This window comes from Heyndrickxia sporothermodurans (assembly GCF_003055045.1).
Classification (GTDB): domain Bacteria; phylum Bacillota; class Bacilli; order Bacillales; family Bacillaceae_C; genus Heyndrickxia; species Heyndrickxia sporothermodurans.
The window spans coordinates 1-115,343 of sequence record NZ_NAZB01000008.1; the positions used below are offsets into that span (position 1 = coordinate 1).

At 35.5% G+C, this 115,343-nt stretch carries 108 protein-coding genes, 17 tRNA genes, 1 riboswitch and 2 other annotated features (1 of these 128 running past the window's edge); of the genes, 96 read left to right on the forward strand and 29 right to left on the reverse strand.

What is annotated here, in order from left to right:
- Window positions 1-22: 22 nt before the first annotated feature.
- The 23 genes from B5V89_RS01705 to menC all read left to right on the forward strand — a co-directional run bounded on the left by B5V89_RS01705 (window position 23) and on the right by menC (window position 9,613).
- Window positions 23-97 (forward strand) — tRNA-Gly (locus B5V89_RS01705).
- Between the two features lie 10 nt (window positions 98-107).
- Window positions 108-196 (forward strand) — tRNA-Leu (locus B5V89_RS01710).
- Window positions 197-232: 36 nt separating this feature from the next.
- Window positions 233-309: transfer RNA gene (locus B5V89_RS01715), tRNA-Arg, on the forward strand.
- Between the two features lie 107 nt (window positions 310-416).
- Window positions 417-493 (forward strand) — tRNA-Pro (locus tag B5V89_RS01720).
- Window positions 494-517: 24 nt separating this feature from the next.
- Window positions 518-593: transfer RNA gene (locus B5V89_RS01725), tRNA-Ala, on the forward strand.
- Between the two features lie 23 nt (window positions 594-616).
- Window positions 617-693: transfer RNA gene (locus B5V89_RS01730), tRNA-Met, on the forward strand.
- 4 nt (window positions 694-697) lie between these two features.
- Window positions 698-774, forward strand: a tRNA-Ile gene (locus tag B5V89_RS01735).
- 9 nt (window positions 775-783) lie between these two features.
- Window positions 784-876 (forward strand) — tRNA-Ser (locus B5V89_RS01740).
- A gap of 19 nt (window positions 877-895) precedes the next feature.
- Window positions 896-969, forward strand: a tRNA-Met gene (locus B5V89_RS01745).
- Window positions 970-1,004: 35 nt separating this feature from the next.
- A tRNA-Asp gene (locus B5V89_RS01750) sits at window positions 1,005-1,081 on the forward strand.
- Window positions 1,082-1,249: 168 nt separating this feature from the next.
- Window positions 1,250-1,325 (forward strand) — tRNA-Phe (locus B5V89_RS01755).
- Window positions 1,326-1,360: 35 nt separating this feature from the next.
- Window positions 1,361-1,436: transfer RNA gene (locus B5V89_RS01760), tRNA-His, on the forward strand.
- 6 nt (window positions 1,437-1,442) lie between these two features.
- Window positions 1,443-1,516: transfer RNA gene (locus tag B5V89_RS01765), tRNA-Gly, on the forward strand.
- Window positions 1,517-1,528: 12 nt separating this feature from the next.
- A tRNA-Ile gene (locus tag B5V89_RS01770) sits at window positions 1,529-1,602 on the forward strand.
- Window positions 1,603-1,608: 6 nt separating this feature from the next.
- Window positions 1,609-1,683, forward strand: a tRNA-Asn gene (locus B5V89_RS01775).
- Window positions 1,684-1,705: 22 nt separating this feature from the next.
- Window positions 1,706-1,796: transfer RNA gene (locus tag B5V89_RS01780), tRNA-Ser, on the forward strand.
- A 3-nt stretch (window positions 1,797-1,799) separates the two neighbouring features.
- Window positions 1,800-1,871 (forward strand) — tRNA-Glu (locus B5V89_RS01785).
- Between the two features lie 247 nt (window positions 1,872-2,118).
- Window positions 2,119-3,525 carry an isochorismate synthase gene (locus tag B5V89_RS01790; RefSeq protein WP_244913432.1) on the forward strand — a complete coding sequence of 469 codons (1,407 nt, stop codon included), beginning with the start codon at window positions 2,119-2,121 and terminating at the stop codon, window positions 3,523-3,525.
- Window positions 3,522-5,273, forward strand: coding sequence for a 2-succinyl-5-enolpyruvyl-6-hydroxy-3-cyclohexene-1-carboxylic-acid synthase (menD, locus tag B5V89_RS01795; protein WP_108070245.1), 1,752 nt, complete (start codon window positions 3,522-3,524; stop codon window positions 5,271-5,273). The genes B5V89_RS01790 and menD overlap by 4 nt, the downstream gene beginning before the upstream one ends.
- Complete coding sequence (menH, locus tag B5V89_RS01800) at window positions 5,273-6,079, forward strand: 2-succinyl-6-hydroxy-2,4-cyclohexadiene-1-carboxylate synthase (protein WP_342352529.1); 807 nt, start codon at window positions 5,273-5,275, stop codon at window positions 6,077-6,079. The genes menD and menH overlap by 1 nt, the downstream gene beginning before the upstream one ends.
- A 41-nt stretch (window positions 6,080-6,120) precedes the next feature.
- On the forward strand, window positions 6,121-6,939 hold the full coding sequence (menB, locus tag B5V89_RS01805; RefSeq protein ID WP_066235855.1) for a 1,4-dihydroxy-2-naphthoyl-CoA synthase: 819 nt from the start codon (window positions 6,121-6,123) through the stop codon (window positions 6,937-6,939).
- 81 nt (window positions 6,940-7,020) lie between these two features.
- A complete protein-coding gene (locus tag B5V89_RS01810) occupies window positions 7,021-8,496 on the forward strand; it encodes an o-succinylbenzoate--CoA ligase (RefSeq protein WP_108070247.1) in 1,476 nt (491 codons plus the stop codon).
- 4 nt (window positions 8,497-8,500) lie between these two features.
- Window positions 8,501-9,613 carry an o-succinylbenzoate synthase gene (gene menC, locus B5V89_RS01815; protein ID WP_108070249.1) on the forward strand — a complete coding sequence of 371 codons (1,113 nt, stop codon included), beginning with the start codon at window positions 8,501-8,503 and terminating at the stop codon, window positions 9,611-9,613.
- Between the two features lie 21 nt (window positions 9,614-9,634).
- Here menC and B5V89_RS01820 read toward each other — a convergent pair whose 3' ends face one another.
- The 3 genes from B5V89_RS01820 to ytzI all read right to left on the reverse strand — a co-directional run bounded on the left by B5V89_RS01820 (window position 9,635) and on the right by ytzI (window position 10,349).
- Window positions 9,635-9,796 (reverse strand): DUF1540 domain-containing protein, encoded by a 162-nt coding sequence (locus B5V89_RS01820; protein ID WP_066235858.1) that lies wholly within the window; start codon window positions 9,794-9,796, stop codon window positions 9,635-9,637.
- A gap of 91 nt (window positions 9,797-9,887) precedes the next feature.
- Window positions 9,888-10,127, reverse strand: coding sequence for a membrane protein insertion efficiency factor YidD (yidD, locus tag B5V89_RS01825; protein WP_066235859.1), 240 nt, complete (start codon window positions 10,125-10,127; stop codon window positions 9,888-9,890).
- Window positions 10,128-10,178: 51 nt separating this feature from the next.
- The gene (gene ytzI / locus B5V89_RS01830; protein ID WP_084347963.1) at window positions 10,179-10,349 is read right to left on the reverse strand and encodes a YtzI protein; all 171 of its coding nucleotides are present in this window, start codon (window positions 10,347-10,349) and stop codon (window positions 10,179-10,181) included.
- A 127-nt stretch (window positions 10,350-10,476) separates the two neighbouring features.
- On the opposite strand from ytzI, the gene B5V89_RS01835 reads away from it, so the two are divergent.
- Window positions 10,477-10,923 carry a Dps family protein gene (locus B5V89_RS01835; protein WP_066235860.1) on the forward strand — a complete coding sequence of 149 codons (447 nt, stop codon included), beginning with the start codon at window positions 10,477-10,479 and terminating at the stop codon, window positions 10,921-10,923.
- A 38-nt stretch (window positions 10,924-10,961) separates the two neighbouring features.
- Here the strand turns inward: B5V89_RS01835 and B5V89_RS01840 are convergent, their stop codons facing one another.
- Window positions 10,962-11,222: a DUF6154 family protein gene (locus B5V89_RS01840; protein ID WP_213087565.1), complete on the reverse strand. Its 261-nt coding sequence runs from the start codon at window positions 11,220-11,222 to the stop codon at window positions 10,962-10,964.
- Window positions 11,223-11,311: 89 nt separating this feature from the next.
- On the opposite strand from B5V89_RS01840, the gene B5V89_RS01845 reads away from it, so the two are divergent.
- On the forward strand, window positions 11,312-11,641 hold the full coding sequence (locus B5V89_RS01845) for a hydrolase (RefSeq protein WP_107920720.1): 330 nt from the start codon (window positions 11,312-11,314) through the stop codon (window positions 11,639-11,641).
- 39 nt (window positions 11,642-11,680) lie between these two features.
- Here B5V89_RS01845 and B5V89_RS01850 read toward each other — a convergent pair whose 3' ends face one another.
- From B5V89_RS01850 to B5V89_RS01865, 4 genes are all read right to left on the reverse strand, one after another.
- On the reverse strand, window positions 11,681-12,538 hold the full coding sequence (locus B5V89_RS01850) for a DUF6612 family protein (protein WP_066235863.1): 858 nt from the start codon (window positions 12,536-12,538) through the stop codon (window positions 11,681-11,683).
- 99 nt (window positions 12,539-12,637) lie between these two features.
- Window positions 12,638-13,447 carry an ABC transporter permease gene (locus tag B5V89_RS01855; RefSeq protein ID WP_107920718.1) on the reverse strand — a complete coding sequence of 270 codons (810 nt, stop codon included), beginning with the start codon at window positions 13,445-13,447 and terminating at the stop codon, window positions 12,638-12,640.
- Window positions 13,431-14,204: an ABC transporter ATP-binding protein gene (locus tag B5V89_RS01860; RefSeq protein WP_108070251.1), complete on the reverse strand. Its 774-nt coding sequence runs from the start codon at window positions 14,202-14,204 to the stop codon at window positions 13,431-13,433. The genes B5V89_RS01855 and B5V89_RS01860 overlap by 17 nt, the downstream gene beginning before the upstream one ends.
- Before the next feature lie 17 nt (window positions 14,205-14,221).
- Entirely contained in the window at window positions 14,222-15,226 is a 1,005-nt protein-coding gene (locus B5V89_RS01865; protein WP_066235865.1) for an ABC transporter substrate-binding protein, read from the reverse strand.
- 117 nt (window positions 15,227-15,343) lie between these two features.
- On the opposite strand from B5V89_RS01865, the gene B5V89_RS01870 reads away from it, so the two are divergent.
- On the forward strand, window positions 15,344-16,138 hold the full coding sequence (locus B5V89_RS01870) for an alpha/beta hydrolase family protein (protein WP_066235866.1): 795 nt from the start codon (window positions 15,344-15,346) through the stop codon (window positions 16,136-16,138).
- Window positions 16,139-16,187: 49 nt separating this feature from the next.
- Entirely contained in the window at window positions 16,188-16,430 is a 243-nt protein-coding gene (locus tag B5V89_RS01875) for a DUF2584 domain-containing protein (RefSeq protein ID WP_066235867.1), read from the forward strand.
- A 52-nt stretch (window positions 16,431-16,482) separates the two neighbouring features.
- Here the strand turns inward: B5V89_RS01875 and pckA are convergent, their stop codons facing one another.
- Window positions 16,483-18,072, reverse strand: coding sequence for a phosphoenolpyruvate carboxykinase (ATP) (pckA, locus tag B5V89_RS01880; RefSeq protein WP_108070253.1), 1,590 nt, complete (start codon window positions 18,070-18,072; stop codon window positions 16,483-16,485).
- 241 nt (window positions 18,073-18,313) lie between these two features.
- A riboswitch (SAM riboswitch) is annotated at window positions 18,314-18,497 on the forward strand.
- 204 nt (window positions 18,498-18,701) lie between these two features.
- Here pckA and metK point away from each other — a divergent pair.
- Window positions 18,702-19,904 carry a methionine adenosyltransferase gene (metK, locus tag B5V89_RS01885; RefSeq protein WP_107920714.1) on the forward strand — a complete coding sequence of 401 codons (1,203 nt, stop codon included), beginning with the start codon at window positions 18,702-18,704 and terminating at the stop codon, window positions 19,902-19,904.
- 248 nt (window positions 19,905-20,152) lie between these two features.
- Entirely contained in the window at window positions 20,153-22,051 is a 1,899-nt protein-coding gene (gene asnB, locus B5V89_RS01890; protein WP_108070255.1) for an asparagine synthase (glutamine-hydrolyzing), read from the forward strand.
- A 23-nt stretch (window positions 22,052-22,074) separates the two neighbouring features.
- Here the strand turns inward: asnB and B5V89_RS01895 are convergent, their stop codons facing one another.
- The gene (locus tag B5V89_RS01895) at window positions 22,075-22,833 is read right to left on the reverse strand and encodes a C39 family peptidase (protein WP_066235871.1); all 759 of its coding nucleotides are present in this window, start codon (window positions 22,831-22,833) and stop codon (window positions 22,075-22,077) included.
- A 208-nt stretch (window positions 22,834-23,041) separates the two neighbouring features.
- On the opposite strand from B5V89_RS01895, the gene B5V89_RS01900 reads away from it, so the two are divergent.
- Window positions 23,042-23,848 (forward strand): alpha/beta hydrolase, encoded by an 807-nt coding sequence (locus B5V89_RS01900; RefSeq protein ID WP_066235872.1) that lies wholly within the window; start codon window positions 23,042-23,044, stop codon window positions 23,846-23,848.
- A gap of 14 nt (window positions 23,849-23,862) precedes the next feature.
- Window positions 23,863-24,984 (forward strand): tetraprenyl-beta-curcumene synthase family protein, encoded by a 1,122-nt coding sequence (locus B5V89_RS01905; RefSeq protein WP_108070258.1) that lies wholly within the window; start codon window positions 23,863-23,865, stop codon window positions 24,982-24,984.
- Window positions 24,985-25,044: 60 nt separating this feature from the next.
- Here the strand turns inward: B5V89_RS01905 and mnmM are convergent, their stop codons facing one another.
- A complete protein-coding gene (mnmM, locus tag B5V89_RS01910) occupies window positions 25,045-25,617 on the reverse strand; it encodes a tRNA 5-(aminomethyl)-2-thiouridylate-methyltransferase MnmM (protein ID WP_066235874.1) in 573 nt (190 codons plus the stop codon).
- 151 nt (window positions 25,618-25,768) lie between these two features.
- On the opposite strand from mnmM, the gene B5V89_RS01915 reads away from it, so the two are divergent.
- The 8 genes from B5V89_RS01915 (at window position 25,769) to B5V89_RS01950 (ending at window position 33,385) form a co-directional block, all read left to right on the forward strand.
- Window positions 25,769-26,044 (forward strand): YtzC family protein, encoded by a 276-nt coding sequence (locus B5V89_RS01915; RefSeq protein WP_066235875.1) that lies wholly within the window; start codon window positions 25,769-25,771, stop codon window positions 26,042-26,044.
- Window positions 26,045-26,066: 22 nt separating this feature from the next.
- On the forward strand, window positions 26,067-26,237 hold the full coding sequence (locus B5V89_RS01920; RefSeq protein WP_066235876.1) for a glycogen biosynthesis protein GlgD: 171 nt from the start codon (window positions 26,067-26,069) through the stop codon (window positions 26,235-26,237).
- 211 nt (window positions 26,238-26,448) lie between these two features.
- Entirely contained in the window at window positions 26,449-27,636 is a 1,188-nt protein-coding gene (locus B5V89_RS01925) for an MDR family MFS transporter (RefSeq protein WP_108070260.1), read from the forward strand.
- A gap of 63 nt (window positions 27,637-27,699) precedes the next feature.
- Window positions 27,700-27,930 (forward strand) — a binding site (T-box leader).
- 47 nt (window positions 27,931-27,977) lie between these two features.
- Entirely contained in the window at window positions 27,978-30,392 is a 2,415-nt protein-coding gene (gene leuS, locus B5V89_RS01930) for a leucine--tRNA ligase (RefSeq protein WP_066235881.1), read from the forward strand.
- Between the two features lie 222 nt (window positions 30,393-30,614).
- A complete protein-coding gene (locus B5V89_RS01935; RefSeq protein ID WP_181294591.1) occupies window positions 30,615-31,754 on the forward strand; it encodes a processed acidic surface protein in 1,140 nt (379 codons plus the stop codon).
- A gap of 62 nt (window positions 31,755-31,816) precedes the next feature.
- Entirely contained in the window at window positions 31,817-32,329 is a 513-nt protein-coding gene (locus B5V89_RS01940; protein WP_235598414.1) for a class D sortase, read from the forward strand.
- Window positions 32,330-32,412: 83 nt separating this feature from the next.
- A complete protein-coding gene (locus tag B5V89_RS01945; RefSeq protein WP_066235886.1) occupies window positions 32,413-32,727 on the forward strand; it encodes a rhodanese-like domain-containing protein in 315 nt (104 codons plus the stop codon).
- Window positions 32,728-33,202: 475 nt separating this feature from the next.
- Window positions 33,203-33,385, forward strand: a complete 183-nt coding sequence (locus B5V89_RS01950; RefSeq protein WP_066235888.1) for a sporulation protein Cse60 — start codon at window positions 33,203-33,205, stop codon at window positions 33,383-33,385.
- 8 nt (window positions 33,386-33,393) lie between these two features.
- Here the strand turns inward: B5V89_RS01950 and B5V89_RS01955 are convergent, their stop codons facing one another.
- The gene (locus B5V89_RS01955; protein ID WP_108070264.1) at window positions 33,394-34,665 is read right to left on the reverse strand and encodes a BaiN/RdsA family NAD(P)/FAD-dependent oxidoreductase; all 1,272 of its coding nucleotides are present in this window, start codon (window positions 34,663-34,665) and stop codon (window positions 33,394-33,396) included.
- Window positions 34,666-34,793: 128 nt separating this feature from the next.
- On the opposite strand from B5V89_RS01955, the gene B5V89_RS01960 reads away from it, so the two are divergent.
- Together B5V89_RS01960 and B5V89_RS01965 are read left to right on the forward strand one after the other, a co-directional pair.
- Window positions 34,794-36,413 carry a putative polysaccharide biosynthesis protein gene (locus B5V89_RS01960; RefSeq protein WP_066235893.1) on the forward strand — a complete coding sequence of 540 codons (1,620 nt, stop codon included), beginning with the start codon at window positions 34,794-34,796 and terminating at the stop codon, window positions 36,411-36,413.
- 54 nt (window positions 36,414-36,467) lie between these two features.
- On the forward strand, window positions 36,468-37,190 hold the full coding sequence (locus B5V89_RS01965) for a pseudouridine synthase (RefSeq protein WP_108070266.1): 723 nt from the start codon (window positions 36,468-36,470) through the stop codon (window positions 37,188-37,190).
- A gap of 57 nt (window positions 37,191-37,247) precedes the next feature.
- On the opposite strand, the gene B5V89_RS01970 is transcribed toward B5V89_RS01965, so the two are convergent.
- A complete protein-coding gene (locus B5V89_RS01970) occupies window positions 37,248-37,469 on the reverse strand; it encodes a DeoR family transcriptional regulator (RefSeq protein ID WP_108070268.1) in 222 nt (73 codons plus the stop codon).
- A gap of 531 nt (window positions 37,470-38,000) precedes the next feature.
- Between B5V89_RS01970 and pepV the strand changes: the two genes are divergently transcribed.
- From pepV to B5V89_RS01995, 5 genes are all read left to right on the forward strand, one after another.
- Window positions 38,001-39,413, forward strand: a complete 1,413-nt coding sequence (pepV, locus tag B5V89_RS01975; RefSeq protein WP_108070270.1) for a dipeptidase PepV — start codon at window positions 38,001-38,003, stop codon at window positions 39,411-39,413.
- A 27-nt stretch (window positions 39,414-39,440) separates the two neighbouring features.
- Window positions 39,441-40,280, forward strand: a complete 840-nt coding sequence (gene dat, locus B5V89_RS01980) for a D-amino-acid transaminase (protein WP_108070272.1) — start codon at window positions 39,441-39,443, stop codon at window positions 40,278-40,280.
- A gap of 132 nt (window positions 40,281-40,412) precedes the next feature.
- Complete coding sequence (thpR, locus tag B5V89_RS01985) at window positions 40,413-40,976, forward strand: RNA 2',3'-cyclic phosphodiesterase (RefSeq protein ID WP_244913433.1); 564 nt, start codon at window positions 40,413-40,415, stop codon at window positions 40,974-40,976.
- Window positions 40,977-40,994: 18 nt separating this feature from the next.
- Window positions 40,995-41,969, forward strand: coding sequence for an NERD domain-containing protein (locus B5V89_RS01990; protein WP_108070276.1), 975 nt, complete (start codon window positions 40,995-40,997; stop codon window positions 41,967-41,969).
- A gap of 295 nt (window positions 41,970-42,264) precedes the next feature.
- Window positions 42,265-43,038: a phosphotransferase family protein gene (locus B5V89_RS01995; protein ID WP_066227456.1), complete on the forward strand. Its 774-nt coding sequence runs from the start codon at window positions 42,265-42,267 to the stop codon at window positions 43,036-43,038.
- On the opposite strand, the gene B5V89_RS02000 is transcribed toward B5V89_RS01995, so the two are convergent.
- Entirely contained in the window at window positions 43,035-43,313 is a 279-nt protein-coding gene (locus B5V89_RS02000) for a YtzH-like family protein (protein WP_066226801.1), read from the reverse strand. The genes B5V89_RS01995 and B5V89_RS02000 overlap by 4 nt on opposite strands.
- 103 nt (window positions 43,314-43,416) lie before the next feature.
- Here B5V89_RS02000 and trmB point away from each other — a divergent pair, with 103 nt between their 5' ends.
- Together trmB and B5V89_RS02010 are read left to right on the forward strand one after the other, a co-directional pair.
- Complete coding sequence (trmB, locus tag B5V89_RS02005; protein WP_066226803.1) at window positions 43,417-44,076, forward strand: tRNA (guanosine(46)-N7)-methyltransferase TrmB; 660 nt, start codon at window positions 43,417-43,419, stop codon at window positions 44,074-44,076.
- A 258-nt stretch (window positions 44,077-44,334) separates the two neighbouring features.
- Window positions 44,335-45,174: a YtnP family quorum-quenching lactonase gene (locus tag B5V89_RS02010; RefSeq protein WP_107920611.1), complete on the forward strand. Its 840-nt coding sequence runs from the start codon at window positions 44,335-44,337 to the stop codon at window positions 45,172-45,174.
- Window positions 45,175-45,219: 45 nt separating this feature from the next.
- Here B5V89_RS02010 and B5V89_RS02015 read toward each other — a convergent pair whose 3' ends face one another.
- Complete coding sequence (locus B5V89_RS02015) at window positions 45,220-45,534, reverse strand: PepSY domain-containing protein (RefSeq protein ID WP_066226809.1); 315 nt, start codon at window positions 45,532-45,534, stop codon at window positions 45,220-45,222.
- A gap of 116 nt (window positions 45,535-45,650) precedes the next feature.
- On the opposite strand from B5V89_RS02015, the gene B5V89_RS02020 reads away from it, so the two are divergent.
- The 5 genes from B5V89_RS02020 to B5V89_RS02040 all read left to right on the forward strand — a co-directional run bounded on the left by B5V89_RS02020 (window position 45,651) and on the right by B5V89_RS02040 (window position 50,445).
- Window positions 45,651-47,534 (forward strand): LTA synthase family protein, encoded by a 1,884-nt coding sequence (locus B5V89_RS02020; protein ID WP_108070278.1) that lies wholly within the window; start codon window positions 45,651-45,653, stop codon window positions 47,532-47,534.
- Window positions 47,535-47,597: 63 nt separating this feature from the next.
- Window positions 47,598-48,668, forward strand: a complete 1,071-nt coding sequence (locus tag B5V89_RS02025) for a M42 family metallopeptidase (protein ID WP_066226818.1) — start codon at window positions 47,598-47,600, stop codon at window positions 48,666-48,668.
- 41 nt (window positions 48,669-48,709) lie between these two features.
- On the forward strand, window positions 48,710-49,225 hold the full coding sequence (locus tag B5V89_RS02030; protein ID WP_066226821.1) for a DUF84 family protein: 516 nt from the start codon (window positions 48,710-48,712) through the stop codon (window positions 49,223-49,225).
- A gap of 33 nt (window positions 49,226-49,258) precedes the next feature.
- Window positions 49,259-49,570, forward strand: coding sequence for a thioredoxin family protein (locus B5V89_RS02035; protein ID WP_066226824.1), 312 nt, complete (start codon window positions 49,259-49,261; stop codon window positions 49,568-49,570).
- An 80-nt stretch (window positions 49,571-49,650) separates the two neighbouring features.
- A complete protein-coding gene (locus tag B5V89_RS02040; RefSeq protein WP_066227459.1) occupies window positions 49,651-50,445 on the forward strand; it encodes a DUF1444 domain-containing protein in 795 nt (264 codons plus the stop codon).
- Window positions 50,446-50,484: 39 nt separating this feature from the next.
- Here the strand turns inward: B5V89_RS02040 and B5V89_RS02045 are convergent, their stop codons facing one another.
- The gene (locus tag B5V89_RS02045; RefSeq protein ID WP_108070280.1) at window positions 50,485-51,042 is read right to left on the reverse strand and encodes a YhcN/YlaJ family sporulation lipoprotein; all 558 of its coding nucleotides are present in this window, start codon (window positions 51,040-51,042) and stop codon (window positions 50,485-50,487) included.
- A 229-nt stretch (window positions 51,043-51,271) separates the two neighbouring features.
- Between B5V89_RS02045 and B5V89_RS02050 the strand changes: the two genes are divergently transcribed.
- The 4 genes from B5V89_RS02050 (at window position 51,272) to B5V89_RS02065 (ending at window position 56,308) form a co-directional block, all read left to right on the forward strand.
- Window positions 51,272-53,611 (forward strand): DNA translocase FtsK, encoded by a 2,340-nt coding sequence (locus B5V89_RS02050; RefSeq protein ID WP_181294592.1) that lies wholly within the window; start codon window positions 51,272-51,274, stop codon window positions 53,609-53,611.
- Between the two features lie 264 nt (window positions 53,612-53,875).
- On the forward strand, window positions 53,876-55,180 hold the full coding sequence (gene murC / locus B5V89_RS02055) for a UDP-N-acetylmuramate--L-alanine ligase (protein WP_066226828.1): 1,305 nt from the start codon (window positions 53,876-53,878) through the stop codon (window positions 55,178-55,180).
- Between the two features lie 224 nt (window positions 55,181-55,404).
- A complete protein-coding gene (locus B5V89_RS02060) occupies window positions 55,405-55,896 on the forward strand; it encodes a DUF948 domain-containing protein (RefSeq protein ID WP_066226831.1) in 492 nt (163 codons plus the stop codon).
- Between the two features lie 22 nt (window positions 55,897-55,918).
- On the forward strand, window positions 55,919-56,308 hold the full coding sequence (locus B5V89_RS02065) for a YtxH domain-containing protein (protein ID WP_108070282.1): 390 nt from the start codon (window positions 55,919-55,921) through the stop codon (window positions 56,306-56,308).
- 33 nt (window positions 56,309-56,341) lie between these two features.
- Here B5V89_RS02065 and B5V89_RS02070 read toward each other — a convergent pair whose 3' ends face one another.
- A complete protein-coding gene (locus B5V89_RS02070; protein ID WP_108070284.1) occupies window positions 56,342-58,498 on the reverse strand; it encodes a cell division protein FtsA in 2,157 nt (718 codons plus the stop codon).
- Between the two features lie 274 nt (window positions 58,499-58,772).
- On the opposite strand from B5V89_RS02070, the gene B5V89_RS02075 reads away from it, so the two are divergent.
- The 3 genes from B5V89_RS02075 to lepB all read left to right on the forward strand — a co-directional run bounded on the left by B5V89_RS02075 (window position 58,773) and on the right by lepB (window position 61,817).
- Entirely contained in the window at window positions 58,773-59,855 is a 1,083-nt protein-coding gene (locus B5V89_RS02075) for a bifunctional 3-deoxy-7-phosphoheptulonate synthase/chorismate mutase (RefSeq protein WP_108070286.1), read from the forward strand.
- 235 nt (window positions 59,856-60,090) lie between these two features.
- Entirely contained in the window at window positions 60,091-61,089 is a 999-nt protein-coding gene (ccpA, locus tag B5V89_RS02080; protein WP_066226841.1) for a catabolite control protein A, read from the forward strand.
- A gap of 179 nt (window positions 61,090-61,268) precedes the next feature.
- Complete coding sequence (gene lepB, locus B5V89_RS02085) at window positions 61,269-61,817, forward strand: signal peptidase I (protein ID WP_066226843.1); 549 nt, start codon at window positions 61,269-61,271, stop codon at window positions 61,815-61,817.
- Between the two features lie 24 nt (window positions 61,818-61,841).
- On the opposite strand, the gene B5V89_RS02090 is transcribed toward lepB, so the two are convergent.
- The 3 genes from B5V89_RS02090 to B5V89_RS02100 are packed head-to-tail and all read right to left on the reverse strand — an operon-like array spanning window position 61,842 to window position 64,349.
- Window positions 61,842-63,020, reverse strand: a complete 1,179-nt coding sequence (locus B5V89_RS02090) for an acetoin utilization protein AcuC (protein ID WP_108070288.1) — start codon at window positions 63,018-63,020, stop codon at window positions 61,842-61,844.
- The gene (locus B5V89_RS02095; protein WP_066226847.1) at window positions 63,017-63,667 is read right to left on the reverse strand and encodes an acetoin utilization AcuB family protein; all 651 of its coding nucleotides are present in this window, start codon (window positions 63,665-63,667) and stop codon (window positions 63,017-63,019) included. The genes B5V89_RS02090 and B5V89_RS02095 overlap by 4 nt, the downstream gene beginning before the upstream one ends.
- A gap of 49 nt (window positions 63,668-63,716) precedes the next feature.
- Window positions 63,717-64,349, reverse strand: coding sequence for a GNAT family N-acetyltransferase (locus B5V89_RS02100; RefSeq protein WP_108070290.1), 633 nt, complete (start codon window positions 64,347-64,349; stop codon window positions 63,717-63,719).
- 239 nt (window positions 64,350-64,588) lie between these two features.
- Between B5V89_RS02100 and acsA the strand changes: the two genes are divergently transcribed.
- Window positions 64,589-66,307 (forward strand): acetate--CoA ligase, encoded by a 1,719-nt coding sequence (gene acsA / locus B5V89_RS02105; protein ID WP_108070292.1) that lies wholly within the window; start codon window positions 64,589-64,591, stop codon window positions 66,305-66,307.
- A 100-nt stretch (window positions 66,308-66,407) separates the two neighbouring features.
- Here the strand turns inward: acsA and B5V89_RS02110 are convergent, their stop codons facing one another.
- Window positions 66,408-69,248 carry a transglycosylase domain-containing protein gene (locus tag B5V89_RS02110; protein WP_213083795.1) on the reverse strand — a complete coding sequence of 947 codons (2,841 nt, stop codon included), beginning with the start codon at window positions 69,246-69,248 and terminating at the stop codon, window positions 66,408-66,410.
- A 140-nt stretch (window positions 69,249-69,388) separates the two neighbouring features.
- Window positions 69,389-69,605, forward strand: a binding site (T-box leader).
- A 51-nt stretch (window positions 69,606-69,656) separates the two neighbouring features.
- Here B5V89_RS02110 and tyrS point away from each other — a divergent pair.
- Entirely contained in the window at window positions 69,657-70,916 is a 1,260-nt protein-coding gene (gene tyrS, locus B5V89_RS02115) for a tyrosine--tRNA ligase (RefSeq protein ID WP_107920606.1), read from the forward strand.
- Window positions 70,917-71,003: 87 nt separating this feature from the next.
- On the opposite strand, the gene rpsD is transcribed toward tyrS, so the two are convergent.
- Entirely contained in the window at window positions 71,004-71,606 is a 603-nt protein-coding gene (gene rpsD / locus B5V89_RS02120) for a 30S ribosomal protein S4 (RefSeq protein WP_066226862.1), read from the reverse strand.
- A gap of 413 nt (window positions 71,607-72,019) precedes the next feature.
- Here rpsD and B5V89_RS02125 point away from each other — a divergent pair, with 413 nt between their 5' ends.
- Window positions 72,020-73,885, forward strand: coding sequence for a sensor domain-containing diguanylate cyclase (locus B5V89_RS02125; protein WP_107958379.1), 1,866 nt, complete (start codon window positions 72,020-72,022; stop codon window positions 73,883-73,885).
- Window positions 73,886-73,902: 17 nt separating this feature from the next.
- Here B5V89_RS02125 and B5V89_RS02130 read toward each other — a convergent pair whose 3' ends face one another.
- Window positions 73,903-74,382, reverse strand: coding sequence for a GAF domain-containing protein (locus tag B5V89_RS02130; protein WP_066226864.1), 480 nt, complete (start codon window positions 74,380-74,382; stop codon window positions 73,903-73,905).
- Window positions 74,383-74,569: 187 nt separating this feature from the next.
- Here B5V89_RS02130 and refZ point away from each other — a divergent pair, with 187 nt between their 5' ends.
- The 6 genes from refZ (at window position 74,570) to mbcS (ending at window position 81,586) form a co-directional block, all read left to right on the forward strand.
- Window positions 74,570-75,205 carry a forespore capture DNA-binding protein RefZ gene (gene refZ, locus B5V89_RS02135; protein ID WP_108070296.1) on the forward strand — a complete coding sequence of 212 codons (636 nt, stop codon included), beginning with the start codon at window positions 74,570-74,572 and terminating at the stop codon, window positions 75,203-75,205.
- A 179-nt stretch (window positions 75,206-75,384) separates the two neighbouring features.
- The gene (gene ezrA, locus B5V89_RS02140) at window positions 75,385-77,079 is read left to right on the forward strand and encodes a septation ring formation regulator EzrA (RefSeq protein ID WP_066226869.1); all 1,695 of its coding nucleotides are present in this window, start codon (window positions 75,385-75,387) and stop codon (window positions 77,077-77,079) included.
- A 141-nt stretch (window positions 77,080-77,220) separates the two neighbouring features.
- Window positions 77,221-78,372, forward strand: coding sequence for a cysteine desulfurase family protein (locus B5V89_RS02145; protein WP_066226872.1), 1,152 nt, complete (start codon window positions 77,221-77,223; stop codon window positions 78,370-78,372).
- On the forward strand, window positions 78,369-79,577 hold the full coding sequence (thiI, locus tag B5V89_RS02150) for a tRNA uracil 4-sulfurtransferase ThiI (protein ID WP_066226873.1): 1,209 nt from the start codon (window positions 78,369-78,371) through the stop codon (window positions 79,575-79,577). The genes B5V89_RS02145 and thiI overlap by 4 nt, the downstream gene beginning before the upstream one ends.
- 103 nt (window positions 79,578-79,680) lie before the next feature.
- On the forward strand, window positions 79,681-79,878 hold the full coding sequence (locus B5V89_RS02155; RefSeq protein WP_107920225.1) for an alpha/beta-type small acid-soluble spore protein: 198 nt from the start codon (window positions 79,681-79,683) through the stop codon (window positions 79,876-79,878).
- Between the two features lie 127 nt (window positions 79,879-80,005).
- A complete protein-coding gene (gene mbcS, locus B5V89_RS02160) occupies window positions 80,006-81,586 on the forward strand; it encodes an acyl-CoA synthetase MbcS (protein ID WP_107919895.1) in 1,581 nt (526 codons plus the stop codon).
- A 50-nt stretch (window positions 81,587-81,636) separates the two neighbouring features.
- Here mbcS and B5V89_RS02165 read toward each other — a convergent pair whose 3' ends face one another.
- Entirely contained in the window at window positions 81,637-82,437 is an 801-nt protein-coding gene (locus B5V89_RS02165) for an NAD kinase (protein ID WP_066226884.1), read from the reverse strand.
- 205 nt (window positions 82,438-82,642) lie between these two features.
- Here B5V89_RS02165 and sppA point away from each other — a divergent pair, with 205 nt between their 5' ends.
- The 10 genes from sppA (at window position 82,643) to B5V89_RS20000 (ending at window position 90,248) form a co-directional block, all read left to right on the forward strand.
- Complete coding sequence (gene sppA / locus B5V89_RS02170; RefSeq protein ID WP_066226888.1) at window positions 82,643-83,653, forward strand: signal peptide peptidase SppA; 1,011 nt, start codon at window positions 82,643-82,645, stop codon at window positions 83,651-83,653.
- 14 nt (window positions 83,654-83,667) lie between these two features.
- Window positions 83,668-84,186: an RDD family protein gene (locus B5V89_RS02175; protein ID WP_108070298.1), complete on the forward strand. Its 519-nt coding sequence runs from the start codon at window positions 83,668-83,670 to the stop codon at window positions 84,184-84,186.
- 115 nt (window positions 84,187-84,301) lie between these two features.
- Window positions 84,302-84,979 (forward strand): DUF2953 domain-containing protein, encoded by a 678-nt coding sequence (locus B5V89_RS02180; protein ID WP_066226896.1) that lies wholly within the window; start codon window positions 84,302-84,304, stop codon window positions 84,977-84,979.
- 17 nt (window positions 84,980-84,996) lie between these two features.
- Window positions 84,997-85,476, forward strand: a complete 480-nt coding sequence (gene ytfJ, locus B5V89_RS02185) for a GerW family sporulation protein (RefSeq protein WP_066226900.1) — start codon at window positions 84,997-84,999, stop codon at window positions 85,474-85,476.
- A gap of 87 nt (window positions 85,477-85,563) precedes the next feature.
- A complete protein-coding gene (gene tpx, locus B5V89_RS02190) occupies window positions 85,564-86,064 on the forward strand; it encodes a thiol peroxidase (RefSeq protein WP_066226902.1) in 501 nt (166 codons plus the stop codon).
- 68 nt (window positions 86,065-86,132) lie between these two features.
- A complete protein-coding gene (locus B5V89_RS02195; RefSeq protein ID WP_066226906.1) occupies window positions 86,133-87,122 on the forward strand; it encodes a class I SAM-dependent methyltransferase in 990 nt (329 codons plus the stop codon).
- 244 nt (window positions 87,123-87,366) lie between these two features.
- A complete protein-coding gene (locus tag B5V89_RS02200; protein ID WP_066226909.1) occupies window positions 87,367-88,557 on the forward strand; it encodes an acetate kinase in 1,191 nt (396 codons plus the stop codon).
- Window positions 88,558-88,666: 109 nt separating this feature from the next.
- Window positions 88,667-89,500, forward strand: a complete 834-nt coding sequence (locus B5V89_RS02205; RefSeq protein WP_108070300.1) for an EcsC family protein — start codon at window positions 88,667-88,669, stop codon at window positions 89,498-89,500.
- A complete protein-coding gene (locus tag B5V89_RS02210; RefSeq protein ID WP_108070302.1) occupies window positions 89,497-90,012 on the forward strand; it encodes a MogA/MoaB family molybdenum cofactor biosynthesis protein in 516 nt (171 codons plus the stop codon). The genes B5V89_RS02205 and B5V89_RS02210 overlap by 4 nt, the downstream gene beginning before the upstream one ends.
- Before the next feature lie 86 nt (window positions 90,013-90,098).
- A complete protein-coding gene (locus tag B5V89_RS20000; RefSeq protein ID WP_160331406.1) occupies window positions 90,099-90,248 on the forward strand; it encodes a hypothetical protein in 150 nt (49 codons plus the stop codon).
- A gap of 40 nt (window positions 90,249-90,288) precedes the next feature.
- On the opposite strand, the gene B5V89_RS02215 is transcribed toward B5V89_RS20000, so the two are convergent.
- Window positions 90,289-91,386: a M24 family metallopeptidase gene (locus B5V89_RS02215; RefSeq protein WP_108070304.1), complete on the reverse strand. Its 1,098-nt coding sequence runs from the start codon at window positions 91,384-91,386 to the stop codon at window positions 90,289-90,291.
- Between the two features lie 196 nt (window positions 91,387-91,582).
- Here B5V89_RS02215 and B5V89_RS02220 point away from each other — a divergent pair, with 196 nt between their 5' ends.
- From B5V89_RS02220 to B5V89_RS02230, 3 genes are all read left to right on the forward strand, one after another.
- Window positions 91,583-92,263 carry a metal-dependent hydrolase gene (locus B5V89_RS02220; protein ID WP_066226922.1) on the forward strand — a complete coding sequence of 227 codons (681 nt, stop codon included), beginning with the start codon at window positions 91,583-91,585 and terminating at the stop codon, window positions 92,261-92,263.
- 98 nt (window positions 92,264-92,361) lie between these two features.
- Window positions 92,362-92,598, forward strand: a complete 237-nt coding sequence (locus B5V89_RS02225) for a hypothetical protein (RefSeq protein ID WP_066226925.1) — start codon at window positions 92,362-92,364, stop codon at window positions 92,596-92,598.
- Between the two features lie 82 nt (window positions 92,599-92,680).
- Window positions 92,681-93,994 (forward strand): CBS domain-containing protein, encoded by a 1,314-nt coding sequence (locus B5V89_RS02230; RefSeq protein ID WP_108070306.1) that lies wholly within the window; start codon window positions 92,681-92,683, stop codon window positions 93,992-93,994.
- Window positions 93,995-94,023: 29 nt separating this feature from the next.
- Here B5V89_RS02230 and B5V89_RS02235 read toward each other — a convergent pair whose 3' ends face one another.
- Window positions 94,024-94,329, reverse strand: a complete 306-nt coding sequence (locus tag B5V89_RS02235; protein ID WP_066226931.1) for a YtpI family protein — start codon at window positions 94,327-94,329, stop codon at window positions 94,024-94,026.
- A 103-nt stretch (window positions 94,330-94,432) separates the two neighbouring features.
- Between B5V89_RS02235 and B5V89_RS02240 the strand changes: the two genes are divergently transcribed.
- Window positions 94,433-95,368, forward strand: coding sequence for a DHH family phosphoesterase (locus B5V89_RS02240; protein ID WP_107919902.1), 936 nt, complete (start codon window positions 94,433-94,435; stop codon window positions 95,366-95,368).
- Window positions 95,369-95,385: 17 nt separating this feature from the next.
- Here B5V89_RS02240 and ytrI read toward each other — a convergent pair whose 3' ends face one another.
- Both ytrI and ytrH read right to left on the reverse strand, forming a co-directional pair.
- Complete coding sequence (ytrI, locus tag B5V89_RS02245) at window positions 95,386-95,886, reverse strand: sporulation membrane protein YtrI (protein WP_066226936.1); 501 nt, start codon at window positions 95,884-95,886, stop codon at window positions 95,386-95,388.
- A complete protein-coding gene (gene ytrH, locus B5V89_RS02250; protein ID WP_066226942.1) occupies window positions 95,883-96,218 on the reverse strand; it encodes a sporulation membrane protein YtrH in 336 nt (111 codons plus the stop codon). Before ytrH ends, ytrI begins: the two co-directional genes overlap by 4 nt.
- 170 nt (window positions 96,219-96,388) lie before the next feature.
- Here ytrH and dnaE point away from each other — a divergent pair, with 170 nt between their 5' ends.
- The 7 genes from dnaE to pyk all read left to right on the forward strand — a co-directional run bounded on the left by dnaE (window position 96,389) and on the right by pyk (window position 106,732).
- Window positions 96,389-99,739 carry a DNA polymerase III subunit alpha gene (gene dnaE / locus B5V89_RS02255; protein ID WP_108070308.1) on the forward strand — a complete coding sequence of 1,117 codons (3,351 nt, stop codon included), beginning with the start codon at window positions 96,389-96,391 and terminating at the stop codon, window positions 99,737-99,739.
- A 152-nt stretch (window positions 99,740-99,891) separates the two neighbouring features.
- Window positions 99,892-101,130 (forward strand): NADP-dependent malic enzyme, encoded by a 1,239-nt coding sequence (gene ystJ / locus B5V89_RS02260; protein ID WP_108070310.1) that lies wholly within the window; start codon window positions 99,892-99,894, stop codon window positions 101,128-101,130.
- Between the two features lie 8 nt (window positions 101,131-101,138).
- Complete coding sequence (locus B5V89_RS02265; protein WP_066226950.1) at window positions 101,139-101,762, forward strand: FadR/GntR family transcriptional regulator; 624 nt, start codon at window positions 101,139-101,141, stop codon at window positions 101,760-101,762.
- Window positions 101,763-101,882: 120 nt separating this feature from the next.
- Window positions 101,883-102,752, forward strand: a complete 870-nt coding sequence (gene accD, locus B5V89_RS02270) for an acetyl-CoA carboxylase, carboxyltransferase subunit beta (protein WP_066226952.1) — start codon at window positions 101,883-101,885, stop codon at window positions 102,750-102,752.
- Window positions 102,746-103,729 carry an acetyl-CoA carboxylase carboxyl transferase subunit alpha gene (gene accA / locus B5V89_RS02275; protein WP_108070311.1) on the forward strand — a complete coding sequence of 328 codons (984 nt, stop codon included), beginning with the start codon at window positions 102,746-102,748 and terminating at the stop codon, window positions 103,727-103,729. The genes accD and accA overlap by 7 nt, the downstream gene beginning before the upstream one ends.
- Before the next feature lie 213 nt (window positions 103,730-103,942).
- Entirely contained in the window at window positions 103,943-104,902 is a 960-nt protein-coding gene (pfkA, locus tag B5V89_RS02280; RefSeq protein WP_066226957.1) for a 6-phosphofructokinase, read from the forward strand.
- A gap of 69 nt (window positions 104,903-104,971) precedes the next feature.
- A complete protein-coding gene (gene pyk / locus B5V89_RS02285) occupies window positions 104,972-106,732 on the forward strand; it encodes a pyruvate kinase (protein WP_108070313.1) in 1,761 nt (586 codons plus the stop codon).
- A gap of 49 nt (window positions 106,733-106,781) precedes the next feature.
- Here the strand turns inward: pyk and ytvI are convergent, their stop codons facing one another.
- Complete coding sequence (ytvI, locus tag B5V89_RS02290) at window positions 106,782-107,909, reverse strand: sporulation integral membrane protein YtvI (protein WP_108070315.1); 1,128 nt, start codon at window positions 107,907-107,909, stop codon at window positions 106,782-106,784.
- Window positions 107,910-108,019: 110 nt separating this feature from the next.
- On the opposite strand from ytvI, the gene B5V89_RS02295 reads away from it, so the two are divergent.
- The 6 genes from B5V89_RS02295 to polA all read left to right on the forward strand — a co-directional run.
- Entirely contained in the window at window positions 108,020-108,481 is a 462-nt protein-coding gene (locus tag B5V89_RS02295; protein ID WP_066226967.1) for a DUF441 domain-containing protein, read from the forward strand.
- A 309-nt stretch (window positions 108,482-108,790) separates the two neighbouring features.
- Window positions 108,791-109,906, forward strand: a complete 1,116-nt coding sequence (citZ, locus tag B5V89_RS02300; protein WP_108070317.1) for a citrate synthase — start codon at window positions 108,791-108,793, stop codon at window positions 109,904-109,906.
- A gap of 84 nt (window positions 109,907-109,990) precedes the next feature.
- Window positions 109,991-111,259, forward strand: a complete 1,269-nt coding sequence (gene icd, locus B5V89_RS02305) for an NADP-dependent isocitrate dehydrogenase (protein WP_066226973.1) — start codon at window positions 109,991-109,993, stop codon at window positions 111,257-111,259.
- Between the two features lie 124 nt (window positions 111,260-111,383).
- Complete coding sequence (gene mdh / locus B5V89_RS02310; RefSeq protein ID WP_108070319.1) at window positions 111,384-112,322, forward strand: malate dehydrogenase; 939 nt, start codon at window positions 111,384-111,386, stop codon at window positions 112,320-112,322.
- A 122-nt stretch (window positions 112,323-112,444) separates the two neighbouring features.
- Window positions 112,445-112,918, forward strand: a complete 474-nt coding sequence (locus B5V89_RS02315) for a MaoC/PaaZ C-terminal domain-containing protein (RefSeq protein ID WP_115943915.1) — start codon at window positions 112,445-112,447, stop codon at window positions 112,916-112,918.
- Window positions 112,919-113,020: 102 nt separating this feature from the next.
- Window positions 113,021-115,343, forward strand: the 5' portion of a protein-coding gene (polA, locus tag B5V89_RS02320; protein WP_108070321.1) for a DNA polymerase I. 311 nt of this gene lie beyond the right edge of the window; only the first 2,323 of its 2,634 coding nucleotides appear in the window; the start codon lies at window positions 113,021-113,023; its stop codon lies beyond the right edge, outside the window.

Here is a 115,343-nt window from a genome sequence, read left to right on the forward strand (position 1 = left end):
CCGCATTATAAGTAATTAAGTCGCGGAAGTAGTTCAGTGGTAGAACACCACCTTGCCAAGGTGGGGGTCGCGGGTTCGAATCCCGTCTTCCGCTCCAGACAACCCTTGCCGGGGTGGCGGAACTGGCAGACGCACAGGACTTAAAATCCTGCGGTAGGTGACTACCGTACCGGTTCGATTCCGGTCCTCGGCACCATAATTTTTTTGCAAAGCAAAATAATTTTCTTAATATGCGCCCGTAGCTCAATTGGATAGAGCGTTTGACTACGGATCAAAAGGTTAGGGGTTCGACTCCTCTCGGGCGCGCCATTACTAGAAGTGAAAAGTTGGAAATTAGAAGTTAGAATGTAAGTTTTATCTTCGAAGCAACACTAGAGATACTCTAACCTCGATCATCCAATCTCTAACATCTAAATCGGGAAGTAGCTCAGCTTGGTAGAGCACATGGTTTGGGACCATGGGGTCGCAGGTTCGAATCCTGTCTTCCCGACCATTCAAAATATACAAATAGTATTATGGGGCCTTAGCTCAGCTGGGAGAGCGCCTGCTTTGCACGCAGGAGGTCAGCGGTTCGATCCCGCTAGGCTCCACCAAAAAATATTAAATATAACTATATGGCGGCGTAGCTCAGCTGGCTAGAGCGTACGGTTCATACCCGTGAGGTCGTGGGTTCGATCCCCTCCGCCGCTACCATATAGGACCTTTAGCTCAGCTGGTTAGAGCAGACGGCTCATAACCGTCCGGTCGTAGGTTCGAGTCCTACAAGGTCCACCATAGAATTTCGGAGGAATACCCAAGTCTGGCTGAAGGGATCGGTCTTGAAAACCGACAGGCGGGTTACACCGCGCGGGGGTTCGAATCCCTCTTCCTCCGCCATATAAACGTATAATATTGCCGCGGGGTGGAGCAGTCTGGTAGCTCGTCGGGCTCATAACCCGAAGGTCGCAGGTTCAAATCCTGCCTCCGCAATCATTTAAGTAAAATTTATACTTGATTAAAAAAATGGTCCGGTAGTTCAGCTGGTTAGAATGCCTGCCTGTCACGCAGGAGGTCGCGGGTTCGAGTCCCGTCCGGACCGCCATTTTACAACATACATTACATAATTGGCTCGGTAGCTCAGTCGGTAGAGCACGATCGAATAAGCTACAAAGCGACGCTTCAGCGTACCAATCGAGCTGCATCTTGTATAACTTCCCGAGATTGGGACGATGGCGAACTTCATGCTAGATAAGGAAAATAAATTAAAAATGGCTCGGTAGCTCAGTCGGTAGAGCAATGGACTGAAAATCCATGTGTCGGCGGTTCGATTCCGTCCCGAGCCACCATTTAAAGTAACTAAGAAACGTATTTAACAAATATGGCGGCTATGGCGAAGTGGTTAACGCATCGGATTGTGGTTCCGACATGCGTGGGTTCGATTCCCACTAGCCGCCCCATATATTGCGGGTGTAGTTTAGTGGTAAAACTACAGCCTTCCAAGCTGTTGTCGTGGGTTCGATTCCCATCACCCGCTCCATATTTTTTTTATGGGCCTATAGCTCAGCTGGTTAGAGCGCACGCCTGATAAGCGTGAGGTCGATGGTTCGAGTCCATTTAGGCCCATTTTATTCCGCAGTAGCTCAGTGGTAGAGCTATCGGCTGTTAACCGATCGGTCGTAGGTTCGAATCCTACCTGCGGAGCCATTTTATTTTTAAAAGAAATATTGGAGAAGTACTCAAGTGGCTGAAGAGGCGCCCCTGCTAAGGGTGTAGGTCGGGTAACCGGCGCGAGGGTTCAAATCCCTCCTTCTCCGCCAGTAGGCCCGTTGGTCAAGCGGTTAAGACACCGCCCTTTCACGGCGGTAACACGGGTTCGAATCCCGTACGGGTCATAATATATTCGATTTTATAAGTTAGGAGTTTAAAAGATATTTCTTTTAAACTCCTTTTTCTTTTTAAAAAATTTCCTAATCAAAAGATATAGGTCACCAATTCTATATTTAATATTTAACGTATAAAATGGGGAAGATAAGATGTGTTCATTGACTCTATTCTATTAGAGGTGTATCTTAAAGATTGGACATAAAAATTAAAAAAGATTCGTCATTTGCACGGTTGTTTTTAGGGGAGATAATTTTGATGAAAATGGAACAGATGGACATAGTAGATGAATACAAGATTGCTTTAACAAAAGCTAAAAACAAGAACAAAACACTATTATTTAGTTATACTGAACAATTAAATAATATTGACCCCCTATCATTTTATTCATCTGCAAAAGCGATATTTCAAGTAGAACGATTTTTCTGGAAGGTTCCAAATGATGAGATGATTATAGTCGGTTTAGGCAGTGCACATACCTTTCAAACGGAAGTGGGAGAAGGTCGATTTGAGTATATTGAACGAGAATGGAATCAATTCATACATGATGCTCATGTATATAATCCTTTTGATGTTCAAGGAACCGGTCCAGTTATATTTGGCGGTTTCTCATTCGATCCATTAAGTATGAAAGAGTCGGAGTGGACTCCGTTTTACAATGCATTATTTCATTTGCCAAAACTAATGCTTATTATAAATAAACAAGAGGTTTTTCTTACGACTAATATATTATGCCATTCAAATGATAATTTAGATAAACTAAATCATCATCTAAAACTAAAAAGGGAAATTTTTGAAGGCAAAGTTTCTAAGAGTATAGAAAATATCAATATAAAACAAGAACATGAATTGAATCAACAAGCTTGGATAGACTCGGTCGCAGAAGTGGTTGATCTTCTTAAAAAAGAAAAAAAATTAAATAAAGTCGTTATGGCGAGAAAAATGAATATTGAATTTAATGATAAAGTAGCCGCTGAAAAGGTACTAGAGAATTTATGGGAAGAGCAACATGAAAGCTATATTTTTGCGTTAGAGACCGAGAATAGCTGTTTTACAGGTGCATCGCCTGAAAGATTGGTTAAGAAGAATGGGAACACTATTGTATCCGCATGCCTTGCCGGATCAATAAAGCGAGGGAACTCGATAAGTGAGGATGAGGCGTTAGCTGAGGCACTATTTAATGATGAAAAAAATCGCCATGAACATCAGCTCGTCGTGTCAATGATCGCAGAGGTCATTCGTAAATATTGCTTAAATGTTGACATTCCAGAACTACCTTCAGTCATGAAAATGAGAGATATCCAGCATTTGTTTACACCAGTTAACGGAATAATTAAGGATGATCACATTTCTATTTTCCCATTAGTAAAAGATCTTCATCCAACACCTGCTATGGGGGGAGTTCCAACTATTGAAGCTTTACAAATCATTCGCGAAAAGGAAAAAATGGATCGTGGATTCTATGCATCTCCGATTGGTTGGGTCGATTACCGGGGAAATGGAGAGTTCGCTGTAGCTATTCGATCCGGATTAATTAAAGAGAATGAAGCATTTTTGTATGCTGGGTGTGGTGTAGTATCAGACTCAAACCCAGAGGATGAATATTTTGAAACAAAAATTAAATTTCGTCCGATGCTTCGTGCATTAGGAGGAAAAAAATTATGAATCATCAAGAAACACTAACAACATATTTAGCTAGTTTTATTCAGGAATTATCAAATTCAGGTGTTCGGGATGTTGTCATAAGTCCCGGCTCACGCTCAACACCTTTAGCTTTGTTAATTGCTGAGCATCCTACACTAAAATATCATATAAATATTGATGAGCGTTCAGCTGCTTTTTTTGCATTGGGGATTGCCAAACAAACGAGGAAGCCAGTTGCACTGTTATGTACTTCCGGAACTGCAGCTGCTAACTATTATCCTGCAATCGTAGAGGCAAAGCTTTCAAGAATTCCATTAATCGTATTAACAGCTGATCGCCCACATGAATTACGAGATATTGGGGCACCACAAGCAATCGATCAAATTCATTTATATGGAAAGCATGTAAAATGGTTTGTTGAAATGGCACTTCCTGAAATAGGAGAAGAGATGACATATTATGCGAGAACAACAGCTACAAGAGCAATTAGTACGTCTTTACAACAACCGGCAGGACCGGTACATTTAAATTTCCCCATTCGAGAGCCATTACTACCAAGATTGGACCCTTCTCCCTTTGAAGAATTGGAGAATCGACCGGCAATTACAGTAAAGCAAGGTGATACTCTTCTTGAATCGGGGGAAATGAAAAAGATTTCCGAACGACTGCAAAGGATCGAAAAGGGCGTTATTGTATGTGGGGTCATTGATTACCCACAATTTTCAACAGCGGTTTTAGCATTAGCTGATGCATTAGGCTATCCAATTATTGCAGATCCACTTTCACAGCTTCGAAGTGGGTCATTCTCAGAGGAATATATCATTGATAGTTATGATGCAATATTAAAAGAAATTGTTTCGGATGAAATGTTATATCCCGATGTTATTATACGATTTGGCGGCATGCCAGTATCCAAGCCTTTAACGAAATTTATGAAACGTCTAGCTGGAACGGAACAATATATAATTGAAGCAGGAAATAGCTGGCGTGATCCGATCAATGCTGCTACTCAAATGATCTATTGCGATGAAACATTATTTTGTGAGGGATTATTAAAACAATTAGATGAAAAAAGGCATTCAAATTGGTTGGAAATGTGGCAAAATTTGAATCGGATTGCTCGAAATACAATTATTAACGAAATAAGTGATATTACTGAATTAGATGAAGGAAAGCTTGTCTTAGAACTAGTAAAACGATTGCCGCAAAACAGCCATTTATTTGTAGGTAATAGTATGCCAATTCGTGATGTGGATACATTTTTCCATTTTAACCAACAAAATATACGGGTATTAGCGAATCGCGGTGCGAATGGTATTGACGGTGTCGTTTCAAGTGCATTAGGAGCAAGTTTATATGGAGAACCGTTATTTTTATTAATCGGCGATTTATCTTTTTTCCATGATTTAAATGGGTTATTAGCGGCAAAAATGCATCAATTAAATATCACGATTATCGTCATTAATAATAATGGGGGAGGAATTTTTTCTTTCTTGCCACAATCGAATGAACCAAAGCATTTCGAAGCACTTTTTGGTACGCCTACAGATATTGATTTTGAATATGCTGTAAAAATGTATAATGGCAGATACAGCAAAGTGCGTAATTGGGATGAATTTCATCATTCAATGAATGAAGCGATTACATTGAAAGGTTTAAATGTGATAGAAGTTCCTACTAATCGTAATGCGAATGTAGACATTCATCGTAAAATGTGGAAACGAGTTTCTGCGGAAATTGACCAATATGTTCATGGTGAAATGGAATGATGATTGAAGTAAATGATGTAAATTATCATGTGAATATTGTTGGAAAAGGTGAACCAATCGTCATGTTCCATGGTTTTACCGGTGATATGTCTAGTTGGGATGCGATTAATCCATATTTAGAGGAAGAATATCAATTAATACTGATTGATATTCTTGGGCATGGTAAGACAGAGATTCCACTAAATTATGAGCGATATCATATTGAAAAAGTTGCTAAAGATATTAGGGAAATACTCATTCATTTAAAAATAAAAAAGACGAATCTTTTAGGTTATTCAATGGGTGGAAGACTCGCTCTAACATTTACTATTTTATATCCTAACATGGTCAATAAGCTTATTTTAGAAAGTGCCTCTCCGGGTATAGAAACTGAAGAGGGAAGAAAATTACGGCGTGAAAATGATGAAAAATTGGCTAATAAAATCGTGAATGAAGGGGTAGAATCATTTGTTCAATATTGGACAAATATTCCCCTGTTTAAATCCCAAAAAAGACTTGATTATTCAATGCAAGAAAAAGTTAGACAGCAAAGATTACGAAATGATCCAATTGGACTTGCTAATAGTTTAAAAGGGATGGGAACAGGGAGCATGCCTTCATTATGGGGTAGGCTTCATGAACTGGAAATACCAGTGCTTATTTTGTCCGGTAGTTTAGATGAAAAGTATTGTGAGATCGGAAAAAAGATGGAAAATAACCTTTCACAGGCAATGCATTATATTATTGAAGACATCGGACATGCAATTCATGTGGAAGATTCTCAAAAGTTTGGTACAATAATAAAGGAGTTTTTGTCGAATAAATGATTGACTCGACATGAATTTAATTTTTAAAGGGAGGATATTACATGGCTGTAGAATGGCAAACAGAAAGAGAATATGATGAAATTCTTTATGAATCTTATAATGGAATTGCCAAAATAACAATTAATCGTCCACATGTACATAATGCATTTACCCCAAAAACAGTTAACGAAATGATTGATGCATTTTCTCGTGCACGTGATGATTCAAAGATAGGTGTTATTATCTTAACTGGTATGGGTGAGAAAGCTTTTTGCTCTGGAGGAGATCAAAAGGTTCGCGGTCACGGTGGATATGTAGGTGAAGACAATATTCCACGACTAAATGTTCTCGATTTACAAAGATTAATTCGTTTTACCCCAAAACCGGTCATTGCTATGGTAGCAGGTTATGCAATTGGTGGTGGTCATGTATTACATATTGTTTGTGATCTTACAATTGCTGCTGACAACGCTATTTTTGGACAAACTGGCCCTAAAGTAGGCAGCTTTGATGCCGGATATGGCGCAGGCTATTTAGCTCGTATCGTTGGACATAAGAAAGCAAGAGAAATTTGGTACCTATGCCGTCAATACAATGCACAGGAAGCATTAGACATGGGGCTTGTTAATACAGTTGTACCTCTTGAAAAACTTGAGGAAGAAACGATTAAATGGTGTGAAGAAATTCTTGAGAAGAGTTCAACTGCGCTTCGTTTCTTAAAAGCTTCGTTTAATGCTGATACAGATGGTTTAGCTGGCCTTCAGCAATTTGGTGGGGATGCTACATTATTGTATTATACAACCGACGAAGCAAAAGAAGGACGCGATGCATTTAAGGAAAAACGTAAGCCTGATTTCGGAAAATTTCCTCGTTTCCCTTGATTTAAATTGTAAAGTTTAAAAAAGCTTGATGGTATACTCCATCAAGCTTTTTTATAGAAATTCTACAAAAAGGTGATATGTATGAACAATATAATACCAAACTTTTTAAAGCAAAGAGCGTTTTTAACACCGAAACGAAAGGCCCTTCTATTTGACAATAAAGAGTGGAGCTTTTCAGAACTGTATAAAGAAGTTGAAGTATATGCAAAGAAAATTGCATCACTAGGTGTGAAAAGAAAAGATTCAGTTGCGCTTCTTTTGGCGAATCGTCCGCATACAGTAATAATTATTCATGCATTACAGCAATTAGGTATTACCACCGTATTCTTGAATCATCGACTAACCGCAAGTGAAATGGTTTTTCAATTAAAAGATAGTCAAACAGCTTTAGTAATTGGTGAAAAAGATTTAGAAAATAAACTAGCAGAAATCCATGACATATATCCAACTCTAGTAATAAAGACAGTTGAAGAAGTTAAAGAACAAAAGGAAGAAAACTATCCAATTGTTAATGAATATTTAATGGATGATGTATGTTCAATCATGTACACCTCAGGAACGACTGGCAACCCTAAAGGAGTACTTCAAACATACGGGAATCATTGGTGGAGTGCGATAGGCTCAGCCTTAAATCTTGGATTAGGGGAAGATGACGGTTGGCTATGTGCGGTCCCTTTGTTTCATATAAGCGGATTATCCATTTTAATGAGAAGTGTTATTTATGGAATGCCGGTTTATTTATATGAACAATTTAATGAGAAAATCATTAATGAGAGGTTGCAATCAGGCAGTGTAACGATTATGTCAGTAGTAAGTACAATGCTTCATCGATTGCTTGAAGATTTGAAAGAAAATCGTTACCATGAACGTTTCCGCTGCATGCTTTTAGGAGGCGGCCCTGCACCTAAATCATTGCTTGAGGCATGTTTAGAGAAAAATATTCCTGTCTTTCAATCGTACGGTATGACTGAAACTTCCTCTCAAATTGTCACTTTATCTCCCGAAGATAGTTTATTAAAGATTGGTTCAGCGGGTAAACCGTTATTCCCTTCACAGCTAAAAATAATGTTAGATGGAAAACAATTAGCTGCTCATCAACCGGGCGAAATCGTTGTGAAAGGCCCCAATATTACGATTGGATATTTAAATCGAATGGAAGCCAATCGTGAACATTTTAAAAACGGCTGGTTTTTCACGGGTGATATAGGTTATGTAGATGAAGAGGGGTATTTATTTGTTCTTGATCGACGTTCAGATTTAATTATTTCTGGTGGGGAGAATATTTATCCTGCTGAAATTGAAGATGTATTGTTATCACATCCAAACGTTGTGGAAGCGGGTATAACAGGTATCGACCATTCACTATGGGGCCAGGTTCCAATTGGGTTTGTTGTTTGTAAACAATTCATTGAGGAAGCTGAATTAATTACGTATTGTCAAAAAAGACTTGCTAAATATAAAATTCCGAGCAAAATTTATTTTGTCAATGAACTGCCTAGAAATGCATCGAATAAACTACTCCGTCGAAAATTAATAGAGTTAATTCCAAAAGGATGATCATATGCGAATTCACGAAGTAAATATTTTCATTATTAAAATGCCTTTAAAACAGCCGTTTACTACAGCATTAGAAACGGTCAACGAACGAGAAGGAATCATTTTGGAAGTAATTGATGAACAAGGGGAAAAAGGCTATGGAGAAGTTGTCGCATTTTCCACGCCATGGTACACAGAAGAAACGGTTAAAACTTGTTATCACATGTTAAAGGATCTTTTAATCCCATTAGTTTTGGATAAACAAATAAATCATCCAAATGATCTCCAAATGATTTTTAACCATATTAGAGGAAACCATATGGCAAAGGCGGGGCTTGAAACAGCTATATGGGACTTATATTCAAAACTTGTATCAAAACCGCTTTGGACAGTGGTTAATGGTGTTCGAGATGAAGTGCTTGCTGGAGTAGTTGTTGGAACAGCTAATATAAATGATGCGATTGAACAAATACACGTTTATTTAGAAGATGGATATGAACGAGTTAAAGTAAAAATTAAACCTGGGAAAGATTATCAGCTTATTAAAGAAATTCGCACATATTTCCCTGATCTCGCTTTAATGGCAGATGCTAATTCTTCTTACACATTAAATGATATAGATGTATTAAAATCGCTTGACGAGTTTAATTTGTTAATGATTGAGCAGCCATTAGCCGTTGATGATATTGTTGAACATTCGATTTTACAAAAAGAATTGAAAACTCCAATTTGCCTTGATGAAAGTATCATTACTTATCATGATGCCGAAAGTGCAATTCGGCTTAATAGTTGCGGTGTCATTAATATTAAAATTGGCCGTGTTGGCGGTTTACACAATGCAATTGCTATACATGATTTATGTCAAAAAAACAATATTCAAGTCTGGTGCGGAGGAATGATTGAGTTTGGAGTGTCCAGAGCACATAATATAGCTCTTTCTACAAAAGAGGGTTTTACCATTCCAGGAGATCTTTCTGCATCCAATCGCTTTTGGGAAGAGGATATCATATATCCTCAAGTAGAAGTAGCTAATGGAAAAGTAAAAGTTCCGAATCAGCCAGGAATTGGTTTTGATATAAATTTTAATCGGCTTCATCAAGTGACTACCTATCACGAAAATATAAACTGCAAGCACTAAAGTAGTACTTGCAGTTTTATATTACCAGTTACCTTCAGGTTTAAATGTTTTGCAATCAGTTTCTTCTGTATTTTTTGCTTGATCCCCTTTATGGCTAACTACGTATATTTCATCTGCAGAACAGCGATTTCCCTTTGCCCAATAATGACAATTATTCACTTCACATAATACATCTTTTGCCATTGTACCTCACCCCTTAAAAGGTTTTTATGATACAAAATTAGTTTCTGTATTAGTGGGAAGATCTATGATTGGAAAGTAACGCCATTGATTACTAATCATTTCGGGGATGTTTCTTTTTTTCAGGAACAGGATCAAAACCGCCCGGATGTAAGGGGTGGCATTTAAGTATTCTTTTAATGGTTAAAAAACCCCCATGAAATGCACCAAATCGTTTTACCGCCTCGAGTCCATATTGAGAACATGTCGGGTAAAAGCGACATGTTGGCGGCTTAAGTGGGGATATAACAATTTGATAAAATCGAATTATTTTAATAAAAATAAATTTTATCATAAGAAGTAGGACATCCTTGTAAAAAAATTATTTGTACAATTGAGGAAATAATTAAGAATCGCTCTTTTTGTTTATTTCATCATTATTTGTTTTGATATTAGGATTATTTTCAATAGGATCTATTGTATGCTTGTACGAATACGCTTTTGAAGTTGTTAGAGCGGATGCGAGAATAATCACGATAATAATTAAAATCGATACAATCATAATGAATGTGTACAATGGATTAAACCTCCTAATTAAATATCTAACCTATATTTTAGCATGTAAATTCATTTTTTGTGAAAGATATAACTATATGTTTAAACAAATTTGTGAAAGGGTATATACATTTTAGGAGGAGATACATATGGAAAAACAATTACAAGAAGTCCAAGAGGTATTAAATAAACAAGTAGCAAACTGGACAGTACTTTATACAAAGCTCCATCATTTTCATTGGTATGTAAAAGGTCATCATTTCTTTTCACTTCATGAAAAATTAGAGGAGTTATACAATAAAGCAGACTCCGTTATTGATGAATTCGCTGAAAGGTTACTTGCTATTAATGGCAAACCAGTATCCACGTTGAAAGGTTCATTGGAATTATCGAGTATAAAAGAAGCCGAAACCATTCCGGCAGCTGATGAAATGGTGAAAGAAGTTGTAAATGATTTTACCATCCTTATTGGTGAATTGAAGGAAGGAATTGCTTTAGCTAATGATGCAAAAGATGAAGTGACAGGAGATATGTTTATTTCGCTTCAAGGCGAATTAGAAAAACATGTTTGGATGTTAAAAGCATATTTAGGATAAAAAATAGAGGAAACTGTTATGGTGAACAGTTTCCTTCTTTAATGCAAAAATTTCGATTTCGTATGGTGGGTTACATCGGTAGTATGACCGGCAAATTTGTTTTTAAGGCTTTCAATTAAATAGAGACTAATAAAGTATTGGAATTCCTCGTCATTCATGTCTTCAACTATTTTCATTAAATCATTTCGATCCGATTCTTCAAGTACTGCATATGCAATGATATCAATATCCTCGTCGTCTCCAGTCAAACGATTTTGATAAAATTCAAATAGCTCATCGACAAGTCTCACACTAATCATCCTTTTTTCATGACTTAAGAATATTTTTGCTTAATTTGTGGGAAACGATACATATAGAATAAATTTATCTTTACGTGAGGAGTGCAGGAATGGATCAGCAAAAAAACACCTATTATATTAATGTCGGCAGTGGAGAAATATCGAGGAGCTCAACTGATTCTCCATGGAATTTTAAAATAGAAGCAACTGATGAGGAGATTACTCGTTTAAGGCAAATTTTTGATGCTAATTATGATGAGGAAATAGACGGATTTTGGCGGGCACATATTCCTTTTAGGGAGTATCATCATGATCGCTCGAATGATGAATATGATAAACACATGCTTAAAGTGTATCAAATGATTTATGAATTAGGGGATCAAGAGGCAAAGCAGCATATTGACAATATTGGTATTTTAAAGGATTTTACGTCGGAATAACGAAAATCCAGCAACTTTAGCAAGTTGCTGGATGATAAATTAATTAATTTTTTTGGCAGTATCTTTTACTTCTTTAGGAACTTTAATTTCATTTACTTTATTGTAATTTGAGTACGTTCCTTTCATTTCTTGCTTTAAATTTATTTTTTGGCCTTCCATAGCCATTTCCATTTCTTGCGTCATGTTTAATGAATTAACATTAAATGTCTTTTTATCAATAAATATTTCATAGTTAACATTTTTAAAGGTAATGTTATTAAGTGCATCGGCATTTTCTTTAAGACCATCTGGCATCATTTGTTTGGCATTTTCCTTTAAAAACTGATCAAACTTCTCTCCGGATGCTTTCAAATTCAAAATATATTGGTTATCATCTTGTTTGAATGAGAAATCATCAGTAAATTGTTGTAATTGTTTAAGTTGTTCAGCAGGGTTTGCTTGTTGTTCAGGCATTTGTAATATTTGCTTTGATAGCTCTTCAGGCATTTGCATCCATTGTTTTGATGCTGGATCATATAAAAAGAAACCTTCCTTCGTCAAATATGACTCCATATCCATAGCTTGGTTTTGAGTGGCGTCATCCCCGCCTTCAACATTCATTTTCATTTTTTGGTACATCGCTAACGGATTCAACACCATATCAATAGACATATTTGAATTAATATTCATTGGTGTTGGTTGACTTGGTGCCGTCATTTCTTGCTTAAGATCCATATCCATATGCACACTTTTTAAATTTTTAGATGCGTCTGTCGTTTTTTCAAATACTTCCTTAAGAGTTAGACTATCCTTCTTCTGAGGTTTGACTTTTGAATCGACTGGATCGGCTGTCTCGCTACAAGCAGCTAAGCTGAATATAAACATAACTGAAACGAGACTAATTAATAATTTTTTCATAAAACGAATATCACTCCTTTTTGTTATCACTTATATGTACGATATCATCCGAAAAAGGTTTCATAAAAAATTCGCCGATTATAAAAAATCGACGAATTTTCATGAATCTTTTTTCACTAATTTTTTTTCTAATATAGCAACTAATTGGTACATAATTGTAGCAATGACAGCAACAATCATTAATGAAAGCATAACTAAGGTGAAATTAAATACTTGGAAGCCGTAGATGATTAAATAACCAAGACCTTTTGATGCAACTAAATACTCACCGACAATAACACCAACCCAAGATAATCCAACATTTACTTTTAAGGTTGAGATAATAGTTGGAAAAGTTGCAGGAAGAATGGCCTCTTTAAACTTTTGTCCCCTCGAAGCACCAAATGTTTGTAATACTTTTATATAGTTTGGGTCGACATCACGAAATGCTGTATAGATAACGATGGTTGTTACGATAACTGAAATAATGATGCCCATCGCAATACTGGAATTTAAACCTGTTCCGAAAATAACAATTAACATTGGACCAAATGCAACTTTTGGCATCGCATTAAAAACAACGAGATAAGGGTCGAGAATTTTTGAGAGTTTTGGAGACCACCAAAGAATACCAGCTAATATAGCACCTAAAAGAGTTCCAAGTATGAATCCGAGCATCGTTTCATATACAGTCACCCCGGTATGCAAATACAAACTGCCATCTTGAAGTTTACTAATGAATAATTTCCATATTTTTGACGGTGAACTAAAGATAAGCGGGTTAATCCAATGGTAACGACTGGCTACTTCCCATAAAGCGAAAAATGCAAATAAGATGATAATTTGATATAGACGAACCAATCTTTTTTCTTTTCTCAAGTGATGAAGATATTGTTGATGAAGGAGTTCGGTATTATCCGTCATTTTCAAGTGACTCCAACTCCTTCCAAATTTCTTGAAATAATATTGAATACGCTTCTTTACTTCTTACATCAAATGGACGGAGATTGCGCAATTCCTCTGGAACGGAGAATACTTTGTGTAATCTTCCCGGCTTAGCATTAAATAATAATATTCGGTCACTCATCGAAATGGCTTCTCCAATGTCATGGGTGACAAGGACTGCTGTTTTTCGATAGGCTTTAAGCGTATCAAAGACTAAATCCTCTAATTTTAATTTTGTTTGGTAATCTAATGCAGAGAAAGGCTCATCTAAAAATAATATTTTCGGATTGATCGCAAGTGTTCGCACTAATGCGGCCCTTTGTCTCATTCCACCTGAAAGCTGTTTAGGATATTGCATTTCAATTCCACTTAAACCGATTTCTTTAAGGAGTCCGAGCGTTTTCTCCTTTTTTTCCGCGGTTAGTTGATTTTGAAGTTTTAACCCTAGTAAAATATTTTCTTCGATTGTTTTCCACGGAAATAAATAATCTTGTTGGAGCATATATCCAATTGAAGTCGTTTGCGAATTAGGTAACCTGCCATCAATCAATACTTTTCCTTCCGTTGGTGAAATTAAACCAGACAGTATGGATAGCATTGTTGTTTTTCCGCAGCCACTAGGTCCTACTAAGGAAATAAACTCCCCTTCCTCTATGTCAAAACTTATATTTTGTAAGGCGTTTGTCACTGATTTCGGTGTGAAGTAACTATGGTGGACATTTTGGACGGTTAGGAAGCTCATAGTATAAGAAAACCTCCTTATTTATTTTGTAAAGCTTTTTCAGCGATGGAAGTATTGACTAGTGTTTTATAGTCGACTCTTTTTGGTAATTCACCAGCTTCTTCCATGATATCTTGTAGGTGATTCCAGCCTTCTTCATTTAATATTAAATCTGTTCCAAATGAACCTTGCTTTTGATATCGTTCAATGGAAGAGGCTAAGATTTCAACATCAACATCTTCAAAGAATGGTTGAACGACTTCGGCCACTTCTTTAGGATCATTTTCTTCTACCCATTTAGCTGCCTTATAAATAGCACGAACAAATTTTTCAAGTGTATCTTTATTTTTTTTAAGAAAACTTTCTTTCGCCATGTAATCGGTGTAGGGCACACTACCGGATTCCTTACCGAAAGAGGCAACAATATGACCTTTCCCTTCTTTTTCAAAAACGGATGCCGTCGGCTCGAATAATTGAACATAGTCCCCGGTTCCGGAAGCAAAAGCGTTTGCGACATTAGCAAAATCAATGTTTTGAATTAATTTCAAATCTTTATGAGGTTCGATTCCCTTATCTTTTAGTACAAATTCGCCAACCATTTGCGGCATACCGCCTTTACGCTGACCGAGGAAAGTGGACCCTTTTAACTGATCCCATGAGAAGTCTTCCTTTTTTTCGCGAGAAACTAAGAAGGTTCCATCTGTTCTCGTTAGTTGGGCAAAATTAATGACCGGATCTTCAGCCCCTTGTGCATAAACGTAAATGGACGTTTCAGAACCAACTAATGCTACATCTGCTCCATCAGATAATAATGTAGTCATCGTTTTATCTCCACCAGCGGTTGTTTTTAAATCAATGTCCAGTCCTTCATCTTTAAAAAAACCTTTTTCAATTGCGACATATTGTGGTGTATAGAAAACCGAACGTGTAACTTCTGCCACTCGAACTTTCTTTAAGGATTCTGTTTTGGAACAGGCACCTAGGGAAAAAATAAGAATGGCGGTCATTAATAGTGAGAAGCTAATTTTAAGCCCTTTTTTCATGACCCATTATCCTCCTTTTTGTTACTAATTCTGATAAAGTATCGTATGATAAACATAAAAATGTGTGAATGCCTATTTTTTAGAGGTTAGAAGTAAAAGGTTGGAGGTTAAAATGTAATGCAAATTAGTATCAGTTCATACGTAATTGAGAAGCAGCCTTTTCCTTCTCCGAATCCAAACGTTCGAATGTGTATGATAACCTATATATCAGATGGGTTGAAGGTTAAGGGGTTATTAGCTGAACCACGAGATGATAAAGAATATGATGGTTTTCTCTATTTAAGAGGGGGAATTAAAAACGTCGGTATGGTAAGACCTGCTCGTATTGGGCAATTTGCAGCGGAGGGATTTATTGTATTTGCCCCTTTTTATCGAGGAAATCGCGGTGGGGAAGGGAATGAAGATTTTGGGGGAGAAGATCGAAAAGATGCATATACTGCTTTTGATCTTTTGAAGCAGTACCGAAGAGTAAAAAGTAATCGAATACATATTTTTGGATTTTCAAGAGGAGGGATAATGGCTCTTCATACTGCGATCAATCGAAATGATGCTAAATCGGTAGTGACATGGGGAGGTGTATCCGATATGTTCCTTACTTATTATGAAAGAAAAGATTTACGTAAAATGTTGAAACGAGTAATTGGAGGGACACCAAAAAAATATCCTGAACTTTATCAAGAGCGAACCCCTTTATATTCGATCGACAGACTTAATCAACCAGTATTAATTATTCACGGAGTAAAAGACAGGAATGTTTCAATTGAACATGCAATAAGATTGGAAGAAAGGTTAAAAGTTTATAAAAAAGAAGTTGAGACATGGTATTTTCCAAATTATACTCATTATTTTCCACCTGCAATAAACCGTCAAATTGTTACTGATTTATGCTCCTGGATGAAAAACAGGTCATAAACATGGTAAACTAAAAGGAATATTATGTTCGAAAGGGGAGGCTGTAACGATGGGGATGCCATTAGAATTAAATACAATGATCATAACTAAAGGAAATGAAAAAAGATTAGAAGAAAACTTATTCATATTGGAAAAGGAAGGATACCGTTTGTATCCAATTGATATTCCAATGGATATACGTAAAACGAAAGAAAGTGAAACAAGAGGAACTGCGGTAATTAGAAAGCTTGAGTGGGAAAGTGAAAAAACGAAAATCACATACCAACTAATTTCATTGAATTCAAGTAATTAATGATAATCGATATAAAGGAAAGGGACTGGANNTCCAGTCCCTTTCCTTTATATTATTTTATAATTGGACCGCCATGCATTTCAATTTCTTGTGAAAGATGACCGAATTTCTTAAAGTTTTCTTTGAACTTTGTGGCAAGCTCTTGTGCTTTTTCATCATATGCCTGTTGGTTTTCCCATGTTTTATTAGGAATCAACACTTCATCAGGCACTCCGGGTACATGTAATGGAATGTGCAATCCGAAAATATCATCCTGTTTTGTTTCGACCGATTGAAGTTCTCCTTCTAATGCAGCCTGAACCATTGCTCTTGTATAACTTAATTTCATCCGGCTTCCTACCCCATATTCTCCGCCAGTCCAACCTGTATTGACTAAGAAGACTTGAACCCCATGCTCATCAATCTTTTTCCCTAGCATTTCAGCGTATACTGTAGCTGGCAAAGGTAAAAATGGTGAACCAAAACAAGTTGAGAAAGTGGCTTCTGGAGAAGTAACTCCACGTTCTGTTCCTGCTAGTTTGGAAGTATACCCACTTAGGAAATGATACATTGCTTGCTCTTTTGTTAATTTGCTGATTGGAGGTAATACCCCGAAAGCATCTGCTGTTAAAAAGACAATTGTTTGTGGGTGTCCAGCAATACTTGGTTCAACGATATTGTCAATTGCTTGGATTTGGTATGCAGCACGTGTATTTTCAGTTAATGTCGCATCATCATATAATGGTTCACGAGTCAATTCGTCGACCATTACATTTTCTAAAACTGCACCGAATCGAATTGCATCATAGATCTGTGGCTCTTTTTCGCGAGTAAGACCGATGCATTTTGCATAGCATCCACCTTCTATATTAAATACACCATTCGATGACCATCCATGTTCATCATCACCAATTAAGCGGCGATTTGGATCCGCAGATAACGTCGTTTTGCCCGTTCCGGATAATCCGAAGAATAAAGCGACATCTCCTTCAGCACCTACATTTGCGGAACAATGCATCGGTAGAATATCATTTTGAGGTAAAAGATAATTCATGATTGAAAAAATACTTTTCTTCATTTCACCGGCATACTCAGTACCGCCTATAAGAATAATCCGACGTTCAAACGAAACAACGACAAACGTTTCCGAATTAGTCCCATCTGTTAATGGATCCGCTTTCACATTGGGAGCAGATAAAATAGTAAATTGTGCTTCATGGGTTTTTAGTTCCTCTTCGGTTGGTCGAATAAATAATTGTTGCGCAAATAGATTATGCCAAGCATATTCATTTACCACTTGGATCGGTAATTGATTTCTTTTGTCAGCACCCGCAAATCCTTTAAAAACAAATACTTCTTCTTGCTCTTGTAAGTAATTAATCACCTTTGTATATAATTTATTAAATGATTCCTCGGAGATTGGTTGATTTACAGAACCCCAATCGATTGCATCTTTTGAAGAAGCTTCTTCAACAATATATTTATCTTTAGGGGAACGGCCAGTATATTTTCCAGTTTCAGCACGGACCGCACCTGTTGATGTTAAGATTCCTTCACCCCGTTCTAATACCTTTTCCACTAATTGAGGTACAGCTAATTGAGTAAGGACGTTTTTTCCGACTAAAACATTTGTTAATGTATTTGAAAAAGTAGCTGATTTCATTTATACTAACCTTCCTTTATAAAAAATTTAAGTATCCTTTTATTCGTTAATTAGTATAACACAATTATATATATAGTCTATACTATATGTGCGCATTTTTTTAAAATATATGAAATTGTTAAATTAAAAGTTTTTTCAATTCCACAATATAATAAGGAAGTCAATTGTACAAGTTTAAAATAGAAAAATTATTTATTGACACCATCCAACAAATTGCGTAATATTTTACCTTGAACGGATACTCTTATCCCGAGCTGGTGGAGGGACAGGCCCAATGAAACCCGGCAACCGACATTCTATAGTTAGTGATTTGGAAGTTAGAAAGAGAAGCAGGTTTTGCTCCTCAAAATTCTAACCTCTTACTTCTAACAGCTAGGACGCACGGTGCTAACCTGAGGCAAGGTAAAATCCTTGAACGATAAGAGTGAAAGGCATGGGTAATGAACCTTTCCTCACATAGTACATATGATGGGGAAGGGTTTTATTCATTTTTGATATTACCCACTTTCGAAACCTATGAACCCGGATTTTTATGTTTAGGATAAAATCTGTGGTTTATTTCATACTATTAGGGAATGAGTACCGTGAGGCGTAAAAATAGATAGTAATTGTATGAGGGAGGAATAAAAATGTCAAATAAGCGTCGTTTATTCACGTCTGAATCCGTGACTGAGGGACATCCAGATAAAATCTGTGACCAAATTTCAGATGCCATTTTAGATGCAATCTTAGAAAAAGATCCGAATGCCCGTGTAGCTTGTGAAACTTCAGTTACGACAGGTCTTGTGTTAGTAGCTGGAGAAATTACAACTAATACATATGTCGACATTCCAAAAATTGTTCGTGGAACAATTAAAGATATCGGATATACACGTGCAAAATATGGCTTTGATTCAGAAACATGTGCAGTCCTAACATCAATCGATGAACAATCAGCGGATATTGCTATGGGTGTCGATAAAGCATTGGAAGCACGCGAAGGTCAAATGTCTGATGATGAAATTGAAGCAATCGGTGCAGGTGACCAAGGCTTAATGTTTGGTTTTGCTTGCAATGAAACGAAAGAACTTATGCCGTTACCGATTTCTCTAGCACATAAATTAGCTCGTCGGATTGCAGAGGTGCGTAAGGAAGAAATATTGCCATATTTACGACCTGATGCAAAAACACAAGTAACAGTAGAATATGATGAAAATGATCGACCAATTCGTATTGATACAATCGTCGTTTCTACCCAACACCATCCTGAAATTAGCTTGGAACAAATTCAACGCAATATTAAAGAACACGTAATTAATCCAGTTGTTCCTAGTGAGTTAATTGACGAGGAAACGAAATACTTTATTAATCCTACAGGCCGTTTCGTTATTGGCGGACCTCAAGGTGATGCTGGGCTAACTGGCCGAAAAATCATTGTTGATACGTATGGCGGTTATGCGCGTCATGGCGGAGGAGCATTCTCCGGAAAAGATCCAACAAAAGTTGACCGCTCTGCTGCTTATGCGGCACGATATGTAGCTAAAAACATTGTTGCAGCGGGATTAGCTGATAAATGTGAAGTCCAACTTGCCTATGCAATTGGGGTTGCTCAACCGGTATCTATTTCCATTGATACATTTGGTACCGGAAAAGCATCTGAAGATGTATTAATTGATGCAGTCCGAAAACATTTTGATTTACGCCCGGCAGGAATTATCAAAATGTTAGATTTACGTCGCCCAATTTATAAACAAACAGCTGCCTACGGTCATTTCGGACGTCACGATCTTGACCTTCCATGGGAAAGAACAGATAAAGCCGAAAACTTACGTAAAGAAACTTTAAATAAATAATACGAAACAAGTGGAGTTACAGTATTTGTAAACTCCACTTGTTTTTGTAAAAATAATTATTCGCAGTTCTTACCAATAAAATATATATATTGTCTACTGCAAAAAGGAAAAAAAAATGATAGTATAATATGGTGTGAAAAATGTTGAATATTGCCCATTGCAGTAGCTCATTGGAATCACGATTAATATTAATATAAAATTGTAATAAATAAGTATGTTAATTTGGAATGGAGTAGGTGACATACATAATGTGTGGATTTGTTGGTTGTATACATGACAACGAGGTCGGATTAAGAGAAACAGACAGACAACTATTTAAAAACATGAATGATATTATCACTCATCGTGGTCCTGATGATGAAGGATTTTTTGAAGATGAACATATTCAATTTGGTTTCCGCAGATTGAGTATTATTGATATAGAAAGCGGACACCAGCCGTTAACATATGAAAATGAGCGATATTGGATTATTTTTAATGGTGAAATTTATAATTATGTGGAATTACGAAATGAATTGATTGAAGCGGGGCTAACTTTTGAAACGGCTTCTGATACGGAAGTTATCATTGCACTGTACAGCTACTATAAAGAAGACGCAGTTTCTAAGCTTCGCGGCATGTTTGCTTTTACTATTTGGGATAAACAGGAGCAAACATTGATTGGTGCTCGCGATCCATTTGGTATTAAGCCATTCTTTTATAAAGAAGAAAAAGGACGTACATTCTTTGCTTCTGAAAAGAAAAGTATTCTGCTCGCAATGGAGCATGAAGAATTAAATTATGAAGCTGCTCAACATTATATGACGTTTCAATTTGTGCCGGAACCGGAAACCATGACAGCAGGAATCAAAAAACTAGAACCAGGCCATTATTTTATTAAAAAATTAGGAAAACCAATGGAGATCAAACGCTATTGGAAAGCGTCCTTCCAGCCTGTACAAAAATCTGAAGATGAATTTATTAAGGAAATTAGAGACGTCTTATTTGATTCTGTCAACGTTCATATGAGAAGTGACGTACCAGTAGGTTCATTCTTATCTGGTGGGATTGATTCTTCGATTATTGCGTCCATTGCGAAGCAATATCATCCAAACATCAAAACATTCTCAGTCGGATTTGAACACAATGGCTTCAGTGAAATTGATGTAGCAAAAGAAACAGCGGATAAACTTGGTGTCGAAAATATTAGTTATATAATTACCCCGGATGAATATATGAAGGAATTGCCAAAAATTATTTGGCATTTAGATGATCCGTTAGCGGACCCTGCATGCGTTCCTTTGTATTTCGTGGCACGTGAAGCAAGAAAGCATGTAACAGTTGTTTTATCTGGTGAAGGTGCGGATGAACTATTCGGTGGTTATAATATTTATAGAGAACCGCAATCACTAGAAGTATTTAATAAAATTCCTGCCGTTGGTAAGTCTTTATTAAAAGCATTAGCGAAAATTTTGCCTGAAGGTGTGAAAGGGAAAAGCTTTATTGAGCGTGGAGTAACACCGATGGAACAAAGATATATTGGAAATGCAAAGATGTACAGTGAATCCGAGAAAAAGGATCTGCTAGCACAATATCGTTCAGGATTAGAATATACAGACATTACAAAACAACTGTATGCTGAAACGAAAAATTACGATCCGGTTGATCGAATGCAGTACATTGATATTCATACATGGATGCGCGGTGATATTTTATTAAAAGCGGATAAAATGACGATGGCACATTCATTAGAATTAAGGGTTCCATTTTTAGATAAAGAAGTCTTTAAAATTGCTTCCCAAATACCGACAAGTTTAAAAACAGCGAATAATACAACGAAATACATCTTAAGAAAAGCGGCTGAAGGCGTCGTTCCGGATCACGTGTTAACTCGAAAGAAACTTGGCTTCCCGGTGCCAATCCGTCATTGGCTAAAAGATGAAATGCATGATTGGGCAAAACAAATTATTCATGAAAGTGGCACCGATCACATCATTAATAAGCATTATGTTTTAAACCTTTTAGAGGAACATTGCCAAGGAAAAATGGATCACAGCCGTAAAATATGGACTGTCCTCATCTTTATGATATGGCATGCAGTATACTTAGAAGAAAAATATGATTTCCAAAAACAATATAAACTCCAAACTGAAGGGGTTAATATTTAAAAAAGCAGCCGCGGTTTACATACCTATTCGTGGTATGTAATCGCTTGGCTGCCCATCTGCACCCAGGCTTCTTTAAAGTCGTTAATGGGTGCTTTTTTATTTTTCTTACCAGTCAGTGGATCGTTGAAATAAATAAAGTTTTTATCGTAACCTGTAATTAATACTGAATGTTCTTTACTAGTGATGCGGATGGCACCTTTTTTTGTATGCCATGTTGTAAAATAGGAATCAGGGAGTTTTTTGTATTGTGTATTAATAATTACCCAGATTGGTTGCCCGTTTGATAAAGGTATTTTTAATTCATCAAATGAGCTTTTCGTTAGGTTAACTATTTTACCAGGCAAATATTTATTCGCTAATTCAATTATTGGTTGAACATAAACACCAAGTCCCGGTTTACTATACGTATATATATCGCCGACAAATCCGTCGTTTGGGTGCCCATAATAAATGTTGTTGTTAATTATTTTGCGTGGTGTCGGATCTTTTTTAATTTGTTTCGCAAGGGTCATTTTATCACTTTTGATTCCTGCTGAATTTAGTAACATAGACAAGCTAGTTACTTCGCATCCACGAGCTAATTCTGGAAATTGTGAAGTGACGGGAATATCTAAAAGAACCTTGTCCTTTATTTTCACAATCGAATATTGTTTTGAATTTTGGTTGTTTAAATCAATTGTTCGGTCCGCCATTTCACTGGCATGTTCAAAATTTTGATAGCCATAAATAAAAATAATAATAAAAAATAGAAATGCTGTAAAACCTGCTATAATAGATTTCATAAAATCACCTTTACATTATCCTTACTATATACATCGGCATTTTTCGTCAATATTAAAGTTTTTATTATAAAGTAAATAAAAAAGAGCGATCCATTTTATTTTTTCATTTATATAAATGGGTACAATATAAAAGGCTCTTTTCCTATTTTGCTTTTTTCTTTTATAATTAGGAAGAGATTACTATGCTTGAATTAAGGAGGTATCAGATATGTGGAAATGGGAAGCGGATCAAGGTCCAAAAGCTATTATCGTAATGGTCCATGGTGCGATGGAGCATCATGGGAGATATAGTTGGCTCATTGAAATGTGGCGTTCATCAGGCTACCATGTAATAATGGGAGATTTGCCAGGACAAGGAATGACAACAAGATCCCAAAGAGGTCATATCGATTCCTTTGATGAATATATTTTCGAAATAAAAGATTGGGTACAAACGGCCTATCAATTTGATGTACCAGTATTTCTATTTGGACATAGTATGGGAGGTTTGGCGGTCATTCGGACCCTTCAAGAAGAAAGATTAAATCTTGCGGGCGTAATTTTATCCGCGCCATGTTTAGATTTAGTTACCTATCCTTCAAAATTTTTAAGTTTTCTATCAGTATTAATGAATAAAGTTGCTCCGAAAGTGAAATTTTCCAGTGGCTTAACGATAGAGGATGTAACAAGAAATGAGGAAGCACGAGAGCTCGCTTTAAATGATTCTTTATATGTAACAAAAATTTCTGTCAGATGGTACAGAGAATTAGTACAGGCAATGAAACTGGCCTTCACAAATATGTCGAAAATACCAGATATTCCTTTTTTGGTTTTACAAGGTGGAAATGATAAAATTGTAAATAAACAAGCTGTAAACGATTGGTTTAATAAAGTAACACTTTCCGAGAAACAATATAAAGTTTGGCCAAATAGCTTTCATGAAATATTTAATGAACCGGAACGGGAAGAAGCTTTCCAATATGCAAAGAATTTTGTCGAAACAAGACTTCGCGCTTTAGGCTATATAATTAATTGAGGTGATTTTTAAAGATGTCCGTCCCTTCGAATCCATTTTCATTGATGAATCAGGTGTACAGGAAAGTTTTTCCGACTGTTCATCGTGAATTAATGTACTGGAAAGAAAAAGCTGCATCAATCCCCAACCAAGAACTTAGAAACCAAGCATTAGCTAGTATTGAGCATAAAACTTTTCATTGTGAAGGTGGTTCCATTCTTGCATTATTAGCTCTTGATCGTAGGGATGAGGCAATAAAGTTTATTGTAGCGTATCAAACAATTAGTGATTACTTGGATAATCTTTGTGACAGAAGCACCTCTTTAGATCCCGCTGATTTTGAAGCGTTACACGAGTCGATGAGAGATTCGTTATCGATTCATGCAAAAACGAAAAATTATTATCGACTTCGGGATGATCAAGATGATGGCGGCTATTTAGAGGAATTGGTCTTAACATGCCAAAAAGTATTATCTTCGTTAACAAAATATGATCTAATAAGAGATTCTTTATTAGAATTATGCCAGTATTACTGTGATTTACAAGTACATAAGCATGTAAAAGTTGAGGAAAGAGAGCCTCGTTTACAATCATGGTTCAAAACATATCAATCATCCTTACCGCAAATGGGATGGCATGAATTTTCCGCATGCTCCGGTTCCACTTTGGGAATATTTTGTCTCGTATCTTATTGTTTCCGAAAAGATTTTATTGAGGACCACGCAAAGAGCATTCGTGAAGGGTATTTTCCTTATATTCAAGGTTTGCACATCCTTCTTGATTATTTTATCGATCAGGATGAAGATCGAGAAGGTGGAGATTTAAACTTCTGTTTCTATTATGATAATAATGAAGAAATGTTTGAACGATTAACACACTTTTTAACAGAGGCAGATATACATACGGAAAAATTGCCTGATCAGAAATTCCATAAATTTATTAATCGAGGGCTTTTAGCTGTTTATTTATCTGATGATAAAGTGAGTAAACAAAAAGATGTTCAAAAAATAGCGAGAGAATTAATTAAACATGGGGGATCAATTAGCTACTTTTTTTATTGGAATGGACGAGCATACCGAAAAATAAAAAGTTTAATCCCAACAGGAGTTTTAAAAGCTTTGTTAAAAACGAAAAAAAGAAGTGCAGAGCTACACTAAGAAAAGCGGAAAGCTAGGCTACTTGCGCTGGACAGCAAAAAAAACGATAACCGATATTGGTTATCGTTTTTCAATAGCGATGATAAATGGCGGGTTATTTATTTGATTAATGAACTCGTATTTTAAAACATGGGCCTTTTTTTGATCGATACTTTTTACAAAATTCATCACTTCATCTTTTTCAATTGCACCTTCCGGATGACCGTGATAAATGACAACAACAATCATTGCTTCGGGACTCATTATTTCTAAAAGCTGTTCGACTGCTGCAATAGTTGTTGAGGAATGTGTAACAATTTGTTTATCCCCGCCAGGCAAGTACCCTAAATTAAAAATAGCGGCGGAAATTTTTCCAAAATGGTGTGAAGGAATGGTATCTTTAATCGTTTCGTGCCCTTTGTTAAAAAGAGTAATATTAGTTAACAGGTTTTCCTTGTCCAAATAGTCTCGCGCATGCATCAATGCCTCTTCCTGAATATCAAAGCCATATACATGCCCATTTTGTCCAACCAATTTTGCTAAAAACTCGGTATCATGCCCGTTGCCTACCGTAGCATCCACGACAATGTCATTGGGGGAAATTGCTTTTTTTAGTAACGTATGGGAAAAGTCTAAAATTTTTTGAAGTTTCACAATTACACCTCTAAATATTTGAATTTCTTTAATGATACAAGTCTAATTTATTTCCTCGAAATTGCCAACATAGTCCGTAAACAAATGAACAAAATAATGTTGAGGCATGCTATGCCTTAAAACTCCGTCATATAAAAGGAGGAGTCATAAATTGGCAACAAGACAATCTGTTAGCGAACATATTCAACGATGTGAAGAAGCGATTAGCTATGCAAAAGAACAGTTTATCGAAGGAAGCAGGCAGGAGCATTATTACGATAATGAATATCAATATGCAATGCAGCAGCTTGAAGGTTCATACAATGAATTAGCCCAGCTTGCAAATAGTGCCAATTCCCAACAAAGAGAACAATTACATCGAATGAGATTACAGATTCAACAGCTGCAAAATCAAATGACTCTATTAAATCATGACCGACCACAATAATTCTTTATTTACGGAGGATATTATGAAAAAACGATCAAAACAAAATAACCCGGAACAAAAAACAAAAAACGGTATAAATAATCAAGATATGGAAGTTGGGCAAGATTACGATCCAGTTAAAGAATTGAAGAAACAAAATTCCAAAAAGAGTCAGCCAATACGCTCTAAACAACATATCGAAAATCCTGATTAAACAAGTGAAAATAATAAAGGAGTGAGCGACAAGCTCGCTCTTTTTTACATTTTTGTCCTGCTCCAACTGCCTAGAAAGGCGCTCTCATCTTTTTAATGATTAACAGAATATTATGTGTATGCTTTTTTGAGATTTGCCACTTGAAGCAAGTTATAAAAAGAAATAAAATGATGTAGGAATGTAAATATTGGGGAGGAAGGGAGCGATTTTCATGCCTAGATCCTTATGGCTTTTAGTGATCGGTATGATGGTGAATGTTACTGGCTCTTCTTTTTTATGGCCGTTAAATGCTATTTATATTCATGATCACTTGGGGAAATCATTATCGGTTGCAGGAATTGTTTTAATGTTAAATTCGGCTGCAAGCGTAATAGGAAATTTAATTGGTGGAAACTTATACGATAAAATCGGCGGTTTTCGTTCGATTTTACTTGGAATAATGATTACAATCTTATCTTTAATCGGAATGACTTTTTGGCATGGATGGCCGCTATATCCAATCTTTTTAACAATTATTGGGCTTGGAGCGGGTATCATTGTACCGGCGATGTTTGCGATGGCAGGTGCAGTCTGGAAAGAAGGGGGAAGAAAAGCTTTTAATGCCGTTTATATTGCGCAAAATTTTGGTGTTGCAGTTGGTTCGGCACTTGGTGGTTTTGTTGCTTCTTTTTCTTTTGATTATATCTTTCTTGCTAACTTAATTATGTTTATTGTCTTTTTCTTGATTGCCTTTTTCGGTTATCGAAAAATTAACATTGATCGAGGAAACTATACTTCAGTCATTCAAGAGAAAAAAGTCGTGAAAAGCGGAACAAAATTAATCGCTCTGTTGATTTTGTGCAGCGGCTACTTATTATGTTGGGTCGGATATGTGCAATGGCAGTCTACGATTTCCACATACACGCAAGAAATAAATATTTCACTTGGACAATATAGTATGCTGTGGACGATTAATGGCGCATTAATTGTTTTGGGGCAGCCATTATTAAATCCAATCGTAAAACGTTTTGGAACCAATTTAAAAGCACCCATCATTACGGGAATTATTATTTTTATGATTTCGTTTGGTATTGCCGGTTATGCATCAAATTTCAAAGGATTTTTAGCTGCAATGATCATTTTAACCATTGGTGAGATGTTTGTATGGCCGACCGTTCCTACTATTGCCGATAGTTTAGCGCCAAAAGGAAAAGAAGGCTTCTTTCAAGGGATTGTTAATAGTACAGCGACTGGCGGACGAATGATTGGTCCATTATTGGGCGGTATTTTAGTCGATTTATATTCGATGTCCATATTATTTAAAGTATTGCTAATTCTATTGGTTATATCCATTGTTCTATCTTTAATCTATGACCGTCCTTTAAAATCAAAAGAGGAAAAACAGTCCATTTCGATGTGAGTGTTAAAAAGGGCTTGAAAGATTGAATAAAATTGGATAGAATGGTAAATACAATTATCAGATAGTTTAACGTTGATAAGGAATAGTAATGATGTCCCCTTGATTAAGAGAGTTGGCGGCCGGTGTAAGCCAACCAAGACCATCATGAACTCACCTTTGAGTTGCAAATGTGAACATCCATCTTTAGGATTAAGTAGTATTTGCCGTTTTCCGCGTTAAGGATGAATGAAGTGAGTGGTGTTTACACTAATTTGGGTGGTACCGCGGGAGAAAATTTTACCTCTCGTCCCTTTATTGGGATGAGGGGTTTTTTGTATGAAAAAATTAGGAGGTCGTGATTCATGAGCTTTAATCATCATGAAATTGAAGAAAAATGGCAAAAGTATTGGGAACAAAACAATACATTTCGAACAACTGAGGATGAGAATAAGAAAAATTTCTATGCACTAGACATGTTTCCTTATCCATCCGGGGCAGGCCTACATGTAGGACACCCTGAAGGCTATACAGCAACAGATATCGTTTCAAGAATGAAACGTATGCAAGGATATAATGTTCTTCATCCAATGGGATGGGATGCATTTGGTTTACCTGCTGAGCAATATGCGATTGATACAGGGAATGATCCTGCGGAATTCACAAAACACAATATTGAAACGTTTCGACGTCAAATAAAAGCACTTGGGTTCTCATATGATTGGGAACGTGAAGTGAATACGACCGATACCGATTATTATAAATGGACGCAATGGATTTTCCTAAAGCTGTATGAAAAAGGTCTTGCCTATATTGATGAAGTAGCAGTGAATTGGTGTCCTGCTCTTGGTACAGTACTGGCAAATGAGGAAGTTATTGATGGGAAAAGTGAACGCGGCGGCCATCCGGTAGAACGCCGTCCGATGAAACAATGGATGCTTAAAATTACTGCCTATGCTGATCGTTTACTAGATGATTTGGATGAGCTAGATTGGCCGGAAAACTTAAAAGAAATGCAAAGAAATTGGATTGGCCGTTCTGAAGGAGCAGAGGTTACTTTCAAAATTGAAAATACAGAAGAAACATTTACAGTATTTACAACGCGCCCGGATACTTTGTTTGGTGCAACATATGCTGTTCTTGCTCCAGAACATCCACTAGTTGAGGTAATTTCTACAGAAGCACAAAAATCAGCAATTGCTACATATTTGGAGCAAATTAAATCAAAAAGCGATCTTGAACGAACAGATTTAGCGAAAAATAAAACAGGTGTGTTTACTGGTGCATACGCAATTAATCCTGTGAATAATGAAAAAATGCCAATCTGGATCGCAGATTATGTGCTTATGAGCTATGGAACAGGAGCGATTATGGCGGTTCCTGCACATGATGAAAGGGATTATGAATTTGCAAAAAAATTCGGGCTTGAAATAAAAGCCGTTCTTTCCGGTGGTGACATCGAGAAGGAAGCATACACAGGTGATGGTGAACATATTAATTCAGAATTCCTCGATGGTCTTAACAAACAAGAAGCAATTGAAAAAATGATTGCGTGGCTTGAAGAAAAAAATGTGGGAACGAAGAAAGTAACCTATCGCCTTCGTGACTGGTTATTTAGCCGTCAACGTTATTGGGGGGAACCAATTCCTATTATTCATTGGGAAGATGGGACAATGACACCAGTGCCTGAAGATGAACTTCCGTTAACTCTTCCGGTAACAAAGGAAATTAAGCCATCTGGTACAGGGGAATCACCTTTAGCAAATATTGCCGACTGGGTAAATGTTGAAGATCCCGCTACCGGTAAGAAAGGTAGACGTGAAACGAATACGATGCCGCAATGGGCTGGAAGCAGCTGGTATTTCTTGCGCTATATTGATCCTAAAAATGATAAAGCAATTGCAGATTTTGATAAATTAAAAAAATGGTTGCCAGTAGATATTTATATAGGTGGTCAGGAACATGCAGTACTCCACCTATTGTATGCAAGATTTTGGCATAAATTTTTGTACGATATCGGTGTAGTCCCTACGAAAGAACCATTCCAAAAGCTATTTAACCAAGGAATGATTCTAGGCGAAAATAATGAAAAAATGAGTAAATCAAAAGGGAATGTCGTCAACCCTGATAAAATCATAGATAGTCATGGCGCAGATACGCTACGCCTTTATGAAATGTTTATGGGTCCATTAGATGCATCGATTGCCTGGTCGACAAATGGATTAGACGGTGCAAGAAGATTCCTTGACCGTATCTGGAGATTGTTAGTCGATGAAGATGGCCAAATCTCTAATAAAGTTCAAACCGGTAATAGTGAAGTTCTTGAAAAAGTATACCATCAAACCGTTAAGAAAGTTACAGAAGACTACGAAAACTTAGGTTTTAATACTGCTATTTCGCAAATGATGGTATTTATCAATGATGCATACAAAGTGGATGTTTTACCAAAAGCGTATATTGAAGGATTTGTTAAATTACTTTCACCGATCTGTCCACATATTTCAGAAGAACTTTGGAGTAAACTAGGTCATAGTGAAACAATTTCATACGAACCATGGCCAACATATGACGAATCAAAACTAGTTGATTCAGAGGTTGAAATCGTTATTCAGCTAAATGGAAAAGTTCGTTCAAAAATGATGGTTTCTCGTGAAATCACTCGTGAACAGCTAGAATCAGAAGTAATGAATGATGCTAAAGTAAAAGAATTAATTGAAGGGAAAACGGTCCGAAAAGTGATAGCCGTTCCCGGAAAGCTCGTAAATATTGTTGCGAACTAACTAAAATAGCGGATAAAGCGGTATATTTATCCAAATAAAAATTTTTATTCTTTGAAATTCTACATGCAGACCCTTATAAATGAAGGGTTCTGCATGTTTTTTTGTTTGCAAAAAATTCCGTATTATAATACAAAATTTTCTGTATGTCAATTCTATCTAAAAAATTATTTATCGGTTATTGTAAAAAAAGGTTCATAATTGACATTTAGGGGGAGCAAGAATTTGAAAAGAATTTTATTATTCATTGCAGCAATTTTTCTTTGTTTTACGGTTTTACCGAAAGTAAGTTTTGCAGCACCAAATAAAGCGGAGCTTCAAACATATTTAGAAAGTATCGGGATGACTGAAAAAGAGCTAAATGAGCATTTGGAGTATTTTTACAATACATCGATTAAATCTTTTTCAACTATAAACGATATTAAAAAACTAGTAGGTGAGCCGCTTACAGAAAATAATTTGCAAAAATTGATTAAGAAATATGAGTTTAAAGATGAAACGGATGTTAAGAACTTTTTAGTTAAAAATGGGGAAATGGGTAAAACCGACAATATTTATGATGTTTATCATTTTACCAATGCCCTTGATGATGCTGTTTCTTTCTATATTGGAACACCAATAACAGATAAAAACCTAAAAGAATTATTGAAAGAGTATGATATGACATACGATGAAATGGTCAATTTATTGAAGAGTAATGGTGATTCAATTGATAACTATGAATTCATTGAGGATCTTGAAGATGCACTTATCTCTTATTCAGATGATTCGATATCAGATATCTTTTCCGATATTTTTGATAAAGTTGGCATTACCGATGAGGAAGTAGGGAATTTACTTAATCATTTTATGTCCCTTAAGTTGGATGAAAATGTAGAAAATAAGCTAAATAAATTATCGGAACGTATGATGGCCATTGGAGACTTTGAAAGTAAATCGGATTTATCGGAAAAGGAAATAAACGAAATCGTAAATGTTTATCAAGAAATGCTTAACATATTTAAATTAAATACTAAATTTTATTTAGTGAAAGGTTCCGATAAAAAGCCGATTTCATTGAATGAACTAGCTCAATTAACTTCAACAAATGGATATAATTTATTAATCGAAATTTACGATAATAATGGCAAATTATTAGCTGACTTAATTTTAACTCCTGATATGTTTGGTTCGGAACTAATTAAAGATACAGCTGAAAAGGTCAAAAAGATTGAAAAAGCTATTACAACACCTATGAAAAAAACAGTTAGAGGCGGTAAGTTACCAAATACTGCTGGACATTATGGAGATTATTTATTAGGTGGACTATTATTATTGGCAATGGGCATATTTTTGTTCCGTAGGTGGCGATCAATAAATATATGAAAGTAACAAAAAAACGAGTATACTTCGCTTGTTGTATCGGAGTAATAGTCGCGGGATTATTGATGATAAGTATAAATGGCTATAAATTATTAAAACCCGAAGCTTCGGAGAAGAAATTTGTTGCGCAGAAAAAGCCCTTTCACTTGAAAACAGCTGAACCACTATACAAAAGGGCGCCTGTTAAAGGGGAAATAATCGGTCAATTAATCATTCCGAAAATCAATGCGGATTTACAAATATATGAAGGTGCAGACGAAGACGAACTGGAAAAAGGTGTTGGACATTTTTCTCAAAGTGTCTTGCCAGGTGAAAAAGATAATTCAGTACTATCAGGTCATCGGGATACCGTGTTTCGAAAGCTTGGGCAAATGGAAAAAAATGACCTATTAATTGTAAAAACAAACGCGGGACAATTTAAGTATAAAATTAAAAAAACGAGAATTGTTGATGCAGATGATCGCACTGTCATCGTACCAAAACCGAGGGCGACATTAACCGTGACCACCTGCTACCCATTTAACTTTATTGGCGATGCACCACAACGGTTTATTATAGAGGCTGTTTTAATACACTAAGTAAGCATCAAAAATATGTATTTCCTTTCTGTGATGATATAATGGGTGAAAGTATATTAACAGAAAAGAAAGGAAGGCAATCAATGAGTGATTTTCGTACAATTACACCGGATGAGTTAAAGGACAAGCTAAATAAAGGTGAAAAATTAAATCTAATTGATGTTCGTGAACATGAAGAGGTTGCTGAAGGAATGATTGAACAAGCTAAACATATCCCGATGGGCGAAATTCCTGATTCACTTGATCAATTAGACAAAAATAAAGAATATATAATGATATGCCGATCTGGTGGCCGAAGCGGCCGTGTATGCGAATATCTTCATCAAAATGGCTATAAAGTCATTAATATGGAAGGCGGCATGCTGAACTGGACAGGAGAAACAAAGCCGAAGCTATAAATTTAATGAGCCGACTAAACACATGTTTAGTTGGCTTTTTTTTTAAGGCCGAAGCGGTTTTGTGAATTTATTGTGTCCGATGTTCGGAAAGAAGAGAAGCGGTCCGAAGTGGAAGTCAAGCGTAAGTCTATAGGTTCGGAAAGAGGAGAAGCGGTCCGATGTGGAAGTGAAGCGTAAGTCTATGGGTCTGGAAAGAAGAGAAGCGGTCCGATGAGGAAGTCAAGTGTGAATCTATGGGTCCGGAAAGAAGAAAAGCGGTCCGATGAGGAAGTCAAGCGTAAGTCTATGGGTCCGGAAAGAGGAGAAGCCGTCCGATGGCTCCATAATCATTGCATCTAATCGTTATTTTTTGTATGTCACTATAAATTCAACACAGTTAGAACATGTAATTCCTATTTTTAATTTATGCGGAATGTTTTGAAAATTATCCTTTCTGTCTAGAATAGTAGTAACTAGATGGAGAGGAAGATAAAAAATGATCCAAGTAAAATTGTTTGATTATGAGCATGAAAAAGATTTAGAAGCGGATGTTAATCTATTTTTAAAAGATATTGAGGAAAATAAATTATTAGATATTAAGTATCATGTAGCAGTTACTTCAGAGGATGAAGACGAACAAATTTATTGTTTCAGTGCTATGGTTTTATACAGAAAATAAACGGAGTCCTAATTGGACTCCGTTACTATATTTGCTGCGTTCATTCCTGCTAATCTTCCTGTTACTAATGCCGAGGTTATATTATATCCTCCCGTGTATCCGTAAATATCTAATACTTCCCCGCAAAAATAAAGACCTTGAACAAATTTTGAGGCCATCGTTTTTGGCTCGATTTCCTTGACTGAAACTCCTCCACCAGTGACAAACGCCTTTTCTAATGGAAGTGTCCCGTTAACTTTAAATTGAAATTGTTTGCATGCCTTTGCAAAGTTTCTTAATTGATCCGTAGAAATAGTAGTGCCTTGTGAATCAGGAGAGATATCGTTTTGTTCGAATAAAAACAGTAAATATCGCTCAGGTACAATTCCTTTTAATGAATTTTTTATTGCCTTTTTTGGTTCGTCTTTTACTAACTTCACTACCTTTTGAAATAGTTCCTCTCCATTCATTGAAGGGATGGCATCAATATTCATAGTTACATGTTTCAAGTTCCATTTTTTCATTGCTTTCACAACAAACTGGCTGCATCTTAAAACAGCCGGACCGGAAATTCCAAAATGGGTAAAGATCATGTCCATTTGATGTGTAATTAATGGTTTCCCTTTAGGATTTAATACACTAACTGCAACATCTCTTAATGACAATCCTTGTAATGTCTTTGCTTTGATAAAGGGCTCGTCCGATGTTACGGGTACTTCTGTTGGAAAAAGCTCAGAAATGGTATGACCAGCTTTTTCGGCCCATGGAAAGCCGTCTCCGGTCGAACCTGTATGGGGAACGGACTTACCTCCAACAGCAATGACAACTGAATGCGTCGTAAGCCTATTCCCATCCATTAGCTCAACACTTTCAACTGCTCCATTAGAAAAATGTAGATCTTTAACAGTCGTATTCGTCCGAATTTCTACATCTAATTCCGCTAAGCGTCTAAGTAATGCATCAACGACAGACTGTGCCTTATTAGATACCGGAAACATTCGTCCGTGATCTTCTTCCTTTAGTTCAATGCCTAATTTTTCAAAAAAACGGATAATGTCTTCATTATTAAAAATGGAGAACGCACTATATAAAAACCTTCCGTTGCCAGGGATATGTTTAACGATTTCATCGATAGGCAGCCGATTCGTTACGTTGCATCTTCCACCCCCAGATATCGCTAGCTTGCGACCTAGCTTATTTCCTTTATCGATTAATAAAACTTTTGCCTTTTTTTCACCGGCAGCAATGGCAGCCATTAATCCGGATGGCCCCCCACCGATAATAATTACATCGTACGTCATTACGAAACACCTTTTTCTGTCTAGTTTCTGTATTAAAAAAAGAATTAACGAATAAATTGTCAATTTTTTAAGTAAGAGGTAAACTACATATTAGTGTGTAAATTAAATTTTATTGATTGAGGGATTATATGTCTTCAAAACTAATACGCGGTACGTTTATATTAACATTAGGAACGATTATATCAAAGATAATTGGATTGTTTTACGTTATTCCATTTCATGCTATTGTAGGAGGTTCCGAGCCGGAAGCACTATATCAATTTGGATATGTACCTTATACGTTGTTTATCAGTATTGCCACAGCGGGTGTCCCACTTGCTGTATCAAAATATATCGCTAAATATAATGCTTTAGAGGAGTATGCAGTAGGACGAAAATTATTTAAATCAGGTATTTTATTAATGCTAATAACTGGGATTGTCAGTTTTTTAGTAATGTATGTATTTGCCCCTACATTCGCTGAGCTTAGCATGACGGGAGTAGAATCAAAAAAATTCTCAATCGAAGATGTAACAACGGTCATCCGTGCTGTAAGCTTTGCGTTAATTATTATTCCTGTAATGAGCTTAATAAGGGGATATTTTCAAGGTCATCAATCAATGGGCCCATCAGCAGTTTCACAGGTTATTGAACAATTAGTTCGAATCGTATTTCTATTATTAGGGGCATTTTTTGTCTTGCATGTTTTCCATGGAAAAATGGTTACTGCTATTAGTGTTGCAACATTTGCAGCATTTATTGGAGGCATTGCGAGTTTATTCGTGTTGTTTTGGTATTGGAGAAAAAGAAAATCTCATTTTGATGAATTATTAAACTATGATAAAGGTACGATGCATGTTTCTTTAAGGGAAATGTATAAAGAAATTTTTATCTATGCCCTGCCGTTTGTTTTTGTCGGTATTGCGAATTCACTTTATCAATATATTGATCAATTAACATTTAATCGAGGAATGGCTGCTATCGGAAAAGGAAAAGAGGCACTTGAAGCGATTGGAATTCTCAACTTCGATTCACATAAACTTGTCATCATCCCGGTATCACTTGCTACGTCATTTTCCTTAACACTTGTACCACTCATTACTGAATCATTTGCTAAAGGAAGACGTTCTGAATTGGTACGTCAAGTTGATCAAACCTTTCAAGTTTTGTTATTTTTAACGGTTCCTGCAGCAATCGGTTTATCGTTGCTTGCACATCCGATTTTTACTGTATTTTATGAACCAAATAAATTAGGTACAGACGTATTAGGGCATTATGCGCCGGTTGCCATTCTATTTGCTTTGTATTCTGTCACAGCGGCTATTTTACAAGGGATTAATGAACAAAGGTTTACTATATTAAGTCTATTAGTTGGTTTGTTGCTTAAATTAACTTTTAATATTCCATTAATCAAGCTTTTTGAAACTAACGGAGCGGTTTATGCAACAGTGCTAGGTTATTCAGCATCTATAATCATCAATCTTTTCGTCATAAAAGTGTTTGCACAGTATCCATTTAAAACGATTTTTAGAAGAGCTATTTTAATTTTATTGATGAATGCGATTATGGCTGGAATTGTCATTATTGTTTATAAACTTATCACGCTAGTATTAGTTCCTGATGCAAAGCTGCAAGCATTAATTATTACCATTATTTGTGGCGCAGTTGGTGCAATTGTTTATGGATATTTAGGATTAAGGTCGAAATTAGCTGAAAAATTATTTGGTTCTAGGATCAGTAGGATTAAATCAAGATTGCATATAGGATAGAAAAAGGAGGTCATGAGTGGCCTCCTTTAAAAATAGGGATAAAGAGGTGTTAAAATGAGAATGGATAAATTTCTAGCAAATGCGGGATTAGGTAGTAGAAAAGAAGTGAAACAGATTTTAAAGAAAAACATCGTTAAAGTAAATGGTGTAATTGTAAAGGATAGTAAAGCCCATATTGATCCTCAGCAAGACGAGGTGACCGTTAGAGGAGAGAAAGTCGACTATAAGGAATACATTTACTTAATGATGAATAAACCTGCTGGTGTAATTTCAGCAACAGAGGATAAACATGATGAAACAGTTATCGACCTTTTAGAAGTGAATGATACGATATTAAATCCTTTTCCAGTCGGACGCTTAGATAAAGATACGGAAGGACTATTATTGCTAACGAATGATGGACAGCTTTCACATCAGCTGCTTTCACCAAAGAAACATGTACCAAAAACCTATTTTGCAGTAATTAAAGGTGAAGTAACTGATCGAGATATTTCTGCGTTTCGTAAAGGCGTAATACTGGATGATGGCTACCATACGAAACCTGGAGAACTAGTTATTTTAAAATCCGGGATCCATTCTGATATTGAATTAACAATTATGGAAGGTAAATTTCATCAAGTGAAGCGGATGTTTGAAGCAGTTGGAAAAAAGGTCATCTATTTAAAAAGAATTTCGATGGGACCATTAGCTTTAGATGAAACACTTGAGTTAGGTGAGTATCGTGAGCTTACTGAAGAGGAAGTTTTATTATTAAAGGAATACGAACCAAAAGCATAGAAAGGAGCTGACAACTGAATGCAGCTCCTTTCTTGTATATTTTATTTAATTTTTTGCTTATGAAGACATCTTAACTCTCTTTTCTGTTGTTGTCCATTTCCCACGGTGTGGGCTTATGATTAAGTCATTGTATGCTAACACATTCAAATCTCTTTGAATGGTGCGAGGTGTGATGCCGAACTCTTCTACAAGGTCCTGTGTCGTAACAGTCCCATTTTCCTTAATAAACATGTAGATAGATTTAATTCGGGTTAGCATGCGATTTGTTGAAGGTTTCAAAAAACCACTCCCTCATCTTTATTCCAAAGACCAAGTTACGGACGGCTTATTTAGTTGGATATTGGCCACAATACTTGTATGATACATACAAATAGTGATAATGAAAACTCCAATATCGCTAGAAAAGATGTAATATTATCCGGACAGACAGCTCCTTTTTTCTGAAGGCTGATTTCATTTCGAAAAAAGCCTTATTGATTTTTATCATCTAAGATGTCAGACAATTACATTGTACACCTTCCTTTTTAATTTATCTAGGGATAGGATTCAAAAATTTGTTTCATTCCCTTTAATAATATATATGAAAGAGTTGTTGAAATATTATAATCTTCAGATAACTGCTGTTGGAAATATTGTTGCTTTTAACAATATTAAACGCGCAGAGTGGATTGGAGCGGAAAGGAACGGTTTATTGTTTATTTCCAAAACAACAAGCTTTACAAAAACTACCTTTATTTAATGTTGGAAAAGGAGTAATATAAACTAAGGTATATTTCAGAATACATAAATTCCTTTTAAGGAGTGACAACAATGGAAAATATAAATTGGACAGAGGAAGTTCTAAAAAGAAAAGATCATTTAATTGACGATTTACAACAGTTGTTAAAAATAAGAAGTGTTTTAGATGAAGAAAATGCGACCGAAGATGAACCGCTAGGTAAAGGGGTTAAAGAGGCATTACAATATTTATTAGATTTAGGAGAAAAAGATGGCTTCACTGCTAAAAATGTCGGTAATTTGGCAGGCCATTTAGAAATGGGAAAAGGAAATGAATTAGTCGGTATCCTATGTCATGTCGATGTAGTTCCCGAAGGAGATGGCTGGAGTGTTGATCCATATGGCGGTGAGGTCATAGATGGCAAAATATATGCTAGAGGTGCAAGTGATGATAAAGGCCCAACAATGGCTGCCTATTATGCAATGAAAATTGTTAAAGACTTGGGACTTCCTATAGAAAAACGTGTACGAATGATCATTGGAACAGATGAAGAAAGCAATTGGCGTTGTGTGGAACATTATTTCCAACATGAAGAAATGCCGACAATGGGTTTTGCGCCAGATGCAGATTTTCCTATCATTAATGCCGAAAAAGGAATCGCTGATTACGATATCGTTTTGCCGGCAAAAATGGATGATCAGCAAGCGAAAAATACTCTTTTATCATTTCAATCTGGGCGAAGATATAATATGGTTCCCGATTTTGCAGAAGCAGTCATCACATTTGAAGGAGAACAAACTGATTTATTTCAGCAGTTCACAAGCTTTTTAGAGGAAAATGAACTAAAAGGGAAGTATTTTGTGGAAAATGGGGAGCTGCATTTCGAATTGGAAGGTGTATCTGCTCATGGAATGGAACCGAGAAACGGAAAAAATGCCGGATTGTTTTTAACAAAGTTTTTATCTACATTAGAGCTAAATCAACATGCTAAGAAATTTGTAGATTTTGCTGTAAACGTATTACTTGATCAATCACGTGGGGAAGGCCTAGGGGTTCAATATAATGATGATATTACAGGTGATTTGACAATTAATGTAGGAAAAATGAATTATGACCATGAAAATGGCGGAAGTTTTGGGATTAATATGCGCTATCCAGTAACGTTTAACATGGATAAAGGAAAAGAAACAATTACTGCAAAAGCATCAGAACACGGATTTTTAATTGAAAACTTTTCAGATTCCAAACCTCATCATGTAGATGCTAATGACGAGCTAATTAAAACACTACAAAAGGTTTATGAAGAGCAAACAGGAGAGAAAGCTGAACTTCTCTCTATTGGAGGAGGAACTTATGCACGTTCGTTAAAATCGGGTGTAGCATTTGGTGCACTTTTCCCCGGACGACCGGATGTTATGCATCAAAAGGATGAATACATGCCAGTCGATGATTTATTAAAAGCAACAGCAATTTATGCTCAAGCCATTTATGAATTAGCCAGATAATAATCAGAATTCAAAGGGGAGTTTCGTATGGAGAACATTATATTTAATGGGGAAATTATTGAACGTTCAAAGGTAAATATTGATATTGAGGACCGTGGATATCAGTTTGGTGACGGAGTCTATGAAGTCATTCGAGTGTATAGTGGAAAGCTTTTTACAAAGGAAGAGCATATTAATCGTTTATATGAAAGTGCGGAGAAAATTTCGATTCAAATTCCTTATGAAAAATTGGAACTCATTCAAACATTAGAGGAATTAGTTCAAGTAAATCAGCTCGACACTGGAATTATATATTTACAACTAACCCGTGGAAGTTTTCCAAGACAACATGGGTTCCCTAAATCAGACGTACCGCCAGTTTATGTGGCATATACACGTGAAATGCCAATTCCGAAAGTTTCTATGGATGAAGGGGTTAAAGGATTATTAATAGAGGATATTCGTTGGTTAAGATGCGATATTAAAAGTTTAAACTTATTAGGCAATATTTTAGCTAAACAAAAAGCTGCGGAGTCCGGTTGCTTCGAGGCGATTCAACACAGAGGAGAAGAAGTTACAGAAGGTTCTTCATCAAATGTGTTTATTGTGAAAGATAATTGTTTAATTACACGACCAGTCTCAAATTTAATCTTAAATGGAATTACAAGACAAGTGATTATTAAATTATGCCAGGAAAATGGTATTTCTTTTAAGGAAGAAATATTTACAATTGATGATTTACTAGAAGCAGATGAAGTATTTATCTCAAGTACAACTTCAGAAGTTATGCCAATCATTCAAGTAAATGAAAAAGTGATATCAACAGGAAAACCCGGAAAAATAACAAGAAAACTTCAACAACTGTTTCAACAAAAAATTGGCATGTAATTGTCGTTATGTTTTCGGAAAAAATAAACCAGCATTGCTGGTTTATTTTATTTTTTTCATTTAGATTAATAATTTGTAGTATTACTGAAGAATTTTGATAAACTAAGAATATCAAAAAAAAGGGTGATGAAATTGTCGAATAAACATTATTTTTTTGCTGTTCCATTACCTCCTGATATTAAGGAATCCCTTTTCCAACTATGCGAAAATATAAAGATAGACCATCCATTTAAGCGTTGGGTACACAAAGAAGATTACCATATTACATTAGCTTTTTTAGGGGATGCGGATCATACTCAATTAATGGAAGCAATACATGTAATAAAAGAAAGTCTAGCTAGTTCTTCTTCGTTTAATATAAAAATAAACCATCTCGGCATTTTTGGAAGAGAAAAGGCTCCGCGGATTTTTTGGGCAGGATTACTTGAGTCTCCTGAGTTAAATATGCTTAGAGGAAAGGTTTATGAAAGTTGTTTAAAGGCGGGATTTCAATTAGATAAGAAACCTTTTAACCCACATATCACTTTAGCGAGAAAATGGGATGAAACGAAGCAAAATTTTACTTTAGAGAAACTTAAAGAGATCAACTTAACCGCACCGAGCTTTTCGGTAAATCAGGTTCTATTATATGAAACAAATATTGAAGCAACTCCAAAGTATCAAAAAAAGGCTGTCATTCATTTGGGTGACGACTAGTAAAGGAAGAAAAAGTATATGGGACAGTTAATAAAACTTCAGGATTATATATCCCGTTATGAGATGGATCCGTTTCGGTATCCAGCACAGTATGTAAGACTAAAAAAACAACAATGGCAAAAATTAAAACTCGATTGGGAGAATCAATCAACTAGTATAAATGAAATACATGAAGTGGAAGAAGAAAATAATCCAAGGCCTTTAAACATAATTAAAAGATTATTTCAGAAATCAACTAGTGAAAAAGATGAATGGATTCAAGAGAATCCACAACCAACTGAACCGATGTTTCAATTTGCCCCAAAGTTAGCATATTATCCGGATTCGATAGATGAGTTAAAGCAAATGTTTCTTGATCAGCTATTTTCGTTTCAAATGAAATGGGCAAGCTCAACAATTATTGAAAAGTCTTTTATAGATAAAAGCTATTTTAGAAACGAAAAGCTAAAATATTTATTACAACGTTTTCCTGATACTTTTTTATTTTTATACGAACCGATCTTTTTATTGAAGAAGGCTCCGGTTGAAATGGAGGTTCTTTTAATCACGCCTACAGAAGTTTGGTGTATCGTTTTTCTAGAGGAAGAGAATGAAGCGGTTTATTTAGGATCTAAGGAACGGTTTTGGATCAAAAGAGCAAATCGGAATGAAAGCAAAATTTTAAATCCGATGATTTCATTAAATCGGATGGCGAAAATTATTATGCAACTATTAAACTACCATCAAATAGACATACCAATGAAAAAGGCTATTATTAGTCGCAATGGGTATATTGATTACCCTAATTCACCTGTTGACGTTGCTTTATTGGAAAAGAGAAAGTATCCAGAATGGTTTAAGCAACAAAGGAATCATCTTTCTCCTTTAAAACATATTCAATTAAAAACGGCAAAAGTTCTTTTAGATTATTGCCAAACGACAAGTGCGAAAAGACCCGAATGGAATAATAGGGATGGAATAAAAGAAAATCCTTTTGATATTTCAAAGGATTAAACAATCGTTTCTAATAATTAGCTTGACGAAAAATGTCATAAAGAATAAAATTTATTAAAGATACTTTTCTATACTTATTAAAATAATATACTTTTGTTGAAATATTTTTTCAAATAATAGTAAACTTAATTTTGTCATTGAAAATTTAACATAATCGCAACAATTTTTTTGAAATCAGTTTATTAAAGTTGGCTATTGTTGTCTGCTAAATTTCAATAGCTATCTTTTTTTTTGACTATGTAATGATATTTTGAGCGCCATAGTTGATGGGCGAATTAATTGAAGGTGAATGATGTTGGAACACATACTTGGTCAAGGTTGGGAAGTGATCCCGGCCGGAGGGGCAACTGGAGAAGCATTCTTTGCCAAACATCAAGATCAAAAATTATTTTTAAAAAGAAACTCATCTCCTTTTTTAGCTGTTTTGTCGGCAGAGGGTATTGTCCCGAAGCTTGTTTGGACCAAACGAACAGAAAATGGTGATGTCATAACAGCACAACAATGGCTGAGCGGGAGAGAATTAAAGCCAGATGAAATGAGCCAAGATCGTGTTGCCAAGCTTTTAAAAAAAATTCACGATTCAGCCCCTCTACTTTCTATGCTCTTAAGATTGGGGAAAACACCATTTGAACCAGAGATGATGCTTACTCAAATTGAAACGGAATTGGATGAGGAACTTTTGAACTTACCAATTATTGATTCATCTCTACGTTTTATCCAACAAGAAGTCGAAAATATAAAAACGGATAATTATGTTGTTTGTCATAATGATATAAATCATAACAACTGGCTGCTAACAGATGACAACCAGCTGTATTTAATTGATTGGGATGGCCAAATGATCGCTGATCCTGCACTAGATATCGGGATGCTTCTTTATTTATATATCGATTCTAAAAAATGGAATGAATGGTTCATACAATATGGAATACATGCGGATGAACAGCTTCTATTAAGAATGAAATGGTACTTTGTTGCTCAATCACTATTGTTTGTACAATGGCATAGAACTAAGGATCGATTAATGGAAATGGAACAGTGGATTAATAGGCTTCAAGCGATTATTTAAAAGTTTATATTTATCTGATCTACCCACTGGGATAAATTGTCTTGATTGGCTTCAATATGTGAATTCAAGTGTTGTGTATATTGGCCATGTTGACTATAATTGTAAACCTCTTGAAGAACTGGTTTCACGGAAGCATCTATATTTGGATCCACCAGTAGAGATTTGACAAGACGTTCCAATTGTTCACATTCTGAAACAGAACCACAGCAATCAACTTGGTGATTGTTTAATATATCTTTTAATAAAGTAATTTGGTCTAGATGGGATAGTGGCATACGAAACATCCTTTCAATTTTTGTAATATAAAAAAGGAATCCACAGTTATTTTGTGAATTCCTTTTATCTTTATTCATTAAAATCAAACTGAGGTGTAAATACATGCGTTTAAGACACAAACCGTGGGCGGCCGATAAATTAATGCAATACCCGCAATATGTGATACAAAACCCTGAACAGCATAAAGGTCAATGGAGTAAAGTTTTTGGAAATGATCATCCACTTCACATTGAAGTAGGGACAGGAAAAGGGCAATTTATTGTTGGAATGGCAAAGGCAAATCCGGAGATAAATTATATAGGAATTGAACTGCAAAATAGTGTAATTGTATCTGCTTTAGATCGAATCATTGAAGAAGAATTGCCAAATGTAAAGTTATTAAACGTAGATGGAGAGAAATTGCGAGAGTTTTTTGAAAAAGGGGATGTTAGCCGAGTTTATTTGAATTTTTCCGATCCTTGGCCAAAGAATCGCCATGAAAAGAGACGATTAACGTACAAAACGTTTTTAAAATTATATGAAGATGTATTGGTGGATGGCGGGGAAATCCATTTTAAAACAGATAACCAAGGTCTGTTTGAATATTCATTAACAAGCTTTTCAGAATATGGATTACTACTTAAATATGTAAGTTTAGATTTACACAATAGTGATTATCCGGATAATATTATGACGGAATATGAAGAGAAATTTTCTGCAAGAGGTCAACGGATTTATCGCTGTGAGGTAAAATATCCTACAAATAATCGAGAAGCTGAATAAAAGGGAAATATAAAACTTTTTGAGATTAATGTTCCTGAAAAAGTATCTGCTTTGTCTAGCTCCAGCGCCTATCGACTAGAAAACTTCAGGACTTTTCCCTACGATAAGTCAACATCGATTCGCCTTGCAGGCTCATCGTGTTTCCTTTATCTCACTCAAAGTCCTTCCAGTTTTTACGTCGATGAGCGAGGCGCTTCCGCTTTTCTTACTTCTAACGAATTATTCAAAATGTTACAATTAAAACGAGGAGGGATAAGCATGGAGAAATTAACGGTTGGGGATTTAACAATTTGGTGGTTAAACGGAGGAGTAACGTTTATGGATGGCGGGGCTATGTTTGGCGTCGTACCAAAACCATTGTGGTCAAAAAAATATCCGGTCAATGACAAAAACCAAATTGAATTACGGACAGATCCAATGTTTCTTCAATTGAATGGAAAAAATATATTAATCGAAGCCGGCATTGGAAAAGGAAAGCTTACGGAAAAACAAAAAAGAAATTATGGCGTTGTTGAGGAAACAGCTATTGAGGAATCATTACGGGAACTTGGTTTAACAACTGCCGATATCGATATTATTTGTATGACACATTTACATTTTGATCATGCGTGTGGATTAACTATATGGGAAAATGATCAATTAATTCCGGTGTTTCCGAATGCAACGATCTATACTTCGCAAGTGGAATGGGATGAAATGAGAAATCCGAATATTCGATCACGAAATACATATTGGCCGGAAAACTGGGAGCCTATTCAGCATCAGGTCAAAACATTTGAAAACATGATAATGATTGAAGATCGTATAAAAATGATTCATACAGGTGGTCATAGTGATGGACATTCGATCATTCAAATCGAAAGTAATGGGGAAAAACTGATTCATATGGCGGATTTAATGCCAACCCATGCACATAAAAATCCATTGTGGGTTTTAGCATATGATGATTATCCAATGACATCTATTTTTGCAAAGGAAAAATTCATTTCTGAAGCAATAAATGAAAACTCATGGTTTACTTTTTACCATGATGCGTTTTACCGTGCATTAAAATGGGATAAAGAAGGAAATATAATTGCAGAAGTAAAAAAGCAATAATCCAAGAAAAAGGTTCCTTTCGAAGGAGCCTTTTTCCATACAACTTTATTTTAATGGATAAACATCTAAAATCGACCCGGTATAAGCATCAGCAATGAATTCGTATTGCTTTCTTTCGTTCCCAATCCGGCAAGTAATGCCGCCACGATAAATTTTCGTTTTAATAGGAAATTTCTCATAATCTTCCTTCATAATTTGAATCCAAGATCCTTCAACGGTCGTCTCTTCTTTAAAAGCCTTTTTCACTTTCGATAAAACCGCATCACTTGAAATATAGGTTTTACTCTTTACTGCCTCATTAACTAAATATCCACTTACTGCACCAACAGCAATTCCCGTAACAAATGATTTCCACTTCATAAGCAATACCCTCCCATTTTTATTTAGTTTACCATATTCATTAGTGAAAAAAATTTATTTATCTTGTAAAAAGCTACCTTTTTTTCTTACAATGGAGAAAGGAAAGGATGGATTGAATGAAAAAATTAAATGGTTTTTCCTTATACATATTAGCTGTACTATTATTATGGATTAAAACCCTCATTATTTACTTTTTTGAATTTGATTTAAGAACGGGCACAGTTTTAGATACATTGATATTATTGATAAATCCTATCGGTTCAATTGCGCTATTTCTTAGTATCGGTCTGTTTTTTGCAAAGAAAATGAGGAAAACAGCAATTTTTGTAATATATATACTCTTAACCGGTGTTTTATATGGAAATATTTTGTATTATCGTTTTTACATAGATTTTATCACTGTTCCTGTATTATTCCAATTTCAAAATGTAGGAGGTTTGAGCCAAAGTACATTAGAACTAATCAATTGGACAGATCCCCTTCTTTTTGTAGATGTTGTCATATTAATTTGGTTATTAGTGAAAAGAACGGATATCGGTTTACCTTTATTAAAAAGAAGAAAACTACAAATTGTCGGTACAAGCTTCGTTTTAATAACTGTAGTCATTGTTAGCGGGATTATTGAAAACCCCCGTATTTTGAAAAAGTCATATGATCGAGAAGCATTAGTAAAAACGCTTGGAAGCTATAATTACCATATATATGATATCATCTTTAATTCAAAAATGTTTGTTCAGCGAGCGCTTGCAGATAGTGCTGATATAAAAGAAGTAAAGAACTATTTAAAGAGTCGGAATAATCATGAAAATAGTCACTCTCCATTAAGCGGCAGTGGTAAAGGGAAAAATATTATTGTCATTTCATTGGAATCTACTCAGCAATTAGTAATTAATCGGAAAATAAATGGGGAGGAAATTACACCATTTTTAAATTCATTAATTAAAGATAGCTTATATTTTCCAAATGTATATCATCAAACTGCGCAAGGAAAAACGTCTGATGCTGAGTTTATGATTGATAACGGTTTATATCCTTTATCGGGGGGATCTGTGTTTGTAAGACGACCGCGAAATGAGTTTTATTCATTACCACAGATTTTGCAAGAGAAGGGCTATTATAGTGCCGTTTTTCATAGTAATGATGAAACATTTTGGAATCGTGAAAATATGTATCACTCACTTGGATATAATAAGTTCTTTTCTAAAACTTCATACCATGTAAATGAGGAGAACAGTGTTAACTATGGTCTAAAAGATATCCCATTTTTTAAACAGTCCATTCCATTATTAGAAAAGTTGCCTCAGCCTTTTTATGCAAAGTTTTTGACGTTAACAAATCATTTTCCATTTTTGTTAAACGAAGAAGATCAATATTTGAATGACGAGGAAGAAAACCCTGATTTAGTTCATCGCTATTTTCGGACAGTTAGGTATGAAGATGAAGCGATCAAAACTTTTATAAATGGGCTTAAAAAAAGTGGTCTTTATGATCAGTCGGTTATTGTCTTATACGGAGATCACTACGGGATTTCGAAGAGTTATCACAAACAATTAGAACCTGTTCTTGGAAAAGAAATTACACCCAATGAGCAAGTAGAACTTCAAAAAGTTCCATTGATTATTCATATCCCAGGACAAAAGGCGCAAGAAATTAAGTCGATTGGCGGTCAAACAGATATTAGACAAACGATTTTAGATATATTAGGTGTCAGGCCGCAGAAAAATGTCATTGATTTCGGTCAAAGCTTAATTTCTAACAAGGAAAAGGATTTTGTAATCTTTCGTGATGGAACGTTTGTAACGAATAAATACACATATACTGAAAATACATGCTTTAACAAAAGATCAGGCAAAAAAGTAAAAATGAACAAATGCACACCTTATTTTGACCGTGTTCAAAATGAACTAAACCTATCGGACAATGTCATCTTCGGAGACTTATTGCGTTTTAAAGATGAAGATAGAAAGTATAATAAAAAAGACGAACAATCAGAAAACTAGAAAGGCGTATGAAAGTTCTGTAAAATAAAAGCGTGAAAAAAATAATTTTTAAGGGGAATGCAGATGGAACGCGAAACACTAGAATTATTTAAAACCTTAACTGAATTACCCGGAGCGTCGGGAAACGAGCATGCAGTCAGAAACTTTATGAGATCTGAATTAGAAAAATATGCTGATGAAGTAGTCCAAGATCGTCTTGGAGGCATCTTTGGTGTTAAACGCGGAAAAACGGATGGTCCGACTATTATGGTAGCTGGACATATGGATGAAGTAGGATTCATGGTAACATCGGTAACAGAAAACGGGATGATTCGCTTTCAAACATTAGGTGGATGGTGGAGTCAAGTTCTATTGGCACAAAGAGTTGAAATCATCACAGATAATGGACCTGTTATTGGTGTAATTGGATCCGTTCCACCTCATTTATTAAGTGATAATCAACGTAATAAACCAATGGATATAAAAAATATGTTAATTGATATTGGTGCTGATAATCGTGAAGATGTAAAGCGTATTGGTGTTAAACCAGGCCAGCAAATTGTTCCAATTTGCCCATTTACACCGATGGCTAATGACAAGAAAATATTGGCTAAAGCGTGGGACAATCGTTATGGCTGCGGACTTTCAATCGAGTTGTTAAAAGAACTGCAGGGTGAAGATATTCCAAGCATCCTCTATTCAGGCGCCAATGTACAAGAAGAAGTTGGTTTGCGCGGTGCACAAGCATCTGCGAATATGATTAAACCTGATTTATTCTTTGCTTTAGATGCAAGCCCGGCAAATGACATGTCAGGGGACAAAAATGAGTTTGGCCAACTAGGAAAAGGGGCATTGCTGCGCATTATGGATAAATCAATGATCACACATAAAGGAATGCGTGAATTGATTTTAGATACAGCAGAAAGCAATAATATCCCTTATCAATATTTCGTTTCCCAAGGCGGAACGGATGCAGGACGAGTACATACATCCAATGAAGGCATCCCTAGTGCAGTAGTTGGTATTTGTTCGAGATACATTCATACCCATGCTTCAATCATTCATGTTGATGATTATGCAGCAGCGAAGGCATTATTAGTAAAATTAATTAAAACATGTGACCAATCGACAGTTAATACTATTCTTGCAAAATAGGGGGGCGATGGCCTCCCTTTCGTTAAAAAGGGGATTGAAACATGAAAATTGCAGTAGGATCTACTAACCCTGCGAAGATAAAAGCAGTAGAAACAGGATTTAAGCTAAGAGAAATAAACGTATCAGTTATCCCACTTAAAGTACCATCAGATGTTAGTGAACAGCCTTTCTCAGATGAAGAAACAATTAAAGGTGCTATAAACAGAGCGGAGAATTGTTTAAAAGGATTAGATGTACAAATTGGCATTGGACTTGAGGGTGGAGTGACTGAAACTCCATTTGGCTTATGTGTTTGTAATTGGGGAGCTCTTATAGAAAAAGGCCAGCCACCGATTATTGGTGGAGGTGCACGGTTTCTATTGCCTGAAGAGATTGCGGTAAGGCTGCGAAACGGAGAAGAGTTAGGGCCGGTCATGGATGACTTTTCACAAAAGAAAAATGTTCGAAAAAAAGAAGGAGCTATTGGCATTTTTACAAACGGAAATGTTACAAGAGATGAAATGTTTTTGCACGTTATGAAAATATTAATTGGTCAATATGAATACGGAAAGATTTAAGTTAAGTTATTGTCAGTGGAAAGGATGATACATGTGAATAAATTAACCTCGATTGAAGAATTTCAACAATTAAAAAGCAATGGGAAACATATTTTTATGTTTTCGGCAGATTGGTGTCCTGATTGTCGTGTGATTGAACCAGTTTTACCGGAAATAGAGGATAAGTTTAAGGAATTTACCTTTATTTATGTTGACCGAGACCAATTTATTGATTTATGTGCCGATCTTGGGATTTTTGGCATACCAAGCTTTGTTGCCTTCGCAGATGGGAAGGAACTTGGGAGGTTTGTAAGTAAGGATCGAAAAACAAAAGAAGAAATTGAAAACTTTATAAAAGGGCTATAATCCTTCATCTTTGTGATGGAGGTTTTTTTCATGTAATATAGTTACAGGCAATCCAACAAAAGGCGGGGAACCAAATGAAAATGGATACAATGAAAATGAAACGGGAACTGGAAAATAGACTCCGATCCGAAAAAAGAAGCTTGAAATATGATCGTGATAAAGAAACACTTAGAATAGAAAATGTGGAAACAGGTAAGGGAATAAATGTCTCATTACCTAATATCGTCTCTAAATGGCACGAAAAGAAAGAATCAGCAATCGATGAGGTAGTTTATTATGTTGAAGAAGCACTGGATGTTATGGGTGTACAACAATCAATGAGTGGCAAGGAAAATCTAATATTCCCAGTGATCCGATCCACTTCTTTTCCAATCGAATCTTCAGATGGAATTCCATTTTTTACAGAGAATCATACGGCGGAAACACGCATTTTCTATGCACTCGATTTAGGGAGTACATATCGTTTAATTGATGAAGTGATGCTGGAAAAGGAACAATGGGATAAAGAAGAAATTAAGCAAATGGCTCGATTCAATCTTCGCTCTCTTTCAACGGAAACAAAAGAAGATACTGTTGCGGGAAATAAATTTTATTTTTTAAATACGAATGATGGATATGATGCAAGTAGAATATTAAATGATAAATTTTTAAAGGAGATGTCTCTAAGAATAACGGGCGATATGACAGTCTCTGTTCCACATCAAGATGTACTTATCATCGGAGATATTCAAAATGAAACAGGCTACGATGTCCTGGCACAAATGACAATGAGCTTTTTTACTAATGGTCATGTTCCGATAACAGCCCTTTCATTCATCTATGAGGATGGTCAATTTGAACCGATTTTTATTATGGGGAAAAATAGAAAACAATAAAAGGTCAGCTTCCATGAAAGCTGACCTTTTAATAATTATTTATCTAGCATTAGGGAATATTCTTTGAACTGTTTGGTTGAATTGATCGAACAGTCCACTAATAGGATGGCCATTACGGAGTTCATTTCCGTAGTCAGTCATTCTATCGTAGAAATCCGGGTTAACCGAAACATAGACATTATCGATATCTTTGTCGGCTTTTCGAACTTCTTTAGCAATTTTATTTTCGACTGTTTTTGATAATTCATTACGTGAGCGATCGGTTAACATAACTGCTACATATGCATTATTATCAGTTACGATAACATTTGCACGATCCACTTCTTTTAATTTTGCAACCCTGTCAGCAGCTTCATCGGCAACTCTCATTTTATTGTTGACATTATCGTTGTCGTTTACGATATCATTCGTATTGTTATTATCAGTTAAATCATTGTTATAGTTAACATTACGAGGGTTAACGTTACGATCGTCATTGTTATAGCGGACAGGGCTCACATTGTTTCGTTTCGTTCCATTGTTATCATTATTTGTACCACATCCCATTAATAACCCTGAAACAACACCTACACAAATTATCGTTTTTGCTATTTTCAAGTTTGACTCCTCCTTTTTTTTAAAGTCATTACTAATTTTCCATGCGCGAGAAATTTTATGCTGACTAAATTAAGGATATTTGTCCAATTCGTAATGTAAATATCATCTAAAAATCCTCGAAAAAAAATATTTTACTTGTATAATGAAAGAAGCAGTTCTTTTAAATACGCTTTGTAATTAGAGAATTGCACCCTAATTTATTTTTTATTAATGAAAGAGTGATTTAATAGTGAGCTGGATAAAAAAATTAGTAAATCTTTTTACTGTAGAAGTAGAAGATGATGAAGACGTGAATATCGTTCAAAAAAAAGTAAATTCTAATCGAAATGATACATATAGAAATATTGAAACGCGGATGAAATATGAATATCCAAAAGGAAAATTTCGTTTTCCGGCTATTCCTGATGAGGTACGGGTTAATTCAAAGAAGGTCCAGGAGCGTTCCCAAAAGCAACATTCGATCATTCAGCCTAAAAACACAGAACGACCATTGAAAAAAACAGTGATTGAAAAACCAGTTCAACCGGTTAAACCAGTTATTACAAAGAAAATAGAACCAACCAATAAACGGCCATTTAAACCGACAGAAATCCCTTCTCCTGTATATGGATTTAAACGACCGCCTAAAAAAGAAGAGAAAGGGAATGATTTTGAATTTGAATTAACAAGTCTAACAAGTAACAATTCCTTAAATGAAGGTGATTTAGGGGGAAATATTCCTTCCGAAAAAAATACGGTAATCATCCAGGAAAAAAGATCAGAACCATTAATTCCAAAAGAGAAAGAAGAAGTTGTAAACCAAGAAATCAAAGAGGAAGTTTTTGATAATAACTTCATAATTGAAGAGTGTCAAAATGAGCTTGTTCAAGATGACGATAACGAATTTTTAAATGAAGAAGAAACAATTGAAATAGAAGATCAAGAAAAACTCGAAATAGAGGATGAAAGCGCGGTTGATGAAGAAGATGAACAACCGGAGACGAAAATAAATGAAGAAACGGAAACAACTTCTAGATCACATATTCCTTTCAACGTCTTAATGTTAAAACAGGACCGACAAAAATGGGAGGAAAAAAATCGAAAAGAGGTTGATTCGAAAAAGGAAATAAAACAGGAAACAATCGATAATCATGAAATAAACGAATCATTTGTTTTTCCTTCCTATCAATTATTACTGCCGCCTGTAAAATCCGATATAGATGGTGAGTGGGTTAACAAACAGAGCGATATTTTAAATGAAACATTATTAAATTTTAATGTAAGAGCAAAAGTGGTAAATGTTAGTCAAGGTCCTTCGGTTACAAGATTTGAGATCCAACCTGAACCGGGTGTTAAAGTAAATAAAATAACGAATTTGAGTGATGATCTAAAACTAAGCCTTGCTGCCAAAGATATAAGGATTGAAGCACCGATACCGGGAAAACATACGGTCGGAATTGAAATTCCTAATATGAATAGCAGACCTGTTATGATTAGTGAAATCATTCTAAATTCCGTTTTTAAAGAAAGTAAATCTCCGTTAACTGCGGCACTAGGGCTTGATATTTCCGGTAACCCAATCATTACTGATTTAAGAAAAATGCCGCATGGTTTAATTGCCGGGGCTACAGGTTCAGGAAAAAGTGTTTGCATTAACTCGATACTTGTTAGTTTATTATATAAAGCAACACCGAATGAGTTAAAACTATTACTAATTGACCCAAAAATGGTGGAGCTTGCACCATATAATCATATTCCTCATTTAGTTAGTCCTGTTATAACTGACGTTAAAGCGGCAACAGCAGCATTGAAATGGGCCGTTGAGGAAATGGAACGACGGTATGAGTTATTTGCCCATACAGGGGTTAGAGATATTCAACGCTTTAATGAATTAGCTGAAGCTCATCGACAATTCAATGATAAACTTCCTTATATAGTTATCGTCATTGATGAGTTGGCAGATTTAATGATGATGTCTCCGGCAGACGTCGAAGAAGCAATTTGCCGTATTGCTCAAAAAGCACGCGCATGTGGAATTCATTTAATTATCGCTACGCAAAGACCATCTGTAGACGTTATAACCGGCTTGATAAAAGCAAATGTGCCAACGAGAATTGCTTTCTCCGTATCTTCACAAGTTGATTCACGAACGATTATTGATATTAGTGGGGCTGAAAAACTTCTTGGAAGAGGGGATATGCTGTTTTTGGAAAATGGTTCTTCAAAACCAGTAAGACTTCAAGGGACATTTGTGTCGGATGAAGAGATCGATCGGGTTGTTCATCATGTACGACAAGAGGAAAAACCGAATTATCTATTTGAACAAGAAGAATTGCTGAAAAAGGCACAAATAGAGGATGAGGAAGATGAAATATTTTTCGAAGCTTGTGAATTTGTCGTTGATCAAGGCGGTGCTTCCACTTCATTACTGCAAAGAAATTTTCGAATCGGATATAATCGAGCGGCTCGATTAATTGAAATGATGGAACAACAAGGGATTATTTCAGAAGCGAAAGGAAGCAAACCGAGGGATGTCTTAATTTCTAGAACAGACTTAGAAGCGCTACATGAAGCACCTTCTAGTTATTAACAGTTTTAAAGGGCGGAGCTATTGCTCTGCTTTTTAGATTTATTTTATCTTTTATGAAAAAGTGATACTGTAATAAAGATGTTATACATATCATAGGCATGAAATATAAAAAGTGATATAATATTGGAATATGAACAATTTATTTTTAAAAAATGTTCACATAAACTATTTTCGGCTAGGAATACACTATTTAGTTTTTCTTAGCAAATGATATACATATATCATATACTGTTTTTACATATAGACATTGTTGGAGGTTCTATTATGAATGTGTACCATTTCGTAGGTATTAAAGGATCCGGTATGAGTGCATTGGCGCAAATACTACACGATATGGGTTATGAAGTGCAAGGATCAGACGTTGAAAAGTATTTTTTTACTCAAAAAGGTTTGGAAGAATCGGGAATTAAAATATTGCCGTTTAGCCGTGAAAACATTAATCAGGGACTAACTGTTATTGCAGGAAATGCCTTTAGTGATACTCATGAAGAAATTGATGAAGCAATGAAAATGGGAATTCCAGTCATTAGATACCATAAATTTTTAGGGGAATTTATGCAAAAGTTCACAAGTATTGCTATTGCAGGTGCCCATGGAAAAACATCTACTACTGGGTTGCTTTCCCATGTAATTTCAGGATCTAAACCGACATCGTATTTAATCGGGGACGGTACAGGACATGGTGAAAAGGACGCACAATATTTTGTCTTCGAAGCATGTGAGTACAGGCGCCACTTTTTATCGTACTATCCTGACTATGCGATAATGACAAATATTGATTTTGATCATCCGGACTATTTTGCAAATATTGATGATGTCTTTTCTGCTTTTCAAGAGATGGCCATGCATGTAAAAAAAGGCATTTTTGCATATGGGGATGATGAGCAACTACAAAAGATTCAAGCAAAAGTACCAGTACTTTTCTACGGGTTCCAAGAGGAAAATGACTTTCAAGCAACAAATATCGAAAAGACGACATTCGGTACGAAATTTGATGTTTTTGTCCGTAATAATTTCTATGCAAGTTTTGAAATACCAACCTTTGGAAACCATAATGTGTTAAATGCATTATCCGTAATTGCACTATGTCATTATGAAGAAATTAATACTGAAACAACGAAAGAATACTTAAAAACATTCCAAGGTGTAAAACGTAGATTTACTGAAAAACAAGTGGGGTCGCAAATTATAATTGATGATTACGCACATCATCCAACTGAAATTAAAGCGACGATTGATTCTGCAAGACAAAAGTATCCGGATAAAGAAATCATTGCTGTGTTCCAGCCGCATACATTTACAAGAACACAGACATTTTTAATGGAATTTGCTCAAAGTCTTAGTGAAGCTGATCGTGTTTTTCTATGTGAAATATTTGGTTCAGCTAGAGAAATCCATGGACAGTTGACAGTCAATGATTTAAAAGACAAAATTAGCGGAGCACAAATTCTTCAAGAGGAAGATATGTCACCACTTCTTCAACTTAAAGATAGTGTTATTATCTTTATGGGTGCCGGCGATATCCAAAAATATCAACGGGCATATGAAGTACTTCTAGAAACCAACTAAAAAAACAGGCTTCGTAACGGAGCCTGTTTTTTTTATTAGGCTCCTCCCTGCGGAAAGCAAGCTCCTGCAGCGGAAAGGAACGGGCTATAGTTTAATCACATAAAAACATTTGGCGAAAATGATTGAATATGAGAAAATAAAGTAGAAAAATGATGTAAGCGTACATAATTTGGTTTGTATTTTTTTCATTTGGGTATTGTTTAAAAAAGGAGGGGTATTGTTTAATGATTATTATTCTGTATTTAAGCGTTGCATTAATTGCTATTGCCTTTCTAGTCCTAGTAATTAGTGTTTCGAAAACTTTAAATTCAGTAAAGGAAACATTAAATCAAGTATCAAAAACGATGGAAGGCATTGAAGGCCAAATGCAAGGAATCACCGGTGAAACAACGATGTTGTTGCATAAAACAAATGCACTGGCTGAAGACATTCAACAAAAATCCGAAAAGCTCAACACAGTTGTCTACGCTGTCCAAGATGTTGGTACGACGATTAAATCGCTTAATGAATCCATCAGAAGAGTAACTAATAATGTGACACATCAAGTAGAAAAGAACCAAGATAAAATTACACAAGTAATCCAGTGGAGCAATGTATTTAAAGAAATTAAGGACAAGTGGTCTGAGAAAAGAGAAAAGAAGCTAATCAAGCAATCAATTACTAATAACAATGAAAATGAACCCCAATTACGTGAAGTCAGAAGAGCGAGAGGCTAAAATTTCTGAGGAGGAATGTAACATGGCGAATAATGAAGTGAAACAATTAGAAGAACAATACGAAGGGAAATCAAAAGATTTTATAATCGGTGCAATCATTGGCGGAGCCGTTGGTGCTTTAACTGCTTTACTTTTAGCTCCTAAATCAGGTAAGGAATTACGCAATGATCTAGCAGATCAGGTCGAAACGATAAAAGGAAAGACAGACCATTTACGCATTGCTGTAACCCAAAAAGGAAATGACTTAGCAGCAACAACAAAAGAAAAAACGATTCAACTAAAAGATTTAGCTGTTGATAAAGGAAGTCAACTCGTAGGAACAGTAAAGGATAAAGCTGAAAAGCTGCAAAATAAAGTTGAAAACGAAGAAAAGGAAGAAAAAGACGAAAGTTATGATGAAGAATTCATTTAAAAACTCGGAGGTTCATAACCTCCGGGTTTTTATTTAATAATATACAGAAGGCCAAATAATTTCCAACTGATCACCTTCAGAAATGGTATCATAAAAAGTGACAGATTCTTTATTATTTAAAAGTTCAAATTTTCCGTTGCTATTGTGAGGCATACTTATATCAACATATCGAAAAATATCTTGAAAAACAAATGGTTCTATTTTATAAAACTTTAACTCAATTTCATCCCCATAAAGAATATATTCATCCGATGACAATGGTTGACCCGATCTAATAATTTCGGTTAACGGCTTACTTATTTTTACTTTCTCACCATTAAAATAAACATGAATATAGTTTTCTAATTGCAAATTTTTAAGTTTGGCAAAATCTTTTACCGTTAGAGGATGTCTTCTTTCGATAGTGATACGATCCATATGATGAAATAGACTGGATAACTTAGCATCCTCAGAATTAATGGTGATTTTAGCTGATTGGAACGGAAAAAATGTTTCTTTGCCATTAACTTTCAGGCGGAATGGTTTTAATTCATGTAGTATATCAATCATGTTTAATGTATGAAGTAATTCTTCTATATTAGTCGGAAAGAATAATTCAATTGAATCCCCATCAGCAAGGATTTCCTCAAATGAAACGATGTCTCCATTTTTTTTAATCACTGTAGAAATGGTTACAGGCTTTTCGTTAATATATACTTGTTTACTTGGAATCTCATCAAGGAGATCTTTAATTTTTACATGCGGAGGCAGTCCATCTTTCCCTTTGATAATGTTAATTTGATCCCCATTATTTATGAATGTATCTAGTGTGGATAGTTCCCCATTTTTCATAATAATAGGTGGTTCCCCATGGTCACCCGGAATCGTAATCTGCCGCCCATTAAGAGTAACGACAATTCCCATACCAGGCTTTCCGTGGATTGAGTTAAGTTTAATTCCTGAACCTAATATACAATCCCCAATTGTTAATTCTCTTACCTCAAATAATCTAACTGGTTGTTCGTTTACATATGCAGTTACGTAGTGGACGGGTGAGGCTTGAGCCGCAATTGCAATGCCGATTGGAGTAATAAATTCCGGACCTTTCGGAATATCCGTTGCGATTGTCAGACTTTGAATGGCATCTGTCCCTCTGATGGCGACCCTATTCATAGGTAATTGCAAATGGTTTGAAATTCTACTACAAATTTCCGGAGTTTGACTTCCACCTCCGACGAGCATAACTGCTTTTGGTGCTTTCCCGTTATTGAGTAATAAAATTTCATCGGATATCGCCTTTGCTAGTTTGTCAATTGCAGGTGATATTTGCTCAATCATCTTTTCTTTCGTTATTTCTGATTCGAATCCTAGAATATCATTTATTCGAATCAAATCATTGTCGATTAATTGCCGTTTGGTTTTTTCTGCATCAGGGAAGTCTAGCAAAAATTGATCACTAATCGCCTCCGTAATTTCATCCCCGGCAATCGGCACCATTCCATAGGCAATAACTGTGCCAAAATCTGTTATTGCAATATCAGATGTTCCTGCACCAATATCTACAAGTGCAACATTCAGCCTTCTCATGGATGTAGGAACTAAAACATTAATCGCCGCAATTGGTTCGAGTGTTAATGCATCCATTTCTAAGTCGGCTCTTTGTAACGCTGCAATCAATGATTCTACTACGACTCTCGGGAGGAATGTAGCAATAATTTCAACCGCCGCTTCGTCCCCTTGCTGATCGATAAGGTTCCCAATCTCCTCTCCGTCTAAACGATATTGAAAAACCGAATAACCAACACAATAGTAAAATTGACTTTGTTGGGAAGAATACTTTTCTGCTGCTTGTGACTGTGCTTTTTGAACAGCACTTAGTTCTAGATGCAAAATATCTTGTTTTGTCATCATCGGCTTTCCTTTTATAGAAATGGAAACCTCCGCCTTTTCAGTTTTAAGCGCACGCCCTGCAGCTGCGACGCATACTTTGCTTAATGGCCCATGATGTTCTTCTAAATTTTCTTTTACTTCTTTAATAATATTTGAAACAGAAACAACATCATGAATTTGTCCATCAAGCATTGCTCTTTCTGAATGTTCCTTCACTAATACATCAGCAACATAATAGTGTTGATCTGCTTCTTCTAGAATAATTCCAACGACAGATCGTGTACCAATGTCCAATGCAAATATCTTCTTTTTATCTTGCAAATGATACACCTTCTTTAATATATTTCATAAAATACTTTATTACTTAAAAGCGTTTAATTATTAAAGTTATTATAGTGACATTTTGAATGCAATGAATTATAATTATGCCTAATAAATATTTTAAACTCTTTGGTGATATGACATAATCCTTTTTAAAATGTATCATAAAGGTGAATAAAATTAAACTTACTTTGTCATTTCATTAGTATGTTAACAACTTGAGCTTGAAAGTGTTCAGTAAGAGATGCTATTTATATGAGAGAGGATGAAAGGAATGGGAAATCAGGAGCTAGATCAATTACGTAAACAGATTGAGGATTTGAATTTACAGCTTTTAGAGTTAATTAACCAAAGAGCTGAATTAGTGCAGAAAATTGGACGAGTAAAAGAAACTGGAGGCGTAAATCGCTTTGATCCAGTTCGTGAAAGATCGATGCTCAACTTGATTAAGGAAAATAATCATGGACCATTCGAAAACTCTACGGTAGAACATATTTTTAAAGAAATTTTTAAAGCGAGTCTCGACCTTCAACAAGATGACCATCAAAAAGCACTTCTTGTTTCTCGGAAAAAGAAACCTGAAGATACGATCATAAATATTAAGGGTGCAACGATTGGTGATGGAAATCCTCATTTTGTATTTGGACCATGTGCAGTCGAGTCATATGAACAAGTTGCACAGGTAGCACAGTCTGTAAAAGAAAAGGGACTAACGCTATTAAGAGGTGGAGCATTTAAGCCGCGTACTTCACCATATGATTTTCAAGGATTAGGTTTTGAGGGGTTAAAAATTCTTAAACAGATTGCTGATGAATTTGGCCTAGCAGTGATTAGTGAAATCGTCTCACCGGAAGACATCGAAAAAGCGGTCGATTATTTAGATGTTATTCAAATTGGCGCTCGTAATATGCAGAACTTCGAATTACTAAAAGCGGCGGGTGCGGTAAAGAAACCGATATTATTAAAGCGGGGCATCGCTGCGACCATTGATGAATTTATCAATGCAGCTGAATATATTATGTCGCAGGGAAACGGTCAAATTATTCTTTGTGAACGTGGAATTCGAACATATGAAAGAGCCACTCGAAATACATTAGATATTACGGCAGTACCGATTTTAAAACAAGAAACACATTTACCGATATTTGTTGATGTGACACATTCAACAGGAAGAAGAGATTTATTATTACCAGCTGCTAAAGCTGCTTTAGCAATTGGTGCTGATGGGGTTATGGCTGAAGTCCATCCAGATCCAGCTGTAGCACTTTCCGACGCTGCACAACAAATGGACCTAAATCAATTTGACCAATTTTATAAACAATTACAAGCATCACGCGGTGCGGCAAAAGTCTTCTAATTTTTTAGAAGGCTTTTTTCATAGCTGTCCGGCTCAAGAGGCTAAACAAGAATCCTATCTAATACTTTTGAATATATTTAAAAATTGTCAAATTGGTGTTATTCATTGCATGATATATCAGTCTATCGTATGATTATAATAGATTTTTTCAATTCGTTTAAAATAAATGATTAGAATTATGATTACTGTTAAAAACTATCAATGTATAGTGTAAATATTGGAGCGTGAATATGGCATGAATATAACAATTTATGATGTAGCTCGGGAAGCTAATGTTTCTATGGCCACCGTGTCTAGGGTGGTAAATGGAAATCCAAATGTTAAACCTGCTACTAGAAAAAAAGTTGTAGAAGTAATAGAAAGACTAGGATACCGTCCAAATGCAGTTGCACGAGGTCTAGCTAGTAAGAAGACCACAACAGTTGGAGTAATTATTCCCGATATTTCAAATATTTTCTTTGCTGAGTTAGCTAGAGGAATTGAAGATATTGCAACGATGTATAAATACAATATTATTTTGAGCAACTCTGATCAAAATAAGGAAAAAGAATTACATTTATTAAATACGATGCTGGGAAAACAAGTGGATGGAATTGTGTTTATGAGTGGAAATATTTCAGAAGAGCATGTGACTGAATTTGAACGATCACCTGTTCCAATTGTTTTAGCGGGCTCAATCGAGCCATTCAATAAAATCCCTTCCGTTAATATCAATTATAAAGAGGCAGCTTTTGATGCGACAACTGAATTTATTGAAAAAGGACATAAGCATATAGCATTTGTTGTAGGTCCATTGCATAACCCTATTAATAAAGAACAAAAATTAGAAGGATATAAGGAAGCGCTTAGTAAAGCTGGAATTCCTTTTAATGAGGAATATGTGATTGAAGGCGACTACACATATGACTCTGGAATTGAAGCTTGGCAGAAATTAAATACGTTACCGGAAAGACCAACTGCAATATATGTTGGAAATGATGAAATGGCTTTGGGAGTTATCCACGGGGCACAAGATTCGGGTCTTATCATTCCTGAACAAGTGGAAATCATAACTTCAGATAATACAAAATTAGCACAAATGGTTCGTCCACAGCTGACTTCTGTTGTTCAGCCGCTTTACGACATAGGTGCAGTAGCCATGCGTCTGTTAACTAAATATATGAACAAAGAGAAGGTTTCTGAGAATATTGTGATTCTTCCACATCGAATCGAACATAGGGATTCTACTAAATAAATTTGAATATCAAAAAAATAACTGCTAATGGTTTATCAATTTGCAGTTATTTTTTTATTAGAATATGATTAAAAAAATCCAAATTGCCACCTTGATCTATTTCTGATAATCTTAATATAAAAAAGTGCAGTGAAATAGACAATCTCTTTTGTTTGATTTCAAGAAGGAAGTGACTAATTTTGGGGAATAAGGCGAAGAAAGAACTTTATTCATGGATTAAATCGATTTTACTTGCCGCAGTTATTGTGTTTATTGTCCGGTATTTTGTTTTTACACCATCTATTGTTGTAGGTCAATCGATGATGCCGAATTTACAAGATGGCAATCGAATTATCGTAAGTAAGCTTAGTGATATTAAAAGATTCGATGAAATTGTTTTTCAGGCGCCTGATGCAGATGAACATTATGTAAAAAGAGTCATCGGTCTACCAGGTGACCATATAGAAATGAAAAATGATGTTTTATATATTAATGGAAAAGCATATAAGGAACCGTATTTGAAAGCAAACAAAGAAGACTTACCAGCATCGCAAAAATTAACAGAGGACTTTACTTTAGAAGATCAGATTGGAAAAAAGGAAGTGCCTAAAGGCTATTTATATGTACTAGGTGATAATCGATTAGTTAGTAAAGATAGTCGGATATTTGGCGTCATCCCAATGGACTCTGTCGTAGGGAAAGTGAAGATGCGTTTTTGGCCGTTTAATGAAATAAAGTTTTTTAAATAATACGCAAAAAAATAGTCCTCCTTTTTATATTAGGGGACTATTTTTTTGCGTATTTTGTTGTTGTAAAAAATGAAGGACCCTTTCTGCTGTTTTGAAATTTTTTTCAGTTATTTCTTGTTTTCTTGGGATTGGCTTATAAAGATCTTGTGGATCTTCCCAAGTAGTGGCAATAGGAATAGGAGCCTTCGTTTTCCATTTGTTTATCCATGAATCGGGCAGTTTCCCTGAAAGTGGGGGATGATTAATCATTTCTAGCCAAATCATCGACCATGCTCGCGGGACGACCCGCCAAATATCATACCCGCCGCCTCCAACAGCTATCCATTTCCCGTCACAATATTGATGTGCAAGTTCATGAGCAATTTTTGGTATTTCACGATAAATATTAATTGAAGCAGATAAATGCGTCAATGGATCATAATAATGAGCATCCGCACCATTTTGCGTTAATATAACATCGGGTTTAAAATAAGCCGCTACTTCTTTAATTGTCGTTGTAAAGCATTGAAGCCATGACTCATCTTCTGTAAATGCATCAATGGGAATGTTAAATGAATACCCATAGCCTATTCCATTTCCCCACTCATTGACATTGCCTGTCCCAGGAAATAAATACCGACCTGTTTCATGAATGGAGAAAGTGCATACGTTATTATCATCATAAAATGACCATTGCACCCCATCACCGTGATGGGCATCTGTATCTATATAAAGAACTCTAGCATGATATTTTTCTTGTAAATATTTTATCGCAACGGAGCTATCATTATACACACAGAAGCCGGAAGCTTTGCCTCTAAATCCATGATGCAGCCCTCCGCCTAAATGTAATGCATGTGACGCCTGCCCCGTCATTACATAATCCACTGCGGTAAGTGTACCTCCAACTAACAGCGCACTTGCTTCATGCATCCCGGGGAACATCGGTGTATCTTCTGTTCCTAATCCATAATTTTCAGCTATATCTTCCGCCAAATGCCCTTCGCCCGCACTTTTTACAGCGGCAATATAGGCTGGATCGTGAATCAATTGAAGTTCCTCATCGGTTGCCATTCTAGGTTTAACAATATCATCTTTATGAATAACGTTTAATTCTTTTAAAAGATCAAGTGTTAATGTAAGGCGAAATTGGTTAAATGGATGTTCTTTTGAAAAACGATAAGAAAGTAGTTCATCCGAATAAATAAAAACCGCATCTTTCATACTGACATACCCGGCATATTCGGCCATAATACAATATGTCCTTTTTCGTTAAGATGCTGAATAACTCGAATAGGATTCATTGTTTGAATCCGAAATACTAATATTTTTGATTGTGCGTCTTTCTTATCCGGATAAACAAGAACACTATGAACATTTACATGCATTTCACTGAAAATGGCTGTTATTTCATTGAGAATTCCCGTGCGATTGGGAACTTTAATTTCAATTTGTGAACCGGGTTGGTTCACACCTGTCAATTCCACCATTGTTCGGAGCAAGTCAGTACTTGTTATAATCCCGACGATTTTTTTATTTTGAACGATTGGTAGACAACCAATTCTATGTTCATAAAAAATGCCTGCCACTTCTTCAACAAAATCTAATGGATGCCCCGTTATCACATCGGTTTTCATTATATCGCCGATGGGGAAATTCAGTTCTTTTTCGAGTTGATCTTTTTTGAATAAAGGTGATGGTGTCGCATCCTTGATGTCCCTTTCGGTAATTAGGCCGACTAATTGTTCATGTTCATCAACGATCGGAATATGGCGGATTTTCTGTTTTCTCATCAATAATAGAGCTGAATGAATAGTATCTTCAGCATGTAACGTGATAACATCTGTCTTCATTGCTTCTTCAATAATCACAGAACTCAACTCCTAATAAGTAACTAATCCCGACTGCGTAACTTTGAATCTAGTACATAAATCGATTCATGAATCGTAATTGGTCGAATTTTTGAATAGATTCATTATCCACTCTATTTCCTATTTTGACCATTAAACAGTTGGCTGGATGTGAACTGATTTCCGGATCATCTGTTGCAAACCATTTTAATCCTCCAGCTCCCATCATTTTTTCCATTACCTTTCGATATTCCCAAACATTTAAGCCTGTTCCTTTTAAATCCCAATGCCAATAATATTCAGTTGTTATTATAATATAATCCTCCATCGCATCATCCATCATCGATACTTTTAATAAACTTTTCCCAACTGAACAACCCCTAAATTTCGGAATAACTTCAATAGCACCAAGTTCAATTAAATTTTCCATTTTTCCTTGTGACCAGCGCTCCAAAGGATCCGGGTAGAGGAAAGTAACATATCCGACGATTGTATTGAATTCTCTTGCGATAATAATTCGTCCCTCTGGTAAGTCGGCAATTTCAATTAATGCTTTATGTTGTTGTGCGGGTGGACGAAAGGCAACTAAATCCTCATGGAATTCAAGACTTGCCAGCTGCTCAGAAGGTATAGGTCCTTCAATTATTAAGTTCCCTTTCGTTGTCTTTAACTCCATGGCATTATAAATTTTTTTATGCTCCATTTTGCCACTCCTATTACTTTTTTCTAAAGTAATTATACATAACTTTTCAAAAAGGGTGTTTGTGATGGATTTAAAAAGTTAGTTTTATATAGTCAAGCGCTTACAATCATTATACACGACAAAAACTAGTTTCTCTCTATTAATCAATAGGAATATATATAAAAATAAAAAATTTTTGTGAATTTTTTTATTTTGTACTATAATAATAGTGTGAATTTTTTTAATAAGGGGGACTTGTAATGGAATTGAGAACGCTGTCATCTGTGAATGGAAATTATAATCTACAAAGCTATGAGGATACATATAATAACTTCGATTGGAAGGAAGCAGAAAAGGCTTTTTCTTGGTATGAAACAGGAAAAGTGAATATGGCTTATGAAGCAATTGATAGACATGCAAATACTTTTCGAAAAAATAAAATAGCCCTCTACTTTCGAAATGAAACAAGAAATGAAAAATATACATTTAAAGAGTTAAAAGAGCTTTCAGATAAAGCAGGTAATGTATTTAAAGCAACTGGAAATGTTGAAAAGGGTGATAGAGTATTTATTTTTATGCCGCGTTCACCCGAGCTCTATATCGCTGCATTAGGAGCCATTAAAGTAGGAGCAATCGTTGGCCCTTTATTTGAAGCATTTATGGAAGGAGCAGTAAAAGATCGATTAGAAGATAGTGAAGCAAAAGTATTAGTAACAACTCCTGAACTTGTTGGACGTGTTCCTGTCGATCAGCTTCCTGCTTTAAAAACAATCTTTCTCGTAGGTACGGACGTAGAGGAAGATGACAAATATAAAGATTTTCTAAAACATTTAAGAACAGCTTCAAAGGACTTAGAGATCGAATGGATGGATCGCACAGATGGACTAATTCTTCATTACACCTCTGGCTCAACTGGCAAACCTAAAGGGGTATTACATGTTCATAATGCAATGATCCAACAATACCAAACATCTAAATGGGTCCTTGATTTAAAGGAGGAAGATGTATATTGGTGTACGGCTGATCCGGGCTGGGTTACTGGTACTTCTTATGGTATGTTTGGTCCTTGGTTAACAGGAACATCGAATGTTGTTGTAGGAGGCCGTTTTAAACCTGAAGATTGGTATAAAACAATTGAGGATTTTGGTGTAACTGTTTGGTATAGTGCACCAACCGCATTCCGTATGCTAATGGGTGCGGGTGATGAGATTATTAAGAAATTCAATTTAGATACTTTGCGTCACGTATTAAGTGTAGGAGAACCACTTAATCCCGAGGTTATTCGCTGGGGAATGAAAGTTTTTAATAAACGCATTCATGATACGTGGTGGATGACGGAAACGGGTGCACATTTAATTTGCAACTATCCAAGTATGGAAATCAAGCCTGGTTCAATGGGGAAACCAATTCCGGGAGTGGAAGCGGCTATCGTTGATGACCAAGGGAATGTATTACCTCCAAATCGCATGGGAAATTTAGCGATTAAAAAAGGTTGGCCGTCAATGATGTATGCGATTTGGAATAACCAGGCAAAATATGATTCCTATTTCTTACCTAATGACTGGTATGTGTCAGGTGATTCAGCTTACATGGATGAGGATGGTTATTTTTGGTTCCAAGGTCGTGTCGATGATGTCATTATGACTTCAGGAGAACGTGTCGGCCCATTCGAAGTGGAAAGTAAACTATTAGAACACCCGGCAATTGCTGAGGCAGGGGTAATTGGTAAACCTGACCCAGTTCGTGGGGAAATTATTAAAGCATTTGTTGCATTATTAGATGGGGTAGAAGAAACGGAGGAGTTGAAGGAAGATATTCGTCAGTTTGTGAAAAGAGGATTAGCTGCACATGCGGCACCGAGAGAAATTGAGTTCCGTGATAAACTTCCAAAAACGAGAAGTGGAAAAATTATGCGTAGAGTCTTAAAAGCATGGGAATTAGACTTACCGGCAGGCGATTTGTCAACAATGGAAGATTAAAACTAAGAAAAGAGAAAAGTACCTTATAATAAGCAAGATAAAGCCCGCATCGTGAATGCGGGCTTTTGTATTGCTTATTATATAGAAAATTTAAGGTTGATCAAGATTTCTTTTTGTTATTCTTGTCTTTCGTTCGATTTTTATCTTTTTCTTTTGCTTCTTTTGTATTTTCGTTTTTACTTTTATTTTTCTTCTCAACCTTGGATGTGTTGGCGCCAATTTTGACTTCGTTTGATGGACCTGATTGTTTACCGGCAATGTCCACTGCGACAACATAATAATTTCCATTTCCTACAGAGTAGGACAAATTGTTATCAGCTGGAATAGAGCCTACTTTTTTACCGCCGCTATAGATCCGATAACCAATTACATCTGGGCTTTTTGATCCTTGCCAAACAAGCTTATTACCGGAAGCATTCAGTTTTATAGATGCCGGTGCTTTACCATCATCACTTATTTTATCTTGTGGTGCAAGAATCTTTTTCCATAGCGGATCATTTGGTGGTATCAATTGCCCGGGATCAATATTACCATTAGATAACTTTTTGACAAAATCAGGGTTTAAAATTAATCCTGATTGAGCAAACTCTGCTGGTGTAGAATTAAGTGCTAAATATTTTTTTCCATGTATGATAACATATTTTCCTTGAATTAAACTGTTATCCGTTTGTGTAGGCACATATTTACTATTAAATAAATCAGTTTTTACAAGCCCGGCATTGGCACATCCTTTGGATGGAAGCATTCCAGATATTGCGCAAAAGGATCGTTGAACAATCCCACTTGGCATTTTAAATCTTTCGTCCGGATCAATTAGTTTCGGATTTATATCATAGGCAGTATTGATTAATTTACTCCAAATCCGGTAGTTTCTAATATTATAATCTCCATAACCAACAGCTTCTAAGCTGCTTGGTGTATCATAACCAATCCAAGTTCCGAATGTGACCTTTGGATTCGATGCCACGATCCACGAATCTTTATAATCATTACTTGTTCCTGTTTTTCCTGCCCAATCAGCAGAAAATTTAAGCATACTAGGTACACTTGCAGCGGTACCATATCTGAAAACATCGCGCATCATATCAAGCATGAGATAAGAAGTTTGACTGCTAAATACGTTCACAGGCTTTGTTTTATGCTTGTATATTACTTTGCCATTCTTGTCTGTAATTTTATCAATTAAATAAGCATCGACAAATTTTCCATCATTTGCAAAGGTTGTAAAAGCATTAACGTTTTCTTCAACAGTGACGCCATTAGTAAGCCCACCTAATGCGGTCGCCAAGTTTTCATAATCACCGGGAACTAAATCCGAAAAGCCCATTTTCTTAAGATATTTTGCTGGTCTTTGATTAATCGTTCTCTGATATACTTTGACAGCAGTGACGTTATGTGATTTCGCTAAAGCCTCCCGGGTCGTTACTAACCCGTAATATCTTCCCGAATAATTGGTCGGCCATGCTCTGCCACCGGACCTAATTCCTGTATCTGAATCAGCAATCACGGTTCCAGGTGCAGTTACACCCATTTCCATCGCAGGTGCGTATACGAGAAGCGGCTTCATCGTTGAACCATTTGGCCTTCTTGCTTGCGTAGCGTGGTTTAATTGTTCTTTTTTAAAATCTCTGCCGCCGACAAAGCTTAATATTTTTCCTGTTTTATTTTCAATTAATATTCCGCCGATTTGGACAGGTTCTGTTACTGATTTTTCTTCCCCGGTTTTTGGGTCTATTTTTGTAACTGTTTTATTTGGTCCATAACCATCAAATTCGTCTTTTGCTTTTTGCATTTTATCATAGATTTTTTTATCGATTGTTGTGTGAATATTATAGCCATTTTGTCGAATGTTACGATCGGCAAGTGTTGTGTATTTATCATATAATTTTTTATTTTTATTTAACTCTTTTTCTTTATATCCATCTTTTTGTGCCAGCATAATGGCTACGATATTTCGAGCACGGTCTTCGATTTCATACGTTAACCATGGGTATTTTTCTCGTGGACTTTTTTGTGGTTTGATAAAATCTTTAACGATATTGTAATTCATCGCATCTTTATATTGCTTTTCTGAAATATAACCATTGTCCAGCATTCGACTTAGGACTAGTTTCATCCGATTGATACCCGGCTCTAATCCGTCTTTACTTTTAAGCTTGCCTCCATTTGTAAATGGGGTGTACATAAACGGGCTTTGTGGCAATCCTGCTATAAAAGCGGCTTGAGCAAGATTTAACTTTTTTGCCGACACTCCAAATATCCCTTTTGCAGCTGATTCAACACCTGCAATATTTTGGCCGGATGAATTTCTGCCAAACGTGGAGACGTTTAAATAAGCTTCAAGTATTTCATCTTTTTTAAAAAACTTTTCTAAGCGGAGAGCTAATAATACTTCTTTAGCCTTTCGATCAAACGATACTTCATTTGTTAATACTTGATTTTTGATAATTTGTTGTGTGAGCGTGCTACCGCCAGTTTGTGTTGAGGAATTGGTTACCTCTTGAAAAACAGCACGAAATAGCGCTTTTGGGACAACACCGTTATGCTCATAAAAATATTTATCTTCGGTAGCAATTAATGCATCTTTTAAAAATTGCGAAACATCTTTGATTTTCACTTCTTCGCGATCTAAATCCGACTTTACTTTTCCTAAATAGACCTTATTAGCGAAATAGAGTTGTGATGTCTCTTCATAATTGTATATGTCCTTCTTCATTTCATTATAAGGACGAACGGGTTCGTCTTTAACTAAAGCTGCAAAATATCCTGCAGCAACACCGCCAGCAAAGAAACCACCTACGACAATCACAATGAATAATATTAATAATAGATTCCAAATAACCCCAATTGTAATTCTAGAGTTTTTTTGTACCTTTTTGTTTTGAAAAATCGCTAGTGATTCCTTTAAACGTTCTAATAATCTAGTCATTTTTTCACCCATCATATTCCCCCTCAAAATCACATACATTATAGCATAAATTTATTATAGTAATGTTAAAATCATTATTTTTCTGAAAGCAATTGACTTTCTTTAGGAGGTATGTTTAAAATAGATTAACTTTTATAAGTACAAATTCATATGAAGAAGCGTTGAAAGGATAAAGTAGTCTAACTATCCATGTTTTAGAGAGTCGACGGTTGCTGAAAGTCGATACAAATAGTTATGATGAATTACATCCTGGAGCATTTACTGTGAAATGATCTAGTAGCAGTAAACGGTAGATACCGTTATATTTTTGAGTGGAGAACAAATCTGTTTCTCAAGTTGGGTGGTACCGCGAGCATTATCGTCCCTTCGTTTTATAAACGAAGGGGCTTTTTTATTTTACACAGAATGGAGTGATGTGAAATGGGTTTATTAGAAGATTTGCAATGGAGAGGGATTATTTATCAACAAACAGATGAAGAAGGAATTAAAGAGGTTCTAGATAAGGAAAAAATTTCGTTATACTGTGGGGTTGACCCGACAGCTGACAGTATGCATATCGGTCATTTGCTTCCATATCTTACATTAAGAAGATTCCAACAGGAAGGACATCGTCCAATTGTACTTGTTGGTGGTGCAACGGGCTTAATTGGAGATCCTAGTGGAAAAAAAGAAGAAAGAAAGCTGCAAACTTTAGAAGCGGTTGACCATAATGTTCGTGGGATTAAAAAGCAGCTTGAGCACATTTTCGACTTTGAAGGAGAAAATGGTGCAATCATGGTGAACAACTATGATTGGAACGGTACGATGGACTTAGTTACGTTCTTACGTGATTATGGAAAATTCATTGGTGTCAATTACATGTTAGCGAAGGATACCATTGCTTCACGCTTAGAAACAGGTATTTCATTTACTGAATTCACGTATACAATATTACAAGCCATAGACTTTTTCCATTTATACAAAAATCATAACTGTAGAATGCAAATTGGTGGTAGTGATCAATGGGGAAATATCACAACAGGCTTAGAGCTTATTCGTAAAATGAGTCCAGATACTGAAAAGGCGTTCGGCTTAACGATTCCATTAGTGACAAAAGCCGATGGAACAAAATTCGGAAAAACAGAAGGCGGGTCCATCTGGCTTGATCCGGAAAAGACATCACCATATGAATTCTATCAATTTTGGATTAACACTGCTGATGCTGATGTTATTAAATACCTCAAATACTTTACGTTCTTATCACGGGAAGAAATTGAAGAATTAGAAAAAGCGGTTGAAGAGGAACCACATTTACGAAAAGCGCAAAAAACATTAGCGGAAGAAATGACTCGCTTAATTCATGGCGAAGATGCTTTAGAGCAAGCAATGAAGATTACACAAGCCCTTTTCAGCGGCGAGGTAAAGAACTTAACTGCGGATGAAATTAAGCAAGGATTTAAAGACGTTCCATCATTTGATTTCAAAGGAAATGAAGAAATCGCTCTAGTTGACTTATTAGTAGAAGCGAAAATTTCACCATCTAAACGCCAAGCCCGCGAAGATATTCAAAATGGAGCGATATATATAAATGGAGAACGAAATACAGACGTCCAATATATATTATCAATGAACGATCGAATTGAAGAACAATTTACGATTATAAGAAGAGGGAAGAAGAAGTATTTCTTAATTCGCTATTAAAAAATAAAAGACGAACCAAATTGGTTCGTCTTTTATTTTTAATTCAAAAGAAAACCACTTGTATAAATACAAGTGGTTTTAGAAAAATTAACGAGAATAGAACTCAACGATGAATGATTCGTTAATTTCAGCTGGTAATTCAGAACGTTCTGGTAAACGAGTGAATGTACCTTCAAGTTTATCTGCATCAAAAGTAAGGTATTCAGGTACGAAGTTGTTTACTTCGATTGATTCTTTGATAGTAGATAAGTTAGTAGATTTTTCACGAACACCAATTGTTTGACCAGGTGATACGCGGTAAGATGGAATATCAACACGTTTTCCATCTACAAGAATATGTCCGTGGTTTACAAGTTGACGTGCTTGACGACGAGTACGAGCTAAACCAAGACGATATACAAGGTTATCTAAACGAGATTCAAGAAGAATCATGAAGTTTTCACCGTGTTTACCTTGCATTTTTCCAGCTTTTAGGTAAGTGTTATGGAATTGGCGTTCATTCACTCCATACATATGGCGAAGCTTTTGCTTCTCTTGTAATTGAAGACCATATTCAGAAAGTTTTTTACGTTGGTTAGGACCATGTTGTCCAGGTGCATAAGGACGTTTTTCTAATTCCTTACCAGTTCCGCTTAATGAAATGCCAAGACGACGAGATAATTTCCAACTTGGACCAGTATAACGAGCCATTTAAGACTCCTCCTTTATTGTTTTTATTTTGAGTAAAATAAAAACCAGGTGTGAATAATCATTAAGTGTATGATGTTTTCATGTACCATCGCCCTAGCAGCAGAGGGTTACGCGATACACCACATTTTTAGAAGGAATTCTAAAAATGGGAACAACATACGATCATAAAGCTGTTCACAAAGGCTGCAATTATTTTACACAAAGAACATTATATGTTCTCTTATAAATAAAGTCAAGGCAATACTTCATATTAATGTGATTCGCAACACCTTAATGGTAGATTTTTCTATACAAAAAAAGAATCATATAGTATAATAGTACTATGCTATTAGAACCATTTAAGCGTTTGTTCATAATTAATATGAGAAAAAATCCATGAATACTATGCTCTTATAATGACAGGTGATTATACTATGGAAATTTGTGCTCAAAGTTTTATCCTATATTATAAATCTCGATTATTTGATCTTATGGAAGATAAACTAGAAAAACGTATTGCTAATTGGATAACTATTATCGCTGATTGTTTAGATGTAACACATGCTGTTTATTATAAACCGCAACAGGATAATAATAATCGGAATTGTTTTGAACATTCATTTTCTAAACAACCATTCGACTTCCCGAAATGCATCTCTACGAACACGTTACAGGCAATCTTTATCGAAAGTGATTATGTGGGGCACGATATATTAAGTATGCACCCACAATTGAGCATATTTAATTCAGCGTTTCATCTAAAGTATAACGAGATAGAAAAGGGCTATTTATTTTTACATGCTAATGAAGATAAATTAAGTGAATTCGTTTCTCCGAATGTAAACTCTTTTATATATGAAAGTGGAAAAACGATACAAATAATTGAAAAGCAATCAGATATTCTTAATGAAGAAGGTAGATATAAGGAGCTTTTTCGAGTTACAGAAAAATTCCACTCCTCAATGGATGTAGATATTGTTTTAAATGAAATTATTAAAGCGTTAAAAAAAGTTTTTCCCTACTTTACGTATAATTTATTACTTTCGAATGATTCAAAGCACGACAAAACGTTGCCCATTAAAGAACTTCAATTGGATCATATTGATGGCGCTGTTATGGATTCTTACGTTAGTGGCGAAATAAGAATTGAAAAAATTTGTACTGAAAATCATACGATATTATATGCCCCACTCTGTGGAAAACAGGGAGTTTATGGTGTATTGGAAGTTGCTACTTCTGCTTCGTTTGTTTTTCAAAATAGTGAAGTTGAGTTCATTCGCTTACTTGCCAATACTGGCGGCAGTGCGTTTGAAAATGCCAAATTATATGAACAATCACAAACGTTAATTAGAGATTTACAATTAATCAATGATACCTCTCATCGTTTAAATTCTTCAACTAGTTTGGATGAAACCGTTCAATTTTTAAAATCACAAATAAAAAAATCATTTAATACAGACGATATCGGATTTGTTCTATTAAAGGATACAGAGTTTACTATTCTCAATGGGAGCAACAGTGTTTTTCTTTCAGAGGTAGGGAAGAAATGCGTTGAGTTTATAGCAGAGAATATTCGGGTGAAGAAGGAGGCCCTTTTGTATAGCAATATACAGAATCAGTTAGCAGATGAAACTATACCTTTTTCCTCATTAATGGTTGTTCCAATGATTGAGAGTGATAGTTTAAAAGGTTTTTGTATAGTTTCACACAGTATTCCCTATTATTTCACATTCGATATGTTTAAATTATTTCAATCATTGATTCATCATTCGACTTTGGCAATTACAAACTCGATGCTAAGAGAAGAGCTAGAACGGATGGTGATCACAGATCAGTTAACACAACTATTTGCTAAAGGTTTTCTAAATGATGAAATTAAACAATCAATGGAAAAAGACGAGGAAGGTACATTTATTTTATTAGATATTGATAATTTTAAAAAAGTAAATGATACATTTGGACATCAAACAGGGGATGAAATACTCGTTCAAGTCGCTAACATTATTCAACAAAATATACGTTCTTCAGACATAGGTGCACGTTGGGGTGGAGAGGAATTGGCCATCTATCTTCCCGGTGCTTCGTTAAAAACAGGATCACAAGTTGCTCATCGGTTAGTGGAAGCGGTATATAAAAACACCAAGCCAAAGATTACCGTTTCCTGCGGCGTTTCCTACTGGAATAAGAAAAGAAAAGATCAAGTGGAAAGCCTTTTTAATCGTGCAGATGTCGGTCTTTATCATGCGAAAGAACGCGGGAAAAATCAAGTAGTCATTAAAGAAGATAAGAGCCCCTTTTAAGGGCTCTATTGTTTTAATTATAGATATGTCTCCAAAATTTCAACAAATTCTTTTAAATGAATTTCATCTGTCTCATCAAAACGATTTTTTTCAGGACTATCAATATCTAAAACACCGATGACTGAATCATTTTTAATGATAGGAATAACGATTTCCGATTGGGATGCAGAGTCACATGCAATATGTCCCGGGAACGTATTTACATCAGCTACTCTTAATGTTTTTCTTTTTTGAACAGCTGTCCCGCACACACCTCTACCGATTGGAATTCGGACACATGCCGGTAAACCTTGAAAAGGGCCTAATACAAGTTCGTTTCCATCCATTAAATAAAAGCCAACCCAATTGATACGGTCGAGAAATTGGTTTAATAGTGCAGAGGCATTACTTAAATTGGCAATTTGATTTGGTTCGTCTTCAATTAATGCCTTTAGTTGTTTTTTTACTAAATCATATTTCTCTGACTGTGTCCCTTCATACTTAGCTGAATGAAACATATAATTCACCTTATTTCTACAAATTATTTTCGTAATTGCTGATTTTTGCTGATAATGTCGATATTTCCTTAAAGGAAAAGCCTGATATGAACAAGAAATAATATAAATGAATAGATCATTACTTGAATTACTTGTAGCATAAATATTTCTATTATTCAAGCAAAAAAGATTGAAATGAGGTGTATCTATGGTAAATAGGAGAAGTTCGACGAAGGATACAATCGTAGACGCGGCGATTCTTTTATTTAATATAAAAGGTTTTGACGGAACATCTATTCGAGATATTGCGAAAAAGGCAAAAGTAAATCCCGCCAATATATCGTATTATTTTGAAGGTAAGCAAGGCTTGCTTGAAAAATGCTTCATTCAATTTTTTGAAGCGTACATTGAATTTATAGAAGAAGAGGTAAATCTATTAAAAAATGACCGCCCTGACTATTGTATGAAACGGGCAGTGTATAAAATTTTAGCTTTTCAAAGTAAGAACCATCATCTATCACGCTTCGTTTGGCGGGAAGTATCAATCGATTCGCAGATTGTTCGTGAAATCACTTCATCCTATTTAATGAAGGAAAGGTATTTATACAAAAAATTAATCGAGGCAATTGTCCCTGATCACTATTTAGAATCCAATATAGGTTATTTAATCATCCAATTAAGAAGTCTCATGACGATGCCCTTTTTGAATAGTCAATATTTAAGGGAAGTATGGAACCTATTTCCGCAAGAAAATTATTTCGTAGAAAAATATTATGAGAAAATCGACGAATGGATCGAAACGAACATCATAAACCAGCCAAGAAAAATTAATATTCCAATTTAGCAACTCTGAAAATTTCCCCGGAGTTGTTTTTTTTCTATAAATATACTAAGAAAAATGTTGAATTTAATAGTCAAAAATTGTCGTTACATGGTATCATAAATACTACATACTAAAATAAGTAAAATCAAATCGATTAATTAAAAATATAGATCAGTTTTGGACGGAACAGGGGGCTTACGATGGTTTATGTCATCGGTGCAATCGTAATTGTACTCATATTCTTAGTAATTGGATTTATTACGAGAAAGAAATATTATAAAGAGATTGATAAATTAGAAGCATGGAAAATTGATATAATGAATCGCCCGGTCGTGGACGAGCTGGGAAAAGTAAAGCAGCTAAATATGACAGGCGAAACGGAAGAATTATTTGAAAGTTGGAGAAAAGCCTGGGATGATATTGTTGCTGTAGAACTTCCGGATATTGAGGACTTTCTGTTCGACTCAGAAGAATTCACAGATAAGTTCCGTTTTAAAAAGGCAAAAGAATCAAATCTGAAAATCGAAACCATTTTAACGAATGTGGAAAGTAAAATCGAAACGATTTTGGCGGAATTAAGAGATTTAATTAGCAGTGAAGAAGAAAGCCGCATTGAAATGGAAGAATTGAGTAATAAGTATAAAATGATAAAAAAGACGCTTTTAATTGAGCGGCATATATATGGCAAGTCCATTCAAAATTTAGAAATGAAATTGGATGCTATTTCAACTAAATTCCATCATTTTACCGAGCTGACAGAGAACGGAGATTACCTCAAAGGAAGGGAAGTAATCAATGTTTTAAAGGACGAAGTGCAAACGTTAATTGAAAAGGTCGAAAAAATTCCGGAATTAATTACAGAAGTAACGACAATACTCCCTTCACAATTGAATGAAATTGAAGAAGGGCATAAAGAAATGAAGGAACAAGGATTTATTTTAGATCATCTACAAATAGATAAGGAAATAGCTGACTTAAGGAAATCCTTGCAAACTTACGAGGAATTATTGGAAAAAACGGATGTTGATGAAGTAGATTCCGGAATCGCAGATCTTAAGGAAAAAATAGATATTTTGTATGTACTTTTAGAAAAAGAAGTGGATGCAAAACATTTTATTCATAAACATCATGACGAGACAAAAAATGATTTGACGCTTGTTAAGGAAACTAATGAAAAAATGAAAGAGGAAACGAATTTTGTGAAACAGAGTTATCAACTATTAGAAGGGGAATTGGAAATCCCTAATAGTCTTGATAAACAACTAGGAAAATTAATCAAGAGATTTGAAACACTCGAATTAAAAATAGCAGACGATAGTTCAGCATACACCACTTTAAGTGATGAATTAACTGATATTCGTGAAGCAATTGAGAAAGTAAAAGAAGACCAAAAAGAATTTACACTTCATTTACAAAATTTGCGAAAAGACGAACTTGAAGCACGTGAAAAATTAACTGAATTAAAAAAGAAAACGAGTGATGCATTAAAAATCATTTCAAAAAGCAATATTCCTGGCCTTCCGAATGATTTTGAACTATTTATGGAACAAGTCCATGAAAACATTCAAGATGTTTTTAAAAGCTTAAATGAAAAGCCATTAAATATTAAAGCAATTCAAACCTATTTACAGGAAGCGATAAATGCTGTTGATGCATTATATGATAAAACGATAGAACTTGTAGAGACTGTGGTGCTAGTGGAAAAAGTTATTCAGTATGGAAATCGCTATCGTGCGCGTAACCCAAAAGTAGCTGAAGGATTACGACAGGCTGAAGAATATTTTAGAAACTATGACTATCATTTAGCATTAGAGGAAGCCGCAACTGCCGTAGAGGAAGTAGAGCCGGGAGCACTGAAAAATATTGAAGAAATGATTAATCAAGAAGTAATATAAAACGAATGCGTTTTTCGCATTCGTTTTTGTCTTTCAGTAAATGAAGAGTAGCGATTCCTTCCATTTTCAATTTTCTTAACCTATGTTATGATTTATCATTGGAATGAACTAATTAGATGACATATTTGAAGGTGTTTATAAATGATTTATTTTGATAATAGTGCAACAACGAAGCCATATGATGAGGTGATTGATGCATTTGCGAAAGTGTCAAAGGAATACTACGCAAATCCTTCGTCCCTTCATAATTTTGGCGGGAAAGTAGAAACATTAGTAAACCAAGCAAGAAAACAAATTTCCAATCTGTTACATGTAAAAGAAAATGAAATATATTTTACATCTGGCGGAACAGAAGGTAATAATTTAGCCATTAAAGGAACAGCTCTTGCGTATCGTTCTCGCGGGAATCATATTATAACAACGAGGGTAGAACATCCTTCCGTATACGAAGCATGCGAACAGTTAAGTAAATTAGGTTTTGAAATTACGTATTTACCAGTAGATGAATATGGTCAAGTTGACATAAATGATCTTAGCTCTTCCATTAGGGACAATACAATACTCGTTTCAATTATGCATGTGAATAATGAAATGGGGGCAGTTCAGCCTATTGAAGAAATTGGGGAACTTTTGACGAATTACCCAAAAATATTATTCCATGTTGATCATGTTCAAGGAATTGGAAAGATCCCTTTACTTCTTCATCAAGCCAAAGTTGACTTATGCTCAATTTCCGCTCATAAATTCCATGGTCTAAAAGGAATTGGTGTTCTCTATATACGTGACGGAATACGTATTTCACCATTATTTTCAGGTGGAAACCAGGAAAATAAAGTTCGAAGTGGTACGGAGAATGTCAGTGGAATCGTAACGATGGCTAAAGCACTCCGTCTAACAGAAGAAAAACGTAAGCAAAAACGAACAGATATGTTGGCGATAAGGGATTATTTAATCTTAAACTTAAAAAAAATGCCTTCCATTAAGGTGAACACGAATCCAACGACATCTGCTCCCCATATTATTAATTTTTCCGCAATTGGTTTAAAGGGAGAAGTCATTGTTCACGCACTAGAAGCGGAAAATATTTATGTATCTACGACAAGTGCTTGTTCATCTAAACAAAAATCGATAAGCAGAACATTACAAGCGATGGGAGTTACTGATGAAGAAGCGATTGGAGCAGTTCGAATCAGTTTATCTTATGATAATACAATGGATGAAGCAAAAATATTTATAACAAAATTAGAAAGAATATTAACCAAACTGTATGAAGTAGTGGGGGACACAAAATGAAATATGATCGTATATTAATTAGATATGGAGAACTGTCTACAAAAGGGAAAAATAGAAATCATTTTATCACCCATTTGAAAAGAAATATTCGCGGTGTCCTTAAAGAATTTAAAAATATTACTATTCAAGGCGGACATGATCGGATGTTTATATTGTTAAATGGTGAAGATAGTGAACCGATTATGGAAGAATTGTCAAAAGTGTTCGGTATTCAATCATTCAGTTTAGCTGTAAAAGCGGAAAAACAAATTAATGAAATGAAGGAAGTTGGCTTAACACTTGTTAAGCAACTTTACCAAGAGGGTGCAACATTTAAAGTTTCTACAAGACGTGGTGATAAATCATTTGAATTGGATACAAACGATATAAACCATGCGATTGGATCCTATATTCTTACCAATCTCGAAGGTATCAAAGTAAATGTGAAAAATCCCGATATAAATCTTATCGTTGATGTCAGAAGAGATGGCGTCTACATGTCGAGTGAAATTATCCGTGGTGCAGGTGGGTTGCCAGTAGGTTCCTCAGGGAAGGCAATGCTTATGCTCTCAGGAGGAATTGATAGTCCTGTCGCCGGGTATTTAACGATGAAAAGAGGAGTGAAAGTGGAAGCTGTTCATTTTCACAGCCCTCCATTTACGAGTGAACGAGCGAAGCAAAAAGCGATCGATCTTGCACAAAAAATGGCTGCATATAATGGTTTTGTAAAAATGCATATTGTGCCATTTACAAAAATTCAAGAAATCATTCATAAGCAAATTCCTGAAGGCTATTCGATGACAGCAACGCGAAGAATGATGCTGCGAATTACCGATGAAATTAGACGAATGAATAGCGGTTTAGCGATTGTTACGGGGGAAAGCCTCGGTCAAGTAGCGAGTCAAACATTAGAAAGTATGATTGCGATTAACGATGTGACTGCGACACCAATTCTTCGTCCTTTAATTTCGATGGATAAGTTGGAAATTATCGATATTGCTAAACAAATCGATACATTTGAAATATCCAATTTACCATATGAGGATTGTTGTACGATCTTTACTCCTCCAGCTCCGAAAACGCGTCCAAAATTAGATAAAATGCAGTATTTTGAGACTAAAGTGGATTTTGAATCGCTTATTCAAGAGGCAGTCCAAAATGTAGAAACAATCATTGTTTCTACTGAAAGTAAGAGCCGTGAAGAGACTTTTTCTGATTTACTATAATATATTGGATAATTCTATAATTACAAGGAACAATTACCAATCAATAATTTGAATGAAGGCATGTGTTTTCGCACAATCTATACTCACAAGGAGGTGAAAACACATGCCGAACAATAATCAATTAGTAGCACCTGGTGCAGAACAAGCTCTTGATCAAATGAAATATGAAATTGCTCAAGAATTTGGTGTAAATCTTGGAGCTGATACAACTTCACGCGCTAACGGTTCTGTTGGTGGTGAAATTACAAAACGCCTAGTTTCAATGGCTGAACAACAACTTGGCGGTTTTCATCAACATTAATTAAATAATATGGCTATGGGAAGCAGGATACCTGCTTCCCTTCTTTATTTGCCTCTTTGTTATTACTATTTAAAATCTTTAAATTATTTAGTATAATAGAACTAACTTTTTCGAGGAGGTATGATAAATGAACCGTGAAGACTTATTAGCACCTAAAGTGTACAATATTGTAGAAGAAGTAGAAAAATATGCATCTAATCCAAATAAAATTGCAATAAAATGGGAAAATGATTTAGGAGAAACGAAGGAAATTACATATAAAGATTTAATTAAGAGAGTCAATCAAATTGGGAATGTTTTCATAGAGAATGGACTACAAAAAGGGGATACGATCCTTATTATCGTTCCAAGATTAATCGAAGCCTATCAAGTATACCTAGCCGCACTAAAAACAGGTATTGTTGTCATACCAAGTTCTGAAATGTTAAAAACAAAAGATTTACAATACAGAATACAGCATGGTGATGTAAAAGGGATTGTTTCTTACTATCCATACGTCAATCAATTTGAAGAAGTAATTGAATCGCATCAATTAAAACGATTTGTAATAGGAAAAGAGATCAGTAATTGGCTATATTTAAATGAATTAGCAGATAAAGCAAGTGATTCCCTTGAAATCACTCGTACATCTAAAGATGATATGGCATTTTTATCCTACACTTCTGGGACGACAGGTAATCCAAAAGGTGTTGTCCATACCCATGGCTGGGGCTATGCCCATTTACGTACTGCAGCACCACACTGGTTATGCATAGAGGAAAATGATACAGTTTGGGCCACTGCAGGTCCGGGATGGCAAAAGTGGATTTGGAGTCCTTTCTTATCTGTTCTTGGCTCTGGGGCTACTGGATTTGTTTATAATGGAAAATTTGATCCGAAGACATACTTAAGTTTACTTGATAAACATGAAGTGAATGTTTTATGCTGCACGCCAACAGAATATAGGTTAATGGCGAAAGTTGATAATTTATCTGATTACCAGTTGAAACATATTCATAGTGCAGTATCTGCTGGGGAACCATTAAATCGAGAGGTCATTGAGACATTCCAAAAATATTTCAATATTACTGTTCGAGATGGATATGGTCAAACTGAAAATACATTATTAGTAGGAATTACTAAAGATATGGAATTGAAACCCGGTTCAATGGGGAAGCCAACTCCAGGGAATAGGGTAGAAGTAATAAATGAACATGGACAGCCTTGCAAAGTAGGGGAAGTTGGGGATATTGCCGTTCACATCGAGACACCGGCTTTATTCAAAAATTATTATAAAGATCCGGAAAGAACTGCAATGCAATTTCGTGGAGATTATTATGTAACTGGCGATAAAGCAAAAAAGGATGAAGAAGGTTATTTGTGGTTTGAAGGACGCGGGGATGATATTATTATTAGTTCCGGATACACCATTGGACCTTTTGAAGTGGAAGATGCACTTGTTAAACATCCGGATGTTAAGGAATGTGCCGTTGTCGCAAGTCCGGATGAAGTGCGAGGGAATATTGTAAAAGCTTTTGTCGTTTTGCAAGATGGAGTAGACCCTGAAAAGCCCGACTTAATCAAGTCTTTGCAAAATCATGTAAAAGATCTAACGGCTCCATACAAATATCCTCGTGAGATCGAATTTATTCAAGAACTTCCGAAAACAACATCAGGAAAAATTCGCCGAATTGAACTTCGGCAGCAAGAATTAGAAAAAGCAAAATAAATAATTTCATGAAGACAGATAGCTATATAAAAGCTATCTGTTCTCTTATTTTATAAAAATATCCGTTTCACTTTCTCCCAAAATGAATTATCTTTTAATTTTACCGTTTTGATGATTCTGTCACTTAGTTGGATATCGATTTTTTCGACATGGCGAATACTTAGTGCTTCATTATCCATTCCCATTGTAGGGTAATCATTCCCGGTTTGGACGACTTTCAATGACAATTTTCGGTGACCACTAAGAATAAAAGAGGAACCTAATGTCCGGTATTGATTATTGTTTAATGACGCAAGTTCACTGACTTGAAGACATGGCAGCAATGGATCAACAATCGCTCCATTTACCGATTTATTGTAAGCTGTGCTTCCTGTTGGAGTAGCAATCAGCATCCCGTCTCCTCTAAACGTTTCAAATGAGATGTCATCTATGTAAACATCCATAACAAATGTTTTAATGATCCCGGAGCGAATGCTAAATTCATTTAAACAATAAAATGATCCTTGTTGATTTATATTTACTTGAATGACAGGATATTTTCTCACTTCTATTTTGTCTAATTTCATTGCTTCGATCATCTCAGTCACATCATCTATGTGAAAGTCACAATACATTCCGAGACGGTCCTTTGTGGAAACACCTACATAAAGACAATCTTGCCTAAATCCCGACTTGCGAACGGCTTGCAAAAAGGTGCCATCACTTCCAACACTTATAATGATGTTTGCATCCATCACATGATCGACAACGGTGAAATCATATTTTTTTGCAGTATTTATTAAATGCGTAAGCTTATGTTCTAGCTCTTCTCGATTATTGTAATAAAGGTAAATGTTCTTTCTTTCTGACATTCATAATCACCTTTCTCTCTTGTAATTAGTGAATTTTGAAAACGATTTTTTCATTATTGTTTAAGACAAGTTTACCATTATTACGAAACTTTTTAAAAAGGAAGTCGTACAATATAGGAGTGTAAAAACACTGGCCATGAAATTTATATACATACACTATTATGTCCATAATAACAAATTAGTGGAAAGAAGGAGGATGTGAATAATGAATAAAAAAAGGTGGGGAGCTTTGGCGATTGCTGTACTGCTTTTTGGAGTATCAATTATTGTGAATTTTGCAAGTCTTGCATTTACAACAGACTTTACTAAATTTTTTGAAGAGACATTCACTACATCGGATGAAAACTTTTCAGAAGAAGTGATGGAGGATGGTGATGAATTTAAAAAAATCGCGATCCTAGAGGTAGATGGAGTCATTCAAGATACAGGTAGCAGTACTTCCTTACTGAAAGATGGTTCGTATAATCATCGAGATTTTATGAAGCAATTAAACTATGTGAAAGATAATAATGATGTAAAGGCGGTTATTTTACGGGTAAATTCACCAGGTGGTGGAGTAGTAGAATCTGCAGAAATTCATGATAAAATAGTCGAAATACAAAAAGAGGCGAAAAAGCCTGTGTATGTATCAATGGGAGCAACTGCTGCGTCAGGCGGTTATTACATATCAACCTCTGCAGATAAAATCTTTGCAAGTAAAGAGACAATGACAGGTTCTCTCGGGGTTATCATGCAAGGTGTTAACTATTCGGAATTAGCAAAGGATTTCGGGGTAGACTTTGTGACGATTAAAAGTGGTCCGTATAAAGATATTATGAGTCCTTCAAGGAAAATGACAAATGATGAGAAAAAGATCATTCAAAATATGGTGAATAATTCATATGATGGATTTGTTCAAGTTATCTCACAAGGAAGACATATGCCTGAGAATATAGTTCGAAAATTAGCGGATGGACGCGTTTATGATGGCAGACAAGCGAAAGAATTAAAATTAATCGATGATTTTGGATACTTGGAAGATGTAATTGATCATGTTCGTAAGGATTTTCATTTAAAAAATGCACAAGTTGTTCGCTATAAAAGTGATGCGGGCTTAGGTTCCCTATTTTCGATGGCAGCTCAAAAAATGATGGGGAAAGAAGCGGACGTAACAGGTTTAATGAAAATGTTGTCACAACCTAATGCCCCACGGCCCATGTACATCTATTCGGAGTAAGGAGGTAGCATATAATGACAGAAGAACAAGATATAGCTACTAATAAAAACGATATAGCGGCAAATGACAAAACCTTAACTGTCGTTCAGACATTCTCTTTTGCAGGATTTTGGATGAGATTTTGGGCGTATCTCCTCGATATTGTTGTAGTCGCTAGTATTAGTCGATTAATTATAAGGCCTGTTTTTCGAATCGTGGATATTCCTTTAACTGATTCAGGACTGTTTACACCCTATTCAATTGTAACGACCCTATTATTTTATCTGTACTTCATATTGATGACGAAATTTTTAAGTGCCACGATAGGAAAAATGGTGTTTGGATTAAAAGTGATTTCATTAAAAGAAAAGAAACTTTCATGGAGTACAATCATTTTCCGTGAAGGGATTGGACGATATATTTCTGTTTTTACAAAAATATTATACGTTGTTGTTGCTTTTACTCCGAATAAACAAGGCATTCATGACATATTTGCCGATACAACTGTCGTACATGAAAGAGCGGTAAAACAATTTCAATCAAAACCTGCATGACTCAAAGCTATTATTGAATAACAATCCTCAAATAAACCCGTATTACATTATGAGTAATGCGGGTTTATTTTTTTTCTATTTTGGCGAGAATGTAAGGCTGAAAGGTTGTGGAGAAATGATCGTTGCCACTGTTATAATAGGTATTTTTCTTCTATTCTTACTTGTTATTTGGTTTACAACTATCACTATCTTTATTGATTATTCACATAGAATCGACGATGATCATTTACGAGTTCAATTCATTATGTGGAAGTTTATTCGCTATAAATTGAAAATACCAACAATTAAAGTTGAAAAAGATGAGCCGACTATTACATATGAAAAGAAAACGAATACTGGAACACATGAACATGCAGAAATTACTACTAAAGAAATAACTGAGCGAATATCAGATTTTAAGGAATTACTAGAACATATTTTTGGGTTGAAAATTATCATACTAAAATTCTTAAAAAAGGTCAGAATCACTCAATTGGAATGGCATTCTACAATCGGGTTAAAAGATGCAGCATTAACGGGAAAATTATCTGGTGCAGCAATGGCTTTAAAATCAATCATAATCGCTTTCATAAGCAATAAAATGAAGTTGATGAAATTCCCTAGTTATTCTGTTACACCATCCTTTCAAATTCCCATTTCAGAAACTTCACTAAAATGTATGATTAAAATAAGAATCGGGAATGCTATTCTAGCAGGATTAAAAATAGTAAAGTTTTGGAGAGGCGGTAAAGGTTCTTTCAAAACAAAGCCATTAACAATGATTTCTAAAGAAGATTCTAATGAATCTTTGTAAGAGATAGGAGGATTACTATGGGTGAACATCCAATTGAAGGATTAATGTCAGCAGCAATGGAAAACTTAAAGGAAATGATTGATGTAAATACAATCATTGGTGATCCCGTTGAAACACCAGATGGTAGTGTAATCTTAACTGTATCAAAAGTAGGATTCGGGTTTGCCGCAGGTGGAAGTCAATTTAATGGACCTGATAAGTCTAGTTCAGGAGGACAAGGACAAAGCGGTCAAGGTGGTAAAACTGATCTTCCTTTTGGTGGCGGTAGTGGTGGAGGAGTTTCGATTACCCCTATTGCTTTTTTAATTGTTAACTCCCAAGGGGTAAAAATGCTTCATCTTGATGAAAGTACACATTTACTCGAAAAAATATTGGACGTAGCCCCGAGTGTTGTGGATAAAATTCAAAGTATGATAAAGAAAAATAATCAAAATACTAATTCAAATGGATGGAAAAACCATCAGCCAACAAATCAAAAACAAGATTTTGATTTTTAAAACTCGCCATTGGCGAGTTTTTAATTGGTAAAATAGTTGAAAATTAAGTATGATTATTATAAATACATAAAAGGAGGAATTAAAACGATGACAAATGTAACGTTTAAAGGAAATCCGGTAACAATACTTGGAAATGAAGTTAAAGTTGGAGATACTGCTCCTAATTTTACTGTATTGGCAAATGATTTATCAGAGGTCACACTTGATGACACGAAAGGGAAAGTTCGATTAATTAGTGTTGTACCATCTATTGATACTGGTGTATGTGATGCACAGACACGTCGTTTTAATGAGGAAGCATCAAAATTAAACAATGTGGAAGTCTTAACAATTTCCTGTGATCTGCCATTTGCTCAAAGCAGATGGTGTGCTGCAAGTGGTTTGGAAAATGTTAAAACTTTATCTGATCATCGTGATCTTTCATTTGGGGAAGCATACGGAGTAATTATGAAAGAATTACGACTACTTGCCCGTTCCGTGTTTGTCGTTGATAGTAATGATAAAGTAGTTTATGTTGAGTACGTAAGCGAAGGCACCAATCACCCAGACTACGAAAAGGCAATCGAAGCAGCGAAACAAGCGAAGTAAATTTTAAAAAATATAGAATCATTGTCCCCGATACGAATCGGGGATTTTATGTTGGGAGGAAAAGACTAATGAATATTACTCCAATGGAAGCGATTTTCAATGTCTTAAATGAAACAGCACTTATTCTACAAGAAGAACTTTCATGCACTTATTTAGAGGCACTTGCTGAGACAGGAGAAAACTTATTTCATGGGGAGATCGTGCAAGAGGAGATAAGCGAATTAAATAAAAAAAGACTAAAGAAAAAATACGAGGAAATTAATCTTTCTTCATTTACCGAAGAACAAATTCGAAAAGCGTACCAATTAGCCATCCTAAAAGGAATGAAAGACAATGTTCAGGCAAATCATCAAATGACCCCTGATACAATTGGATTAGTGATGAGCTATTTAATTAAACGATTTACAGAACAAATAAAAACCTTTTCTATACTTGATCCGGCAGTTGGGACAGGTAATCTGCTAATGACAATCATGAATCAATTAGAGGATAACGTAATTTCCGCTTATGGAATAGAAATCGATGATATTTTAATTAAACTAGCATACATCGGAGCAAATCTGCAAAGTCAACCGGTTCAGCTGTATAACCAAGATTCATTAGAACATTTGTTTATCGATCCTGTAGATGTAGTTGTAAGTGATTTACCAGTCGGGTACTATCCGAATGATAGTGGCGCTTCAAACTACCAGCTGAAGTCTGATAAAGGCCATTCCTATGCTCATCATCTATTCATCGAGCAAAGCATAAATTATACGAAGCCAGGTGGATATTTATTTTTTCTAATTCCCAATGGACTATTTGAATCAGAAGAAGCACCGAAATTACATAAATTTTTAGCGGAACAGGTACATATCCAAGGTGTGATTCAACTTCCGCTTTCCATCTTTAAAAATCCAAATGCGGCGAAAAGCATCTTGATTCTTCAAAAGAAGGATGATTCTGTAAAAGCTCCAAAACAAGTACTTATTGCAAATCTGCCGACATTATCCAATCAACATGCAATGGAGACAATGCTTGCAAAACTTGATAAATGGTTTCGGGAGAATAAAGAGTGATAAAAAATATCCGGTGTATACCGGTTATTTTTTTTGCATTATTTGTTCAAAATCATTCGAATAAACTTTCTTCTCTGTGTAAACGATTACTCTCTCCTTTATGCTTGAAAATATCTGTTTTGACAATTAAAATGAGAAGTCGTTAATAGTTATAGTTTGAAATGCAAAACCTAAAATAATGATAAAATTCATTAATCAGTAATGCAAAATAGATTACTTTCTTATATAGAAAGGAAAGGTAGTTATGTCAAAAATTATCGCAATTAATGCAGGTAGTTCCTCGCTTAAATTTCAATTATTTGAAATGCCTGAGGAACGTGTAATATCGAAAGGCCTTATTGAACGAATTGGATTGGCAAATTCAATTTTTACTATATCAGTAAACGATGAAAAATATAAAGAAGTCATGGATATTCCAAATCATGAGGTAGCAGTCAAACTTCTTTTGGACAAATTAACCGAATTAAATATCATTCAATCATTAAATGAAATAGAAGGAATTGGTCACCGTGTTGTACATGGGGGCGAAATTTTTAATGATTCCGTCCTTATTACAGAGGAAGTAGTGGAGCAACTAATTAAACTTTCAGATTTAGCTCCACTCCATAATCCGGCAAATATTATTGGAATACAGGCTTGTCATGCAGCATTGCCTAATGTTCCAGCAGTTGCTGTTTTTGATACTGCTTTTCATCAAACAATGCCTGAAAGCTCATTTTTATATAGCTTGCCATATGATTATTATGAAAAATACGGTATTCGCAAATATGGTTTTCATGGAACCTCTCACAAATATGTTTCTCGCCGTGCGGCTGAAATGCTTGGGCGTCCAATTGAACAACTTCGATTAATCTCTTGCCATTTAGGAAATGGAGCAAGTATAGCAGCAATTGAAGGTGGAAAATCAATTGATACGTCCATGGGATTCACGCCATTGGCAGGTGTAGCGATGGGAACGAGATCGGGGAATATAGACCCTGCCTTAATACCATTTATCATGGACAAAACAGGGAAAACGGCAGATGAAGTGTTGGATGTACTTAATAAAAAATCGGGTATGCTCGGTGTTTCAGGATTTTCTAGTGATCTTCGGGACATTGAACAAGAAGCAGCGAAAGGAAATAATCGAGCAGAATTAGCTTTAGAAGTTTTTGCGAATCGAATTCATAAATATATTGGTTCCTATTCTGCAAGAATGTCTGGAGTTGATGCGATTATTTTTACAGCTGGAATTGGCGAAAATAGTGATCTTGTTCGTGCGAAAGTTCTTCACGGTCTAGAATTCATGGGAATTTATTGGGATCCAGCATTAAATAAAATTCGAGGAAAAGAAGCATTTATTAATTATCCACATTCACCGGTTAAGGTACTAGTCATTCCAACGAATGAAGAAGTAATGATAGCAAGGGATGTTGTAAGTTTAATAACAAAATAGTTATGAAAAGGCAAGCCATTTCGGTATTGCCTTTTTTTATTCGTGGCTCTTTCATCTAGGCTGTATGGTATACTTAAGGATAATTATTCCTTATGAAGAGGTGAATTAGATGCAATGGACACAAAGAGATCAGGCTGTTTGGGATCAAGTTCAGATATGGATTGATACGTTGAACGAAGAGAAATCAAATGATTTCACAAATACATATGAAAAATGGATGGATCATGGATTTTCAATGATACCTGATCATATTAAAGAACCTTTTTTTGAAAAACTGGATACATGGCTGTTTCATCTTCACTCTCTTATTCAAAGTATGCAATTTCAAGAAGATGCAAGAAATCGAATATTAAGTACTGCAAGAGTTTTTGATGAGGAGGTAAATACAATTCCAGAAATAAAAAACTTAACGATTGATCAAGTGTCTTATATTGCAGATCAGCATTCTGCGCGTCATCGATTGTATGCCTTCATTCAAGGTGGGATTACAGGGACTGGGAAAACAATCCTTCTTGGTTCAGACTTTCTTGTAATGATTATATTAAATCTTCGAGCTGTTCAAATTATTGCTATGTCTTATGGCTATGATATAAAAACACCTTATGAAATGATGACCTCACTAAAAGTTTTTCATGCCGCAACACTTCCTAAACGATTAAAGGGAAATGCATGGGGTCTGTTAGTGCATGATTTAGGGGAACAACAATATTTTTATGATGGCACTGATCAAATAACAAGCTATCAATCGTTAGAAGGGCCGTTCAAACAATTAGTTAAAGTATATTTTATTTCCTTATTTCAAAAGGAAAAAGATTCTAAATGGACATTTATACCGTTGGCAGTTGGTGCAGGTGCAAACTATCTATTTTCAAGAAAAGTTACTGATTTCGCTGATAAATATTATAAATTCCGTTATTTACAGGATAAAGGATGGGAGAAATGAGTATTTTCGCACATAAACAAGCTTCGCCAACTAGTATTTATTGTGGAATCATTACTGTAAGTGACACGAGAACAGCAGAAACAGATAGAAGTGGTCACCTGATGATGGATTTATTAAAGTGTCATGGTCATTCAATCAATTTCTATCAAATAGTAAAGGATGATCAACATTTAATAAAAGACGCGATTAAGAAAATAGCGGATATTGACGGGATCAAAGCGATTTTAATAAATGGGGGAACGGGAATCGCAGCAAAGGATGTAACTATTGAAACAGTTTCGTCCCTTTTTGAAAAAAAGGTAACGGGATTTGGTGAACTTTTTCGGTATTTAAGCTATACGGAAGATATCGGACCTGCTGCGATGTTATCCCGTGCTACAGCAGGGACGTACAAAAATAAAATTATTTTCGTTACACCTGGTTCAACAGGTGCTGTACGGTTAGCTATGGAGAAACTCATCTTGCCGGAATTAGGTCACATCGTATATGAAATTGAGAAAGACAGAAAGTAAGAAAACCCTTCTTATGTTCCAATTTATGGTTTGTATATCTAAAAACAGATTTCGAACAATAGTAAATATAGGAAGGGGGCACTATTTTGAAAAAACAAGATCGTGAAAAAGAAATTATTTATAATGAGCAAGGCATCAATCAAACAACTAATCAAATTATGGGAGCATATGCGAGCGGTGTAGTTGACCAACCAGATGGACAATTTCACATTTATGATCAGGATGAGGAAGCATAGAAGGTAAAAAAGAGGAATCAGCAATTGCTGATTCCTTTAATTATTTCACAATTTGCAATGATTTTGGATAGGCGGTTAAAATTTCAACACCGTCTTTAGTCACGAATACATCATCTTCGATACGAACCCCTGCTACATTTGGTACATAGATTCCAGGTTCAATAGTAAACACCATTCCTTCTTGAATGAGTAGTTCATTTGTATTTGTTATTGAAGGATATTCATGCACACCAATTCCTAACCCATGGCCAAGTCGGTGTGGAAAATAATCTCCATACCCAGCATCAGAAATAATATTTCTCGCAATCATATCTAATTGCTTTGCTGTTATTCCAGGCTTAACGGCTTTAATTGCTTCCTCTTCCGCTTGTAAAACGATATTGTAAATTTTTTCTTGGTCGTCATTTGTATGATCATAGGCTACTGTACGGGTAATATCAGAGCAGTATCCTTCATAAACGACACCTAAATCAAATAGGACTAAATCGCCTTTTTTAATTTTAGTTAATCCGGGATTCCCATGGGGAGAAGCGGCATTTGTACCAGTTAGCACCATTGTTGAAAAGGACATCTCAGAAATTCCTTTTTTCTTTAATTCGTACTCAATAGCTGCAATAATATCTAGTTCGGTTTTTCCTTCTTTTATTTCGTTAACACCAACTTGCACAGCAAAATCCGCGAATTCAGCTGCTTTTTTCAGGATTTCCTTTTCCTTCTCATCTTTAATTAAACGCAATTGACGAAGCTTTGCTTCTGCTGCAACGAATTTCGCACCATTAAAATGTTGAAGTAATAACTCATATCTTTCAATATTCATATGCTCTTTTTCTACCGCGATTGTTTGAATCTCATTTGTCCGTTTTTTAACTTGCTTTTCAAGTACTTCCCAAGGATTATCAGTATCTGAGCATCCAATGATTTCGTATTCCCAACCCGACGCTTTCGCATCAGTTACATCAAGTGCCGGGCAGATCATAAATGGTTCCTGATTTGGGAAAACAGCAATGCCAAGTAATCGCTCATGAGGATCACTTAGAAAACCACTGAAATAAAAAACATTTTCAGGGGTGGTGACAAATGCAAAATCAATCGTTTCTTGTTGTAGCCAACTAGTTAATTCTTGTAGTCTTTTGTTCATTTTTTTTCATCTCCTAATTGGGTATATATAAAGAATATCAGAATATACCTATCGTTTCTAATTTCTAGTATGGAAAACAAATAAAAATTACTTTTAAACAGATACCAAAAGGGGTATTTTGTATTGGAAAGAGGAGTTTTGGATTTTATATTGAATATGGTTGATAAACTATTTTTTTTTAAGGAGAGATATAAAAATGAAAGTATCTTATCATGGACATTCTATAGTAAAAGTAGAAACAAACGGAAAAACAATTCTGTTTGATCCGTTTATTAATGGTAATTCTCAAACTGATTTAAAAGTCGAGGAAGAGAAGCCTGATTATATTATTTTAACCCACGGTCATAACGATCATGTAGGTGATACTGTGCAAATTGCAAAACAAAGCGGAGCAGTAGTTATTGCTAATAATGAAATTGCAGATTATTTAAGCTGGCAAGGTTTAAACACCCATCCGATGCATATTGGAGGATCTTTTGAATTTGAATTCGGTAAGGTGAAGTTAACCCCTGCATTTCATGGCTCAGCATTAGTCACAGAAAATCAAGAGATTATTTATTTAGGAATGCCAACAGGTGTGTTGCTAATGGTTGAAGGGAAAACGATTTACCATGCAGGTGATACAGGATTGTTTTCCGATATGAAATTAATCGGTGAGCTTCACCCCATTGATCTAGCGTTTTTACCAATTGGTGATAACTTTACGATGGGACCGGAAGATGCTGCAATCGCTGCAAAATTTTTAAATGCCAAAACCGTTGTACCGATTCATTACAATACCTTTCCATTAATTAAGAAAGACCCACATCAATTCATTGATTTACTCGAAAAGAAAAATGGCAAGGTAATGAGTGCGGGTGAATTTATTGAATTATAACGAAAATGATACATCTGTTTAAAAGCAGATGTATTTTTGTGTTGGAATTCAATATAAGAGCATACAATAATACAAGCTTAAATACTGGAGGGAGTCCAATGAAAAATAGATATTTACTATGTATCTTATTAACCGCATTAATGCTCTATTATGCTTTACCTCATTTAGCTTTTTCTGTTCAACATGAGGCCGGTATTTTTTCCATTGCTTGGCTTGGTTTAGCTTTGCTTGTTTTTGCCGGCAATCTTACAGCGTGGCTTTATGCACCGAAAAAACAGCGAGCAAATAAAAATGTAGATAAACCGTTACCAAAACGTGTAAAGTCACATAATTAAGGAAGAGTCGTTAATAATTGAATTGTCAGGCTCCTCACCTTATAATAAATCTAACGAAAAAGTCGCGAAAAGGGTGAAGAGCTTGGCAACTAAACATGAACAAATACTTGAATACATCGATCACCTCCCCATTGGAGAGAAAATTTCCGTAAGACAAATTGCCAAGGCTTTAAATGTGAGTGAAGGAACGGCATATAGAGCAATTAAAGATGCTGAAAATAAAGGCTATGTTAGTACAATTGAACGAGTAGGTACGATTAGGATTGAAAGTAAGAAAAAGAATAATATTGAAAAACTGACATTTGCGGAGATTGTAAATATTATCGATGGACAGGTGCTTGGAGGGAAAAAAGGGTTACATAAAACATTAACTAAATTTGTTATCGGTGCAATGAAGCTGGAAGCGATGATGAAATACACGGGTGCAGGGAATCTATTAATCGTTGGAAATCGGACGAAAGCTCATGAACTGGCGCTTAGAGCTGGAGCAGCTGTGTTGATCACCGGTGGCTTTGATACTGAGGACGAGGTGAAAAAGCTGGCGGATGAATTAGAATTGCCGATTTTGACTACCAGCTATGATACGTTTACAGTTGCAACGATGATTAATCGCGCGATTTATGATCAATTAATTAAAAAGGAAATTATTTTAGTAGAAGATATTTTTACCCCAATAGACAAAACAGCTTATTTAATGATTCATGATCAAATAAGCACATGGTATGAAAAAAATAGAATCACTTCCCACAGCCGCTTTCCAGTTGTTGATCAAGGAATGAAAGTCGTTGGAATGGTCACTTCAAAAGATATAATAGAATTTGATCAGCACTTAACGATTGAAAAAGTAATGACAAAAAATCCGATATCCGTAGGTTTAAAGACAAGCGTGACTTCCGCTGCACATATGATGATCTGGGAGGGAATAGAGGTACTTCCGGTTGTTGATGACTATCATCGGTTATTTGGGATTATAAGCAGGCAAGATGTATTGAAGGCGCTGCAAATGACGCAACGACAGCCTCAAGTTGGCGAAACGATTGATGATATCATTACTACACAAATAGAGACAGCAGCTGAAACTGCTGAAAAAGAAAGTTATTTTTTTGAGGTTACTCCACAAATGACGAATCCGCTTGGAACAATTTCATATGGCGTTTTTACTACGCTTGTTTATGAAGCGGCAACCCGAAAATTGAAGAAACAAAAAAAGGGTGATATCGTTATTGAAAATATGACGATTTATTTTATCAAACCTGTTCAAATTGAAAGCACAATCGAAGTTGTTCCTACGATTCTCGAAGCGGGTAGAAAGTTTGGGAAAATTGATGTAGAAGTATTTAATCAAGGCCAGCTCGTTGGAAAAGCATTGTTAATGTGTCAATTAATAGATAAATAAAAAAAGCCATTCATTGGCTTTTTTATTAATTAATGTTGTTTCATTTCTTCTAATTCTTTAATAACGTATGGTCGGTAAAATCGCAGTGATTTTATTCCGGCCCAAACGCTAAAGAAGCCTAGGATAATAAAAATTGCACCGATAATATAGGTAATGGTTGATGGATGAAGAAACAATTGATTAATACCGAATAAACCAACGAAAAGTCCTAATGAAATCCCTGATTTTCCTGATAAATATTTTCGCTCCATTGGCAATGGGCTTCTTACAAATTTTATTTTATAGAATACATAGAATGACAATGATAATATAATGAAAAACACTACTATAGGCAAAATGTTCCCTCCAAATATAATATTCAACATTGTTTACATTGTAACGAGTTTTATATGAAAAAGCTACAAAGTTAATATGACAAATTAAAGAAGGTGTGAACTTATGAAGGATAAAATACTAGAAACAATAAAACAATATGAGACAATTATTGTTCATCGCCATGTTCGCCCAGACCCGGATGCTTACGGGTCACAAGGGGGATTAGTAGAAATTTTGCGTACTTCCTTTCCAAATAAACAAGTGTATGCTGTTGGTAAGCCCGATCCTTCACTTGAGTTTTTAAAAAAACTCGATGTAATCTCGGATGAAACCTTTCATGGAGCACTCGTTATTGTTTGCGATACGGCAAATGAAGAAAGAATATGTGATCGTCGCTATTCTTTAGGTGATAAGCTAATTAAAATTGATCATCACCCGAACGAAGATGCTTATGGTGATCTACTTTGGGTAGATACGACGGCATCATCTGTGAGTGAGATGATTTACGATTTCTATTTATTTGGTGCTGATAAAGGGCTAAAAATGAATGATGAAGCAGCACGATTGATTTATGGTGGTATCGTTGGGGATACAGGAAGATTTTTATACCCAAGCACGACGCAAAAAACATTTGATTACGCAGGGGAGTTAATCAAATATTCGTTCGATCGAAATGAATTATATGACAAATTGTATGAGCTAGATCCAAAAGTGATTAAATTACAAGGATATGTTTTGCAAAACTTTAAAATGTTTGAAGATGGTGCGGCAGTTGTGAAACTAAGTGCGGACATTCTTAAACAATTTGAAGTCATTCCTTCAGAAGCCTCATTACTTGTAAGTTCATTAGGGAATGTCCGAGGAATGAAAGCGTGGTGCTTCTTTATTGAAGAAGAGGACCAAATTAGGGTTCGATTACGCTCAAAAGGACCAGTTATCAACCAAATTGCAAAAAAATATAATGGCGGGGGCCATCCATTGGCTGCAGGTGCCTCTATTTATTCTTGGGATGAAGCCGAACATGTAATAAACGATTTAAAGGCTGTTTGCAAAGACTAGAGTTTATGCTCTAGTCTTTAATTCAGCCTTAATTCGAGTTCGATACTAATCGTTGTATAAAAAATCATTGATTTTATGACATATCTATATGGACGATTATTAAATTTTACTGTCTTATTTTCAATTGCTTTTATTATTAACTCTTTATTTTTAACTGTATTGTTTAAGTCATTTGCAATTAAAGATTTCAAGTCTTCCTTTACCTTATTCTCCGCTTCAATTTTACTTTGTAAATCGATATTATACTTTTCAAAGTCTGTTATTTTCACTTGAACATTTTGAATAATTAATAGCTCCGCATTTTTTCGATTTAACTCTTTATACTCATCTTGCCAAATTTTTATGTCTTGTTTTAAATTATCGATTGTTTCTTGTTGGAATTTTATTTTCTTTGCATGTTTTTCCTGCATAACACCATACATAAATAAAAAGACAAGCCAACTAATACAGCCGCCGATAACGATGCCGGCAATGAATCTTTGCCATGAAGGACGATGATACAATGGTGGAATTCTCATTGGATTTCCTCCTGTGTTAACCATAGTATGATAAGCGCTGCAGTATTCGCCCCTCCCATTGCCGATAAGATTAATAGAAATTGTTTAAATAAATCTTTAATTTCTCCATTCAAAAAGCCTTTTTCAAAGCTATATACAGTATCAAATGTCCCGCCAATGGCTGCAATAATGGCCCAAATCCGCAAATTTTTTGAAATCTTCGTAATCCCCGTTAAAACTTGTTCTCCAGTGATAAATGTTGCCAAGCCGGCCCCAATTAAAGACCCGCCTATCATTACACCGAAGGCGATAAAAAAACTATTAAAAAAGGCAGGGAAGAATGCTTCGTCCATTGAAATCACTCCAAACTGTATAACCATTCACTATTAATATATATGGGACAACTAACGCTGATATGTAATGGAATCCGAAAAAATAAAAGTTAATATGGGAACATATTTTCTTTTTTTTAATGGAGGTCTTATAATATGAATAAAGATTTCAATTGAAAGGTGGGAAGAGAATGTCATTTGTCCATTTACAAATAACAACTGCATATAGCTTATTATCTAGCACTATCTCAATTAAAAAACTAGTTGAAAAAGCTAAAGAGCTTCAATATCATACATTGGCTATTACCGATCGAAATGTACTTTACGGTGTCATTCCGTTTTATAAAGAATGTATAGAAAATCAGATTAAGCCAATTATCGGATTAACAATAGATGTTATCAGTGAAATGGATAAAGAAACATCTTATCCACTCGTTCTATTAGCTAAAAATACAACGGGATATAATAACTTATTAAAACTTTCAAGTACAGTCCAAACAAAATCACCAAATGGTATTCCGATAAAATGGTTAAAAGGGTACCATAAAGGGTTATTTGGCTTTACACCCGGAATAAATGGCGAAATTGAACAGTATTTATTGCGCGGAGAAGAAGAAAAAGCTGAAAAAATCGCAACTATTTTTAAAAATATTTTTGAAGAGGATTCTTTCTATTTTTCTATACAGAATCATCAGCTTCCTGAAGAAAAGATAATAGAAGAAAAGCTCGTTCACCTTTCAAAAAAATGCAAGATAAAACTTATCGTTACGAATGATGTGCAATATTTGGAAAAGAGTGACAGCTTTAGTCATGAATGCTTACTTGCTATCAATGAAAATAAGAAACTTAGTGATGATGATCGAAAAAAACTTCCTTCAGAAGAATATGATTTGAAAGATAAACAAAGTATGGTTGAAGCGTTCTCCGAACATATAAACGCATTAGAAAATACAGTACTTGTAGCAAATTCGTGTCAATTACAAATTGAAATGGGGAGAAAACTTCTTCCAAAATTCCCATTACCACCGGGAGAAACCTCTGACCAAGCATTAAAGGAATACTGTGAACAGGGATTGCGAGAAAGATTTGATCACCCAGAACCGATTTATTGGGAACGTTTATCTTATGAATTAACGATAATTAATCAAATGAAATTTAGTGATTATTTCCTTATTGTTTCGGATTTTATGAAATTTGCCCGTAATAACGGAATATTAACTGGTCCCGGACGAGGTTCAGCAGCTGGCTCTCTTGTCGCCTATGTATTAAAAATTACGAATGTCGACCCAATTGAACACGACTTACTTTTTGAACGCTTTTTAAATCCTGAGCGAATTACAATGCCCGATATTGATATTGATTTTCCTGATCATCGCAGGGATGAGGTCATACAATATGTAACTGAAAAGTATGGGCAATTACATGTAGCACAAATTATTACGTTTGGAACATTTGCTGCTAAAGCTGCGGCAAGAGATGTCGCTAGGGTATTTGGCTTTAATACAAAGGAATTAGAGCAATTGTCAAGGATGATTCCAAGTAAACTCGGTATAACATTAAAGCAAGCGTTTAAGGAATCAAAGAAACTTCAGGAATTTGTTGGAGAATCTGAATTACATCAAAAACTTTTTCAAACAGCATTAAAAATTGAAGGAATTCCACGTCATGTTTCAACACACGCAGCAGGTGTCGTCATCAGTGAAGAACCACTAGTTAACCTTATCCCCATCCAAGATGGACATACAGGTAGTTATTTAACACAATATCCAATGGACATCTTAGAAGAGATTGGCTTATTAAAGATGGATTTTCTAGGTCTACGGAATTTATCGCTAATTGAACGGATCATAACAAGTATTCAAAAAGGTACTGGCAGTAAAATAAATATCGATCAAATTCCTTTAGATGATGAAAAGACCTATCAATTATTAAGTGAAGGAAACACAACAGGTGTTTTCCAGTTAGAATCGGAAGGGATGCGAAGTGTTTTAAAAAGGTTAAAACCAACTGATTTTGAGGATATTGTCGCAGTTAATGCGCTTTATCGTCCCGGTCCAATGGAAAATATCCCTTTATACATCGATCGAAAACATGGAAAAGAAATGATACAGTATCCACATCAAGATTTAGAACCAATTCTAAAGAAAACGTATGGCGTTATCATATACCAGGAGCAAATTATGCAAATTGCCTCAAGAATGGCTGGTTTTTCGTTAGGAGAAGCGGATTTACTTCGAAGGGCTGTAAGTAAAAAGAAGAAAGATGTGCTAGATCATGAAAGGATTCATTTTGTAAAAGGGGCTATTAATAATGGTTATAACGAGAAAACAGCCAATGAAATATACGATTTAATTGTCCGATTTGCTAACTATGGATTTAACCGAAGCCATGCGGTTGCCTATAGCTTTATCGCATACCAACTCGCATATTTAAAAGCTCATTTCCCGCTATATTTTATGGCTTCATTATTAACATCAGCTATTGGAAATGCAGATAAAATTGCACAATATATACGAGAAGCGAAACAGATGAATATTCAAGTGCTTCCACCATCTATTAACAAAAGTCATTACTTTTTTAAAGTGGAAAAGGGTGCCATCCTCTTTAGTTTAGCGGCGATAAAAGGGCTAGGTGGTGTAGCACTAAAGGATATTTTACATGCAAGAGCATCGAAGCCTTTTAGTGATTTATTCGACTTTTGCATTCGAACGACACATCTTTCTATTAATCGGAAAACGATTGAAAATCTAGTGTTTTCCGGAGCGTTTGATGAGTTTCAGGTTGATCGTGCAACACTTTTGGCAAGTATTGATGTAGCCTTGCAGCATGCTGAACTCGTCAATCCAAGTGACAATATGGAAGACTTATTTTCTGATGATGAATTTTTTCAAATTAAACCAAAGTATGTGGAAATGGAACCAATTAGTATTATCGATAAACTTTCTTTTGAAAAACAAGTACTCGGACTGTATTTATCAGACCACCCTATTCGTCCATTTCAAGATTTAATTAACAATTATACGAATGACACGATAATTTCTATTTCTAATCATCAAAAACACGTGAAACTAGGAGTTTACTTAAATGAAGTAAAAACCATCCGTACAAAAAAAGGGGAACAAATGTGTTTCGTTAAAATTAGTGATTCCAGTGGTGAAATGGAAGGGGTATTATTTCCGAAAAGTTATCGACAATACAGTAGATTATGTAAACAAGGGCAAGTAGCACTACTTGAAGGAACGGTTGAAGTAAGAAATGATTCAACACAATTAATTATACAAAAAATGATCGATATGAAAGATTTAGAAGACGCCAATAAGAAACTTTTTCTTCGTATTCCATATTTGTTTCAGTCCCATGAAAGTTTAAGCCGTATTAAGGAAATCATTCAATCACATCATGGGAGTGTTCCTGTTATTTTATTTTATGAACATACGCAAACAACGATTCAACTTCCTAGAATGGATTGGGTCAATCCTACTAATCAATGTTTAGAGGAGCTAGTCCGTTTATTAGGTAAGCAAAATGTGATTTTGCAATAGGATTCTACTTTTTTACGAATAATAACTTAAGTTCTGTAAACAAGTTTAATATTATTTTTCACTAAAAAGGGAAATATGTTATATTATTTAATAGACCAATGTGGTCAGACCACCTAATTGTTTATCGTTTGTAGTAAAAAGGAGTGGAAACTTTGACTTTGCGAGAAGAAGCGCTACATATGCATCGTATAAATAAAGGAAAACTAGAATCTAAATCAAAAGTTACTGTAAAGAATGCAAAAGATTTAAGTTTAGCATACTCACCGGGAGTAGCAGAACCATGTAAAATGATCTATGACAAACCTGAAACTGTATATGAATATACGATGAAAGGCAATATGGTTGCTGTTGTAACCGATGGAACGGCTGTTTTAGGATTAGGGAATATTGGACCGGAGGCAGCGTTACCTGTTATGGAAGGAAAAGCAGTATTATTCAAAAGTTTTGCCGGTGTTGATGCGTTTCCTATCTGTTTGAATTCAACGGATGTAGATAAAATTGTTGAAACGGTTAAACTGTTGGAGCCTACTTTTGGTGGTGTAAACTTAGAAGATATTGCTGCACCAAATTGTTTTGAGGTCGAAGAAAGACTGAAAAAAGAAGCGAATATTCCTGTTTTTCACGATGATCAGCATGGAACGGCGATCGTAACTGTTGCAGGTCTTGTTAATGCATTAAAACTCGTCGGTAAGAAAATGTCTGAAATAAAAGTAGTTGCCAGTGGTGCCGGAGCAGCCGGAATTGCCATTATTCGTCTCCTTTACCATTACGGTGTACGCGATATCATTATGTGTGATTCAAAAGGGGCTATTTTTGAAGGTAGAACTTTCGGAATGAATGATATCAAATCCGAAGTGGCGAAATACACAAATCGTGAGCGTAAAGAAGGAGCCCTTGCAGATGTCATTGAAGGCGCCGATGTATTTATTGGTGTTTCAGTAGCAGGTGCATTAACAAAAGAAATGGTAGAATCGATGAAAACAGATGCCATTATTTTTGCTATGGCAAATCCGGATCCGGAAATTATGCCGGACGATGCAAAACAAGCAGGTGCGAAAGTGATTGGGACGGGTCGTTCCGATTTTCCTAATCAAGTAAATAATGTTCTTGCTTTTCCTGGAATTTTCAGGGGAGCATTAGATGTTCGAGCAACACATATTAATGAGGAAATGAAAATAGCGGCTGTTGAAGCAATTGCTGAATTAATAAGTGAAACTGAATTAAACGCTGATTATGTTATCCCACGTCCTTTCGATCCACGTGTTGCACCTGCAGTAGCAGCGGCTGTTGCAAAAGCAGCAATGGAAACAGGTGTTGCGAGGATAAAAGTCGACCCCGAAGAAATTAGAGAAAGAACAAAGAGACTTGCTATTATTGGAAAAGGTGAGTGATTTGTTCGGTGAACAAAAATATAAGCAAAACGAAGGTATATCTTGAAATTGTCGACCAAATTCGTCAAATGATTTATGAAGATGGATTAGTTTCAGGTGATAAACTTCCTTCTGAGCGTGAACTCTCGGAGCGTCTCAAAGTTGGACGCTCCTCTGTAAGAGAAGGTCTGAGGGCCTTAGAGTTACTAGGCTTGATCGAAACTCGCCGAGGAGAAGGTACATTTCTCCGGGATTTCACAGACCACCATTTAGTTGATTTATTAAGTACGTTTATATTACAAGATGATAAAGTGAAAAATGATGTGAAAATAACGAAAGAACTAGTTGAAAAGGATGCAATAAGATTAGTAATTAATAATTTGGATCGTCCATCTATTGAATTGATAAAATATAAATTAGAACAAGGCGACCTTACATTAGAAGATGATTTTTTTCTTGAAATTGTACAACTTTCAAATATCCATCTTCTTTTTAAAATTTGGTTATTATTAAAAGAATATGCATCACAATTAAATGGTTCTCGCGAAATTAAGGATATAAAACCATATTTACAATTACTACATACAATAGTAGAAGAAAATTTGCCTTTATCATTGCAATTTTATGATGACTTAAAAAATATGTCGAAGTAAATACGACAAACTTTAGCAATATTTTCGTTCATCTTCAATTATATTGGACAAGAAGAATCTATTTATAAAAAATATTCTAAGCTATTTTGTGGTATCAGCCTTTTAAAGGAGGATTTACTTTTGCTGAAAGATTTTTTTACTAAACCAAAGAAAAGAAAGTATGCTACAATACCATCGGAAGCTGCTAAGCATGATGTGCCTGAAGGCATTATGTCAAAATGTCCAAACTGTCGTAAAATCCTATATACGAAAGAGCTTCAAAAAAATTTAAAAGTGTGTAATCATTGCGGTTATCATCATCAAATGAATGCATTTGAACGAGTAGAAAGCTTTATAGATGAAGGAACTTTTCAAGAATTTGATCGTCAGCTACTATCGGAGAACCCTCTAAATTTCCCTGATTATCTTGAGAAATTACAAAAAGATCAACAAAAAACAAATATGAATGAAGCTGTTTTAACTGGTAGTGGAAAAGTGAATGATCATCAAGTTGTTATTGCTATCATGGATTCAACTTTCCGTATGGGAAGTATGGGATCAGTTGTAGGTGAAAAAATTACAAGAGCAATTGAGGAAGCAGATAAACTGAGTGTGCCGTTTATTATTTTCACAGCTTCCGGTGGAGCAAGAATGCAAGAAGCCGTTCTGTCTTTAATGCAAATGGCGAAGACAAGCGCGGCATTAAAACGTTTTAGCGATAATGGGGGTCTCATTATTTCTATTATGACTCACCCAACTACCGGTGGTGTGTCAGCAAGCTTTGCTTCCTTAGGTGATTATAATTTTGCCGAGCCGGGAGCATTAATAGGCTTTGCTGGAAGAAGAATTATAGAGCAAACTGTTCGTGAAGAGCTTCCCGAAGATTTTCAGACTGCTGAATTTTTGTTAAAGCACGGACAACTGGACGCCGTAATTAACCGATTAGACTTAAAGGGAACAATTACGACAGTACTAGAAATTCATGAGCAAGTAGGTGAGTTGCCATGGTAAATGAGTTGGAATTTGAAAAACCATTAAGCGAGCTTCAGAAAAAAATCGCTGAGCTAAAAGAGTTTACAAAAAACTCAGATGTTGATTTATCAGATGAGATTGAGAAGCTTGAGACTAGATTAAAAAAATTAGAAGCCGATATTTACGAAAATATGCAACCATGGGACCGGGTACAAATAGCTAGACATCCAAATAGACCTACAACATTGGACTATATCCCTTATCTATTTTCTGATTTTATTGAGTTGCATGGTGATCGTTTTTTTGGCGATGACGAAGCGATTGTTGGCGGTATCGCAAAATATAAAGGTCTTCCAGTAACGATTATCGGACAGCAACGGGGAAAAGATACGAAGGAAAACATCCGTCGTAATTTTGGGATGCCCCATCCTGAAGGCTATCGAAAAGCACTTCGCTTAATGAAGCAGGCGGATAAATTTAATCGACCAATTATAAGTTTTATCGATACGAAAGGCGCTTTTCCGGGGAAAGCTGCTGAAGAAAGAGGAATTTCAGAATCAATTGCCCGAAACTTATTTGAAATGGCTGGTCTCAAAGTACCTGTAATATGTATCGTTATTGGTGAAGGGGCAAGTGGAGGAGCACTTGGTATCGGTGTAGGAAATCATATACACGTCATAGAAAATTCTTGGTTCTCAGTCATTGCTCCGGAGTCAGCTGCAACGATTTTGTGGAAAGATTCATCCCAAGCAAAACGGGCAGCAGATATTATGAAAATTACTGCTCCTGATTTGAAAAAATTAGGTGTTATAGAAGAAGTAATTCCGGAAGTAAAAGGTGGCGCTCATAAAGATGTTGCTACCCAAGCCGAGTCTATTGACCATGTGTTGGAAAAATCACTAAAAGAATTAGTTGGTTTATCTGCTGAGGAACTTATTGAGCAGCGCTATAATAAATATCGAGTTATAGGAGAGTTTACTGAGTTAAAGGATATCGCAGAAATTTCAAAATCCTGATATCGATAATTGAGTATTAAACGAGCAATCGGACGAATCCGATTGCTTAGTTGTTTTTCCTTTTCCTTTAAAACAGTTATTGTTTGTGGACTTACTTATAAAATGATATTTTAGAAATATTAACTAGTACTCTTGTCGATAATATTGTTATAATTATAATTTTTGATTTAAGTGAGTACGATTTTACATATTAGAAATTTTGAGGTGACTATAATGAAACGTATTGGTGTTTTAACTAGCGGTGGAGATGCGCCGGGAATGAATGCGGCTATTCGTGCGATTGTTCGTAAAGGTATTTATCATGGATTAGAAGTGTTTGGTGTTTATAACGGCTATAGCGGCCTAATTAATGGGAAAATAGAAAAACTTGAGGTAGGATCTGTTGGTGATATTATTCATCGTGGAGGAACAATGCTCCATTCGGCTCGATGTCTAGAATTTAAGACACAGGAAGGGCAGCAAAAAGGTATCGAGCAAATGAAAAAATTCGGGATTGAAGGTTTAGTCGTTATAGGTGGAGACGGTTCTTATCAAGGCGCAAAGGCTTTAACAGAACACGGCTTTCCATGTGTTGGGGTTCCGGGAACAATTGATAATGATATCCCGGGAACTGATTTTACGATTGGTTTTGATACAGCGATAAATACAGTGTTAGATGCGATTGATAAAATTCGTGATACTGCTTCATCACATGAAAGAACGTTTATAATTGAGGTAATGGGCAGGGATGCAGGGGATATCGCTCTTTGGTCCGGATTAGCAGGTGGTGCTGAAACAATTCTAATCCCTGAAGACAATTATGACATGAATGAAATTGCGGAACGTTTACGAAAAGGGAATGACCGTGGAAAGAAGCATAGTATTATAGTTGTTGCTGAAGGTGTGAAAAGCGGTAATGAATTTGCGAAAGAATTAGAGGAAGCAACTAATTTTGATACGAGGGTTTCCGTTTTAGGACATATTCAACGCGGCGGATCTCCTACTGCTAGCGATAGAGTTCTAGCAAGCAGACTTGGGGCAAGAGCTGTTGAATTATTATTGGAGGGTAAAGGTGGAAGAGCTGTTGGAATCGAAAATAATCAGCTCGTCGACTATGATATCCTTGAAATTTTAGGAACACCGCATAAAGTCGCTTTTGATATGTATCGTCTATCAAAGGAATTATCAATTTAAGCTTAAAGATTTGTTAAACGCACTGTTGCTTGTATTCAACAGCGAAGTTAAAAAAAGGGAGTAATTAACATGAAAAAAACAAAAATCGTTTGTACCATTGGTCCTGCAAGTGAAAGTATAGAAATGTTGGAAAAATTAATGAAAGCCGGAATGGATGTAGCTCGATTGAATTTTTCCCACGGTAGTCATGAGGAACACGAAGCAAGAATTAAAAACATCCGCACAGCAGCGGAAAACACAAATAAAACGGTAGCTATTTTACTAGATACAAAAGGTCCGGAAATCCGCACAAATGATATGGAAAATGGAGCAATTGAGCTTTGTGAAGGAAAAAACGTTACGATTTCAATGGAGGAAGTTTTAGGAACAAGCGAAAAGTTTTCTATCACATATGAAGGCCTTATTAACGATGTTGATAAAGGATCGAAAATCCTTCTAGATGATGGTCTAATTGAATTGGAAGTTACTTCTATTGACAAGGACAAAAAAGAAATTAACACGAAAATAATGAATAGTGGTGTATTAAAAAATAAAAAAGGTGTTAATGTACCAGGAGTATCCGTTAATTTACCTGGGATTACAGAAAAAGATGCGAGCGATATTTTATTCGGAATTAAACAAGGCGTTAATTTCATTGCTGCTTCTTTCGTTCGTCGTCCTTCAGATGTGTTGGAAATTAGACAATTATTAGAAGAAAATAATGCTTTACATATCCACATTATTCCTAAGATCGAAAACCAAGAAGGTGTTGATAATATTGATGAAATCTTGGCAGTTTCTGATGGTCTAATGGTTGCCCGCGGTGATTTAGGGGTTGAGATTCCAACAGAAGCAGTTCCTCTTGTTCAAAAGGAATTGATAAAAAAATGTAATGAACTAGGTAAACCAGTAATTACCGCAACCCAAATGCTTGATTCAATGCAAAGAAATCCACGACCAACAAGAGCAGAAGCAAGTGATGTAGCAAATGCCATTTTTGATGGTACAGATGCCATTATGCTTTCAGGAGAAACTGCTGCAGGGTCCTATCCTTCAGAAGCTGTTCAAACGATGTATAATATTGCTATTCATGCTGAAAAAGCGTTAAATCACAGTGCGATTTTAGGGGAACGTAGTAAAAATAGTGATCACAAAATGACTGATGCTATTTGTCAATCCGTCGCACATACGGCGATAAATTTAGATGTAAATTCCATTATTACACCGACGGAAAGTGGTCATACTGCACGGATGATTTCAAAATACCGTCCTAAAGCACCGATTATTGCTGTTACATCGAATGAATCGGTATGTTTAAGTCTTGCATTAGTATGGGGAGTGTATCCTAGAATTGGACAAAAAGTAGAAACAACCGATGAAATGTTAGAGCTAGCTGTTCAAGAGGGCTTAAATACAGAAATTGTGAAGCACGGGGATTTAGTTATTATCACAGCGGGAGTACCGGTAGGTGAGGCAGGAACAACCAATTTAATGAAAGTTCATGTAGTTGGAGATATTGTTGCTAAAGGTCAAGGTGTTGGCAGAAAATCTGCATACGGTAAAGTAGTGACTGCCAAAAATGCTAATGATGCAAAAGCGCAAATTGTGCCCGGGTCAGTCCTCGTTACTTATGGTGTAGATAAAGACATGGTTCCGTTATTGAAAAAATGTACAGCACTCATTACTGAAGAAGGTGGTTTAACTAGTGATGCTGCTGTAGTTGGTATAAATTTAGGCATTCCGGTAATTGTTGGTGTGAAAAATGCTACGAATTTATTTACAAATGGACAAGAAATTACAGTAGATCCTGTACGTGGGGTTATCTACAATGGACATGCTAGCGTGTTATAATTTTACATTCTAAAAAGAAAAACGGTGTGAACTCACACCGTTTTTCTTTTTAGTCAATACGTTTTTCCGGTTTTCCAACGATAAATTCCCATATGTCTCGAAATACATTGGCTTTATGTAATGTAGTAATGATGACAAGGGAGACCGGTCCAAGAATTAATCCGAGAAAGCCGACAAGTTTAAAGCCAACAAACAATGCGACTAAAGTAGCAAGTGGATTAAGTCCAATATTTGAGGACAAAATTTTTGGTTCCATCATTTGTCTTTGTACAACTACAACTGTATAAAGTACCCCTAAACCAATTGCAAGTGGAATATCCCCCGAAATCGCTTCGTAAATAATCCAAGGAATGAACACAACTCCGGTTCCTAAGTATGGAAGGATATCAACAATACCACTCACCAAAGCAATCGTAATGGCATAATCTACCCTTAAAATCAAAAGCCCAATTAATACGATAACTAAAGTAATGGAGATTAAAGTTAGTTGTGCTTTAATAAAACCGAACAATGCTTTTTTTAGATCATGTAGAACTGTTCTTCCACTTTTCATCGCACGATCAGGGAGAAACTTACTGCTCATTCTGGAAAGTCGATACCAATCTTTGCTAATAAAGAACGTAGCAAGTAATGAGAATACAAGAACTGTAGCGGCATTTGGAATCCATGAAACGAGAGCTGGAAGCTTTAAGAAAAAGTTTTGCAGGAAACTTCCGGCACTTGTAGCTATTTTTTGCCCTGCCGTTTGGATATTATTTATAATGGTATCCTGCTGTCCAACATCAAGACTTTTAAATAAACTGGCAGCTTGATTGTAGAGAGGAATTACCTGTCCGGCAATAAAGTTTTCCACAAACTCAACTAATGTATTAACATGCTTAGGAACAACATCTGCTAAATAATTTGTTCCGGAGACAATCTCGGCAATTAATAAAGTTATTAATCCTATAAATACACCAATTATTAAAATTATGGATATAATAACGGCGAGTGTGCGAGGAAGTTTTGCCTTATGAGATAAAAAATTTACTAAAGGATTAATCAGAAAGGCAATAGCAATGGCAATTAAAAAAGGGTAAGTAACTTTTGATACGAAATACAAAAGAATCGCGCCAACTATTACAATGCCTATAACTATTAAAAATCGAATGGTACGATATATATACTCAGGATTCAAACTTTCCCCTCCCATCTTTTAGTTTAATTTTACATGGAGTCGCTAGGAAAAAAAAGCTAAATGATAAACTTTTTCCAACAATACACATTGAAAGAAAGGATGTATTAAAAATGGTTCAGTCTTACCTTTTTCTAATATTATTACTGATTATTGGTTTGATTGCTAAAAATCAATCGTTAATGATTGCGATTGCTGTATTACTCATCTTAAAAATAATTGGAATCGATCAAAAAATGTTTAGTTTTATCCAATCGAAGGGTATAAATTGGGGAGTAACTGTTATTACTATCGCTGTGCTTGCACCAATAGCCAGCGGGCAAATTGGGTTTAAAGATTTGCTTGAATCATTGAAATCGCCATATGCTTGGATTGCTCTTGCCGCGGGTATGGCTGTAGCACTTATCGCTAAAAACGGTATTACTCTGTTAACGCAAGATCCACATATTACAGCAGCACTTGTACTAGGAACAATTCTAGCAGTAGCGGTTTTTAAAGGTGTGGCAGTTGGCCCATTGATAGGCGCCGGCATTGCTTATATGGGAATGAAGGTAGTTGAATTATTTACACAATAAATATTCAATTTACAGCGAAAAATTATTTGAGAATAAAAAACAAAACAATAAAATATTTGCAAAAAAATGTAGAATTTTATTATACATACTTACTAGATTTGATTATAATAAAGGATGAAAGCGAATAAATATTAGTCCTTTAAATGGACAAGTTTTTAAATTATATTATAATAGGATATGTGTGACCGTTTGCATTTGTTTTTACATAATGAGCAAATGCTTTAAATCGAATAGGCTTCGGTTTAAAAACTAATCTTTTTATATCATACCGCTGCTCAAATAAAAGAAATTGTTAAAGGAGAGATGATCATGACAGCAACAAAAGGTCTTGAAGGTATTGTAGCAACTACGTCATCAATAAGTTCAATCATCGACGATACCCTTACATATGTAGGATACAATATTGATGATTTAGCGGAAAATGCTAGCTTCGAGGAAGTAATCTACTTACTATGGCATCTTAAATTACCAAACAAAAAGGAATTAGATGAATTAAAACAACAATTAGCAGACAATATGGAATTACCTAAAGAAGTGTTGGAAAGCTTTAAAAAGTATCCTATTAATCAAGTTCATCCAATGGGTGCATTACGGACAGCTGTATCAGCACTTGGTTTATACGACGAAGAAGCAGATGTGATGGAAGAAGCAGCAAATTATCGTAAAGCAATCCGTTTACAAGCAAAAATGCCTGCTATTGTAGCTGCATTTTCACGTGTACGTAAAGGACTAGAACCAGTTGCACCACGAAAAGACTTAGGTTTTGCTGCTAACTTCCTTTATATGTTAACCGGCGAAGAACCTGAAGCTATTGCTGTTGAAGCGTTTAACAAAGCACTAGTATTGCATGCGGATCATGAGCTTAATGCATCTACATTCACTGCACGTGTTTGTGTTGCAACCCTTTCGGATGTTTATTCCGGTGTAACAGCAGCAATCGGAGCTTTAAAAGGACCTTTACACGGTGGAGCAAATGAACAAGTTATGAAAATGTTAACTGAAATTGGTTCAGTTGATAATGTTGATGCTTATATTCATGAAAAACTTGCTAATAAAGAGAAAATTATGGGATTCGGTCATCGCGTATATCGTAAAGGGGATCCTCGTGCGAAACACTTAAAAGAAATGTCTGAAAAATTAACAAAACTTACCGGTGAACCACAATACTATGAAATGTCTACAAAGATTGAAGATATTGTAACATCGGAAAAAGCACTGCCACCAAATGTTGATTTTTACTCTGCATCTGTATACCATAGTTTAGGTATTGATCATGATCTATTTACACCAATATTCGCAGTAAGTCGTGTTTCCGGATGGTTGGCACATATACTTGAACAATATTCAAACAATCGCTTAATCCGTCCTCGTGCTGAATACACTGGCCCAGGAATGCAAACTTACGTGCCAATTGAAAAACGTTAATTAAAGATATTTACAAATCCGAAAATAATTGTTCTAATAAATGATGTAGTTTGTGCGCTTTTAATTCGAACTGGAGGGAAAGAAATGTCACAAGGTGAAAAAATTACAGTAGAAAATGGCGTTTTAAAAACACCAAACAATCCAATTATTCCATTTATCGAAGGGGATGGAACAGGTCCTGATATTTGGGCAGCTTCTCAAAGAGTTCTTGATGCAGCTGTTGAGAAAGCGTATAAAGGTGAACGTAAAATTGAATGGAAAGAAGTATATGCTGGAGAAAAAGCATTTAACAAAACTGGCGAATGGCTTCCATCTGAAACTTTAGATGTTATCCGTGAATATTTAATTGCCATTAAAGGACCTCTAACAACACCAGTTGGCGGCGGAATTCGTTCTTTAAATGTTGCTTTACGCCAAGAACTTGATCTTTTTGTATGCTTACGTCCTGTACGTTATTTCGACGGTGTACCATCTCCGGTAAAACGTCCTGAAGATACAGATATGGTAATCTTCCGTGAAAATACTGAAGATATTTATGCAGGTATTGAGTACAAAGAAGGTTCAGATGAAGTTAAGAAAGTTATTGACTTCCTTAAAAACGAAATGGGTGTTAATAAAATTCGCTTCCCTGAAACATCAGGTATCGGTATTAAACCAGTTTCAAAAGAAGGAACCGAGCGCCTTGTACGTGCTGCATTAAATTATGCAATTAAAGAAGGTCGTAAATCTTTAACACTTGTACATAAAGGCAATATCATGAAATTCACTGAAGGTGCCTTTAAAAACTGGGGTTATGAATTAGCTGAAAAAGAATTCGGTGATAAAGTATTCACTTGGGCACAATACGATAAAATTAAAGAAGAACAAGGCACAGAAGCTGCAAATAAAGCACAATCAGATGCTGAAGCTGCTGGTAAAATCATCGTAAAAGATTCGATTGCTGATATTTTCTTACAACAAATTTTAACACGTCCACGTGAATTTGATGTAGTTGCTACAATGAACCTAAACGGTGATTATATTTCTGATGCGTTAGCTGCACAAGTTGGTGGTATCGGTATTGCACCAGGAGCAAACATTAACTATGAAACAGGACATGCTATTTTCGAAGCAACACATGGTACAGCTCCTAAATATGCTGGTCTTGATAAAGTAAATCCTTCTTCTGTTATTCTTTCCGGCGTTCTTTTACTTGAGCACTTAGGTTGGAACGAAGCGGCTAACTTAATTACAAAGTCAATGGAAAAAACAATTGCATCTAAAGTTGTAACATATGACTTTGCTCGTTTAATGGACGGTGCTACAGAAGTGAAATGTTCTGAATTTGGAACTGAATTAATTAAAAATATGTAAAGCTAATAACACAGCCTGACAACAGGCAGATGAAATTGCCGGCTGATAGATTGTATTCTTTCACCGGCAATTTTTTTTAGGTGCTAAAGTCTTCATTATATAATATCTAGAGGGGGACATAACAATGGCAATGAACAGAAAAAAGATCTCAGTAATCGGCGGTGGTTTCACAGGAGCTACTACAGCATTTTTGTTAGCACAAAAAGAACTTGGTGATGTAGTACTTGTTGATATCCCACAAGCAGAAAATCCAACAAAAGGGAAAGCACTTGATATGCTTGAGGCAGGTCCGGTTCAAGGATTTGATGCAAATGTTATTGGTACTTCTAATTATGAGGATACAAAAGATTCTGATGTTGTTGTTATAACCGCTGGTATTGCCCGGAAGCCAGGGATGAGCCGCGATGATTTAGTTCAAACAAACCAAAAGGTAATGAAAAGCGTTACACAAGAAATAGTAAAATATTCTCCTAACTGCTATATCATTGTTTTAACTAATCCGGTTGATGCCATGACATATACAGTATTTAAAGAATCTGGTTTTCCTAAAAACCGTGTAATTGGTCAATCAGGTGTTCTTGATACTGCCCGTTTCCGTACCTTTGTAGCCCAAGAACTTAACATTTCAGTTAAAGATGTAACCGGTTTCGTTTTAGGTGGACATGGAGATGATATGGTTCCTCTAGTACGTTACTCATATGCGGGAGGAATTCCTTTAGAAACTTTGATTCCAAAAGATAGTCTTGATGCAATTGTTGAACGGACACGTAAAGGTGGAGGAGAAATTGTAAATTTATTAGGTAACGGGAGCGCTTATTATGCCCCTGCTGCTTCATTAGTTGAAATGGTTGAAGCCCTAGTGAAAGATCAACGCCGTGTTCTCCCTTCTATTGCTTATTTAGAAGGTGAATATGGATACGAAGGAATTTACCTTGGTGTGCCTACAGTACTAGGTGGAAATGGAATTGAAAAAATTATTGAATTGGAATTAACTGCAGAAGAAAAAGCTGCATTAGACAAGTCTGTTGAATCCGTACAAAATGTAATGAAAGTTTTAGCATAATTGCTATTAGGTCAAACCACACTTTTGGTTTTGACCTAATTTTTTTGTGCAACAAAATAAAGCGTGCTATGATAGGAGTATGTCTTGCAACTGGTTACGAAAAAAGGGGAGTGCTGTGGATGCTGTTAGGGAAAAAGCGAAAACTTGGGAGAAAAATCGAGCAAATATCTGTAGGGGAAAAACTAATATTAACCGAAAATATTGAAGATAAAGATTTACTTTTATATTTAGGATTAACGAACGATGCCAATCCACTTTACATTCAACACGACTATGCCACACAAACACCATATGAAAAACCGATCGTACCTACAATTATGTTAACAGGTATTATCACATCCGCTATTTCTAAATATTTACCCGGACCGGGATCACATATAATAAAACAACAGCTGAATTTCCAAAAACCAGTCTATCACTATACATCAATTCAATTTCTATTCGAAGTCATTGCGGTAAATCATGAGCAGCATACGATAGATGTTTTTGTTGAAGCAAAAAATGAATCCAATGAAACAGTTATTAGTGGAAATATCACAGTTTGTCCGCCACATCGAATGGAAATGTTAAATGAAAAAGTATTAGATAATTTTTAAAATGGTCAGCCATGCTGGCCATTTTCCTTTTATGAAGTGTACATGCTAAAATGATAAAAGGCAGATATACGAAAAATGCGTATGATTTGGGAGGGAAGATGATTGAGTAACAAATTAATTTTAATTGATGGAAACAGCATTGCTTATCGTGCCTTTTTTGCTTTACCGCTATTGAATAATGAAAAAGGCATACATACGAATGCAATTTACGGATTTACAACAATGCTTATGAAAATTTTAAATGAAGAAAAACCGACTCATATTTTAGTAGCTTTTGATGCTGGAAAAACGACATTTCGCCATAAAACATTTAAAGAATACAAAGGCACTAGACAAAAAACACCACCGGAGCTTTCTGAGCAATTCCCTTTTATTCGTGAACTATTAGATGCCTATGGTATTCAACGCTATGAGCTTGCTAATTATGAGGCCGACGATATTATTGGTACACTATCTCTTAAAGCTGAAAAAGAAGGCTTTGAAGTAAAGGTGATTTCGGGAGACAAAGACTTAACACAACTTAGTTCAAAGGAAACAACGGTCTGTATTACAAAAAAAGGCATAACAGATATCGAAGAATATACACCCGAACATATCAATGAAAAATACGGATTAACTCCGGAACAAATTATCGATATGAAAGGTTTAATGGGAGATGCTTCAGACAATATTCCCGGAGTACCGGGAATTGGTGAAAAAACAGCGATAAAGCTATTAAAAGAATTTAACACACTCGAGAATCTATTAGAATCGATCGAACATGTAAGTGGAAAAAAATTAAAAGAAAAGCTTGAGGAATATAAAGAACAAGCGATAATGAGTAAACAACTTGCAACAATTACGCGTGAAGCACCAATTACGATTGAACTTAATGAAACTAAATATAAAAATGAAAATGATGAAAAGCTCATTTCCCTATTTAAGGAGCTAGGATTTAATTCTCTTATTGATAAGCTCGATGTGAAGACTTCTCTTGAGCAAGAAGAAAAAATGAAAGATCTTCCTTACGAAATCGTTGAAAATATAACGGAAGAACTTTTCACTTCGGAATCATCACTCTATGTAGAAATTTTAGAAGATAACTATCATACGGGCGAAATTATTGGATTAGGGATGAGTAATCAAAATGGAACCTACTTTTTCCCTGCAGATGAAGCACTGAAATCACCCCTTTTTAAAAACTGGGCTGAGGATGAATCAAAGAAAAAATTTGTATATGATGGAAAAGCTGCGATTGTTTCTTTAAGGCGGTTCGGAATTGATTTAAAAGGGATCGATTTTGATTTATTAATTGCTTCATACTTATTAAACCCTTCAGAAAATGTGGATGATTTTGCATCTGTAGCGAAACGGCATGGATTTACAGATATTCAAAGTGATGAACAGGTATATGGAAAAGGGGTCAAACAAAAAGTACCGGAGAAAAAGGTTCTTGCTGAACATGTGGCAAGAAAGGCAATAGGAATATCATCCGTTGTTGACCAATGCTTAAAAGATTTAGAAGAAAACAATCAATTACAACTCTTCGAAGAACTAGAATTACCACTTTCATTTATTTTAGCAACAATGGAATCTACGGGAATAAAAGTAGATGTTCAACGGCTTAAAGAAATGGGTGAAGAAATACTCGGAAGACTACAAACGATTGAGGCAAAAATCTTTGATTTAGCGGGTGAAATGTTCAATATTAATTCACCAAAACAATTAGGCATTATTTTGTTTGAAAAACTTGAGCTACCTGTGATCAAAAAAACAAAAACTGGCTACTCAACTTCAGCGGATGTATTAGAAAAGCTTGAATCGAAACATGAAATCGTTCGAGAAATTCTTCATTATAGACAATTAGGCAAACTACAGTCGACTTATATTGAAGGATTACTTAAAGTAGTTCATTCAGATAATAGTAGAATCCACACAAGATTCAATCAAGTGCTTGCGCAAACAGGACGATTAAGTTCTGTAGATCCTAACTTGCAGAATATACCTATTCGGTTAGAGGAAGGGCGTAAATTACGACAAGCATTCATTCCTACTGAAAAAGATTGGTTGATTTTTTCAGCTGATTATTCGCAAGTTGAATTACGAGTCCTTGCCCATATTGCAGGTGATGAAAAATTAATTGCTGCGTTTAATGAAAATATGGACATTCACACGAAAACAGCGATGGACGTTTTCCATGTAGATAAAGATGATGTAACAGATAATATGCGCAGACAAGCAAAAGCGGTAAATTTCGGGATTGTTTATGGAATAAGTGATTACGGGTTATCGCAAAATTTAGGAATAACAAGAAAAGAAGCGGCTAGCTTTATTGAGCGGTATTTTGCAAGCTATCCGGGTGTCAAAGAATATATGAATGATATTGTTCAAGATGCGAAAGAAAAGGGATATGTTTCAACAATCCTAAAGAGGAGACGTTATATTC

What these genes read in the sequence shown, in the direction of transcription:
- B5V89_RS01820 (WP_066235858.1), bottom strand. Translation starts at nt 9,796, where the DNA reads ATGGCAAAAGATGTATTATGTGAAGTGAATAATTGTCATTATTGGGCA.
- B5V89_RS01955 (WP_108070264.1), bottom strand. Translation starts at nt 34,665, where the DNA reads ATGACGTACGATGTAATTATTATCGGTGGGGGGCCATCCGGATTAATG.
- ytrI (WP_066226936.1), bottom strand. Translation starts at nt 95,886, where the DNA reads ATGAGAATTCCACCATTGTATCATCGTCCTTCATGGCAAAGATTCATT.
- B5V89_RS01860 (WP_108070251.1), bottom strand. Translation starts at nt 14,204, where the DNA reads ATGAGCTTCCTAACCGTCCAAAATGTCCACCATAGTTACTTCACACCG.
- B5V89_RS01895 (WP_066235871.1), bottom strand. Translation starts at nt 22,833, where the DNA reads ATGAAATCTATTATAGCAGGTTTTACAGCATTTCTATTTTTTATTATT.
- B5V89_RS02010 (WP_107920611.1), top strand. Translation starts at nt 44,335, where the DNA reads ATGGAGAAATTAACGGTTGGGGATTTAACAATTTGGTGGTTAAACGGA.
- B5V89_RS02025 (WP_066226818.1), top strand. Translation starts at nt 47,598, where the DNA reads ATGGAACGCGAAACACTAGAATTATTTAAAACCTTAACTGAATTACCC.
- B5V89_RS02145 (WP_066226872.1), top strand. Translation starts at nt 77,221, where the DNA reads ATGATTTATTTTGATAATAGTGCAACAACGAAGCCATATGATGAGGTG.
- B5V89_RS02220 (WP_066226922.1), top strand. Translation starts at nt 91,583, where the DNA reads ATGAAAGTATCTTATCATGGACATTCTATAGTAAAAGTAGAAACAAAC.
- citZ (WP_108070317.1), top strand. Translation starts at nt 108,791, where the DNA reads ATGACAGCAACAAAAGGTCTTGAAGGTATTGTAGCAACTACGTCATCA.
- metK (WP_107920714.1), top strand. Translation starts at nt 18,702, where the DNA reads ATGTCAAATAAGCGTCGTTTATTCACGTCTGAATCCGTGACTGAGGGA.
- pyk (WP_108070313.1), top strand. Translation starts at nt 104,972, where the DNA reads ATGAAAAAAACAAAAATCGTTTGTACCATTGGTCCTGCAAGTGAAAGT.
- B5V89_RS02040 (WP_066227459.1), top strand. Translation starts at nt 49,651, where the DNA reads ATGGATACAATGAAAATGAAACGGGAACTGGAAAATAGACTCCGATCC.
- acsA (WP_108070292.1), top strand. Translation starts at nt 64,589, where the DNA reads ATGGAATTGAGAACGCTGTCATCTGTGAATGGAAATTATAATCTACAA.
- dat (WP_108070272.1), top strand. Translation starts at nt 39,441, where the DNA reads ATGGAGAACATTATATTTAATGGGGAAATTATTGAACGTTCAAAGGTA.
- B5V89_RS01945 (WP_066235886.1), top strand. Translation starts at nt 32,413, where the DNA reads ATGAGTGATTTTCGTACAATTACACCGGATGAGTTAAAGGACAAGCTA.
- B5V89_RS01960 (WP_066235893.1), top strand. Translation starts at nt 34,794, where the DNA reads ATGTCTTCAAAACTAATACGCGGTACGTTTATATTAACATTAGGAACG.
- ezrA (WP_066226869.1), top strand. Translation starts at nt 75,385, where the DNA reads ATGGTTTATGTCATCGGTGCAATCGTAATTGTACTCATATTCTTAGTA.
- B5V89_RS01810 (WP_108070247.1), top strand. Translation starts at nt 7,021, where the DNA reads ATGAACAATATAATACCAAACTTTTTAAAGCAAAGAGCGTTTTTAACA.
- B5V89_RS02225 (WP_066226925.1), top strand. Translation starts at nt 92,362, where the DNA reads ATGAAAAATAGATATTTACTATGTATCTTATTAACCGCATTAATGCTC.
- refZ (WP_108070296.1), top strand. Translation starts at nt 74,570, where the DNA reads ATGGTAAATAGGAGAAGTTCGACGAAGGATACAATCGTAGACGCGGCG.
- B5V89_RS02155 (WP_107920225.1), top strand. Translation starts at nt 79,681, where the DNA reads ATGCCGAACAATAATCAATTAGTAGCACCTGGTGCAGAACAAGCTCTT.
- B5V89_RS01965 (WP_108070266.1), top strand. Translation starts at nt 36,468, where the DNA reads ATGAGAATGGATAAATTTCTAGCAAATGCGGGATTAGGTAGTAGAAAA.
- B5V89_RS02100 (WP_108070290.1), bottom strand. Translation starts at nt 64,349, where the DNA reads ATGGAGCATAAAAAAATTTATAATGCCATGGAGTTAAAGACAACGAAA.
- mbcS (WP_107919895.1), top strand. Translation starts at nt 80,006, where the DNA reads ATGAACCGTGAAGACTTATTAGCACCTAAAGTGTACAATATTGTAGAA.
- B5V89_RS02205 (WP_108070300.1), top strand. Translation starts at nt 88,667, where the DNA reads ATGCAATGGACACAAAGAGATCAGGCTGTTTGGGATCAAGTTCAGATA.
- B5V89_RS01840 (WP_213087565.1), bottom strand. Translation starts at nt 11,222, where the DNA reads ATGATTAGTGTGAGACTTGTCGATGAGCTATTTGAATTTTATCAAAAT.
- menD (WP_108070245.1), top strand. Translation starts at nt 3,522, where the DNA reads ATGAATCATCAAGAAACACTAACAACATATTTAGCTAGTTTTATTCAG.
- B5V89_RS02165 (WP_066226884.1), bottom strand. Translation starts at nt 82,437, where the DNA reads ATGTCAGAAAGAAAGAACATTTACCTTTATTACAATAATCGAGAAGAG.
- leuS (WP_066235881.1), top strand. Translation starts at nt 27,978, where the DNA reads ATGAGCTTTAATCATCATGAAATTGAAGAAAAATGGCAAAAGTATTGG.
- B5V89_RS02295 (WP_066226967.1), top strand. Translation starts at nt 108,020, where the DNA reads ATGGTTCAGTCTTACCTTTTTCTAATATTATTACTGATTATTGGTTTG.
- B5V89_RS01990 (WP_108070276.1), top strand. Translation starts at nt 40,995, where the DNA reads ATGGGACAGTTAATAAAACTTCAGGATTATATATCCCGTTATGAGATG.
- B5V89_RS02240 (WP_107919902.1), top strand. Translation starts at nt 94,433, where the DNA reads ATGAAGGATAAAATACTAGAAACAATAAAACAATATGAGACAATTATT.
- pckA (WP_108070253.1), bottom strand. Translation starts at nt 18,072, where the DNA reads ATGAAATCAGCTACTTTTTCAAATACATTAACAAATGTTTTAGTCGGA.
- B5V89_RS01950 (WP_066235888.1), top strand. Translation starts at nt 33,203, where the DNA reads ATGATCCAAGTAAAATTGTTTGATTATGAGCATGAAAAAGATTTAGAA.
- sppA (WP_066226888.1), top strand. Translation starts at nt 82,643, where the DNA reads ATGAATAAAAAAAGGTGGGGAGCTTTGGCGATTGCTGTACTGCTTTTT.
- B5V89_RS02090 (WP_108070288.1), bottom strand. Translation starts at nt 63,020, where the DNA reads ATGAAAGATGCGGTTTTTATTTATTCGGATGAACTACTTTCTTATCGT.
- tyrS (WP_107920606.1), top strand. Translation starts at nt 69,657, where the DNA reads ATGGGTTTATTAGAAGATTTGCAATGGAGAGGGATTATTTATCAACAA.
- ytrH (WP_066226942.1), bottom strand. Translation starts at nt 96,218, where the DNA reads ATGGACGAAGCATTCTTCCCTGCCTTTTTTAATAGTTTTTTTATCGCC.
- yidD (WP_066235859.1), bottom strand. Translation starts at nt 10,127, where the DNA reads ATGATAAAATTTATTTTTATTAAAATAATTCGATTTTATCAAATTGTT.
- B5V89_RS01865 (WP_066235865.1), bottom strand. Translation starts at nt 15,226, where the DNA reads ATGAAAAAAGGGCTTAAAATTAGCTTCTCACTATTAATGACCGCCATT.
- B5V89_RS02180 (WP_066226896.1), top strand. Translation starts at nt 84,302, where the DNA reads ATGATCGTTGCCACTGTTATAATAGGTATTTTTCTTCTATTCTTACTT.
- menB (WP_066235855.1), top strand. Translation starts at nt 6,121, where the DNA reads ATGGCTGTAGAATGGCAAACAGAAAGAGAATATGATGAAATTCTTTAT.
- B5V89_RS02215 (WP_108070304.1), bottom strand. Translation starts at nt 91,386, where the DNA reads ATGAACAAAAGACTACAAGAATTAACTAGTTGGCTACAACAAGAAACG.
- asnB (WP_108070255.1), top strand. Translation starts at nt 20,153, where the DNA reads ATGTGTGGATTTGTTGGTTGTATACATGACAACGAGGTCGGATTAAGA.
- B5V89_RS01850 (WP_066235863.1), bottom strand. Translation starts at nt 12,538, where the DNA reads ATGAAAAAATTATTAATTAGTCTCGTTTCAGTTATGTTTATATTCAGC.
- B5V89_RS01925 (WP_108070260.1), top strand. Translation starts at nt 26,449, where the DNA reads ATGCCTAGATCCTTATGGCTTTTAGTGATCGGTATGATGGTGAATGTT.
- rpsD (WP_066226862.1), bottom strand. Translation starts at nt 71,606, where the DNA reads ATGGCTCGTTATACTGGTCCAAGTTGGAAATTATCTCGTCGTCTTGGC.
- B5V89_RS01920 (WP_066235876.1), top strand. Translation starts at nt 26,067, where the DNA reads ATGAAAAAACGATCAAAACAAAATAACCCGGAACAAAAAACAAAAAAC.
- pfkA (WP_066226957.1), top strand. Translation starts at nt 103,943, where the DNA reads ATGAAACGTATTGGTGTTTTAACTAGCGGTGGAGATGCGCCGGGAATG.
- B5V89_RS02075 (WP_108070286.1), top strand. Translation starts at nt 58,773, where the DNA reads ATGGGAAATCAGGAGCTAGATCAATTACGTAAACAGATTGAGGATTTG.
- mdh (WP_108070319.1), top strand. Translation starts at nt 111,384, where the DNA reads ATGGCAATGAACAGAAAAAAGATCTCAGTAATCGGCGGTGGTTTCACA.
- B5V89_RS01875 (WP_066235867.1), top strand. Translation starts at nt 16,188, where the DNA reads ATGGGGATGCCATTAGAATTAAATACAATGATCATAACTAAAGGAAAT.
- B5V89_RS02130 (WP_066226864.1), bottom strand. Translation starts at nt 74,382, where the DNA reads ATGTTTCATTCAGCTAAGTATGAAGGGACACAGTCAGAGAAATATGAT.
- B5V89_RS02030 (WP_066226821.1), top strand. Translation starts at nt 48,710, where the DNA reads ATGAAAATTGCAGTAGGATCTACTAACCCTGCGAAGATAAAAGCAGTA.
- B5V89_RS02125 (WP_107958379.1), top strand. Translation starts at nt 72,020, where the DNA reads ATGGAAATTTGTGCTCAAAGTTTTATCCTATATTATAAATCTCGATTA.
- B5V89_RS02060 (WP_066226831.1), top strand. Translation starts at nt 55,405, where the DNA reads ATGATTATTATTCTGTATTTAAGCGTTGCATTAATTGCTATTGCCTTT.
- B5V89_RS01900 (WP_066235872.1), top strand. Translation starts at nt 23,042, where the DNA reads ATGTGGAAATGGGAAGCGGATCAAGGTCCAAAAGCTATTATCGTAATG.
- murC (WP_066226828.1), top strand. Translation starts at nt 53,876, where the DNA reads ATGAATGTGTACCATTTCGTAGGTATTAAAGGATCCGGTATGAGTGCA.
- menH (WP_342352529.1), top strand. Translation starts at nt 5,273, where the DNA reads ATGATTGAAGTAAATGATGTAAATTATCATGTGAATATTGTTGGAAAA.
- B5V89_RS01835 (WP_066235860.1), top strand. Translation starts at nt 10,477, where the DNA reads ATGGAAAAACAATTACAAGAAGTCCAAGAGGTATTAAATAAACAAGTA.
- B5V89_RS01940 (WP_235598414.1), top strand. Translation starts at nt 31,817, where the DNA reads ATGATAAGTATAAATGGCTATAAATTATTAAAACCCGAAGCTTCGGAG.
- B5V89_RS02195 (WP_066226906.1), top strand. Translation starts at nt 86,133, where the DNA reads ATGAATATTACTCCAATGGAAGCGATTTTCAATGTCTTAAATGAAACA.
- B5V89_RS02020 (WP_108070278.1), top strand. Translation starts at nt 45,651, where the DNA reads ATGAAAAAATTAAATGGTTTTTCCTTATACATATTAGCTGTACTATTA.
- dnaE (WP_108070308.1), top strand. Translation starts at nt 96,389, where the DNA reads ATGTCATTTGTCCATTTACAAATAACAACTGCATATAGCTTATTATCT.
- accA (WP_108070311.1), top strand. Translation starts at nt 102,746, where the DNA reads ATGGTAAATGAGTTGGAATTTGAAAAACCATTAAGCGAGCTTCAGAAA.
- B5V89_RS01790 (WP_244913432.1), top strand. Translation starts at nt 2,119, where the DNA reads ATGAAAATGGAACAGATGGACATAGTAGATGAATACAAGATTGCTTTA.
- B5V89_RS02000 (WP_066226801.1), bottom strand. Translation starts at nt 43,313, where the DNA reads ATGCCACTATCCCATCTAGACCAAATTACTTTATTAAAAGATATATTA.
- B5V89_RS02065 (WP_108070282.1), top strand. Translation starts at nt 55,919, where the DNA reads ATGGCGAATAATGAAGTGAAACAATTAGAAGAACAATACGAAGGGAAA.
- menC (WP_108070249.1), top strand. Translation starts at nt 8,501, where the DNA reads ATGCGAATTCACGAAGTAAATATTTTCATTATTAAAATGCCTTTAAAA.
- B5V89_RS02175 (WP_108070298.1), top strand. Translation starts at nt 83,668, where the DNA reads ATGACAGAAGAACAAGATATAGCTACTAATAAAAACGATATAGCGGCA.
- B5V89_RS01870 (WP_066235866.1), top strand. Translation starts at nt 15,344, where the DNA reads ATGCAAATTAGTATCAGTTCATACGTAATTGAGAAGCAGCCTTTTCCT.
- B5V89_RS02110 (WP_213083795.1), bottom strand. Translation starts at nt 69,248, where the DNA reads ATGGGTGAAAAAATGACTAGATTATTAGAACGTTTAAAGGAATCACTA.
- B5V89_RS01845 (WP_107920720.1), top strand. Translation starts at nt 11,312, where the DNA reads ATGGATCAGCAAAAAAACACCTATTATATTAATGTCGGCAGTGGAGAA.
- tpx (WP_066226902.1), top strand. Translation starts at nt 85,564, where the DNA reads ATGACAAATGTAACGTTTAAAGGAAATCCGGTAACAATACTTGGAAAT.
- B5V89_RS02200 (WP_066226909.1), top strand. Translation starts at nt 87,367, where the DNA reads ATGTCAAAAATTATCGCAATTAATGCAGGTAGTTCCTCGCTTAAATTT.
- ytfJ (WP_066226900.1), top strand. Translation starts at nt 84,997, where the DNA reads ATGGGTGAACATCCAATTGAAGGATTAATGTCAGCAGCAATGGAAAAC.
- B5V89_RS02210 (WP_108070302.1), top strand. Translation starts at nt 89,497, where the DNA reads ATGAGTATTTTCGCACATAAACAAGCTTCGCCAACTAGTATTTATTGT.
- B5V89_RS02015 (WP_066226809.1), bottom strand. Translation starts at nt 45,534, where the DNA reads ATGAAGTGGAAATCATTTGTTACGGGAATTGCTGTTGGTGCAGTAAGT.
- icd (WP_066226973.1), top strand. Translation starts at nt 109,991, where the DNA reads ATGTCACAAGGTGAAAAAATTACAGTAGAAAATGGCGTTTTAAAAACA.
- ccpA (WP_066226841.1), top strand. Translation starts at nt 60,091, where the DNA reads ATGAATATAACAATTTATGATGTAGCTCGGGAAGCTAATGTTTCTATG.
- thiI (WP_066226873.1), top strand. Translation starts at nt 78,369, where the DNA reads ATGAAATATGATCGTATATTAATTAGATATGGAGAACTGTCTACAAAA.
- B5V89_RS01905 (WP_108070258.1), top strand. Translation starts at nt 23,863, where the DNA reads ATGTCCGTCCCTTCGAATCCATTTTCATTGATGAATCAGGTGTACAGG.
- pepV (WP_108070270.1), top strand. Translation starts at nt 38,001, where the DNA reads ATGGAAAATATAAATTGGACAGAGGAAGTTCTAAAAAGAAAAGATCAT.
- trmB (WP_066226803.1), top strand. Translation starts at nt 43,417, where the DNA reads ATGCGTTTAAGACACAAACCGTGGGCGGCCGATAAATTAATGCAATAC.